Source organism: Geodermatophilus tzadiensis (assembly GCF_003002915.1).
GTDB classification, from domain to species: domain Bacteria; phylum Actinomycetota; class Actinomycetes; order Mycobacteriales; family Geodermatophilaceae; genus Geodermatophilus; species Geodermatophilus tzadiensis.
On record NZ_PVTG01000018.1, the window covers coordinates 1 to 114,667 of the forward strand.

At 75.2% G+C, this 114,667-nt stretch carries 109 protein-coding genes, 4 tRNA genes and 1 pseudogene (1 of these 114 cut by a window edge); 29 read left to right on the forward strand and 85 right to left on the reverse strand.

Translation table 11 applies throughout. The features are described from left to right. Window positions 1-456: 456 nt before the first annotated feature. Window positions 457-1,146, forward strand: coding sequence for a hypothetical protein (locus LY71_RS19395; RefSeq protein ID WP_106280796.1), 690 nt, complete (start codon window positions 457-459; stop codon window positions 1,144-1,146). A gap of 876 nt (window positions 1,147-2,022) precedes the next feature. On the opposite strand, the gene LY71_RS19400 is transcribed toward LY71_RS19395, so the two are convergent. Next, complete coding sequence (locus tag LY71_RS19400; protein WP_146146188.1) at window positions 2,023-2,331, reverse strand: hypothetical protein; 309 nt, start codon at window positions 2,329-2,331, stop codon at window positions 2,023-2,025. Window positions 2,332-2,678: 347 nt separating this feature from the next. Here LY71_RS19400 and LY71_RS19405 point away from each other — a divergent pair, with 347 nt between their 5' ends. After that, window positions 2,679-2,858: a hypothetical protein gene (locus LY71_RS19405; RefSeq protein ID WP_106280800.1), complete on the forward strand. Its 180-nt coding sequence runs from the start codon at window positions 2,679-2,681 to the stop codon at window positions 2,856-2,858. 198 nt (window positions 2,859-3,056) lie between these two features. Here LY71_RS19405 and LY71_RS19410 read toward each other — a convergent pair. Beyond that, window positions 3,057-3,129, reverse strand: a tRNA-Asn gene (locus tag LY71_RS19410). Window positions 3,130-3,268: 139 nt separating this feature from the next. Between LY71_RS19410 and LY71_RS19415 the strand changes: the two genes are divergently transcribed. Beyond that, a complete protein-coding gene (locus tag LY71_RS19415) occupies window positions 3,269-3,586 on the forward strand; it encodes a hypothetical protein (protein WP_245888113.1) in 318 nt (105 codons plus the stop codon). Window positions 3,587-3,624: 38 nt separating this feature from the next. On the opposite strand, the gene LY71_RS19420 is transcribed toward LY71_RS19415, so the two are convergent. From LY71_RS19420 to LY71_RS19480, 13 genes are all read right to left on the reverse strand, one after another. Further along, a complete protein-coding gene (locus tag LY71_RS19420) occupies window positions 3,625-4,206 on the reverse strand; it encodes a hypothetical protein (protein ID WP_106280802.1) in 582 nt (193 codons plus the stop codon). After that, on the reverse strand, window positions 4,203-6,086 hold the full coding sequence (dnaG, locus tag LY71_RS19425; protein ID WP_106280804.1) for a DNA primase: 1,884 nt from the start codon (window positions 6,084-6,086) through the stop codon (window positions 4,203-4,205). Before dnaG ends, LY71_RS19420 begins: the two co-directional genes overlap by 4 nt. Window positions 6,087-6,226: 140 nt before the next feature. Beyond that, a complete protein-coding gene (locus tag LY71_RS19430) occupies window positions 6,227-6,739 on the reverse strand; it encodes a hypothetical protein (protein WP_106280806.1) in 513 nt (170 codons plus the stop codon). Between the two features lie 10 nt (window positions 6,740-6,749). Beyond that, the gene (locus LY71_RS19435; RefSeq protein ID WP_106280808.1) at window positions 6,750-7,376 is read right to left on the reverse strand and encodes a YdcF family protein; all 627 of its coding nucleotides are present in this window, start codon (window positions 7,374-7,376) and stop codon (window positions 6,750-6,752) included. A gap of 90 nt (window positions 7,377-7,466) precedes the next feature. Further along, window positions 7,467-10,178: a pyruvate, phosphate dikinase gene (gene ppdK / locus LY71_RS19440; RefSeq protein WP_106280810.1), complete on the reverse strand. Its 2,712-nt coding sequence runs from the start codon at window positions 10,176-10,178 to the stop codon at window positions 7,467-7,469. A gap of 175 nt (window positions 10,179-10,353) precedes the next feature. Then, window positions 10,354-12,840, reverse strand: coding sequence for a phosphoenolpyruvate--protein phosphotransferase (ptsP, locus tag LY71_RS19445; protein WP_106280813.1), 2,487 nt, complete (start codon window positions 12,838-12,840; stop codon window positions 10,354-10,356). Then, window positions 12,837-13,487, reverse strand: a complete 651-nt coding sequence (dhaL, locus tag LY71_RS19450; RefSeq protein WP_106280815.1) for a dihydroxyacetone kinase subunit DhaL — start codon at window positions 13,485-13,487, stop codon at window positions 12,837-12,839. The genes ptsP and dhaL overlap by 4 nt, the downstream gene beginning before the upstream one ends. 3 nt (window positions 13,488-13,490) lie before the next feature. After that, entirely contained in the window at window positions 13,491-14,492 is a 1,002-nt protein-coding gene (gene dhaK / locus LY71_RS19455; RefSeq protein WP_106280817.1) for a dihydroxyacetone kinase subunit DhaK, read from the reverse strand. Between the two features lie 108 nt (window positions 14,493-14,600). Next, window positions 14,601-14,846 carry a hypothetical protein gene (locus LY71_RS23210; RefSeq protein WP_146146189.1) on the reverse strand — a complete coding sequence of 82 codons (246 nt, stop codon included), beginning with the start codon at window positions 14,844-14,846 and terminating at the stop codon, window positions 14,601-14,603. A gap of 263 nt (window positions 14,847-15,109) precedes the next feature. Continuing rightward, complete coding sequence (locus tag LY71_RS19465) at window positions 15,110-15,580, reverse strand: Rv0361 family membrane protein (RefSeq protein ID WP_106280821.1); 471 nt, start codon at window positions 15,578-15,580, stop codon at window positions 15,110-15,112. After that, window positions 15,577-16,740, reverse strand: coding sequence for a tRNA dihydrouridine synthase DusB (gene dusB, locus LY71_RS19470; protein ID WP_106280823.1), 1,164 nt, complete (start codon window positions 16,738-16,740; stop codon window positions 15,577-15,579). Before dusB ends, LY71_RS19465 begins: the two co-directional genes overlap by 4 nt. A gap of 37 nt (window positions 16,741-16,777) precedes the next feature. Then, window positions 16,778-17,197, reverse strand: coding sequence for a type II toxin-antitoxin system VapC family toxin (vapC, locus tag LY71_RS19475; RefSeq protein ID WP_106280825.1), 420 nt, complete (start codon window positions 17,195-17,197; stop codon window positions 16,778-16,780). Continuing rightward, on the reverse strand, window positions 17,194-17,427 hold the full coding sequence (locus LY71_RS19480; RefSeq protein WP_211297434.1) for a type II toxin-antitoxin system VapB family antitoxin: 234 nt from the start codon (window positions 17,425-17,427) through the stop codon (window positions 17,194-17,196). The genes vapC and LY71_RS19480 overlap by 4 nt, the downstream gene beginning before the upstream one ends. A 106-nt stretch (window positions 17,428-17,533) precedes the next feature. On the opposite strand from LY71_RS19480, the gene LY71_RS19485 reads away from it, so the two are divergent. Beyond that, window positions 17,534-18,706: a glycosyltransferase family 9 protein gene (locus LY71_RS19485; RefSeq protein WP_211297435.1), complete on the forward strand. Its 1,173-nt coding sequence runs from the start codon at window positions 17,534-17,536 to the stop codon at window positions 18,704-18,706. On the opposite strand, the gene LY71_RS19490 is transcribed toward LY71_RS19485, so the two are convergent. Then, window positions 18,676-20,070, reverse strand: coding sequence for a glycine--tRNA ligase (locus LY71_RS19490; protein WP_106280832.1), 1,395 nt, complete (start codon window positions 20,068-20,070; stop codon window positions 18,676-18,678). The genes LY71_RS19485 and LY71_RS19490 overlap by 31 nt on opposite strands. Window positions 20,071-20,277: 207 nt before the next feature. Between LY71_RS19490 and LY71_RS19495 the strand changes: the two genes are divergently transcribed. After that, window positions 20,278-21,735 (forward strand): Nramp family divalent metal transporter, encoded by a 1,458-nt coding sequence (locus LY71_RS19495; protein ID WP_106280834.1) that lies wholly within the window; start codon window positions 20,278-20,280, stop codon window positions 21,733-21,735. 10 nt (window positions 21,736-21,745) lie between these two features. Here the strand turns inward: LY71_RS19495 and LY71_RS19500 are convergent, their stop codons facing one another. Together LY71_RS19500 and LY71_RS19505 are read right to left on the reverse strand one after the other, a co-directional pair. Further along, window positions 21,746-22,705, reverse strand: coding sequence for a hypothetical protein (locus LY71_RS19500; RefSeq protein ID WP_106280836.1), 960 nt, complete (start codon window positions 22,703-22,705; stop codon window positions 21,746-21,748). 40 nt (window positions 22,706-22,745) lie between these two features. After that, complete coding sequence (locus LY71_RS19505; RefSeq protein ID WP_245888114.1) at window positions 22,746-23,117, reverse strand: antibiotic biosynthesis monooxygenase family protein; 372 nt, start codon at window positions 23,115-23,117, stop codon at window positions 22,746-22,748. A gap of 113 nt (window positions 23,118-23,230) precedes the next feature. On the opposite strand from LY71_RS19505, the gene LY71_RS19510 reads away from it, so the two are divergent. Beyond that, window positions 23,231-25,063 carry a serine/threonine-protein kinase gene (locus LY71_RS19510; RefSeq protein ID WP_106280838.1) on the forward strand — a complete coding sequence of 611 codons (1,833 nt, stop codon included), beginning with the start codon at window positions 23,231-23,233 and terminating at the stop codon, window positions 25,061-25,063. Window positions 25,064-25,130: 67 nt separating this feature from the next. On the opposite strand, the gene LY71_RS19515 is transcribed toward LY71_RS19510, so the two are convergent. Next, window positions 25,131-25,976, reverse strand: a complete 846-nt coding sequence (locus LY71_RS19515; RefSeq protein ID WP_106280840.1) for a protein kinase domain-containing protein — start codon at window positions 25,974-25,976, stop codon at window positions 25,131-25,133. A 268-nt stretch (window positions 25,977-26,244) separates the two neighbouring features. Between LY71_RS19515 and LY71_RS19520 the strand changes: the two genes are divergently transcribed. Then, window positions 26,245-28,371, forward strand: coding sequence for a cation:proton antiporter (locus LY71_RS19520; RefSeq protein ID WP_211297436.1), 2,127 nt, complete (start codon window positions 26,245-26,247; stop codon window positions 28,369-28,371). Window positions 28,372-28,710: 339 nt separating this feature from the next. Here LY71_RS19520 and LY71_RS19525 read toward each other — a convergent pair whose 3' ends face one another. The 12 genes from LY71_RS19525 to LY71_RS19580 form a co-directional block, all read right to left on the reverse strand. Beyond that, window positions 28,711-30,237: an FHA domain-containing protein gene (locus LY71_RS19525; protein ID WP_106280842.1), complete on the reverse strand. Its 1,527-nt coding sequence runs from the start codon at window positions 30,235-30,237 to the stop codon at window positions 28,711-28,713. After that, on the reverse strand, window positions 30,237-30,671 hold the full coding sequence (locus tag LY71_RS19530) for a hypothetical protein (protein ID WP_106280844.1): 435 nt from the start codon (window positions 30,669-30,671) through the stop codon (window positions 30,237-30,239). The genes LY71_RS19525 and LY71_RS19530 overlap by 1 nt, the downstream gene beginning before the upstream one ends. Window positions 30,672-30,711: 40 nt before the next feature. Beyond that, window positions 30,712-32,259 (reverse strand): FAD/NAD(P)-binding protein, encoded by a 1,548-nt coding sequence (locus LY71_RS19535; protein ID WP_106280847.1) that lies wholly within the window; start codon window positions 32,257-32,259, stop codon window positions 30,712-30,714. 136 nt (window positions 32,260-32,395) lie between these two features. After that, window positions 32,396-33,160, reverse strand: coding sequence for an isoprenyl transferase (locus LY71_RS19540; protein ID WP_106280849.1), 765 nt, complete (start codon window positions 33,158-33,160; stop codon window positions 32,396-32,398). Beyond that, a complete protein-coding gene (gene recO / locus LY71_RS19545; RefSeq protein WP_106280851.1) occupies window positions 33,150-33,938 on the reverse strand; it encodes a DNA repair protein RecO in 789 nt (262 codons plus the stop codon). Before recO ends, LY71_RS19540 begins: the two co-directional genes overlap by 11 nt. Next, on the reverse strand, window positions 33,939-34,853 hold the full coding sequence (era, locus tag LY71_RS19550; RefSeq protein ID WP_106280853.1) for a GTPase Era: 915 nt from the start codon (window positions 34,851-34,853) through the stop codon (window positions 33,939-33,941). Window positions 34,854-34,984: 131 nt separating this feature from the next. Then, entirely contained in the window at window positions 34,985-35,323 is a 339-nt protein-coding gene (locus LY71_RS19555; protein ID WP_106280857.1) for a cytidine deaminase, read from the reverse strand. A gap of 6 nt (window positions 35,324-35,329) precedes the next feature. Further along, window positions 35,330-36,661, reverse strand: a complete 1,332-nt coding sequence (locus LY71_RS19560; protein WP_106280860.1) for a hemolysin family protein — start codon at window positions 36,659-36,661, stop codon at window positions 35,330-35,332. A gap of 4 nt (window positions 36,662-36,665) precedes the next feature. After that, a complete protein-coding gene (ybeY, locus tag LY71_RS19565; RefSeq protein ID WP_106280862.1) occupies window positions 36,666-37,169 on the reverse strand; it encodes an rRNA maturation RNase YbeY in 504 nt (167 codons plus the stop codon). A gap of 5 nt (window positions 37,170-37,174) precedes the next feature. Beyond that, complete coding sequence (locus LY71_RS19570; RefSeq protein WP_245888118.1) at window positions 37,175-38,317, reverse strand: PhoH family protein; 1,143 nt, start codon at window positions 38,315-38,317, stop codon at window positions 37,175-37,177. 92 nt (window positions 38,318-38,409) lie between these two features. Further along, the gene (locus LY71_RS19575) at window positions 38,410-39,237 is read right to left on the reverse strand and encodes an enoyl-CoA hydratase/isomerase family protein (RefSeq protein WP_106281013.1); all 828 of its coding nucleotides are present in this window, start codon (window positions 39,235-39,237) and stop codon (window positions 38,410-38,412) included. 24 nt (window positions 39,238-39,261) lie between these two features. After that, window positions 39,262-39,621: a histidine triad nucleotide-binding protein gene (locus tag LY71_RS19580; RefSeq protein WP_211297437.1), complete on the reverse strand. Its 360-nt coding sequence runs from the start codon at window positions 39,619-39,621 to the stop codon at window positions 39,262-39,264. 107 nt (window positions 39,622-39,728) lie between these two features. On the opposite strand from LY71_RS19580, the gene LY71_RS19585 reads away from it, so the two are divergent. Genes LY71_RS19585 through LY71_RS19595 form a run of 3 tightly spaced genes read left to right on the forward strand, consistent with a single transcriptional unit; the run spans window position 39,729 to window position 43,008 of the window. Beyond that, complete coding sequence (locus LY71_RS19585) at window positions 39,729-40,655, forward strand: putative selenate ABC transporter substrate-binding protein (RefSeq protein ID WP_211297438.1); 927 nt, start codon at window positions 39,729-39,731, stop codon at window positions 40,653-40,655. 23 nt (window positions 40,656-40,678) lie between these two features. Further along, entirely contained in the window at window positions 40,679-41,395 is a 717-nt protein-coding gene (locus tag LY71_RS19590; RefSeq protein ID WP_245888119.1) for a phosphonate ABC transporter ATP-binding protein, read from the forward strand. Next, window positions 41,392-43,008: an ABC transporter permease subunit gene (locus tag LY71_RS19595; protein ID WP_106280868.1), complete on the forward strand. Its 1,617-nt coding sequence runs from the start codon at window positions 41,392-41,394 to the stop codon at window positions 43,006-43,008. Before LY71_RS19590 ends, LY71_RS19595 begins: the two co-directional genes overlap by 4 nt. 137 nt (window positions 43,009-43,145) lie before the next feature. On the opposite strand, the gene LY71_RS19600 is transcribed toward LY71_RS19595, so the two are convergent. The 3 genes from LY71_RS19600 to hrcA are packed head-to-tail and all read right to left on the reverse strand — an operon-like array spanning window position 43,146 to window position 46,098. After that, the gene (locus LY71_RS19600; protein ID WP_106280870.1) at window positions 43,146-43,913 is read right to left on the reverse strand and encodes a 16S rRNA (uracil(1498)-N(3))-methyltransferase; all 768 of its coding nucleotides are present in this window, start codon (window positions 43,911-43,913) and stop codon (window positions 43,146-43,148) included. Next, a complete protein-coding gene (gene dnaJ, locus LY71_RS19605) occupies window positions 43,910-45,061 on the reverse strand; it encodes a molecular chaperone DnaJ (protein WP_106280873.1) in 1,152 nt (383 codons plus the stop codon). The genes LY71_RS19600 and dnaJ overlap by 4 nt, the downstream gene beginning before the upstream one ends. Before the next feature lie 14 nt (window positions 45,062-45,075). Further along, complete coding sequence (gene hrcA / locus LY71_RS19610) at window positions 45,076-46,098, reverse strand: heat-inducible transcriptional repressor HrcA (RefSeq protein ID WP_106280875.1); 1,023 nt, start codon at window positions 46,096-46,098, stop codon at window positions 45,076-45,078. A gap of 267 nt (window positions 46,099-46,365) precedes the next feature. On the opposite strand from hrcA, the gene LY71_RS19615 reads away from it, so the two are divergent. Together LY71_RS19615 and LY71_RS19620 are read left to right on the forward strand one after the other, a co-directional pair. Beyond that, window positions 46,366-46,677 carry a type II toxin-antitoxin system VapB family antitoxin gene (locus tag LY71_RS19615; RefSeq protein ID WP_425433035.1) on the forward strand — a complete coding sequence of 104 codons (312 nt, stop codon included), beginning with the start codon at window positions 46,366-46,368 and terminating at the stop codon, window positions 46,675-46,677. Between the two features lie 29 nt (window positions 46,678-46,706). Further along, window positions 46,707-47,144: a GNAT family N-acetyltransferase gene (locus tag LY71_RS19620; protein ID WP_245888121.1), complete on the forward strand. Its 438-nt coding sequence runs from the start codon at window positions 46,707-46,709 to the stop codon at window positions 47,142-47,144. Between the two features lie 129 nt (window positions 47,145-47,273). Here the strand turns inward: LY71_RS19620 and LY71_RS19625 are convergent, their stop codons facing one another. The 7 genes from LY71_RS19625 to hemW all read right to left on the reverse strand — a co-directional run bounded on the left by LY71_RS19625 (window position 47,274) and on the right by hemW (window position 54,823). Further along, window positions 47,274-47,828, reverse strand: a complete 555-nt coding sequence (locus LY71_RS19625) for a hypothetical protein (RefSeq protein ID WP_146146190.1) — start codon at window positions 47,826-47,828, stop codon at window positions 47,274-47,276. A gap of 792 nt (window positions 47,829-48,620) precedes the next feature. Then, a complete protein-coding gene (locus LY71_RS23215; RefSeq protein WP_146146191.1) occupies window positions 48,621-49,517 on the reverse strand; it encodes a hypothetical protein in 897 nt (298 codons plus the stop codon). A gap of 664 nt (window positions 49,518-50,181) precedes the next feature. Then, window positions 50,182-50,787, reverse strand: a complete 606-nt coding sequence (locus LY71_RS19635) for a response regulator transcription factor (protein WP_091113924.1) — start codon at window positions 50,785-50,787, stop codon at window positions 50,182-50,184. After that, on the reverse strand, window positions 50,784-51,896 hold the full coding sequence (locus tag LY71_RS19640; RefSeq protein WP_106280886.1) for a sensor histidine kinase: 1,113 nt from the start codon (window positions 51,894-51,896) through the stop codon (window positions 50,784-50,786). The genes LY71_RS19635 and LY71_RS19640 overlap by 4 nt, the downstream gene beginning before the upstream one ends. A 20-nt stretch (window positions 51,897-51,916) precedes the next feature. Continuing rightward, window positions 51,917-52,657, reverse strand: coding sequence for an ABC transporter permease (locus tag LY71_RS19645; RefSeq protein ID WP_106280889.1), 741 nt, complete (start codon window positions 52,655-52,657; stop codon window positions 51,917-51,919). Further along, entirely contained in the window at window positions 52,654-53,532 is an 879-nt protein-coding gene (locus LY71_RS19650; RefSeq protein WP_106280891.1) for an ABC transporter ATP-binding protein, read from the reverse strand. Before LY71_RS19650 ends, LY71_RS19645 begins: the two co-directional genes overlap by 4 nt. A gap of 70 nt (window positions 53,533-53,602) precedes the next feature. Then, entirely contained in the window at window positions 53,603-54,823 is a 1,221-nt protein-coding gene (hemW, locus tag LY71_RS19655; RefSeq protein WP_106280893.1) for a radical SAM family heme chaperone HemW, read from the reverse strand. A gap of 38 nt (window positions 54,824-54,861) precedes the next feature. Between hemW and LY71_RS19660 the strand changes: the two genes are divergently transcribed. Together LY71_RS19660 and LY71_RS19665 are read left to right on the forward strand one after the other, a co-directional pair. Beyond that, a complete protein-coding gene (locus tag LY71_RS19660; RefSeq protein WP_106280895.1) occupies window positions 54,862-55,629 on the forward strand; it encodes an enoyl-CoA hydratase-related protein in 768 nt (255 codons plus the stop codon). A 32-nt stretch (window positions 55,630-55,661) separates the two neighbouring features. Then, the gene (locus tag LY71_RS19665) at window positions 55,662-55,820 is read left to right on the forward strand and encodes a heme biosynthesis protein HemY (protein WP_106280897.1); all 159 of its coding nucleotides are present in this window, start codon (window positions 55,662-55,664) and stop codon (window positions 55,818-55,820) included. Between the two features lie 40 nt (window positions 55,821-55,860). On the opposite strand, the gene LY71_RS19670 is transcribed toward LY71_RS19665, so the two are convergent. From LY71_RS19670 to LY71_RS23600, 6 genes are all read right to left on the reverse strand, one after another. Next, window positions 55,861-56,808, reverse strand: coding sequence for a polyphosphate kinase 2 family protein (locus LY71_RS19670; RefSeq protein ID WP_211297439.1), 948 nt, complete (start codon window positions 56,806-56,808; stop codon window positions 55,861-55,863). 189 nt (window positions 56,809-56,997) lie between these two features. Further along, window positions 56,998-58,743: a selenocysteine-specific translation elongation factor gene (gene selB, locus LY71_RS19675; RefSeq protein ID WP_106280899.1), complete on the reverse strand. Its 1,746-nt coding sequence runs from the start codon at window positions 58,741-58,743 to the stop codon at window positions 56,998-57,000. Further along, window positions 58,734-60,044, reverse strand: a complete 1,311-nt coding sequence (gene selA / locus LY71_RS19680) for an L-seryl-tRNA(Sec) selenium transferase (protein ID WP_106280902.1) — start codon at window positions 60,042-60,044, stop codon at window positions 58,734-58,736. Before selA ends, selB begins: the two co-directional genes overlap by 10 nt. A gap of 43 nt (window positions 60,045-60,087) precedes the next feature. After that, window positions 60,088-60,435: a carboxymuconolactone decarboxylase family protein gene (locus tag LY71_RS19685; RefSeq protein WP_106280905.1), complete on the reverse strand. Its 348-nt coding sequence runs from the start codon at window positions 60,433-60,435 to the stop codon at window positions 60,088-60,090. A 12-nt stretch (window positions 60,436-60,447) separates the two neighbouring features. Further along, complete coding sequence (locus LY71_RS19690; protein WP_106280907.1) at window positions 60,448-60,696, reverse strand: carboxymuconolactone decarboxylase family protein; 249 nt, start codon at window positions 60,694-60,696, stop codon at window positions 60,448-60,450. A gap of 73 nt (window positions 60,697-60,769) precedes the next feature. Then, window positions 60,770-60,865, reverse strand: a tRNA-OTHER gene (locus LY71_RS23600). A 23-nt stretch (window positions 60,866-60,888) separates the two neighbouring features. Between LY71_RS23600 and selD the strand changes: the two genes are divergently transcribed. Together selD and LY71_RS19700 are read left to right on the forward strand one after the other, a co-directional pair. Further along, the gene (gene selD / locus LY71_RS19695; protein ID WP_211297440.1) at window positions 60,889-61,896 is read left to right on the forward strand and encodes a selenide, water dikinase SelD; all 1,008 of its coding nucleotides are present in this window, start codon (window positions 60,889-60,891) and stop codon (window positions 61,894-61,896) included. A 49-nt stretch (window positions 61,897-61,945) separates the two neighbouring features. After that, window positions 61,946-62,911, forward strand: coding sequence for a zinc-binding dehydrogenase (locus tag LY71_RS19700; protein WP_106280910.1), 966 nt, complete (start codon window positions 61,946-61,948; stop codon window positions 62,909-62,911). On the opposite strand, the gene LY71_RS19705 is transcribed toward LY71_RS19700, so the two are convergent. From LY71_RS19705 to lepA, 4 genes are read right to left on the reverse strand one after another with little or no spacing between them, the layout of a single operon-like run. Beyond that, window positions 62,901-64,640 (reverse strand): MFS transporter, encoded by a 1,740-nt coding sequence (locus LY71_RS19705; RefSeq protein ID WP_106280911.1) that lies wholly within the window; start codon window positions 64,638-64,640, stop codon window positions 62,901-62,903. The two genes, LY71_RS19700 and LY71_RS19705, sit on opposite strands and share 11 nt — an antisense overlap. Next, window positions 64,609-65,313, reverse strand: a complete 705-nt coding sequence (locus LY71_RS19710) for an LppX_LprAFG lipoprotein (protein WP_106280913.1) — start codon at window positions 65,311-65,313, stop codon at window positions 64,609-64,611. The genes LY71_RS19705 and LY71_RS19710 overlap by 32 nt, the downstream gene beginning before the upstream one ends. A 59-nt stretch (window positions 65,314-65,372) precedes the next feature. Then, entirely contained in the window at window positions 65,373-66,026 is a 654-nt protein-coding gene (locus LY71_RS19715) for an MOSC domain-containing protein (RefSeq protein ID WP_106280916.1), read from the reverse strand. Then, on the reverse strand, window positions 66,023-67,867 hold the full coding sequence (gene lepA / locus LY71_RS19720; protein ID WP_106280919.1) for a translation elongation factor 4: 1,845 nt from the start codon (window positions 67,865-67,867) through the stop codon (window positions 66,023-66,025). The genes LY71_RS19715 and lepA overlap by 4 nt, the downstream gene beginning before the upstream one ends. A gap of 176 nt (window positions 67,868-68,043) precedes the next feature. Between lepA and rpsT the strand changes: the two genes are divergently transcribed. Continuing rightward, window positions 68,044-68,304, forward strand: coding sequence for a 30S ribosomal protein S20 (gene rpsT, locus LY71_RS19725; protein ID WP_091366828.1), 261 nt, complete (start codon window positions 68,044-68,046; stop codon window positions 68,302-68,304). A gap of 78 nt (window positions 68,305-68,382) precedes the next feature. On the opposite strand, the gene holA is transcribed toward rpsT, so the two are convergent. The 10 genes and pseudogenes from holA to LY71_RS19770 all read right to left on the reverse strand — a co-directional run bounded on the left by holA (window position 68,383) and on the right by LY71_RS19770 (window position 79,609). Beyond that, the gene (gene holA, locus LY71_RS24270) at window positions 68,383-69,387 is read right to left on the reverse strand and encodes a DNA polymerase III subunit delta (RefSeq protein WP_245888122.1); all 1,005 of its coding nucleotides are present in this window, start codon (window positions 69,385-69,387) and stop codon (window positions 68,383-68,385) included. A gap of 334 nt (window positions 69,388-69,721) precedes the next feature. Continuing rightward, window positions 69,722-71,821: pseudogene (locus tag LY71_RS24275) on the reverse strand (ComEC/Rec2 family competence protein); the annotation flags it as partial. Continuing rightward, window positions 71,818-72,762 (reverse strand): ComEA family DNA-binding protein, encoded by a 945-nt coding sequence (locus LY71_RS19735; protein ID WP_106280922.1) that lies wholly within the window; start codon window positions 72,760-72,762, stop codon window positions 71,818-71,820. The pseudogene LY71_RS24275 and the gene LY71_RS19735, both read right to left, overlap by 4 nt. A 137-nt stretch (window positions 72,763-72,899) precedes the next feature. Beyond that, window positions 72,900-73,793: a DegV family protein gene (locus LY71_RS19740; protein WP_106280924.1), complete on the reverse strand. Its 894-nt coding sequence runs from the start codon at window positions 73,791-73,793 to the stop codon at window positions 72,900-72,902. A 68-nt stretch (window positions 73,794-73,861) separates the two neighbouring features. Continuing rightward, complete coding sequence (locus LY71_RS19745) at window positions 73,862-74,611, reverse strand: histidine phosphatase family protein (protein WP_106280926.1); 750 nt, start codon at window positions 74,609-74,611, stop codon at window positions 73,862-73,864. After that, complete coding sequence (gene rsfS / locus LY71_RS24280) at window positions 74,608-75,168, reverse strand: ribosome silencing factor (RefSeq protein ID WP_170121421.1); 561 nt, start codon at window positions 75,166-75,168, stop codon at window positions 74,608-74,610. The genes LY71_RS19745 and rsfS overlap by 4 nt, the downstream gene beginning before the upstream one ends. Then, window positions 75,165-75,875, reverse strand: a complete 711-nt coding sequence (gene nadD, locus LY71_RS19755) for a nicotinate-nucleotide adenylyltransferase (protein ID WP_245888123.1) — start codon at window positions 75,873-75,875, stop codon at window positions 75,165-75,167. Before nadD ends, rsfS begins: the two co-directional genes overlap by 4 nt. Window positions 75,876-75,968: 93 nt before the next feature. After that, the gene (locus LY71_RS19760) at window positions 75,969-77,417 is read right to left on the reverse strand and encodes a vWA domain-containing protein (protein WP_106280928.1); all 1,449 of its coding nucleotides are present in this window, start codon (window positions 77,415-77,417) and stop codon (window positions 75,969-75,971) included. Continuing rightward, entirely contained in the window at window positions 77,417-78,304 is an 888-nt protein-coding gene (locus LY71_RS19765) for an AAA family ATPase (RefSeq protein WP_106280930.1), read from the reverse strand. Before LY71_RS19765 ends, LY71_RS19760 begins: the two co-directional genes overlap by 1 nt. A gap of 51 nt (window positions 78,305-78,355) precedes the next feature. After that, window positions 78,356-79,609 (reverse strand): glutamate-5-semialdehyde dehydrogenase, encoded by a 1,254-nt coding sequence (locus LY71_RS19770; RefSeq protein WP_106280933.1) that lies wholly within the window; start codon window positions 79,607-79,609, stop codon window positions 78,356-78,358. A gap of 65 nt (window positions 79,610-79,674) precedes the next feature. Between LY71_RS19770 and LY71_RS19775 the strand changes: the two genes are divergently transcribed. The 4 genes from LY71_RS19775 to LY71_RS19790 are packed head-to-tail and all read left to right on the forward strand — an operon-like array spanning window position 79,675 to window position 82,855. After that, window positions 79,675-80,625 (forward strand): metal ABC transporter substrate-binding protein, encoded by a 951-nt coding sequence (locus tag LY71_RS19775; protein WP_106280936.1) that lies wholly within the window; start codon window positions 79,675-79,677, stop codon window positions 80,623-80,625. After that, a complete protein-coding gene (locus LY71_RS19780; protein ID WP_245888124.1) occupies window positions 80,622-81,425 on the forward strand; it encodes a metal ABC transporter ATP-binding protein in 804 nt (267 codons plus the stop codon). Before LY71_RS19775 ends, LY71_RS19780 begins: the two co-directional genes overlap by 4 nt. Further along, window positions 81,426-82,448 carry a metal ABC transporter permease gene (locus LY71_RS19785; RefSeq protein ID WP_106280940.1) on the forward strand — a complete coding sequence of 341 codons (1,023 nt, stop codon included), beginning with the start codon at window positions 81,426-81,428 and terminating at the stop codon, window positions 82,446-82,448. Beyond that, entirely contained in the window at window positions 82,445-82,855 is a 411-nt protein-coding gene (locus LY71_RS19790) for a Fur family transcriptional regulator (protein WP_106280941.1), read from the forward strand. Before LY71_RS19785 ends, LY71_RS19790 begins: the two co-directional genes overlap by 4 nt. A gap of 7 nt (window positions 82,856-82,862) precedes the next feature. On the opposite strand, the gene LY71_RS19795 is transcribed toward LY71_RS19790, so the two are convergent. Then, window positions 82,863-83,309, reverse strand: coding sequence for a MarR family winged helix-turn-helix transcriptional regulator (locus tag LY71_RS19795; RefSeq protein WP_106280944.1), 447 nt, complete (start codon window positions 83,307-83,309; stop codon window positions 82,863-82,865). 73 nt (window positions 83,310-83,382) lie between these two features. Between LY71_RS19795 and LY71_RS19800 the strand changes: the two genes are divergently transcribed. The 3 genes from LY71_RS19800 to LY71_RS19810 are packed head-to-tail and all read left to right on the forward strand — an operon-like array spanning window position 83,383 to window position 84,721. Beyond that, window positions 83,383-84,039 carry a maleylpyruvate isomerase family mycothiol-dependent enzyme gene (locus LY71_RS19800; RefSeq protein ID WP_106280947.1) on the forward strand — a complete coding sequence of 219 codons (657 nt, stop codon included), beginning with the start codon at window positions 83,383-83,385 and terminating at the stop codon, window positions 84,037-84,039. Next, the gene (locus LY71_RS19805) at window positions 84,036-84,341 is read left to right on the forward strand and encodes a hypothetical protein (RefSeq protein ID WP_106280949.1); all 306 of its coding nucleotides are present in this window, start codon (window positions 84,036-84,038) and stop codon (window positions 84,339-84,341) included. The genes LY71_RS19800 and LY71_RS19805 overlap by 4 nt, the downstream gene beginning before the upstream one ends. A 5-nt stretch (window positions 84,342-84,346) precedes the next feature. Then, entirely contained in the window at window positions 84,347-84,721 is a 375-nt protein-coding gene (locus tag LY71_RS19810; RefSeq protein WP_106280952.1) for a hypothetical protein, read from the forward strand. Between the two features lie 216 nt (window positions 84,722-84,937). Here the strand turns inward: LY71_RS19810 and LY71_RS19815 are convergent, their stop codons facing one another. From LY71_RS19815 to LY71_RS19855, 9 genes are all read right to left on the reverse strand, one after another. Next, window positions 84,938-85,720, reverse strand: a complete 783-nt coding sequence (locus LY71_RS19815; protein ID WP_106280955.1) for an isocitrate lyase/PEP mutase family protein — start codon at window positions 85,718-85,720, stop codon at window positions 84,938-84,940. Window positions 85,721-85,742: 22 nt separating this feature from the next. After that, complete coding sequence (gene def, locus LY71_RS19820) at window positions 85,743-86,225, reverse strand: peptide deformylase (protein WP_106280957.1); 483 nt, start codon at window positions 86,223-86,225, stop codon at window positions 85,743-85,745. Beyond that, window positions 86,222-87,358, reverse strand: coding sequence for a glutamate 5-kinase (proB, locus tag LY71_RS19825; protein WP_106280959.1), 1,137 nt, complete (start codon window positions 87,356-87,358; stop codon window positions 86,222-86,224). Before proB ends, def begins: the two co-directional genes overlap by 4 nt. Then, window positions 87,355-88,851 (reverse strand): GTPase ObgE, encoded by a 1,497-nt coding sequence (gene obgE / locus LY71_RS19830; RefSeq protein WP_106280961.1) that lies wholly within the window; start codon window positions 88,849-88,851, stop codon window positions 87,355-87,357. The genes proB and obgE overlap by 4 nt, the downstream gene beginning before the upstream one ends. A 150-nt stretch (window positions 88,852-89,001) precedes the next feature. Continuing rightward, window positions 89,002-89,259, reverse strand: a complete 258-nt coding sequence (gene rpmA, locus LY71_RS19835; protein ID WP_106280963.1) for a 50S ribosomal protein L27 — start codon at window positions 89,257-89,259, stop codon at window positions 89,002-89,004. A 7-nt stretch (window positions 89,260-89,266) separates the two neighbouring features. After that, window positions 89,267-89,578, reverse strand: coding sequence for a 50S ribosomal protein L21 (rplU, locus tag LY71_RS19840; protein ID WP_091113808.1), 312 nt, complete (start codon window positions 89,576-89,578; stop codon window positions 89,267-89,269). 182 nt (window positions 89,579-89,760) lie between these two features. Then, window positions 89,761-93,009: a ribonuclease E/G gene (locus LY71_RS19845; protein ID WP_106280965.1), complete on the reverse strand. Its 3,249-nt coding sequence runs from the start codon at window positions 93,007-93,009 to the stop codon at window positions 89,761-89,763. Window positions 93,010-93,307: 298 nt separating this feature from the next. After that, window positions 93,308-94,075, reverse strand: coding sequence for a TIGR03936 family radical SAM-associated protein (locus LY71_RS19850; protein WP_106280966.1), 768 nt, complete (start codon window positions 94,073-94,075; stop codon window positions 93,308-93,310). Window positions 94,076-94,087: 12 nt separating this feature from the next. Next, the gene (locus LY71_RS19855; RefSeq protein ID WP_106280968.1) at window positions 94,088-96,016 is read right to left on the reverse strand and encodes a TIGR03960 family B12-binding radical SAM protein; all 1,929 of its coding nucleotides are present in this window, start codon (window positions 96,014-96,016) and stop codon (window positions 94,088-94,090) included. A gap of 83 nt (window positions 96,017-96,099) precedes the next feature. Between LY71_RS19855 and LY71_RS19860 the strand changes: the two genes are divergently transcribed. Next, window positions 96,100-98,529, forward strand: coding sequence for a putative bifunctional diguanylate cyclase/phosphodiesterase (locus LY71_RS19860; RefSeq protein ID WP_146146192.1), 2,430 nt, complete (start codon window positions 96,100-96,102; stop codon window positions 98,527-98,529). Between the two features lie 10 nt (window positions 98,530-98,539). Here LY71_RS19860 and LY71_RS19865 read toward each other — a convergent pair whose 3' ends face one another. Genes LY71_RS19865 through ndk form a run of 4 tightly spaced genes read right to left on the reverse strand, consistent with a single transcriptional unit; the run spans window position 98,540 to window position 101,555 of the window. After that, the gene (locus LY71_RS19865) at window positions 98,540-99,373 is read right to left on the reverse strand and encodes an ABC transporter permease (protein WP_211297441.1); all 834 of its coding nucleotides are present in this window, start codon (window positions 99,371-99,373) and stop codon (window positions 98,540-98,542) included. Next, on the reverse strand, window positions 99,370-100,143 hold the full coding sequence (locus tag LY71_RS19870) for an ABC transporter permease (protein WP_106280972.1): 774 nt from the start codon (window positions 100,141-100,143) through the stop codon (window positions 99,370-99,372). The genes LY71_RS19865 and LY71_RS19870 overlap by 4 nt, the downstream gene beginning before the upstream one ends. A 1-nt stretch (window position 100,144) precedes the next feature. After that, window positions 100,145-101,098 carry an ABC transporter ATP-binding protein gene (locus LY71_RS19875; RefSeq protein WP_106281033.1) on the reverse strand — a complete coding sequence of 318 codons (954 nt, stop codon included), beginning with the start codon at window positions 101,096-101,098 and terminating at the stop codon, window positions 100,145-100,147. 43 nt (window positions 101,099-101,141) lie between these two features. After that, complete coding sequence (ndk, locus tag LY71_RS19880; RefSeq protein ID WP_106280974.1) at window positions 101,142-101,555, reverse strand: nucleoside-diphosphate kinase; 414 nt, start codon at window positions 101,553-101,555, stop codon at window positions 101,142-101,144. Window positions 101,556-101,628: 73 nt separating this feature from the next. Between ndk and LY71_RS19885 the strand changes: the two genes are divergently transcribed. Continuing rightward, on the forward strand, window positions 101,629-101,850 hold the full coding sequence (locus tag LY71_RS19885; protein WP_106280976.1) for a helix-turn-helix domain-containing protein: 222 nt from the start codon (window positions 101,629-101,631) through the stop codon (window positions 101,848-101,850). Between the two features lies 1 nt (window position 101,851). Beyond that, window positions 101,852-102,391, forward strand: a complete 540-nt coding sequence (locus LY71_RS19890) for a Clp protease N-terminal domain-containing protein (protein ID WP_106280978.1) — start codon at window positions 101,852-101,854, stop codon at window positions 102,389-102,391. Between the two features lie 3 nt (window positions 102,392-102,394). Here the strand turns inward: LY71_RS19890 and LY71_RS19895 are convergent, their stop codons facing one another. Together LY71_RS19895 and LY71_RS19900 are read right to left on the reverse strand one after the other, a co-directional pair. Continuing rightward, window positions 102,395-102,766 (reverse strand): DUF4233 domain-containing protein, encoded by a 372-nt coding sequence (locus LY71_RS19895; RefSeq protein WP_106280980.1) that lies wholly within the window; start codon window positions 102,764-102,766, stop codon window positions 102,395-102,397. Next, window positions 102,763-104,103 (reverse strand): bifunctional folylpolyglutamate synthase/dihydrofolate synthase, encoded by a 1,341-nt coding sequence (locus LY71_RS19900; RefSeq protein ID WP_106280982.1) that lies wholly within the window; start codon window positions 104,101-104,103, stop codon window positions 102,763-102,765. The genes LY71_RS19895 and LY71_RS19900 overlap by 4 nt, the downstream gene beginning before the upstream one ends. Window positions 104,104-104,145: 42 nt before the next feature. On the opposite strand from LY71_RS19900, the gene valS reads away from it, so the two are divergent. Continuing rightward, entirely contained in the window at window positions 104,146-106,728 is a 2,583-nt protein-coding gene (gene valS, locus LY71_RS19905) for a valine--tRNA ligase (protein WP_106280984.1), read from the forward strand. A 15-nt stretch (window positions 106,729-106,743) separates the two neighbouring features. Here the strand turns inward: valS and LY71_RS19910 are convergent, their stop codons facing one another. The 7 genes from LY71_RS19910 to LY71_RS19940 form a co-directional block, all read right to left on the reverse strand. Continuing rightward, window positions 106,744-107,673 (reverse strand): oxygenase MpaB family protein, encoded by a 930-nt coding sequence (locus LY71_RS19910; RefSeq protein ID WP_106280986.1) that lies wholly within the window; start codon window positions 107,671-107,673, stop codon window positions 106,744-106,746. A gap of 221 nt (window positions 107,674-107,894) precedes the next feature. Continuing rightward, a complete protein-coding gene (clpX, locus tag LY71_RS19915) occupies window positions 107,895-109,169 on the reverse strand; it encodes an ATP-dependent Clp protease ATP-binding subunit ClpX (protein ID WP_106280988.1) in 1,275 nt (424 codons plus the stop codon). A 311-nt stretch (window positions 109,170-109,480) separates the two neighbouring features. After that, a complete protein-coding gene (locus tag LY71_RS19920; protein WP_106280989.1) occupies window positions 109,481-110,107 on the reverse strand; it encodes an ATP-dependent Clp protease proteolytic subunit in 627 nt (208 codons plus the stop codon). A 20-nt stretch (window positions 110,108-110,127) separates the two neighbouring features. Further along, on the reverse strand, window positions 110,128-110,763 hold the full coding sequence (locus LY71_RS19925) for an ATP-dependent Clp protease proteolytic subunit (RefSeq protein WP_425433036.1): 636 nt from the start codon (window positions 110,761-110,763) through the stop codon (window positions 110,128-110,130). 308 nt (window positions 110,764-111,071) lie between these two features. Continuing rightward, complete coding sequence (tig, locus tag LY71_RS19930; RefSeq protein WP_106280991.1) at window positions 111,072-112,535, reverse strand: trigger factor; 1,464 nt, start codon at window positions 112,533-112,535, stop codon at window positions 111,072-111,074. A gap of 93 nt (window positions 112,536-112,628) precedes the next feature. Beyond that, window positions 112,629-112,702 (reverse strand) — tRNA-Pro (locus tag LY71_RS19935). Window positions 112,703-112,715: 13 nt separating this feature from the next. Further along, the gene (locus tag LY71_RS19940) at window positions 112,716-114,167 is read right to left on the reverse strand and encodes an amidase (RefSeq protein WP_106280994.1); all 1,452 of its coding nucleotides are present in this window, start codon (window positions 114,165-114,167) and stop codon (window positions 112,716-112,718) included. A 44-nt stretch (window positions 114,168-114,211) separates the two neighbouring features. On the opposite strand from LY71_RS19940, the gene LY71_RS19945 reads away from it, so the two are divergent. Next, window positions 114,212-114,285 (forward strand) — tRNA-Gly (locus LY71_RS19945). 192 nt (window positions 114,286-114,477) lie between these two features. On the opposite strand, the gene LY71_RS19950 is transcribed toward LY71_RS19945, so the two are convergent. After that, window positions 114,478-114,667 carry the final stretch of a hypothetical protein gene (locus tag LY71_RS19950; protein ID WP_106280996.1) on the reverse strand. It continues 305 nt past the right edge of the window, so only the last 190 of its 495 coding nucleotides appear in the window; its start codon lies off the right edge, out of view — the gene reads right to left on this strand; the stop codon is at window positions 114,478-114,480.

Below are 114,667 nucleotides of genomic sequence, written 5' to 3' on the forward strand. Positions count from 1 at the left end.
CGCCGGCATTCCCGGCTCGGCAACCTCAGCCCCGCCGACTACGAGAACATGCACCTGACACAGAACGAGGTGTCCGCCTGACGGGGGTCACTTCAAACCAGGATGTCTACATGGGCCGAGGGCTGCCGAACCCGCAAGCAGCAGCCGCGCTCCAGCGGCTCCGGCAGGTCCGACCATCACTCCGACCGACTTGTAGGCGCTCGAGGCGGAATTCGAGGACGCGGGCATGCCGATGTCTTCGTCTTTGAGCAGCCGTTCGCGGCCAGCTTCGGCGTGCTGACCATCGGCTATGGCTACGCCGGGTTCACCGCCAGGCGCTACCCGACCGCGTTCGCGAAGGGTGGCGACGCCGACAGCAGCACCGGGAACAGGCTGCTGGCGCCCGCCTTCTAGCCTGCTGATCGCAGATCAGTCCCGGGTCGTTTGTCGCCCGTGAGGCTCAGGCATGCTCGTCACGTGCGAGTCGCCGAGCTGGTCCTCGACTACGTCAAAGTGCTCGTCTGGCCCGGCGTCGTGGTCCTTGCGCTTTGCCTGTTCCGCCTGCGGCTCCAAGAATTGCTGGCGCGACTCACCTCCTTTGAGGGACCAGGAGGGGTAAAGGCGGCTTTCACAGAGGGGCTCGCCCAGGTGCAGGAGCGCTTGCAACAGACGGAGACCGGGCAGACCCCGCAGGACAGGACCGGTGCAGCTCCATCGCCCGGCGCCGAGAATGAGATTTCGGAGTGGCTGGCCGAAGTTGACGACATGAGGCGATCCACGCTTGCGTACCTGGAGAAGGTCCGCACACGGTCGGTCAAAGCCGGGGCAACAGCCCCCGCATTGGCGCTTGCCTGGGACAGGCTCGAGGACTTCTTCCGTCAGCTTGCGACGGCCCTAGTGCGCCGGGGGATGCCCTTGGCGGATACGCCTATCGACACAGTGGTGCGCAGTTTTGGGGGTGACGACCTCAAGGCATCGGTGCAGGATCTACGCCGCCTCAAGGACCAGACGCTTTACCGCTTCGAGTTCATCACGGAGGTTCAAGCGGACGACTTCGTCCGAACCGTGGAGAACGTCGTCAGGCTGACGTCATCGCTGGCGACGTCCCGGATCCCAGCGCCGATCGAGACGGGCAAGACGCAAAACGACCAGGCCGCGTCCACGTAGGTCAGCGCATCCAGTTCACAGGAAAAAGGATCCGGTCCATAACAGTCCGTTGGACAACACCGTGCCGCCTGGTTCCAGTGGACGGCCACGTGTCTGCGCTGAAGATAGGTTTGTGAGCACAGAGGCCGAGCCGAAGCAAGATTGGATCTGGTGGCTCGCCGGACTGGTCGCTGTATACGGCCGCTGGTGAGCTTGGGGTGCAGCTCACCCCGCCTCGTGGAAAGCGGGCCTGTTGGACTGCCTCAAGTCTTGGCCGATCTCTTGGTGGCCGCTCTGCTCCTCGGGGCTCGGCTCAGCAAGTAGCGGGCTTGCCGGCATTGGCCTACCGCATGTGCTTCGAACGACGCCACCTGACGCAGAGCGTGCGGCGCACCAGGACTCACTTCGTCATAAGGATGTCCACACCCTGACACTTGGGGCAGGCGGCCAGGGTGTAGAGGTTGCTGAGGAAGGTGTTGGCGCGGTGTAGCTCGTTGCCGGCGGCGATCCGCCTTCCTGAGGCACCGAGGGTGAAAGCCGCTCCCGCCTGCTCCATCTTGAGACCAGTCCGCTGAAGACGGCCGCCTAAACCTTGTTCATTGGCGATCGCATTGCTGACGGCCGAGTCCAGTTGCCACTGGCTGTTGCAGCGACGACAGGAGCAGGAGACGGTGTCCTTGCGGGTTTATTCGACTCATGCCACGCCACTGCGCTAGAGGGACTGCGACGGGCGCGCTCGTTTCGTTACCCCTTGAGACCTCGACTGACCCCTTACCATCACCTGTAGGCACCGCGATTGCGATGCAGATCAGAATCGCAAAGATCACAATGCAAGTAATGACTACACTTGAGTCCATACGGACATCCTTCGGTTGAACCTTGAGGGTAGCGACGTTCTTAGCGGTCCCCGAATAGTGGGTCGTTCATCTCAGAGGCATTAGGACAGTACAGTTCAAGCGCCTCACCTAGGAGGATGCCTGCCTGGTCCCCAGTGAGACCGGCATCAGTTGCTTGGCTCAGGTATCCAAGCGCGCCGTCAGTCTTCAGGGTCTCGCAGGATGAGCGCATCAGCTCTAGCAGCGTCTCGTCGTCTGATGCGGCAAAGAGTGGCACCTCGCGCAGGGTCTCGAGAGCCGACTCCTCGGGCGATTGCTCGCAGGCGACGAGTGACATGCACGCGGCACTGATAACGATGAACTTCCTCAAGACGACCCCTTCGTCGATCAACATACCCGGTGGCGGGCCATGGGAGTGATCGGCAAAGTGCCGGTGTAGTTAACTCGTCCGTGATGGCCACTTCCGCGCCTGAAGGTGCCACCCGTCCGCAGGGGGACGTCTGTCACCAATCATGTTCAGGAACGTCGAAGCATGTTCAACGGGCATGCCAAGGTGATCACCTCCGGGTGCCCCAGCGCTGTGAGGCGGATGGTGCACGGGAACTCGACGTCGTCCCCCTCATCGGACCCGGGCGCCCGGACACGCTTCAGTCACGAGATGTCACACCAGGGGGTCGACGGGCGTGGCGCGTCCGCGCCTGCGGCTATGCCGTCCGAGTGACGATCTCCATCCGTCTGCTGGACGAGCGCCGCTTCGACCCGCCGCGGGACGTCGAGGTGGAGAACGGCGGTCCGTGGTGGTCCGGGGAGCAGACGGCGTGGCGGCTGTGCGACTACGGCTGGGGCCGTCACCTCACGAGTGTGCCGCCGGAGCGCGTCCGCCTCAGGGCACGGTGAGGCGCTCCGACCCCGACGCACAGCTCAGGGAAGGCGACCCCGCGACGCCGGCACGTCCTCGTCGCCGACCCGCGTAAGGGTCACCGCCCGCGGAAGGACGCCCTTGCCCGAGGTGGGCGGTCCGCTCGTTTGTTGGTCGTAGATTGGTCGTGGGTCCCCGAGCCCACGACCGTGTCAGGCCGCTGACCTGCGGTGTTGCTCCCCCGATTGGACTCGAACCAATAACCCTGCGATTAACAGTCGCATGCTCTGCCAATTGAGCTACGGGGGACGGGCGGCTGCGAGCCGCGCGCCCGTCGAGAATACCCCACGGCTCCTGACGACCCGCGGAGGCTCTCCCATCGCGGACGGTCCGGTGCCGCCGTAGCGTGATCACCCGGTCGTCCCCGTCTCGAACCCGGAGGTCCCCCGTGGCCAAGTTCTCCTTCCTCGTCGGCTTCGGCGCCGGCTACGTGCTCGGCGCGCGCGCCGGCCGCGAGCGCTACGAGCAGATCCGCGGACTGTGGTCCGACGCCAAGGACAACCCGCAGCTGCAGGGCCTGGCCGGCATGGCCCAGGCGCGCGCCGACGACGTCGTCAGCTCGGTCAAGGCCAAGATGGGCCGCGACGCCGAGCCCACCGGCAGCGCCGCCGGGCGCAGCACCGGCACCACGACGACGCCCCCGGCCACCGCCACCAGCTCTCCCGACGTCACCGCACTGCCGGTCGACCCGCCGCCGGTCGCCTGACCGCCCGACCGGTGCCGGACCGGGGCCAGGGGGCGGCCTCAGTCCGGCTGGTCGGTCGCGACGGCCTCGGCGAGCTTGCGGCGGGCGATCTCGCGCATCTCCGGGTCGCCGCGGTGGGCGTCGTCGTCGAAGACCACCGTCCACTCACGCGCCGCCTGGCCGGGCACCCGCCGCGCCACCAGCAGCACCCCGCCGCCGTTGGGCAGCGGCGAGCGCCGGCTGGCCACCACCGTGTCGTCGACCCGGCGGCGCACCACGGCCGGCAGGTCGCCGGCGTCGGCCAGCGCGTGCCGCTGCACGGGCTCCCGCGCCTGGACGCCCGGCTCGACCTCGGTCAGCGCGGTGACGGCGAAGCTGCCGCCGCCGTCGTTGGTGGCCGTCCAGCGCGCCGAGCCGACCTCGTGCCAGCGCAGCACGCCGACCTCGCCGGCCTCGGGCAGCGGCAGGTCGGCGGGCACCACGCGCAGCCCGCGGCTGGTGGCCACCAGCCAGCCCCGCTCCCGCACCAGCTCACCCCAGGCCAGCACCCGCTCGTCGGGGTCGGTCGAGGCGGCGACGACGGCGCGCACGAGCTCCGGCGGGCGGGTGAACCGGCGGCGCAGCGCCGCGGCGAGGCTCACTCGCCCAGCCCGCCGATCGCCCGCTTGCGCAGCGAGATGGCCCGCTGCTCCAGTTCCATCAGCCGGGAGAACTGGCGCATGTACTCGTCGCCCTGCTCGACCGGGTTCATCCGCTGCAGCTTGCCCTTGATGGCCGCCACCTGCCGGTTGGTGTGCATCTCCTCCAGCCGGGCCAGCACCGCCGTCACGTAGCCGGCTTCGGCCTCGCCCACCGAGCGCAGCGGCTCGACGGCGAGCGCGGTCAGCATCGCCCGCGCCGTCTCCCGGTCGCAGTGCTCGGCCACCTGGTCGAGCCACTCCGGCCCGGTCACGGTGGCCGCCGCCGCTCCCCCGGCGCCGGTCACGGCCGCGGCGACGGCGGCGTAGTCGGGGTCGGTGTAGGCCTCCGCCGGGACGGCGTCGAACGACGGCCCGGCGACCTCGGGCACCTGCAGCGCGGCCTTCACCGCCTCGCGCTCGACGGCCACCGCGGCGTCGTCCGGCGTCCGCTTGGGCACCCGCGGCCGGGCGCGGGACGAGGCCACCTCGCCGCCGGTGATCCGCCGGATCCGCTCGAGCACCTCGCCCTCGTCGGTGTCGCCGATCAGGCCGGCCAGCCGGCGCGCGTAGGCCGGGACCAGTGCGTGGTCCTTGACCTGCGCCAGCAGCGGCGCCGTCTTGTCGAGTGCCGCGACCCGGCCCTCGACGGTGTCCAGGTCGTAGTCGGCCAGCGTGGTGCGCAGGACGAACTCGATCAGCGGCGTCCGCCGGGCGACCAGGTCGCGGACCGCGGCGTCCCCGTGCGCCTGCCGCAGCTCGCAGGGGTCGCGGCCGTCGGGCTCCACGGCGACGAACGTCTGCGCGACGAAGCGCTGGTCCTCCTTGAACGTCTTCATCGCGGCGGCCTGGCCGGCGGCGTCGCCGTCGAAGGTGTAGACGACCTCCCCGCGGAACTCGTCCTGGTCCATGAGCAGCCGGCGCAGCACGCCGATGTGCTCGGGCCCGAACGCGGTGCCGCAGGAGGCGACCGCCGTGGTCACCCCGGCGAGGTGGCAGGCCATGACGTCGGTGTAGCCCTCGACGACGACGGCCTGGTGCCGCCGGGCGATGTCGCGCTTGGCCCGCTCGATGCCGTAGAGGACGCTGCTCTTCTTGTACAGCGGCGTCTCGGGGGTGTTCAGGTACTTCGGGCCGGGGTCGTCGTCCACGAGCTTGCGGGCGCCGAAGCCGATGACGTCGCCGGTGATGTCGCGGATCGGCCAGACCAGCCGGCGGTGGAAGCGGTCGATGAGCGTGCCGCGCGAGGACTCCTTGGCCAGCCCGGCGGTCACCAGCTCCTGCTGGCTGTAGCCCCTGCCCCGCAGGTGCCGGGTCAGCGCGTCCCAGCCGGCGGGGGCGAACCCGCAGGCGAAGTCGACGGCGACCTGCCGGTCGAAGCCGCGGTCGGCGAGGAACTGCCGCGCCGGTGCCGCCTCGGGGCTGCGCAGCTGCTCGACGTAGAACTCCGCCGCCGCCGTGTTGGCCGCCACCAGCCGGGCCCGCTGCCCGGCCTGCGCGCGGTCGGGCGCCCCGGTGGGCCGGCCGCCGTCGTCCTCGTACCTCAGGTCGACGTTCGCCCGCGCCGCCAGCCGCTCGACCGCCTCGGTGAAGCTCAGGTGGTCGATCTGCTGCACGAAGCCGATGACGTCGCCACCGGCTCCGCACCCGAAGCAGTGCCAGAGGTTCCTCGAGAGCGTGACGTGGAACGACGGCGACTTCTCGTCGTGGAACGGGCACAGGCCCTTGAGGCTGCCGCCTCCGGCGCGCTTGAGCTGCAGGTGCTCGCCGACCACCTCGTCGATCCGGCTGCGCTCGCGCACCAGCGCGATGTCCGCCGCTCGGATGCGTCCCCGGCCGGCCATGGGCCCCCTCCGTCGTGCTGCTGCGCGGAAGCCGGTGCGCTCCCCGCCCCGATCATCCCCCGTCGGTACGAAGGGTCGTCAGAGCCCCGCCACCGCCCGGGCCACGGGTACCGGGCCTGGGGTCCTGAGCTCCCGCTCGCTCAGCTGCCCCCGGCCGCCGCGGCGCCGCCTGCGATCGCCGCCGTCGCCGCGGCCTGGTCGCGGCGGCTCATCACGAGCCCGAGCCAGAGCAGGAAGACCTGGTGGTCCAGCGGCAGGGAGTCGTCAGCGGTCAGGGTCGGGCGCGGCGACCAGCCGCCCGTCGTCCCCGTCTCGGCGACCACCCGGTCGCCGGACAGGTACCGGTGTCCCCCCTTCCACCGGGACACGACCTCCGACCGGAGCGTCGTCCCCTCCAGGTCGGCCTCCCACGTGCCCTTCCAGAACGACGTCTGCCGGGCGCGCAGCCGGGCGGCGTCCTCCGGCTCGCCTGCCCGGCGACCGGTGAGCGTCCCCCTGCTCTTGGCGAGGACCCACTCGCGGTCCCCGACGACGGCCGTGGCCGCCTCCTTCCAGTTCGACGCCCGCAGCGTGGCGACGACGAGGCCGTCGCGGAGCACGGGCAGGACACCCTTCCCGGTGCCGGCCGAGCCGGCCTTGCCGAGTTCGAGCACGTCTCCTCCCTCAGCCGACGCCCGGGGCTCCCGCCACGCTCTCGCCGGTCGCCCGGTAGAGCAGGTAGGCCGCGGTCTCCCGGAGGATGTAGCGGAACTGCGTGGTGCGCGTCTGCACGGCCGGGCCCTGGCGGGTGGGCGAGCTGGTCACCTCCATGCCGGCGTCCTCGGCCATCCGCTCGGCGCGCATGGCGTGCCAGGGGTCGGTGACCAGGACGGCGGTGGACCAGCCGCGCTCGGCGTAGGCCGCGCCCACCGCCCGCATGCTCTCCAGCGTGTCCACGCCCTCCGGCACCGCCAGCAGCGAGTCGCCCGGGATGCCGGCCTCCTCGAGGTAGGCGCGGCCGGCGTCGGCCTCGGTGAACTGGTCACCGGCCGCCTTGCCGCCGACGGTCACCACCACGGGGGCCACGCCGTCCTCCCACAGCGACAGCGCGTGCTCCAGCCGCGCCGCGAAGATCGACGACGGGACGCCGTTGTACTGCGCCGACCCGAGCACCACGATCGCGTCGGACGAGGGGCGGGCGTCCTGCCGCGCGGTCCACCAGATGGCCGCGGCGGTCGAGGCCACCAGGAGCAGCACCGCGAGGACGACGGCGCCGAACACCCGGTTCACCAACGCCCCCGCCCACCTCACCGGTCGAGGATGACACGGGCCCCGTACCGGGCGTGACAGGTGTGGCGGGCGTGGCGGAGGGGGCTCCCCGGCGGGCGGGGAGCCCCCTGGTCAGGAGCCGGAGAGGTCCGTGCCGAGCGCCGCCCGGCCCGCCTCGAGACGGGCCACCGGCACGCGGAACGGCGAGCAGGACACGTAGTCCAGCCCGACCTCGTGGAAGAAGTGCACCGAGTCGGGATCGCCGCCGTGCTCTCCGCAGACGCCGAGCTTGAGGTCCGGCCGCGCCGACCGGCCCTCCTCGGTGGCGACCTCCACGAGCCGGCCGACGCCGGGACGGTCCAGCGACTCGAACGGGGAGACGCCGAAGATGCCCTTGTCCAGGTAGGCGTGGAAGAACGCGGCCTCGACGTCGTCGCGGGAGAAGCCCCAGGTCATCTGGGTGAGGTCGTTGGTGCCGAAGGAGAAGAACTCGGCCGAGTGGGCGATCTCGGCGGCGGTGAGCGCCGCGCGCGGCACCTCGATCATCGTGCCGATGAGCACGTCGAGCTCGACGCCGCACTCCGCGAACACCGCCGCGAGCACCTGCTCGGACTCCTCGCGGATGGCCTCCAGCTCCTGCACCGCCCCGACCAGCGGGATCATGATCTCCGGCCGCGGGTCACCACCGGCGCGCTTGCGCGCGCAGGCCGCCTGGGCGATCGCCCGCACCTGCATGGCGAACAGCCCCTTGACCACCAGGCCCAGGCGCACGCCGCGCAGCCCGAGCATCGGGTTCTGCTCGTGCAGCCGGCGGACGGCGGCCAGCAGCCGCAGGTTGGCCTCGTCCGGGTGTCCCTGCGCCTCGGCCACCGCCACCCGCACCGACAGGTCGGTGAGGTCGGGCAGGAACTCGTGCAGCGGCGGGTCGAGCAGCCGCACGGTCACCGGCAGCCCGTCCATCGCCTCGAAGATCTCGAGGAAGTCCTGCTCCTGCAGCGGCGCGAGCGCGTCGAGCGCGGCCTGCTTGTCCTCGTCGGTCTCGGCGAGGATCAGCTTCTCCACCAGTTGCCGCCGGTCGCCGAGGAACATGTGCTCGGTGCGGCACAGGCCGATCCCGCGGGCGCCGAAGCGCCGGGCACGGGCGGAGTCCTCGGGGGTGTCGGCGTTGGTGCGCACGTCCAGCCGTCGCGCGCCGTCGGCGTGGGTCAGCACCCGGTGCACGCTGCGCACCAGGTCGTCGGCCTCAGCGGAGTCCGGGTCGATCTCGCCCTCGAAGTAGCGGACGACGGCCGACGGCTCGACCGGCACCTCGCCCAGCCACACCCGGCCGGTGGACCCGTCGATGGAGATGACGTCGCCCTCCTCGACGGTGACGCCGCCGGGCGCGGTGAAGCGGCGGTTCTTCGTGTCGACCTGCAGCTCCTCGGCGCCGCAGACGCAGGTCTTGCCCATGCCCCGGGCGACGACGGCGGCGTGCGAGGTCTTGCCGCCGCGGCTGGTGAGCACGCCCTCGGCGGCGATCATCCCGGACAGGTCGTCGGGGTTGGTCTCCCGCCGGACCAGGACGACCTGCTCGCCCCGGTCGGCCCACTGGACGGCGGTCTCGGACGAGAACACCGCCTTGCCGACGGCGGCGCCGGGCGAGGCGTTCATGCCCTGGGTGAGCTGGGTGGCGTCCCCACCGGAGACGAAACGCGGGAACATCAGCTGGGCGAGCTGGTCGCCGCTGACCCGCCGGACCGCCTCGTCCGTGTCGATGAGGCCCTCGTCGACGAGCTGGGTGGCGATGCGGAAGGCGGCGGCCGCCGTCCGCTTGCCCACGCGGGTCTGCAGCATCCAGAGCTTGCCGCGCTCGACGGTGAACTCGATGTCGCACAGGTCGCGGTAGTGCGACTCCAGCCTGCTCATGATCTCCATGAGCTCGCGGTAGGCGCCGGCGTCGATGCGCTCGAGCTCGGTCAGCGGCACGGTGTTGCGGATGCCGGCGACGACGTCCTCGCCCTGCGCGTTCTGCAGGTAGTCGCCGTACACGCCCTGCTCGCCGCTGCCCGGGTCGCGGGTGAACGCGACGCCGGTGCCGGAGTCGGGGCCGAGGTTGCCGAAGACCATCGAGCACACGTTGACCGCGGTGCCCGCGTCGCTGGGGATGCGCTCGCGGCGGCGGTAGAGGACGGCGCGCGGGGAGTTCCACGAGTCGAAGACGGCGTTGATGGCCAGGTCCATCTGCTCGCGCGGGTCCTGCGGGAAGTCCCGGCCGGTGTGCTCGCGCACGATCGCCTTGAACCGGTCGACGACGTCGTGCAGGTGCTCGGCGTCGAGGTCGAGGTCGAGGTCGGTGCCCTGCTCGCGCTTGGCCTCGTCGAGGGCGTGCTCGAAGTGCTCGCCGTCGATGTCGAGCACCGTCTTGCCGAACATCTGGATCAGCCGGCGGTAGGAGTCCCAGGCGAAGCGGTCGCTGCCCGACTGCGCCGCCAGGCCCTGCACCGACTCGTCGTTGAGGCCGACGTTGAGGACGGTCTCCATCATCCCGGGCATCGAGGCCGCGGCCCCGGAGCGGACCGAGACCAGCAGCGGGTCCGACGGCTCGCCGAGGGTCTTGCCCATCGCCTTCTCCAGCGCGGTCAGGTGCTCCGTCACCTGGTCGGCGAGGTCGGGCGGGGTGCTGCCGTGCTCGAGGTAGAAGCGGCAGGCGTCGGTGGTGATGGTGAACCCCGGCGGCACCGGCAGCCCCAGGTTGGTCATCTCGGCGAGGTTCGCGCCCTTGCCGCCGAGCAGGTCCTTCTGTTCCTTGGAGCCCTCGCTGAAGTCGTAGACCCAGGTGGTCGTGCTCGTCCCGCTGCTCACCGCGCACCTCCGCGCTCGTCCGCCGGCTGGTCGTTCCCCACCGGGGACGGCGCCGGGGGTCGCCCGCCACGCCTCCGCTGGGGGCTCCGATCACGACGGTGTGCCCAGACGTCTCAGACGTCCGCTCGGAGCAGGACAGTGATGGTGGCCTACCGGCGAGGGACACGCCAGCCCGTCACGCGTCAGGAGCCGGGCGTGACCGGACTCCCGGTCCGTCCGCGACGGCGGCGCGGACCAGCGCCCGGACCTCCGCCGCGCCGGCCGCGGCCAGGCACCGCCGCGCCAGCTCGGCGCACGCGCCGGAGTCGAGCCGCCGGACGGCGGCCTTGACGGTGGGCACCGCCGACGGCGCGACGCTGAGCTCCCGGACGCCGAGGCCGACGAGCACGGGGACGGCGGCGGGGTCGGCGGCGGCCTCCCCGCACACCGACACCGGCACCCGGCCGGCCGCGCGGGACGCCGTCTCGCCGACCAGGCGCAGCACGGCCGGGTCGAGCGGGTCGGCGAGGGCGGCCAGCGCCGGGGAGCCGCGCTCGGCGGCCAGCGTGTACTGGGTGAGGTCGTTGGTGCCGATGCTCAGGAAGTCGACGTGGGGCAGGAACGCCTCGATGTTCAGGGCGACCGCCGGCACCTCGACCATGACGCCGACCCGCAGCCCGTCGGGCACCGGGCCGGGGGCGGCGGCCTCGGTGAGCAGCCGGCGCACCGCGAGGACCTCCTCGACGACGGTGACCATGGGGACCATCAGCCGCACGGGCCCGTGCCGGGCGGCCCGGCAGACGGCGGCGAGCTGGGTGCGCAGCAGGTCCGGCCGGGTGAGCGACAGGCGCAGGCCGCGGACGCCGAGGAACGGGTTGGCCTCCGCCGCCTGCGGCCAGTAGCGCAGGGGCTTGTCCCCGCCGACGTCGAGCGTGCGGACGGTCACCGGGCGTCCGGCGAGCGCGTCGAGCACCGCCGCGTACTCGCGCTCCTGCTCCTCGGCCGTGGGGGGCCGGTCGCGGTCGAGGAAGAGGACCTCGGTGCGGAGGAGGCCCACGCCGTCGGCGCCGGCCGCCGCGGCGGCCCGGGCGTCGGTCACCGACCCGACGTTGGCGCTCACCGCGACCCGCCGGCCGTCCCGGGTGACCGCCTCGCGGGGAGCCTCGGCGGCGTCCCGCGCGCGCCGGTCGGCGAGCTCCCGCCGGCGGGTGCGGTACTCCTCCGCGACGGCGGCCGGCGGGTCGACGAGGACGCGCCCCTCGGTGCCGTCGACCACCAGCGGCGTGCCGTCCGGGACGTCGAGCAGGCCGGGCCCGGCGGCGACGACGGCCGGGATGCCGAGGGCGCGGACCAGGATCACGGCGTGCGCCGTCGGGCTGCTCCCGGACAGCACGACACCGAGCACCCGCCCCGGGTCGAGGGCGCCGGCGAGGGCGGGCGTGAGGTCCTCGGCGACGAGCACGCCGTCGACGTCGACGTCGTGCACCGGGGCCTGCCCGGCGAGGACGCGCAGCACCTGGTCCCCCACCGCGCGCACGTCGGCGGCCCGTGCCCGCAGGTACGGGTCGGGCAGCGCCGCCCACTGCGCCTCCAGGGCGGTCACCGCCCGCGCCCACGCCCCGGCGGCCGACGTCCCCGCGTCGGTGCCCGCCCGGGCCGCGCCGGTCAGCTCGGCGTCGTCGAGCAGGAGGAGGTGCGCGTCGAAGACGCCGGCCTGCCCGGGACCGGTGCGGTCGCGGGTGCGCCGCACGTCCCGCCGCACCGCGGCGAGGGCGTCGGCCAGCCGGCGCTCCTCGTGCTCCGGCGGCCCGGCGGGGCGCTCGTCGACCGGGACGGGGACGGCGCGCAGGCGGACGGCGGGACCGATCGCGATGCCGGGCGAGGCCGGCAGCGGTCCCGCCGACGGCGCCGGGTCCGGTCGCTCCCCGTCCGGGTCGGGGGCCTCGTCGAAGGCGCGGGCCGCCAGCGCCAGCACCCGGTCCACGGCCTCGCGGGCCTCCGGGCCGGCCGCGGCGACCTCGACCTCGTGGCCGCGCAGGGCGCCCAGGGTGGCCACCCGGCTGAGGCTCCCGGCCGGGACGGGTCCGGCGCCGGTGGTCAGGTTGCGCACCGTGACGTCGGCGTCGAGCCGGCGCACCTCGCCGACCAGCCGGGCGGCGGGGCGGGCGTGCAGGCCGTGCGGGTTCGCCACCACGAAGGACCCGGTCAGCCGGCCGTCCGCGGCCGGAGCCGGCTCCCCGTCAGGGGCGGTGCCCAGGTGGGTGTCCTTCGCCAGCAGCGCGGCCCGGGCCTCCGCGGCGACCTCCGCCCGGTCGGCCCCGCCGGCCGCGACCACCGAGGCCACCAGCAGCCCCTCCACCAGCGGCGCCGGGGAGAGGACGACGCGCTCGCGCACGTCGTCGGGCAGCAGCTCCAGCGCGAGCTCGGCGCTGAGCACGGCGCTGCCCACGTCCATGAGCACCACGACACCGTCGCCGTCGTCCACCTCCTCGACCGCGGCGGCGATCCGGACGGCGTCGGTGCCGAACGTCGACTCGTCCAGCCCGGCGGCGACCGCGGTGCGCGCCGGCCGGCCGGAGACCACCTCCGCGGCCAGCCCGACCGCGGCCTCGGCGAGCGCCCGGCTGTGCGACACCACGACGATCCCGACGCGGGACCCGCCGGCGGCGCGCGGTGCGCTCACCCCCCGGCCCCGCCGCCGGCGAGGGTCTGCGCGGCCGCGGCCACGAGCAGGGCGGCGCTGGTGGCACCCGGGTCCTGGTGCCCGGCGCTGCGCTCGCCGAGGTAGCTGGCCCGGCCCTTGCGGGCGACCATCGGCGTGGTGGCGTCCCGGCCAGCCGCGGCGGCGTCGGCGGCGGCCGCGAGGGCCTCCGCCCACGGCCGGCCCGCGGCCAGCGCCTCCTCGCAGGCGGCGACCGCCGGCGCCAGGGCGTCGACCATCGTCTTGTCCCCGGCCTCGGCGCGCCCGCGGGTGACCACGCCCTCCAGGCCGGCGCGCAGGGCGGCAGCCACGTCGGCGGGGGCCACGGACGCCTCCTCCCCGAGTGCCGTGCCGACGCGGAGGAAGAAGGTGCCGTAGAGCGGTCCGCTGGCCCCGCCGACCGTGGAGACCAGGGTCATGCCGACCTTCTTGACCAGCGCGCCGGCCGAGGCCGGCGCCGCACCGTCGACGGCGGCGAGGGCCGCGGTCGTGCCGCGGTGCATGTTGGCGCCGTGGTCGGCGTCGCCGATGGCGGCGTCGAGCTCGGTGAGCGCGTCCCGGTTCTCCGCCACCAGCCGCGCGAAGAGCCGGATCCAGGCGAGGAGGTCGTCGGTCGAGACCTGCTCCACCGCTCAGACCCCCCACCGCAGGGCGGGGGTGCGCACGGGGGCGTCCCACAGCGACAGGAGCTCGTCGTCGACCCGCAGCAGCGTCACGGACGAGCCGGCCATGTCCAGCGAGGTGATGTAGGGCCCCACCAGGGACCGGGCGACGTCGAGGCCGGAGCCGGTGAGGATGCGGTGCACCTCGTTGTAGAGCACGTACAGCTCGAGGAGCGGGGTGCCGCCGAGCCCGTTGACGAAGCAGAGCACCCGGTCCCCGCGGCCGAAGGGCAGGTCGGCCAGGACCGGCTCGACGAGCATCGCGGCGATGTCGCGCGCCGGCGCCAGCGGCACCCGCTCCCGCCCGGGCTCGCCGTGGATGCCGACGCCGAGCTCCATCTCGCCCTCGCCGAGCTCGAACGTCGGGTGGCCCACGGCCGGCACGGTGCAGCTGGTCAGCGCCACGCCCATGCTCCGGCCGTTCGCGTCCACCCGGCGGGCCACCTCGGCGACCTCGTCGAGGGACCGGCCCTGCTCGGCCGCCGCGCCGGCGATCTTCTCCAGCAGCACCGTCACGCCGACGCCGCGGCGGCCGGCCGTCCAGGTGCTGTCCTGGACGGCGACGTCGTCGTCGGTCACCACCGCCACCACGCGCGAGCCGGTCTCGGACTCCGCGAGCTCCGCGGCCATCTCGAAGTTCATGACGTCGCCGGTGTAGTTCTTCACCACGTGCAGCACGCCGGCGCCGCTGTCGGCGAGCTTCGTCGCGGCCAGCACCTGGTCGGGCACGGGGGAGGTGAACACCTCGCCGGCGCACGCCGCGTCGAGCATGCCGAGCCCGACGAAGCCCCCGTGCAGCGGCTCGTGCCCGGAGCCGCCGCCCGACACCAGACCGACCTTGCCCGGCCGCGGCAGGTCCGCCCGGTGGACGACCCGGTTGGCGTGGTCCACCCGCAGGTCGGGGTGCGCGGCCTCGATGCCGGCGAGCGCCTCGGGGACGACGTCCGCGGGGTCGTTGATCAGCTTCTTCATGACCGGGGCTCCTCGTCGGGTCGCAGATGGGGACGTGCTGGTGGCAGTGGACACCCACCAGCCGTCCGCCCGCACCCGTCGCGACGCCGGCGCCCGGTCGCGGGCCCGTCAGGCGACGACGGCGAACCCGACGACGGCGAAGACGAGGGTGAGCAGGCAGACGAGGATGCCGACGTAGAGGCCGGTGCGGTTCACCGGCGAGGGGGCCGGCGAGCGGTAGTCCGGGAAGCCGCTGGCCAGCGCGCCCTGCGGCAGCCGCGGGGCCTGCTGGGGCGTCGGCGCGAACTGCGGCCGCGGCGGCAGCTGCACCTGGCCGGGGTGCACCACCTGGGTGGGCGCGGCGGGCTGTGGCACGGCGGAGCGGGGCACGGCGGAGCGGGGCACGGGCGGCTGCGGCGGGGCCGGGACGGCGGCCGGTGGGTACGGCGCCGCAGGGACCGGCGGGTAGGAGGCGTACTGCCCGGCCGGGGCGTATGGCGCCGGCTGGTGGGGCGGCTGCGACAACGTCGTTCCTCTCGAGCAGGACCCGCCGGACCTCCGGACGGGCGGCGCACATGGTGACAGCCGCCCCCCGGGGGCGCCAGGGATCCCGTCGCGCCTCGGTGTGCGCTCCCCGGTCAGCCCGCGGGCGAGCTGCCGCAGACGCGCGGGCCGTCCTCGAGGACGACGGTCAGCGTGGTCTCGGTGCTCGCGGCGCCGTCGTCCCAGCGGACGCGGACCTCCTGCGAGTCCTGCCCGTCGAGCTCGCCGGGCTGCACGCCGACCACCTCGCCGGTGCCCGACGGGACGTACTCGAGCGCCCGCTCCCCCGCCTCGAGGCCCTCCTCCTCGGCCCGGTCCCGCTCGGCCTCGCACAGCAGCTCGCCGGCGGTCTCGGTGTCCCCGGCCTCCAGGGCGGCCAGATAGACGCCGACCACCTCGCGGGCCTGGTCCTCGGCGGAGCCCTTGACCAGCGGCAGGGCCACCACCGCGGCCACCGCGACCGCGGCCGTGCCGCCCAGCATCCCGATGATGAACCTGTTGCGGGTGCGCGGTTTCCCGGTGTGCAGCGCCTCCGGGCCCTCGTCGTACAGGTAGGGGCCGCTCATCCGCCGCTCGTCTCCAGTTCGGCGCCCGCCGGCGGGCGCGGGTCGTCGCGGTCGTCGAGCCAGCCCTCGGGCAGCGCCACCGGTCGCGGGCTGCTGGTGCGCCCGCGGGGCCCGCCGAGGACCGCCGTCGGGTAGGGCTGGTCCTCGATCCGGTCGAGCAGCCCGGCCAGCTCGTCGAGCGAGCCGACCATGGCCAGCGCGCGGCGCACGTCGGAGCCGACCGAGAAGCCCTTGAGGTACCAGGCGACGTGCTTGCGGAAGTCGGTGCAGCCGTGCAGCTCGCCCTGCTCGGCCGACAGCAGCTGCGCGTGCCGGAGCATGACCGCGGCCACCTCGCGCAGCGTCGGCAGCGCCCGCCGGGTCTCCCCCGCGAAGGCGGCGGCCAGGTCGCCGAACAGCCACGGCCGGCCCAGGCAGCCGCGGCCGATGACGACGCCGGCGCACCCGGTCTCGCGGACCAGCCGCAGTGCGTCGTCGGCCTCCCAGACGTCGCCGTTGCCCAGCACCGGGATGTCGACGCTCTCCACCAGGCGGGCGATCGGCGCCCAGTCGGCGGTGCCGCTGTAGAGCTGGTCGGCGGTGCGCCCGTGCAGGGTGATCGCGGCGGCGCCCTCGTCCTGGGCGATCCGGCCGGCGTCGAGGTAGGTGACGTGGTCGGCGTCGATGCCGATGCGGGTCTTGACCGTCACCGGGACGTCGCGCGCCGCGCGGACGGCGGCGCGCACGATGTCGCGGAAGAGCACGCGTCGCCACGGCAGCGCCGAGCCGCCGCCCTTGCGGGTCACCTTGGGCACCGGGCAGCCGAAGTTGAGGTCGACGTGCGCGGGGCGGACGCCGGCGACCTGCTCGTCGACGAGCATCTCCACCGCGCGCCCGACGGTGGCCGGGTCGACGCCGTAGAGCTGCACGGAGAACCCGGCCGCCGCCTCCTCGGGCGTGGCCCGGATCATCCGCAGGGTCTTCTCGTTGCGCTCGACCAGCGCCCGCGTGGTGATCATCTCGCACACGTAGAGGCCGGCGCCGAACTCGCGGCACAGCGTCCGGAACGCGGGGTTGGTGATGCCCGCCATCGGCGCGAGCACCACCGCGGGGTCCACCGTCAGCGGCCCGAGCCGCAGCGGCGGCAGCGCCGTCGACGTCGGCTCGAGGGTGGCGGTCACGACGCCCAGGGTAGGTCGCGGCCGGCCGTGGCCGGGGTCACCCGCGGGGTCGGCCGGAGGTGTCCGGCACGGTCCGCAGCCCGGTGTGCCGCGCCAGGACGGCGAAGTCGCGGTCGCGGTGCAGCACACCGACACCGTGCCGCAGCGCCACGGCGGCCACCACGCAGTCGTTCAGCGAGCGCGGCGTGTCCCCCGCCCGCCGGCAGGCCCGGTACAGGGCGGCCGCGGTCTCCGCGTCGACCGGGGACTCCTGCCGGAGGAGCTCGGCGCCGGCGAGGAAGCGGGCGAGCTGCCCGGCGCGCTCCTCGTCGGTCGTCCCGGCGAGCACCTCGAGGAGCACGACGTCGGTCGCGGCCGCCTCCCCGTCGGCGATGAGCGCGTGGAGCAGGTCGGTCTCGATCCCCCCGTCCCCGCGCAGGTAGGCGGTCCACACCGACGAGTCGACGAGGACGGTCACCGGTCGACCGGCTCCCCGGCCTCCCCGCGGCGGAGCGCGTCGAGGTCGCCCTCCCACCCGCTGCCGCGCATGGCGTGCATCTCGCGCGGGCTCATGGGCGCCGCGCTGACCTGCCGGAGGGCGGAGTCGACGGCGTCCTTCTTGGGGCGCAGCCCGTACCGCCGCATGACCCGGTCGACCAGGTCGTCGTCGATGTCGATGTTGGTCCGGCCCGCGAGGACCCCGTACACACCGAGGTGTACGCGGGTGTGTCCTCGGCGGGACGGAGCGCCGGGCATGGGACGGGCCCGCGCTGGGCAGAGGGGGTCTCCGCCCACCCGAGACCAGGAGGACCGCGTGCCGAGGTCGTTCCCCGCACCGCCGAGGGCAGCGGGAACCCTCGTGCCCGGCGTCGAGCGGATCGCCGTCCTGCGGGCCAACTTCCTCGGCGACCTGGTGCTGACGCTCCCGGCGCTGGCCGCGCTGCGGGCCGCCTACCCCGACGCGGAGGTCACCTACCTGGGCGCGCCGTGGCACCCGGGGCTGCTGGAGGGCCGGCCCGGACCGTGGGACCGGGTGGTCGTCGTCCCGCCGTGGCCGGGCGTCCGCGACGAGCCGGGCGCCTCGCGCGACACCGCCGAGGTGCGGGACTTCCTCGCCGCCCAGCGGGCGGAGGGCTACGACCTCGCGCTGCAGCTGCACGGCGGGGGCGGCAACTCCAACCCGCTGGTGTCCGCCCTCGGCGCCCGGGTGACCGCCGGTGCCCGCGACACCGGCGCCCCGGCCCTCGACCGCGACCTGCCCTACGCGCACGACCAGCACGAGGTGCTGCGCTGCCTGGAGGTGGCCGGGCTGGTCGGCGCCGTCCCGGTGGAGCTGCAGCCGCGGCTGGCCCTCACCCCGGCCGACGTCGCGGCCGCCGACGCGGTGCTGCCCGCCGGACCCGGACCGCTGGTCGCGCTGCACCCCGGCGCCCAGGACCCGCGGCGCCGCTGGCCGGCCGGGTGCTTCGCCGCCGTCGCCGACGCGCTGGCCGCCGAGGGCGTGCAGGTGGTGCTGGTCGGCTCCGGCGCCGACGACCGGCGGGCGGCCGACGCGATCCGCGCGGCGTCGTCGGCCCCGCTCCTGGACCTGGTCGGCCGGCTGTCGCTCGGCGCGCTGGCCGGCGTCCTGGCCCGCTGCCGGCTGGTGGTGGCCAACGACTCCGGGCCGCGGCACCTCGCCGAGGCCGTGGGGACGGCGACGGTCGGCGTCTTCCTCGAGCGCAACCTGCTCAACGCCGGCCCGCTCACCCGCCGGCGGCACCGCGTGGCCGTCTCCGCCCGCACCGACTGCCCCGTCTGCGGCACCGACCAGCGCCGGTCCCGCTGCGGGCACGACCGGTCACTGGTCGCCGACGTGCCGGTCGCGGCCGTGCTGACCGCCGCCCTCGACCTGCTCGAGGGCGGCGGCCCCGCCGTCTCCCCCGCCGCCGAGGACGGCCGGGAGCGGCGGCCGGGTCAGCAGCCGGGCAGGCGCGCGGCGAGGTAGGACTCGACCCGGTCCAGGGCGACGCGCTCCTGGCTCATCGAGTCGCGCTCCCGGACGGTCACCGCCTGGTCCTGGAGGGTGTCGAAGTCGACGGTGAGGCAGAACGGCGTGCCGACCTCGTCCTGCCGGCGGTAGCGGCGGCCGATCGCGCCGGCGTCGTCGAAGTCGACGTTCCAGGTGCGGCGCAGCTGCGCGGCCAGGTCGCGCGCCTTGGGCGAGAGGTCGGCGTTGCGCGACAGCGGCAGGACGGCGGCCTTCACCGGCGCCAGCCGCGGGTCCAGCCGCAGCACCGTGCGCGTGTCGACGCCGCCCTTGGCGTTGGGCGCCTCGTCCTCGGTGTAGGCCTCGACGAGGAAGGCCATCAGCGAGCGGGTCAGGCCGGCGGCCGGCTCGATGACGTAGGGCGTCCAGCGGGTGTTGCTGCCCTGGTCGAAGTAGGACAGGTCGACGCCGGAGTGCTCGCTGTGCGTGGACAGGTCGAAGTCGGTGCGGTTGGCGATGCCCTCGAGCTCACCCCACTCCGAGCCCTGGAAGCCGAAGCGGTACTCGATGTCGACGGTGCGCTTCGAGTAGTGGCTCAGCTTCTCCTTCGGGTGCTCGAAGTGCCGCAGGTTGTCCGGCGAGATCCCGAGGTCGGTGTACCAGCGGGTGCGCTCGTCGATCCAGTACTGGTGCCACTGCTCGTCGCTGCCGGGCTCGACGAAGAACTCCATCTCCATCTGCTCGAACTCGCGGGTGCGGAAGACGAAGTTGCCCGGCGTGATCTCGTTGCGGAACGACTTGCCGATCTGGCCGATGCCGAACGGCGGCTTCTTCCGGGCGGCGCCCATGACGTTGGCGAAGTTGACGAAGATGCCCTGCGCGGTCTCCGGGCGCAGGTAGTGCAGCCCCGACTCGTCCTCGACGGGGCCGAGGTAGGTCTTGAGCATCATGTTGAAGTCGCGCGGCTCGGTCCACTGGCCGGTCACGCCGCAGTTCGGGCAGGTGACCTCGGTCAGGCCCTCGGGCAGCCGGCCCTTCTTCGCCTCGAAGGCCTCCTCGAGGTGGTCGGCCCGGAAGCGCTTGTGGCAGTTCTGGCACTCCGTCAGCGGGTCGGTGAAGACGCCGACGTGACCGGAGGCGACCCAGGTCTGGCGCGGCAGGATCACCGAGGAGTCCAGGCCCACGACGTCGTCCCGGCTCTGCACGACGGTGCGCCACCACTGCTTCTTGATGTTGTCCTTGAGCTCGACGCCGAGGGGCCCGTAGTCCCAGGCGGAGCGGGTGCCGCCGTAGATCTCACCGGAGGGGAAGACGAACCCCCGGCGCTTGCAGAGGTTGACCACCTTGTCGAGGCGGGCGGGGTCGTGCGGGGTGTTGCTCACGAGCGGGGTGCTCCATCCGGCTGGCGGTCGGCGGCTGACCGGCCCACGGTAGTCGCCCGCGGCGCCGGGACCGCCCGCGGGACGGGGGCGTCGGCGGGCGGCGTCGCCGCAGGTCGTCTGGTGTCGCCGCCCGGCCCCGGGCACAGTGACCTCCCAGGCAGCGACGAGACGGCGGGGTCGAGCAGCGGCCGCGCCGGAGGAGGTCCGATGACCAGGTCAGACCGCGCCGGCACCGTCGGGGACACGCCGGGCGGGGACGTCGCCGGCGCCTTCCCCACGCGCCACCACCCGCGCCCCGAGGTCCGGGACCTGCCCGAGGAGCCACGGCGGTACCTGCGGCTGATCGGTCCGGGCATCATCGCCGCCGGCGTCGGCCTGGCGTCCGGGGAGTTCATCCTCTACCCCTACATCGCCTCGCAGGTGGGGCTGGTCTTCGTCTGGGCGGCCCTCGTCGGGCTGCTCACCCAGTACTTCCTCAACATGGAGATCGAGCGGTACACGCTGGCCACCGGCGAGACCGCGCTCACCGGGTTCAGCCGGTTCTGGCGGCACTGGGGACTGGTCTTCGCGCTGCTCACCTACTTCGCCAACCTGTGGCCGGGGTGGTCGACGAGCTCGGCGACCCTGGTCACCTACCTGGTCGGCGGGGAGCCGCGCTGGATCGCGATCGGCATGCTGGTGGCGATCGGCCTGATCCTCACCCTGGCCCCCGTGGTGTACGTGGCGCTCGAGCGGGCGCAGATGCTCAAGGTCGCCGCGGTGCTGGTCCTCTTCGCCGTCGCCGCGGTCGTGGCGGTGGGCGCCGCGGCGTGGTCCGACGTGCCCCAGGTGGTGACCCGGCCGCGCATCCCGGTCGAGGAGCTGGGCTTCGCGCTGCTGCTGGGCGCGCTGGCCTTCGCCGGTGGGGGCGGCGGGCAGAACCTCGTGCAGTCCAACTGGATCCGCGACAAGGGCTTCGGGATGGGCGCCTACGTGCCCCGGCTGGTCAGCCCGGTGACCGGTGAGCCGGAGGCGGTGCCGAGCACCGGGTACGTGTTCGAGCCGACCCCGGACAACATGCGGCGGTGGCGCGGGTGGTGGCGCTTCGCCAACGTCGAGCAGCTGAGCACGTTCGTCCTGATCACCTTCGTCACCATCCTGTTCACCTCCCTCCTGGCGTACTCGACGGTCTTCGGCCGCGACGACGTCGCCAACGACATCGGCTTCATCGAGATCGAGGGCCAGGTGCTCGGCGAGCGGGTCGGCACCTGGTTCCAGTACTTCTTCTGGGCGGTCGGCGCGTTCGCGCTCTTCGCCGCCGCGCTCGGGATCGTCGACTACACCAGCCGGCTCGCCGCCGACGTCATCAAGACCTCGTACGCCCGGGACGCCAACGAGAGCAAGGTCTACTCGGGCCTGGTGTGGGGCCTGATCGCCATCGGCGTGGTCGTGCTGCTCGCCGGCCTCGACCAGCCCCTGGTGCTGCTGGTCATCTCCGCCGTCGTCGGCGGGTTCATGATGTTCGTCTACGCGGGCCTGCTGATCCTGGTCAACCGGAAGGTCCTGCCCGCACCGGTCCGAGTGCGCGGCGTGCGGCTGGCGGCCCTGGTCTGGGCGGTGCTGCTGTTCGGCACGCTGTCGGTGCTGACCTTCCGCGCGCAGCTGCAGACCCTCTTCGGCGGCTGACGGCGGCCGGTCAGGCCTGGGCGTACCCGCAGACGGTCGGCCGGCCCTCGTCGGCGACGGTGACCACGAACGAGACCTGCGCACCGGTGTCGAGGGTGACGTCGAAGGTGACCTCGTCGACGTCGCCCGCGGCCGCCGCGCCGGTGGCCGAGCCCTCGACGATCCGCCCGCCGAGGAAGGCGTCGAAGTCGGCCAGCAGCGCGTCGGGGTCGGCGAGCTGTGCCTGCCCGTCGGTGCACAGGTCGGCGTAGGCCGCCTCGCCGTCGCGGTCGACCACCGCCTGCACCCACGCGGCCGCGAAGTCCGGGCTCTCGGGGAGGTTCAACTCCCCCGTCCCGCCGCCACCGCCACCGCCGGTGGGCGCGCCGGCGCCGCCGCCGAACCCGCCCTCGCCCGTGGGGCCGGCCGACGTCGACGGCGCCGGGGAGGTGGAGGTGGTGGAGGTAGTCGACGGCGCGGGCGTCGACCGGCTCGTGGGTGCGGCGGCGGGTCCGTCGTCCCCGCGGGTGAGCAGCACCGCGGCCAGGACGCCGCCGGCGACGAGCAGGACGCCCAGTGCCACGAGCAGGGCGACCAGCGGGCCGCGGCTCCTCCTCGGCCGCTGCGGCGGCGGGCCGTACCCGGGGCCGCCGTAGCCGGGGGCGCCGTAGCCCGGAGCGCCCTGGCCGGGCCCGCCCGGCGGGCCGTACGGCGGCGGGCCCCAGGACGCCTGCTGGCCGTAGGGCGGCTGCTGGCCCCAGGCCGGCTGCTGGCCGTACGGGGGCTGCTGGCCCCAGGGAGCCTGCCCCGGCGCCGGTGGCTGCTGCGGTACCGGGCCGCCGAGCCGCAGGGTGGGGTCCCGCTGCTCCGGCGGACCGCCGGGCAGCCGGTCGGTGGGCTCGTCGGGCACCGCCGGACGCCCCGGGACGGGCGGGAGGCGGGCCTCGCGCGTGCGGTCGGGCGGCGTCCCGTCCTGCGGCGGCTGGGTCATCGCCTGTCCTCCCGGGCCTGCTCGTCCTGTCCGACGCAGGCTACGCACCCCCGTCGCCCGGGGAGTCCCGCAGCGGCAGGAAGGCGCCGGGCTCGTCGACGGCGTGCAGCCACACCGGCGCCCCCGCCACCTTGACCTCGGCGGCCGAGAGCGCGCGGCGGTAGGAGCCCACGCCGTCCCACCGGGTCACCAGCGCCCACAGCCCCGGGTCGTCGGCGCAGCGGCCGGACTCACCGCCGAGGAAGCCAGGCCGGGCGGCGAGGGCCGCGAGCAGCCGGTCGAGGTCGGCGGGCAGGCCGGCCGCCGACGCCTGGGACACCCGCAGCCGGGTCACCGCGAACACCGGCCCATCGTGCCGCAGCGCGCGGACGCCGACGGCTCCGACGGCGGGCGCGGTGACGGTCCGCTCCACCGCGACGACGGTGCTGGCCGGGCCCGGGTCGCCGTCCCTAGACTCCGCCGACGACCCCGCACCGGACGCCGGATCCGACGAGCACCCCGGCTGCGGCACACGGAGGACGACCGGTGGAGTTGCAACAGTTCGGCCCCTACCGCATCGAGGCGCTGCTCGGCCGCGGCGGGATGGGCGAGGTCTACCGCGCCTTCGACACCGAGCACGACCGCACGGTGGCGCTGAAGGTGCTCTCCGAGCACCTGGCGGCCGACACGGGCTACCGGGAGCGCTTCCGGCGCGAGGCGCACCTGGCCGCCCGCCTCAACGAGCCGCACATCGTGCCCATCCACCGCTACGGGGAGGTCGAGGGCCGGCTGTTCCTCGACATGCGTCTGGTGCCCGGCCGCGACGTCGCCGCGGTGCTGGCCGAGGAGGGGCCGATGAGCCCCGAGCGGGCGGTGTCGGTGGTCGGCCAGATCGCCCGGGCGCTGGACGCCGCGCACGCCGACGGCCTGGTGCACCGCGACGTCAAGCCGTCGAACGTGCTGCTCACCGGCACCGGCGACGACGAGTTCGTCTACCTCGTCGACTTCGGCATCGCCCGGTCGACGTCGGACGCGCAGGGCCCGGCGCTCACCCAGACCGGCGCGGCGCTCGGGTCGTTCGACTACATGGCGCCCGAGCGCTTCCTCGAGAGGCCGATCGACCGGCGGGTCGACGTCTACGCCCTGGCCTGCGTGCTCTTCGAGTGCCTCACCGCGCGCCGCCCGTTCACCGGCGACGGGTTGGCCACGCTGATGTACGCCCACCTCAACACCACGCCGCCGCCGCCGTCGGCTCTGCGTCCGGGCCTGCCCCGGGCGCTCGACGACGTGGTCGCCCGCGGGCTGGCCAAGGAGCCCGGCGAGCGGTACGCGAGCTGCGGCGAGCTGGCCGCGGCGGCGCGGGCGGCACTCGCCTCGGTGGGCGTGGCGGCCCGGCCCGAGGCGGCCCCGCCGACGGCGGTCACGCCGCTGCCGGTGCGGCCGCAGACCGTGGGCTTCGGGGCCACCGGCTACGGTCCGCCGTCCTCCCCCGGGGTCCCCGCGGCCGGCTACGGGCCGCCGTCGAGCCCCGGCCTGCCCACCGCGTTCGGCCCGCCGTCGAACCCGGGCCCGCCCGTGGGCTACGGCCCGCCGTCGAACCCCGGCCCGTCCGTCGGGTACGGCCCGCCGTCGAACCCGGGCCCGTCCGCCGGCTACGGCCCGCCGCCGGGTCCGGGCTTCCCGCCCGCGGGTCCGGGCTTCCCGTCGCCGGGTGGGGCGTCGCCCTCCGGACAGCGCAGGAGCACCAGGCTGCCGGTGGTCCTGGCCGGGCTCGCGGCGGTCGTCGTGCTCGCCGTCGTGGCGGTCGTCGCCCTCGCCGGCCGGTCGGGTGACACCACGACCGACACCCCCCAGGCCGGCGGCAGCAGCGGACAGGCCGGGACCTCGAGCGGCGCGGGCGCCACCACCGACCCCGAGCCCGACCCGGAGGAGCAGCTGCGCGCCGTGCTGCCGGCCGGTTTCGACGCCGCCTCCTGCACGACGCAGGGCGCCGCCGGTGACGGCGACCTCGCCGCCCTGCAGTGCGGCGCGGCGCGGCAGCAGCCCGGCCCGCAGGTCGCCTTCTTCTACCTCTACGAGGACGGCGCCGCGGTCGACGCGGTGTTCGTCTCCGACGTGACCGGCGTCGGGCTCTCCCCGCTCGGCAGCACCGACTGCCCCGACGCCCAGGGCTACCGCGGGTACGACGGCCCCGACGGGGAGCTCGCCGGTCGGGTGGCCTGCTGGGTCGACGACGAGGGCGACGCCAACCTCGCCTGGACCCAGGACGACGTCGCCGCGGAGGGGCACGTGGTGGTCGCCGGCGGCGGCGAGGCCGGGCTGGCCGACCTGTGGACCTGGTGGAACGACGCCGACCAGAGCGACTTCCGGGCCGGCTGAACAGGACCGCCACGACGAGGGCCCGTCCCCACCGGCCGGTGGGGACGGGCCCTCGTCGCGTGCGGGCTCAGGCGCGGACGCCGCCCAGCGCCGCCGCGGCCAGCCGGTCGAGCCGCAGCGCCACCTGCTCGGCGGTCGGCGGGCGCTGCCCCACCGGGGCCAGGCACTCCGACACCAGCGCGGCCTCGTCGTCGGTCAGACCCGGGCTGATCGCGGGCTCGGCGCTCATCACCCGGCGGATGGCCAGCAGCGGCTCGCCGTCGGGCAGCTCGCCGTAGAGGCCGGTGCCGGTCAGCGCCCGGTTGAGCGTGGCGCCCAGGGCGAACACCTCCGTGGCGCGCGACGGGCGGTCGCCGCGCAGCAGCGCCGGGTCCAGGTACTCCACCGAGGCGGCGCTGGCCATGCCGGTCAGGGTCACGCCCGGGGCGAGGTAGCGCGCCAGGCCCAGGTCGGAGAGCTTGCCGCCCTCGTCGGTGAGCAGGACGTTGGCCGGCTTGATGTCGCCGTGGGTGAGGCCGGCCTCGTGCAGGGCGTGCGCGGCGTGCGCGGCGTGCGCCACCGCCCGCAGCACCTCGCCGCGGCTCAGCGGCCGGGCCGGCGCGGCCAGCGAGCCGAGCGGGCAGTACTCCATCGCGTACAGGAAGCTGTCCTGCAGCACCGCGTCGTAGACCCGGACCAGGTAGGGCGAGGCCACCTGCGCGAACGCCCGCAGCTCGCGCACCCCGCGCTCGTAGGCCTGCTCGCTGTGCGTGCCGGTGAAGACCTTGACCGCGACGTACTCGTCGGGCAGCCCGAGGCGGGCCGGCGGGCGGGCGAGGTAGAAGCGGCCGTTGTTGCCCTCCCCCAGCACGCGGACCACCTGGTAGTCCGCGATGTTGGCGGGCGCCGCGCCCACCAGGCCGACGGCATCCATCCACGTCCTCCTGAACTCTGTTGCTCCCCGGCCCAGCCGGGACGCCGCTGGTGCGCGGCAGCGGGTCAGTGTGCCGCCCGCCCCGCGGTCCCGGAAGCCGTTCGCGCCCGCCGCCGTCCCGCGTCCGCGAACCCCCTACGCGGTGCCGGCCGGGGCTAGCATCCGCGCCCGCACCGCCCGGGTCCCCCGGCGGGACGGGGTCGTCGCGGCCCTGCCCGCAGGCGTCCGGGCACCGTGACCCGGACACCTCGACACCCCCGGAGCAGCCGTGGAGCCGCGCCCCGTCGCAGAGATCATCGCCTACGTCTTCATCGACCTGGCGGTGATCATGGTGATCGCCCGGCTCATGGGCCGGCTGGCGGTCAAGGTCGGCCAGCCCGCCGTCGTCGGCGAGATCGTCGCCGGCATCATGCTCGGCCCGACCCTGCTGGGCGCCCTGCCCGGCGACCTGGACACCCTGCTGTTCCCGCCCGACATCCGGCCGTTCCTCAACGTGCTGGCGCAGCTGGGCCTGGTCCTGTTCATGTTCCTCATCGGCCTCGAGGTCGACCTGTCGTTCATCCGCGGCCGGGAGAAGGTCGCCGTCTCGGTGTCGATGGCCTCAATCCTGCTGCCGTTCGCGCTCGGGGTGCTGCTGGCCACCTACCTGCACACCCACCACGACGTCTTCACCGCGGCGGACGGCGCGACGTCGGTGATCCCGTTCCTCGGGTTCGCGCTGTTCCTGGGCGTGGCCATGTCGATCACGGCGTTCCCGGTGCTGGCCCGCATCCTGGCCGAGCGGCAGATGCACCGGATCCCCACCGGGGTGCTGGCACTGGCCTGCGCCGCCGTCGACGACGTCCTGGCCTGGTGCCTGCTGGCCGTCGTCGTGGCGATCGTGGCGGCGAGCTCGTTCACCGGCGTGGTGCTGATCCTGGGCCTGTCGATCGTCTTCGCCCTGGTGATGTTCCTGGTCGTCAAGCCGCTGCTGCGGGTGCTGGTGACGACCTACGAGCGGCTGGGGCAGCTGACGCCGGAGATGCTCGCCGGCGTGCTCATCGGCATCCTCGCCAGCGCGTGGGTGGCCGAGGAGATCGGCATCCACTTCATCTTCGGGGCGTTCCTGTTCGGCGTCGTCATGCCGCGCAAGGGCGCGGCGCGGCTCAACCACGAGATCATCGACCGGCTCGAGCAGGTCAGCGTGCTGCTCCTGCTGCCGGTGTTCTTCGTGGTCACCGGCCTCAACGTCGACGTCGGCGCGATCGACCTGACCGGCGTGGGCGAGCTGGCGCTGATCCTGCTGGTCGCGATCTCCGGCAAGTTCGTCGGCGCGTTCGCCGCGGCCCGCGCGCAGCGCGTCCCGCGGCGGCAGGCCACCGCCCTGGCGACGCTGATGAACACCCGCGGGCTCACCGAACTGGTCATCCTCAACATCGGCGTGCAGCAGGGCGTCCTCGACGGCGAGATGTTCACCCTGATGGTGATCATGGCCGTGGTGACGACGGTGATGGCCTCGCCGCTGCTCAACGTCATCTACCCGAAGCGGATCCTGCAGCGCGACATCGCGGCGGCCGAGCGGGCCGAGATGGGGCTGACCGACGCCTACACCGTCGTGGTGGTCGTCGACGACCTCGACCGCGACACCGGCCTGGTCGACCTCGCCTGCGACCTCGTCGGCCGCGAGCGGCCGGCCCAGGTCGTGCTCACCCGGGTGGTGCGCCGGTCGCGGCCCAAGCCGGAGGTGTCCAGCGGCCTGGGTGCCGACCTCGAGCTCATGGCGACCGTGGCCGGCGAGCTGCGGACGCTGGCCCGCCGTGTCGAGGAGCGCGGCCTGCGGGCCTCGGTGGCCTCGCGCTTCAGCGAGGACCCGTGGGCCGAGGTCGCCGACCTGGCCGGCAGCAGTGCGGCCGACGTGGTGCTCGTGCGCAGCGGCTGGGGCATCGCCGAGGGAGCGCTCGCCGCCGGGACGGGCACCCCGTGGCCGCCGTCGCTGCACGGGTCGGTGGTCGTGGTCTCCGGTGAACTGGGCGAGGCCGGGCTGCAGCCGGGCGGGCCGGTCGCCGTGGTGCAGGACGCCGACGCCGACGGCCGCGCGGCCCTGCGGGTGGCCGCGCACGCGGCGGTCGGCAGGTCGGCGCTGCTGCAGCTGCGGTCCGGCGGCCGGCGCGGGGTCCGGCGCACCGTCGCCGACTCGCTGCGCCGGGCGGGGGTGCACGTCGCCGCCGACGCCGAGGCGCTCCCGGCGCTGCTGGTCGCCCCCGCCGGTGCGGCGCCGGTGCCGGCCGCGGACGACCTGACGCCGATCCTGCTGGTGCACGCCGGCACCGCCGACGCCGACCGCGACATGGACGAGACGCTGGCCGCCCTCGCCCCCGCCGCCCGTCCGGGGACGCCCCGCGCCGAGTCGGTCTGAACCCCGCCGTCGGAGCCCGCGTCACCCGCCGGGGGGCGCGGGCTCCGACGCGTCCGGGCGCTGCCGCGGGGGCACCTGTCCTCGCGGCGCTCGGTCGTGCTCTGCCCCGCCACCGTGGGCAGAGCACGAGGAACGGCGGCTGACCTCCGTGGTTCTCCCTCGTGCTCTGCCCCGCCACCGTGGGCAGAGCACGAGGAACGGCGGCTGACCTCCGTGGTTCTCCCTCGTGCTCTGCCCCGCCGGCGTGGGCAGAGCACGACCGGGCGCCGGAGGTGCCCAGGCCCCGGACGCAGCGGCGCCCGCCTCCCGGGTGGGAGGCGGGCGCCGGGACCGGTGCGGTCAGAAGCCGCCGTGGGGTGACTCGAAGGCGAACTGGCGGCCGCCCATGCGCACGGCCGTGCCCGGGGTCAGCCGGATCGGCTGGTCGGGCACCAGCGACGACCAGCCGGGTGCACCGCGCGGGGCGACGAGCGTGCCGTTGGCCGAGCCGGTGTCGACCAGCAGCACGTCCCAGCCCTCGAGGCGGATTTCGGCGTGGTGCCGGCTGACGCCCCCGGTCGGGTCGACCACCAGCAGCGGCCGCAGCTGGCCGGAGGCGACGCGCTCGTCGGTCTCCGGCTCCCGGCCGACCAGGTAGTCCGTGTCCAGGCTGACCGTCGCGCCGTCGTCGAAGACCAGCAGCCCCAGCGGCGGGCGCGGACCCTCGACGAGCACCGCGGTCTGCTGCGTCGTGCGGATGCCGCACAGCGCGCAGAACCCGGCGCGCGGGTCGTTGAGGTGCCCGTTCTTGCAGCGGATGCCCTTGACCTGCGGACGCTCGTCCTCGGGCTCGCCTGCCGGGGCACTCGCGGCGGGCTCGGCACCCGGCATGGGCAGCGGCTCGCGCCGTGGCTCGGGCGGAGCGGCGTCGCCGAATAGCAGCGCCGACTTCTTGGGCGCGGGCAGCTCCACCGGCGGCGGGGCGGGCTCGACCGGAGGCGGGACCGGCGCGACCGGCGGCGGGGCGGCGTGACCGTGGGCCGCGTGGTCGCCGTGGTGCGCGTGGTCGTGCGCGGCGTGGTCGTGCGGCGGCGCGGGTGGTGCCACGACCTCGGCCGGCCGCACCGGCGGGGTCGGCACCGCCGGCCGCGGGGGCGGCGGCATCGGCGGCGGCGTGACGTGCGGCGCCGGCAGCCGCAGCTGCGTCGTCCCCGTGGGGACGGGGCCCGCGGCCGCCGGTGCCGGCGCCGGGGCCAGGACCGCCGCGGCACCCGGGACGGCGCCGGCCTCGAGGTCGGCCAACGGGTGCGGCGCGGTGTCGGCCGGTGAGCCGGCCGACAGGTGCAGCGCCGCCGGCGGCCAGGTGACGAACCGGTCGAGCACCGGCGTCCCGTTGGCCAGCTCCTCGCCCTCGGCCGGGGTCAGGCGCAGGCCGAGGTCGGGCACCTCGGCGGTGCCGCCACCGACGAGCACGAGCGCCAGCCCGTCCTCGGTCGCGGCGGCCACCGCGAACGACGGCGGGTCGGTCACCGTGAGGAGCCAGCCCCGCAGCTCCTCGTGCAGCCGCCGCCCCGGGGCGCGGCTGCCGGCCGCCGAGACGCGCCGGCAGAGGGTGACCAGCTCGCCGACGTGCGCGTCGCCGGCCGGAGCGGCGACCGGTGCCGCGGGCACGGGGGCCGGTCCCCAGCCGACCAGCGCCGGCCGGACCGGCGCGGTGGCCGGGCCGGCCGGGGAGGTGGTCACCCCGGCGACCAGCAGCACCCCGGGCAGCCGCACGACGAGGTCCCGCCCCGGGGCGACCCGGACGGCGACCTGGTCGAAGGGCGGCACCGTGGCCGGCGCGCCGGACGCGCCGGCCAGCGGGACCGGCGGCGTGGGGACCGACATCAGAGGAGTCTCCCGCCGTTGATCCGCCAGTGGATGAAGGGCACGCGCATCGGGCCGTTGGCCACCAGCCACACGATCAGCCACACGCTGACGAAGTGGATGGCGAAGGCCGGGCCGGGCAACGAGCGCACCCACGGGATGGCGCCGCCGGCGAACAGGAACCACACCAGCAGACCCTCGGGGATGCCGGTGAGCAGGCCGAAGAGCGTGGGCCAGTCCTTCTCCCACCGGAACTGCTGGATGCCGTGGTAGACGAGCTCCCAGAGCACGCCCAGCACGGTCACCACCAGGAGCACGGAGAAGGTCGCCTCGTAGGACGCGCCGAGCGAGGCCCCGGTGGGCAGCACGGGCGTGATGATCAGGGTCCAGATCGATCCGACCACGGCCAGCAGGAAGATCCTGGTCTGGATGCGGCCGTTGAGGGTGGGCAGCACGGGTGTCTCTCTCGATCGTCGGGATGGGGGGCGCGGGCGGTCAGATCTGCTTGTTCCGGACCCACTTCCACCACTGGCTGGTCGACCGTCCCGGCCCCAGCCTCCTCGCGAAGCCCTGCCTGATCAGGTCGTCGGCGATCTCCTGCGCGGCGATCTGCAGCCCGAAGAAGGTGTCGACGCCGGGGAACGGACCGCCCAGGGTCGCGCTGCCGGAGGCGTAGATCTTCCCACCGTTCGCGGTGCCGGTGACCTCGAAGTTGCGCTGCACGTCGAGCCGGCCCACCGGGTTGCGCCCGGCGCCGGAGTGGTCGAGCAGGTCGGCCAGCACGCGGTGCTCGCGGATGTCCGCCTCCAGCCCGGTGCAGTCGATGACGGCGTCGAAGGTGCCCACGTGCGGACCCTGGTCCGGGGTGCCCACCCGCACCTCGACCAGGTCGCCGACCGGCCGCATGTCCTCGATCGAGCCGATCATCACGCGGTACCAGCCCTCGGCGCGGCCGCGCCTGAGCTGCTCCTGCCAGTCCCGCCGCACCGGCGTGTTGGTGCCGCCCATCTCCTCGTAGAGCCGCTTGCGCTCGGCACCCTCGCTGGTGCGCACCTGCTGCTTGAGCTGCCCGCCCCACACCGACTTCGGGTAGTTGAACCCCTGGTAGGCCCAGCCGTCGGCACCCTTGCGCCGCTTGAGGATGCCGGTGCCGTGCGGCTTGTCCACGTAGGTGCGGAACAGGTGCACGATCTGCGTCTGCAGGCCGCGCTGGTCGCGGTCGTCGATGAGCCGCTGCAGCACGCGGGAGGCGACGATGCCGCCGCCGCGGATGAGCACGGTGCCCGGGCGCTGCTGCAGCCGCTCGTAGACGTGCTCGTGCCGCTCGTAGGCGTTGACGACCCTCGAGTAGTCGTTGTGCTCGCTGCGGTAGCGCTGCAGGTCGGGCAGGAACTTCAGGCCCGGGTAGCCGACGGCGACGTGCACCCACTGGCTGCGGTAGGCGATCCGCTTGGTCGGCGTCGCCCCCTCGGGCGGGGTCAGGACGGTGAAGTACCCGCCACCCACGCGGCGCCGGACCATCCGGACCTGGCCGTGCACGACCATCTCCGGGTACCGGATCCGGTGCATCTCCTTCTCCATCGACTCGAACGCGTGCCCGGCCCTCGGCGTGTAGTAGTTCGCGAAGATCGGCTCGACCAGCACGTTCCAGGCCTGCTTGAGGTCGCCCTGCAGCGCCTCGCGGACGGCGTAGCTGGGGAAGCCCCAGATGTTGTCGGGGCAGGACGAGGAGTCCGACCGCAGCCGCTCGCCCCGGGGGATCTGGGAGACCGTCGTCAGGTACTCGTAGCTCTCCCACGGCATCTTCAGCGGGGTCAGCACCCGCATGGCGCTGGTGGGGACGCCGCAGATGCGCAGGTAGTCGACGGTCACGAAGGACCCGATGCCGCCCCCGAAGGTGACGAACGGGACGTCGATGACCGGGATGCCCGCCTCGGCCAGCATCTGGTCGGTCCAGGAGTCGGTGGCGATCAACTGGTCGGTGAGGTCACCGGGCTGCGCCGGGGTCCGGGCGTGCTGGGGCGCGATCGTGCTCTCGCTCACGGTGGGAGGTCCGTCCTCTGTCGGGGGAGGCGCCACTGTCGGTCGGCGCCGTGGACCTGTCAACGGATTCCGGCGCGGCTCCGGGGACCCGCCGGAGGGGCCCCGTCAAGAGCCGCGGCGCGGGCCGAGAGAGCCGTCAGGCGCTGCCGAAGCGGCGCTGGCGGGACGCGTACTCCTCGCACGCCGCCCACAGGTGCCGGCGGTCGAAGTCGGGCCAGAGGGTGTCGAGGAAGACGAACTCGGCGTAGGCCGACTGCCACAGCAGGAAGTTGCTCGTCCGGTTCTCCCCGGAGCTGCGCACGAACAGGTCGACGTCGGGCATGTCGGGCTCGTCGAGGAACCGCGCGACGACGTCCTCGGTGACCTTCCCCGGGTCCAGCCGTCCGGCGGCGACCTCGCGGGCGATGGCGGCGGCGGCGTCGGCGATCTCGGCCCGGCCGCCGTAGTTGACGCACATGGTCAGCGTGAGGACGTCGTTGTCCTTCGTGAGCTCCTCGGCGACCTCGAGCTCCTTGACGACGCTGCGCCACAGCCGCGGGCGCCGGCCGGCCCAGCGCACCCGGACGCCGAGTTCGTGCATCTCGTCGCGGCGGCGGCGGATGACGTCGCGGTTGAAGCCCATGAGGAAGCGGACCTCCTCGGGGCTGCGCCGCCAGTTCTCGGTGGAGAAGGCGTAGGCGCTGATCGCCCCGATGCCCAGCTCGATGGCGCCCTCGACGCAGTCGAACAGCGAGGACTCCCCCGCCTCGTGGCCCGCCGTCCGGGGCAGGCCCCGCTGCTTGGCCCAGCGGCCGTTGCCGTCCATGACGATCGCGACGTGCCGGGGCACCCTGTCCGCGGGGATCGACGGCGGCCGCGCGCCCGAGGGGTGCGGGTTCGGCGCCTTCACCTCACGCCTCACTCAGCAGGCCCGCTTCCCGCCGGGGGGCGACGTCGGAGCGGTCGACCAGCGGCAGCGACCGCAGCCCGCGCTCGAGGTGCCACTGCAGCAGCGCGGCCACCAGCCCGCTGCCCTCGCGCCGCTGGCCGCTCTCGCTGGCCTCGGCGGTGTCCCAGTCGCCGGACAGCAGCGCCTCCAGGTGACCGATGGTGACCGGGTTGGGCATCGCCGAGCCGGTGGGCCGGCACTCGCGGCAGACGGTGCCGCCGGCCGGGACGGAGAAGTGCCGGTGCGGGCCCTCGGTGCCGCAGCGGGCGCAGTCGCCGAGCGCCGGCTCCCAGCCGGCCACCGACATGGCGCGCAGCAGGAAGGCGTCGAGGACCAGCCCCGCCGGGTGGGTGCGGTCGGACAGTGCCCGCAGCGCGCCGATGACGAGGAGGAACAGTCGCAGCGAGGGCTCCTTCTCCTCCGCCGTCAGCCGGTCGGCGGTCTCCAGCACCGCGGTGCCGGCGGTGTAGGCCGGGTAGTCCCCGGCGATCACCGAGCCGTAGGAGCGGATGGACTCCGCCTGGCTGACGATGTCGAGGCTGCGGCCGGTGTAGAGCTGCAGGTCGACGTGGCTGAAGGGCTCGAGCCGGGCGCCGAACTTGCTCTTGGTGCGGCGCACGCCCTTGGCCACCGCCCGCACCTTGCCGTGCCGGCGGGTGAGGACCGTGACGATCCGGTCGGCCTCCCCCAGCTTCTGGGTGCGCAGGACGACGCCCTCGTCGCGGTACAGCGCCTTCGGTGTGGTGCTCACTCAGTACCCGAGCCTGTTCAGCTTCTTGGGGTCGTCCTGCCACTCGCCGAGGACGGTGACGTGCAGGTCGAGGTGGACGCGGGCGCCGAGCAGCTGCTCCAGGCCGGCGCGCGCCTCGGTGCCGATGGCCTTGATGACCGACCCGCCCTTGCCGAGCAGCATCGGCTTCTGGCTGGGGCGCTCGCAGTGCAGCAGCGCGTGCACCTCCACCAGCTCCGCTCCCTCCCGCTTGGGGTCGGGCCGGCGGTTGAGCTCCTCGACGGTGACGGCGAGGGAGTGCGGCACCTCCTGGAACACCTTCTCCAGCGCCGCCTCGCGGATGAGCTCGGCGATCTGGCGGTCGGTGTCCTCGTCGGTGGTCTGCTCGTCGGGGTAGAGCGGCGGGCCCTCGGGCAGCAGGCCGACCAGCAGGTCCTCGAGCAGCTCGACCTGGTCGCCCGCGACCGCGCTCACCGGCACGACCTCCGCGGCCTCGACCAGCTGGCTGGCGGCCACCAGCTGCTCGGCGACCTGCTTCCTGCTCGCGGCGTCGGTCTTGGTCACGACGACGACCACCGGCGCCGTGACCTCGCGCAGCTGGCGGGCGATGAACCGGTCGCCGGTGCCGACGGGCTGGTCGGCGGGGATGCAGAACACCACGACGTCGACCTCGGAGAGGGTGTCGCGGACGACGTCGTTGAGCCGGCGGCCGAGCAGGCTCTTGGGCTTGTGCAGGCCGGGGGTGTCGACGAGCACCAGCTGGCCGCCGGGCCGGTGCACCACCCCGCGGATGGCGTGCCGGGTGGTCTGCGGGCGGTTGCTGACGATGCCGACCTTCTCGCCGACGATCGCGTTGGTCAGCGTGGTCTTGCCGGCGTTGGGGCGGCCCACCAGGCAGGCGAAGCCGCTGCGGTACGGCTGCTCCGGCGTGCTCACCGGCCCAGTCTCCCACCCCGCTGTGACATCGTCGGCCTACCGGCCGACACCGCGGCCACGTGCCGTCCCCTCCACGCGTGGAGCCCCCACGACCGCTCCTCGCGGAGGCCTCCGGCCCCCACTCGTCGCGGTCAGGAGGTCGAGCGCAGCACCCCGTCGGGGCCGGCGAGGTGCACCGGCGCGGACGGCGTCAGGTCGTGGACCGCGGCCAGCCCGGCCGCCTCCACGGCGTCGGCACCGGAGACGACCGCCGCCGCCTCCAGGCCCTCCACCCCGCTGGACACCGCCGCCGCGACCGCGGCCTGCAGGGCGGACAGCTGCAGCGAGGGCAGCGCCACGCTCGCGGCCACGTAGGTGCGCCCGTCGGTGTCGCGCACCGCGGCGCCCTCGGGTGCGCCGGTGCGGCCGCGGGCGGAGCGGGCCAGGGTGACGAGCTTGGCGTCCTCGGGCTGCAGGTCAGGTGCCGACACGGGGCGTCAGCCTTCCACGCCCGCCGAGACGTCGGCCCGGGTGGCCCCGGACTGGTGCTCGGGGTCGGCGTCGGGCAGCCGCGTGACGAGCAGGGTGTCGATCCGGTTGCGCCGGCCGCCGGTGCTCTCGGCCACCAGCAGCAGCCCGGCGACCTCCGCCTGCGAGCCCTCGATCGGCACCAGGCCCAGCTCCCGGGCGAGCAGCCCGCCGACGGTCTCGACGTCGTCGTCGCGGGGCAGCTCGACGTCGAAGAGCTCGGCGAGGTCCTCCACCGGCAGCCGGGCGGTGATCCGCACCGACCCGTCGTCGAGGTGCTCGACCGGCGGGCGCTGCACGGCGTCGTGCTCGTCGGCGATCTCACCGACGATCTCCTCGAGGATGTCCTCGATGGTGACCAGCCCGGCGAAGCCGCCGTACTCGTCGACCACGATCGCGATGTGCGTGCGGCGGGCCTGCATGTCGCGCAGCAGCTCGTCGACCGGCTTGGACTCCGGCACGAACGCCGCCGGCCGCATGAGCTCCTCGACCCGGGGCCCGCGCGAGTCGCCGAGGTTCTGCGACCGGCGCACCAGGTCCTTGAGGTAGACGACGCCGACGACGTCGTCGACGTTCTCCCCGATCACCGGGATGCGGCTGAACCCGCTGCGCAGCGCCAGGGCCAGCGCCTGCCGGACGGTCTTCGTGCGCTCGATCCAGACGACGTCGGTGCGCGGCACCATGACCTCGCGGGCGATGGTGTCGCCCAGCTCGAACACCGAGTGGATCATGTTGCGCTTGCCGGACTCGACGACGCCGCGCTCCTCGGCCATGTCGACCAGCTCGCGCAGCTCCACCTCGGTGGCGAACGGCCCGTCGCGGTAGCCGCGGCCCGGGGTGATCGCGTTGCCGACCAGGATGAGCAGCGTGGCCACCGGGCCCAGGACGCGGCCGAGCAGCCGCACCAGCCCGGCGGTGGCCAGCGCGGTCGGGTAGGCGTGCTGGCGGCCCAGGGTGCGCGGGCCGACGCCGACGAGCACGTAGCTGACGACGGTCATCACCGCGGCGGCGACCAGGACCGCCCGGCCGGTGCCCTCGACCAGCTCGAGCACGACCACGGTGACCAGGACCGCGGCGACCATCTCGCAGACGATCCGCAGCAGCAGGAGCAGCGACACGTGCCGCGCCCGCTCGGAGAGGACGTCCTCCAGGGTGGCCGCCCGGCGCACGCCGTCGCGCCGCAGCTCCTCGACGCGCGCCTTGGACACCCGCTGCAGGGCGGCGTCCAGCGCGCCGAAGAGCCCGGCGAGGGGCACCAGGCAGACGGCGACGACCAGCAGGGCGATCGCGCCGGCGCTCATCGCGTCACCGCGACCCGGGCCCCCGTTCGGCCGGCTCGCCGGTCACCGGCTGCCGCGGCGCGGACCGCCAGCCCTCGAGCAGGCGGTTCTGCAGGCCGAACATCTCCCGCTCCTCCTCCGGCTCCATGTGGTCGTAGCCGAGCAGGTGCAGCACGCCGTGGGTGGCCAGCAGCAGCAGCTCGTCGTCCATGGAGTGGCCGGCGGCGCGGGCCTGCCGGACGGCGACCGACGGGCACAGCACCACGTCGCCGAGCAGGGCCGGGCCCGGCTCGGGGTCGTCGGGCCGGGCGGTGTCGAGCTCGTCCATGGGGAAGGCCAGGACGTCGGTCGGCCCCTTCTCCCCCATCCAGCGCTCGTGCAGCGTGGACATGTGGTCGGGGTCGACGCACAGCACCGACAGCTCGGCCATCGGGTTGACGCCCATCTCGGCGAGCACGTACCGGCAGATGCCGGTCAGCTCCGCCTCGTCGACGGCGATCTCGGACTCGTTGGCGACCTCGACGGGCACCGCGCTCAGCTCCCCTGCTGCCGGCGTGGCCGCGCCGGCCGGCCGCCCTGCGGTCCCGCGGCGGCCGGGCGGTCCTCGCGCTGCCGGCTGGCGTCCCACCGCTCGTAGGCGTCGACGATGTCGCCCACCAGCCGGTGGCGGACGACGTCGGAGCTGGTGAGGTTGGCGAAGTGCACGTCCTCGATGCCGTCGAGGATCTCCCGCACGATCCGCAACCCGCTCTGCGCGCCGCCGGGCAGGTCGACCTGGGTGATGTCACCGGTGACGACGATCTTGGAGCCGAAGCCGAGCCGGGTGAGGAACATCTTCATCTGCTCGGCGGTGGTGTTCTGCGCCTCGTCGAGGATGACGAACGCGTCGTTGAGCGTGCGCCCGCGCATGTAGGCCAGCGGGGCGACCTCGATGGTGCCCGACTGCATCAGCCGCGGGATCGACTCGGGGTCGACCATGTCGTGCAGCGCGTCGTAGAGCGGCCGCAGGTAGGGGTCGATCTTCTCGCTGAGCGTGCCGGGCAGGTAGCCCAGGCGCTCGCCGGCCTCGACCGCGGGCCGGGTGAGGATGATCCGGTTGACCTGCTTGGTCTGCAGCGCCTGCACGGCCTTGGCCATCGCCAGGTAGGTCTTGCCGGTGCCGGCCGGGCCGATGCCGAAGACGACGGTGTGCGCGTCGATCGCGTCGACGTAGCGCTTCTGGTTCAGCGTCTTGGGCCGGATGGTGCGGCCCCGGCGGCTGATGATGTCGAGGCTGAGGACGTCGGCCGGCCGCTCGGACCCGCCGCTGCGCAGCATGCCGATGACCCGGCGCACCGAGTCGGGCCGCAGCGCCTGGCCGGTGCCGAGCAGCGCGATGAGCTCGTCGAAGACGCGGACGGCGAAGGCGTTGTCGGCCGGCTGCCCGGTCACGGCGATCTCGTTGCCGCGGACGTGCACGTCGGCGGCGAGCTCGCCCTCGACCAGCCGCAGCAGCTCGTCACCGGAGCCGAGCAGGGCGACCATCGAGACGGACTCGGGGACGGTGATGGTGGTGCGCACCGCGGCGGGGGTGGGACCGGCGAGGCTGCTGGCGCCGTCCGCGGCCGCGGCCTGCGCGGAGGCCTCGCGCGCGGTGGGCGCGCCGGGCACGGGGACGTTCGGGGATGGATCGGGCAAGTGCCCTCGACCCTGCCTTCCTGGCACTGAGGCTGCTGACCGGTCGAGTCTACCCGCGCGCGGGGGCCCGGAACCGCCCTCGCGGGCGGCCCTCACCGCCCGGTGTAGCTCGCCCTGCCCGGTCCCTCCTCGAGGAAGGAGGCCACCGCGCCGCGCAGGTCGGCGGTGGCGAACAGCGGCCCGGACACCTGCGCGGTGATCTCGTCGGCGGCCCGCACGCCGTGCCGGACGGCGGTGGTGACCAGCCGCTTGGTGGCCGCGTGCGCCAGCGTCGGCCCGGCCGCCAGCCGGCGGGCGAGGTCGCGGGCGGCCTCGGCGAAGCCGTCGTCGGGCAGCACGCGGTTGACCACGTCCCACCGCTCCAGGACGGCGGCCGGGTAGTGCTCGCCGGTGAGGATGAGCTCCTTGGCCCGCGCCGGGCCGGCGCGCTCGGCCAGCCGCTGCGGCCCGCCCATGGACGGGGTGAGCCCGACGACCACCTCGACCAGCCCGAAGGAGGCGCGCTCGGCGGCGACCAGCAGGTCGCAGGCGAGCGCGATCTCGAAGGCCGCGGTGAGGGTGAGCCCGTGCGCGGCGAAGACCGTGGGCACCGGGAGCTCCTCGATCGTCTGCGCGATGCGCAGGAGCCGGGCCCACAGCGCGGTGCCGCGCTGCGCGGGCTCGGGGCCCTCGGCGATCTCCCGGAAGCCGTGCACGTCGACCCCGCCGGAGACGACCTTCCCCCGGGCCTCGAGGAGCACCGCGCGGGCGCGGTCGGGGCGGCCGGGCTCGGTGAGGGCCACCAGCTCGGCCAGGACCTGCTCGAAGCCGGCGTACACCGGCTCGTCGAACAGGTTCAGCGGCGGCTTGTCCAGCACGACCACGGCGACGTCGCCGTCGCGCTCGAGCCGGACGGGGGCGGCGCCGGGTGCCTGGGTCATGCCGGTCACCCTGCCACGGACGGCTCAGCCGGGCGGCCACCCCAGGTCGCGGCCGCCCAGGACGTGCAGGTGCAGGTGGTGCACGGTCTGGCCGGCCTGCGGGCCGGTGTTGGCCACCAGCCGGTAGCCCGGCTCGGGGCCGTCGTCGGTGGCCAGCCCCTCCTGGACGGCGACCGCGTGCGCGGCGGCCACGACGTCGGCCAGCAGCTGCGGGTCGGCGCCCACGAGCAGGCCGGCCGTCGCGTGGTGGTCCTTGGGGATGACCAGCACGTGGGTCGGGGCCTGCGGGTTGATGTCGCGGAAGGCCAGCGTCCGATCGGTCTCGTGCACGACGTCGGCCGGGATCTCCCCGGCGACCATGCGGCAGAACAGGCAGTCGCTCACGCGCGCACCCTAGGGGGCGCCGGGGACGGCCGGAGGTCAGGATGGGTCGCCCACCACCGATCCCCTGGAGGTCCCGTGCCCCTCCCCCACCGACCCGGCCGGACGTAGTGGCCGCCCGTCGCGCTCTCCGGTCGGGGAGCCCCGTCGTCCCGTCCCTCTCGCGCCGCGCGTTCCTCGCCGGCCTGACCCTCGCCGCCGCTACCGCCTGCGGCCGCTCCTCCCCCGTCGGCCGTGGGACGGCCGCACCCGGCTCGCTCTCCATCGGCGCCATCCCCGACCAGGACCCCGAGGTCCTGCAGCGGCTCCACGGCACCGTGGCCGACTCGCTGTCGGCAGCGCTCGACCTCGACGTCACGTACACGCCGGTCACCGACTACGGCGCGGCGGTCTCCCTGTTCCGCACCGGCGACCTCGACCTCGTCTGGTTCGGCGGGCTGACCGGCGTCCAGGCCCGGTTGCAGACCCCGGGCGCCACGACGATCGCCCAGCGTGACGTCGACACGGACTTCCACTCGGTGTTCGTCGTGCAGTCCGCCACCGGGCTCGCGCCGTCGGACGACCTGCGCCCGCTGGCCGGCCTGCGGTTCACCTACGGCGCGGAGACCTCGACGTCGGGCCGGCTGATGCCCGCGTGGTTCCTGCAGCAGGCCGGCGTCGACCCGCAGGGCTTCCCCGGCGGCCCCGGCTTCTCCGGCTCGCACGACGCCACGTTGCAGCTCGTCGCCTCGGGCAGCTACCAGGCCGGTGTGCTCAACGAGCAGGTGTGGGCCGCGCGCACCGCGGAGGGCGCGGTCGACCCGTCGGTGGTCGCCTACGCCCGGACGCCGGGCTACCACGACTACCACTGGCTGCTCGGCCCGCGCGCCGCCGACCTCGCCGGCCCGCTGCGCGACTACTTCACCGGCCTGCGCGCCGACGACCCGGACGACGCCGCCGTCCTCGACCTGTTCGGCGCCGGGTCGTTCGTGCCGGCGCGCGCCTCGGACCACGACCGGATCGAGCAGATCGGCCGCGAGCTGGGGCTGGTCACCTGAGCGCCGTCCTGCGGCTGACCGGCGTGACCGTCCGCCTCGGGACGGCGACCGTGCTCGACGGCGTCGACCTCACCGTCGGCGCCGGCGAGCGGGTGGCCCTGGCCGGGGCGTCGGGTGCCGGGAAGTCGACGCTGCTGGGCGTGGTCAACGGCACCGTGCCGCCGTCGGCCGGGTCGGTGCGGGTGCTCGGGGCGGACCCGGCGGCGCTGCGCGGGGCGGCGCTGCGCCGGCTGCGCGCCCGGGTGGGCACGGTGCACCAGCACCTGGAGCTGGCCGGCGCGCTGCGGGTGGTGCACGAGGTCAACGCCGGGCGGCTGGGGTCGTGGCCGGCGCTGCGGGCGGCGTGGTCGCTGGTGCGGCCGCAGGGCGTGGCCGACGTCGTCGCCGCGCTGGCGCAGGTGGGCCTGGCCGACCGGGTGTTCGACCGCACCGACGCGCTCTCGGGTGGGCAGCGGCAGCGCGTGGCCGTCGCGCGGGTGCTCGTGCAGCAGCCCGACCTGGTGCTGGCCGACGAGCCGGCGTCCGCGCTGGACCCGGTGCTCACCGAGCGGGTGCTCGGCCTGCTCGCCGGGCCGGCGGGCCGCGGCGGCGCGCTGCTGGCCGCGCTGCACGACCCCGCGCTGGCGCTGCGGCACTGCGACCGGGTGGTGGGCCTGGCCGCCGGCCGGGTGGTCCTCGACGCCCCGGCGGCCGCGCTGACCGTCGCCGACCTCGCCGGGCTCTACGGGACGCCGGCGTGACCGCGCTGCTCGAGCGGCCGGCCGCCGTCGCCCCCCGCCTGCGGCGCGACCGGCGGCGCTGGGCGTGGGGGCTGGCCGCGCTGGCCGCCGTCGGCTGGTCGGTGGCCGGGGCGCTCGACGGGGTCAACCCGGCCGGGGCGGCCCAGGTCGGCGCCTTCGCCGCGGCCGCCCTCTCCCCCGCCGTCGACGGCGCGTTCCTCGGCGTGCTGGCGACGGCGGCGCTGGTGACGGTCGCCTACGCCGTCCTCGGCACCGCGCTGGCCGTGCTGCTCGGGGCGCTGGGCGCCGGAGCCGCCGCGCGCACCACCTGGGGACGGCGCCGGCTGGGCCGGCTGGGCCGGCTGGCCACCCGCGGGGTGCTCGCCGTCCCCCGCGGGCTGCACGAGGCGGTGTGGGGGCTGCTGCTGGTCACCGTGCTGGGCCTGGACCCGTGGGTCGGCGTCCTGGCGATCGGCCTGCCCTACGGCGCGGTGACCGCCACGGTGTTCGGCGCGCTGCTCGACGAGGTGCCCCGCGGGCCGTACGAGGCGCTGCGGGCGGCGGGGGCGGGGCGGGTCGCCGCGGCGCTGTACGGGCTGCTGCCCCGGGCGGCCGGCGGGCTGCTGTCCTACGCCTGCTACCGGCTGGAGTGCGCGGTGCGCTCGGCCGTGGTGCTCGGCCTGGTCGGCGCCGGCGGGCTGGGCTACCAGCTGTCGCTGTCGTTCTCCTCGCTGCGCTGGCCGCAGGTGTGGAGCGCGGTCTACGCGCTGGCGCTGCTGTGCCTGGCCGCCGACGTCGCCGGTCGCGCGGTGCGCCGCCGGCTGGCCGCCCCGCGGCGGCGGGCCGGCGTGCTCTCCCGCGACCGGGTGCTCACGGCCGCGGTGCTCGGCACGCTCGCCGCGGGAGCGTGGTCGTGGTGGTTCCTGGCGCTGTCGCCGGCGTCGCTGGTGTCGGCGCGGGCCCGCGAGCAGGTCGGTGTCGTGCTGCGCGCCGCGTGGCCGCCGTCGGCCGACGCCGACCTGCTGCGGTCGGTGGCGTCGGCGGCGGTGGGAACCGTGCAGACGTCGGTGCTCGCGATCGCGCTCGCGTCCGTGGGGGCGGTGGTCGTGATGGGGGTCGCGGCGCGGCCGGCCGGGCGCTGCCCGCCGGGCCGGCGCCTGGCCGGCGTGCTGGTGCGGCTGGCGCTGCTCCTGCTGCGCGCGGTGCCGGCGCCGGTGTGGGCGCTGGTCCTGCTGTTCGTGCTGCTGCCCGGGGTGCTGCCGGGCGCGGTCGCGCTGGGCGTCTACACGCTGGGGGTGCTCGGCCGGCTGGCCGGTGAGGCGGTCGAGGAGGCCGACGCCGGTCCGCGGGCGGCGCTCGGCGCGCTGGGGGCGCACCCGGTGGCCGGGTGGCTGTACGGGGTGGCGCCGGTGGTGGCCGGGCCGGTGCTGGCGTACGCGCTCCACCGGTGGGAGGTGACCGTGCGGGACACGCTGCTGGTCGGGCTGCTCGGCGCCGGCGGGCTCGGGGCGCTGCTGGCCTCGGAGCTCGCCACGTTCGACTGGCCCGCGGTCGCCACGGTGCTCGCCGCGACCGTCGTCCTCACCCTCGCCGTCGACCTGGTCGGTGACCGCGCCCGCCGCGCGCTGCGCTGAGCCGGGACCGCCGTCCTCCCGCACGTGCCATCGCGCGGGAGGACGCCCCACGACGGCCTTCCTGCAGGGGCGCGCCGCGAGCGTGCGAGCGGCGGGGGGCAGGGAGGTCCTTCATCTGATCGTCGCCGGGCACCCGCCTACCGCCAGCGGGTGGTCACCGACAGGGCGGCCAGGGCGGCGGCGCCGGCGGTCGAGGTCCGCAGCACCTCCGGGCCGAGCCGCACCACCTGCGCGCCGGCCGCCCGCAGCGCCACCACCTCGCCGTCGGTGAGCCCGCCCTCGGGCCCCACGACGACGGCGACCGTGCCGCTCGCGGGCACCTCGACGCCCGACAGCGGACGGCGGCCCTGCTCGTGCAGCACCAGCGCGAGGTCGACGTCCTCGAGCTCGCCGCACACCTGCCGGGTGGTCATCGGCTCCGAGACCTCGGGCACCCGCGGCCGCCGCGACTGCTTGCTCGCCGCCCGCGCCGCGGCCCGCCACCGGGCCAGGCCCTTCTCGACGCGGTCCTCGCGCCAGCGGGTGACGCAGCGCGCGGCCGCCCACGGCACGATCCGGTCCACGCCGAGCTCGGTGGCCAGCTCCACGGCCAGCGGTCCGCGGTCGCCCTTGGGCAGCGCCTGTACCAGCCACAGCTCCGGCTCGGCCTGCGGCACCTCCAGCCGGGCGGTCACCTGCACCCGCAGGCCGGCCGCGCCGGCGTCGAGCACCGTGCCCTCGGCGACCGTGCCGCGGCCGTCGCCGATCCGCACCGGCTCGCCGGTGGTCAGCCGCAGCACGTCGACGGCGTGCCGGCCCTCGGCCCCGCCGACGAGCAGCTCGGGTGCGTCGGGCAGCTCGTCGAGCAGGAACAGCGGGGCGCCGTCGAGGACGGGCCGCTGCTGGCCGGGGGCCGGCCCGCTCACTTGAAGGGGTTCCGCACCCGCGAGAACAGCCCGCCGTGTCCGTCGCCGGACCCCGACGCGGACGCCGGACGGTCCTCGCTGCGGAGCACCGCGAGCTCGCGCAGCAGCTTCTCCTGCTCGGCGTCGAGGCGGGTCGGCGTCTGGACGTCGACGTGCACCAGCAGGTTCCCGCGGCCGGTGGCCCGCAGCCGCGGCGCGCCCTGCCCACGCAGGGTGAGCACGGTGCCCGGCTGGGTGCCGGGGCGGACGTCGACGTCGGTCTCCCCGCCGTCGAGCAGGGTCAGCGGCAGCGTGGTGCCCAGCGCCGCGGCGGTCATCGGCAGCGTGACGTGGCAGTGCAGGTCCTCGCCGTCGCGGCGGAACACCTCGTGCGGGCGCTCGCGGATCTCCACGTACAGGTCGCCGGCCGGCCCGCCGCCGGGGCCGACCTCGCCGCGGCCGGTGAGCCGGATCCGCATGCCGTCCTCGACGCCGGCGGGCACCTTGACCGGGATGGTCCGGCGGGCGCGCACCCGGCCCTCGCTGCCGCACTCGGGGCACGGCTCGGGGATGACCTGGCCGGTGCCGGCGCAGGTCGGGCAGGGCCGGGTGGACACGACCTGGCCGAGGAACGAGCGCTGCACGCTCTGCACCTCGCCGCGGCCGGAGCAGGTGGCGCAGGTGACCGGGTGGGTGCCCGGTGCGGTGCCCGCGCCGCTGCAGGTGCCGCACAGGACCGCGGTGTCGACGGTGATCTCCTCGGTGGTGCCGAAGACCGTCTGCTCCAGGTCGAGCTCGATGCGGATCAGCGCGTCGTCGCCCTCGCGCACGCGGCTGCGGGGGCCGCGGGCGCCCATCCCGCCGGCGCCGCCGAAGAAGGCGTCCATGATGTCGCCGAGGCCGCCGAAGCCGGCCTGCCCGAACGGCGAGCCGCCGCCGGCACCGGGGCCGGTCTCGAACGGGTCGCCGCCGAGGTCGACGATGCGGCGCTTGTCGGGGTCGGTCAGCGCCTGGTAGGCGCGGCTGACCTCCTGGAAGCGCTCCTTGGCCTCGGGGTCGGGGTTGACGTCGGGGTGCAGGTCGCGCGCCAGCCGCCGGTAGGCCTTCTTGATGTCGGCGTCGGACGCGCCCCGGGACAGCCCGAGGACGCCGTAGTAGTCGGTTGCCATCTGTCTTCGAGACCTCAGCTCTCGGCCAGCAGCTGGCCGACGTAACGGGCCACGGCGCGGACCGCGGCCATGTTGCCCGGGTAGTCCATGCGGGTGGGGCCGACGATGCCCAGGCCCCCGAGGGCCCGGTCCCCGGTGCCGTACCCCACGGAGACGACCGATGCACCGGTCAGTGCCTCGTGCGCGTTCTCCTCGCCGATGCGCACCAGCACCGCGCCGCCGGTGTCGACCTCGCTGATCAGCTTGAGGACGACGACCTGCTCCTCCAGCGCCTCCAGCAGCGGGCGCAGGCTGCCCGGGAAGTCCAGGGCGGTGCGGGCGAGGTTCGCCGTCCCGCCGATGACCAGCCGGTCCTCCCCCGGCTCGACCAGCGTCTCCACCAGCGTGGCGCTCACCGCGGCCACCAGCGCCCGCAGGTGCGGCGGCGCGGTGTCGACCAGGTCGGGCACCCGGCTGCCGGCGTCGGCCAGGCGGGCGCCGGCGAAGGCGGAGTTGAGCAGCGCGCGGAGGTCGGCGACGTCGTCCTGGGCCATGTCGACCGGGCACTCCACGACCCGCTGCTCGACCCGGCCGGTGTCGGTGATGAGCACCAGCAGCAGCCGGGAGGCGGTCAGCTGCACCACCTCGAGGTGGCGGACGGCGCTGCGCGAGAGCGTCGGGTACTGCACGACGGCGACCTGGTGGGTCAGCTGCGCCAGCAGCCGCACCGTGCGGCCCAGGACGTCGTGCAGGTCGACGGCGCCGTCGAGGAAGCGCTCGATCGCCTTGCGCTCGGCGGCCGACAGCGGCTTGACCGCCGAGAGCCGGTCGACGAACAGGCGGTAGCCCTTGTCGGTGGGCACGCGGCCGGCGCTGGTGTGCGGCTGGGTGATGTAGCCCTGCTCCTCGAGGACGGCCATGTCGTTGCGGATGGTGGCCGGCGAGACGCCGAGGTCGTGCCGCTCGGCGAGGGCCTTGCTGCCCACCGGGTCGTTGGTGGAGACGTAGTCCTGGACGATGGCCCGCAGGACCTGCAGGCGGCGTTCGTCGTGCGCCACGGTGACACCTCCCCGTACCGGTCGACGTGCCCGTGCGGGCTCCGGGAGACGCGGCCTGCTCCCACCGGGCGCCCCGGTGGGCTGGCACTCGCACGGACCGAGTGCCAGCCCAGCATACGACCGGGCGGCTGGTTCGTCGCGGACTCGGACGCACGCCACACCCGCAGGGGGCGGGCGGGCCCCCCGAGCCGGTGGATAGGCTGACGGACCGACGGTGCCGGAACGGGGTGGGTCAGGACGGAGGTCGGGTCCCTGGTCTTCAAAGCGGTGCGCGACGGTCGTCCCTATCCCGAGCACGGCCTGGCCACGAAGGACTGGGCGATGATCCCGCCCCGGCAGATCCGGCTCGACACGCTGGTCACCACCAAGCGCGAGCTGGCCCTGGACACCCTCCTGGCCGACGACTCCACCTTCTACGGCGACCTCTTCCCGCACGCCGTCCAGTGGCACGGCGAGCTCTACCTCGAGGACGGCCTGCACCGGGCGCTGCGGGCGGCACTGCAGCAGCGCACCGTCATCCACGTCCGCGTGCTCGACCTCGACGCGCTCATGCCCGCCGACCCCGGACGCCCGCACTGACCACGCCGCTCGCCGAGCTGGACGGGGTCGTGCTGCGCCGGGCGCACGCGGACGACGTCCCGGCCATCGTGACGCTCCTGACCGACGACGTCCTCGGCGCCGGCCGCGAGGTCGCCGACCTCGCCCCCTACGAGGCGGCCTTCGCCGCGGTGGACGCCGACCCCGCGCACCTGCTGGTGGTCGCCGACGACGGGGGCGCCGTCGTCGGCACGCTGCAGCTGACGTTCCTCCCCGGGCTGTCCCGCGGCGGCACGCTGCGGGCCCAGGTGGAGGGCGTGCGGGTGGCCGCGGCGGTCCGCGGGCGCGGGCTGGGCGAGGCGATGCTGCGGTGGTGCGCCGACGAGGCCCGCCGCCGTGGCGCGAGCCTGGTGCAGTTGACGACCGACAAGCGCCGCACCGACGCCCACCGCTTCTACGCGCGCCTCGGCTACGTCGCCTCCCACGAGGGCTTCAAGCTGGAGCTGTAGGGCCCGCCGTGCGGCTCGCGTGCCCTGCGGCGCTGCTCGGTCCGCAGCGGCCGACGGTGCAGCCTCGCGCCGCGTCGTCCTCCCGGCATGCTCCGGCCTCCGTGCACCTCCCTGTCCCTACGCAGCCCGTTACGGGAGGGTCCGCGGTCCGCTCACGACTGTCGGCTCGACTTGGGCGTCTCGACGTCGGGCCGGTCGCCGTATCGCCTCCGCGAGCACGAACGCCCCGGCTGCGCCCGTCAGCAGGCCCGAGATCGCCTCCCACCACGGCTGGGCGTCCCAGGGACCGATCGCGTAGGAGAAGAAGGCGACGAGCGGTGATGCCAGGATCAGCAGCACCGCCGCCGCACCGCTCGCCCAGCCGCGGGCGAACACCGCAACGCCCGCGAACAGCAACGGCGGTAGCAGGAGCCAGCACCAGATGGTGACGTTCGAGCCCACGGGGCTGACCACGGTGCCCTCGAGACCCGAGCGCAGGGCCGCCAGTCCGACGTCCGTCACGCTCAGCACGGTCGCCAGGAGGGCCGCGACGGAGGGAAGCCCTGGCCTTCGTCCGGTCAGAGCCCAGGGCAGGGGCAGGAGAGCGATGGCGAGGACGAGCAGCGACGCACCGGCCAGCTGTGCAGCCGCCCCCGCGGGCAGCCACGGCTCCTGGGGTGGGAGGAAGTCGTAGAGGTGGTCCATCCGTGTCTCACACGACCGGGTCTCCTGGTTCCCGCGCCACGGGCATGCACCGGCCCAGCGCTGCCAGGACGCGGCGTGCACGAGGCCTCCGGACGCCATCAGCGTCGTCGCCACCCACACCTTCACGACCCTCGACACCAGGGCTCCCCTCCCCCGCAGAGCGTGCGGCGCCTCGGCAGGCGTGTCCGTTCTGAGGATCCGTCGGCCCGTCGAGTGTCCTGGAGCGGCCCACTACGGGGGAGCCGAGCCAGGTCCAGCGGTCACATCGGGCAGGCGCTTGCTCGGTGCACGGCGGCCCCGCGAGCGGCGTTCGTTTCGCCGTGCTCCAGTTCGTACGTGCACTCGCTGCACGGTTGCCCCTCGGGGACCCGGAGACTCCCGGGATGCTCGCGCCAGTCGTGCCTACAGGCCGGACAGGTCCCGTGGGACCGCACGTGACGGCGTCGTACTGGATTAGCGAGAACGCAGGCGAAGCCGTTGGCAGTGCCTTTGACCATGTCGCTGTGGCCACAGGCAGGCACCCCCTCGTCCGCAGCACAAGGTTTGAGGAGATTACGGTCTTCGCCGGCAGCGCAGCATACGACCCGTCCAAGCAACGGCCCAACAGCTACACGGTGCTCGGGCGCCGCTGATCCGGGACTGGCGGTGGCGACTTGCGTCGCCGTAAGCCCGCCTTTACGGCGAGCCCCGCAGGTGTCTCTGAGCGGCCCACTTAGGAACATCCATGCGTGGGGCCGGGCCGTGCTGGACCGCGCAGGACAGGAACCGCTGGCAGACGGTGCATCGCGATCGTCAGATCTGGAGATCCTTAAGTGTCTCCACTCCCAACCAGAAGGCCGCAGCGCCGGAGGGCACGACGCAGTGTGGTTGTAGCGCCTCGCGGTAGTACCGATCATCGGTTCCGACGTAGCGGATTCGCCGCAGCCAGGTAGGCTCGGCTTCGGCGGAGTCGCGAGCGAACTCGTCATTCAGCTCGAAGCGGTGCTTCTCCTTCAGTCTGCCGCTATGGCGATTCCACCACTCCTCCGAGTCAATCAGCAACAGCGTGCAGATTTCTGGCCGCAGATTTAGGAGATTGACCGCCACCCCAGTAAGACAGAATCGCGCTTGGCCCTCGTCAAGCAACTGGCGTAGGTACCTAAGATGTGCATGGCCGTAGAACGACCTCGGGTCCATCTGAGGTCGCTCGTCCCCAACGTTGAACAGCTCCTCCAGGTACTCGCGATACATGCCATGCGTGACGGAGAATTCAACTTCGTCATCGTCCGCCTCGGCCTGAAGCATGAAGGAGGGAATCACGTGAGCCATGCTACCGTGGAGGGGTGCCTTATTCTTCTCAGATCGCCTCTTAAGCAGTAAGTAGGTGTCAGGTCCGTCCCTATAAGCTATGAGCACCGAAACGGCTAGGCCAGCCGCACGCAGGGACCCATCGACTACGGGATCGCTCACCTGACTATGCAGGTTGCCCCTAAGAATCAACTTTTTCTGCATCCTTGAGAACCGGCGCTTCTCCTCCCGTGAGGAAGCGGCAGTCAGGAACTCGTAGGATAATGCGTCGCAGGTATCAAAAACTTGGAGATAGCGGTCGACGCGGCAGTCGATCGTGAGGCTTTCACCCACGTTCAGGTGAACCATAGAGAATGTTGCCTTGTTGATCTTCGGGTCTACCGTTCCTCGCTTCTCTAGCATCTTCCGATACCGCGACGAACTCGCGCTCAGGTTTGTCTGCTTCGCAGGCGGACTTCGGTCGAGTTGGCCAAGTACCGATTCCGGTCGATCACGCTGCTCCTCGGGTGCTGGGAAAATGGCGACCGGATATCGATGATCGCCTCGGACCAGCAATGGCTGCTCCTGATATTGGTCGCATAAGTAGTCAAGGACCGCTGGACGTAAAGCTTCGCGCGCCCGAGTGAGTTGCTTCTCTATGGCCCACCGAGCAAGGCGACTTCGACCGTGCCAGAGGTCGGTCAGCGCCGCCTTCGCTGACGTGTAGACCGAAGGGGGGAGAGTCTCCACGTGGGCTACCGTCCCACGACATCGGCGAAGTGGGCAGGCAGCACAACGCGATCCCCAACTGAGGAGTCGACTTCGGGGCCCGCTTCGGGCCGCGGGCGGGTCGAGGATGAAACTCTGCCCGCCCGCCGCAGTTGCGGGGAGGGTGACTTGCGGGTGGTGAATTAAGGGTCGAGCCAACTGCAGAGGGCGCGCCGGTTCGCCCAGCAGGCTCCGGCCGGTGTCCCTGAAGCCGCCTTCAAGGACGCGCGAGGGGCGTACGGGATTCGCAGGACAGCGCCTCGTCCGGGAGGGCGGTCTACTGGCGAGGCCCGTCCGGAGCGCGCGAGGCGTCCCGCGGCTACAGCCAGCCCTTGTCGGCGGCGACGCGGGCGGCCTCCACCCGCGTGCGGGCCCCGGTCTTGCCGATCGCCGAGGACAGGTAGTTGCGCACCGTCCCCTCCGACAGGAAGAGCCGGCGGGCGATGTCGGCGACGGTGGCGCCGTCGGCGGCCTCGCGCAGCACGTCGGCCTCGCGCGCCGACAGCGGGGTGGCCCCGAGGGCCAGCGCCGCGGCCGCGAGCTCCCGGTCGATCACCCGCTCCCCGGCGACGACGGCCCGGATGGCCCTCGCCAGCTCGGCGACCGGCGCGTCCTTGACCAGGAACCCGGCGGCGCCGACCTCCATCGCCCGCCGCAGGAAGCCGGGCCGCCCGAAGGTGGTGAGCACGACGGCACGCACCGCGGGCAGCTCCGCGGCCAGCTCGCGGGCGGCCTCGATGCCGTCCTGCCCGGGCATCTCGATGTCGAGCAGCGCGACGTCGGGCGCGTGCTCGCGCGCGGCGGCCAGCACCTGGTCGCCGCGGCCGACCTCGGCGACGACGGTGATGTCCTCCTCGAGGTCGAGCAGCGCCCGCAGCGCGCCGCGGACCATCGACTGGTCCTCGGCCACCAGCACCCGGATCACCGGGTCCCCGCCTCCGCCGGGACCGCGACCAGCGGCAGGACGGCCCGCAGCTCGTACCCGCCGTTGCGTCCCGCGCCGCCGGTCAGCGCCCCGCCGAGCGCGCCCACCCGCTCGGCCAGCCCGGCCAGCCCGGACCCGGGCTCGGTGTCGTCGGCGGGCCCGCGACCGTCGTCGGTCACGGTGAGCACCGCCGCCGCGCCGTCGTCGGTGAGGGTGACGGTCACCGCGCGGGCGCCGCTGTGCCGCAGCACGTTCGTCGTCGCCTCGCGGACCACCCAGCCGAGCGCGGCGTCGACCGGCCCGGGCAGCGGCGGCACCCGGGCCGGCAGCCGCGCGGCGATGCCCGCGCCCGACAGCGCCGAGCGGGCCTCGGCCAGCGCCTGGGCGCAGCTGACCTGCCGGTAGCCGCTGACCGCGTCGCGGACCTCGGCCAGCGCGCGGCGGGCGGCGGCCTCGACGTCGGCCATCTCGGCGCGCGCCCGGGCGGGGTCGACCTCGGCCAGCCGCCCGGCCAGCTCGCTCTTGAGCGCGATGAGCGACAGGCTGTGGCCGAGCAGGTCGTGCAGGTCGCGGGCGAAGCGCAGCCGCTCCTCGGCGACGGCGTTGCGGGCCAGCTCCTCGCGGGCCTCGGCCAGCTCGGCGTTCACCGACACCAGGTGCCGGGTGCCGCGCAGCGCGAACGCGGTCAGCAGGCACAGCACCGGCAGGACGAGCAGCCCGGTCTCGCCGTGCAGGGTGACCACCGCGGCGCACACCAGCGCGGCCGCGAGGACCGCCGGCCACGTCCAGCGGGTGGGCAGCGCCACGGTCGACGCCGCCGAGACGTAGATCAGCAGCCCGGCCCAGGACGGCCCCAGCCACACCGCCAGCCCGGTGCCGAGGACGGCGACCACGGCCAGCCGCCCGAGCAGCGACCCGCTCCAGCAGCCGCCGAACGCCCGCCGGAAGACGTCGAGGTAGACGCCGGTGAACACCAGCAGCGCGGCACCGGCGACCACGCGGACGCCGAGCGGGCGGTCGGTGGTGACCAGGTCGGCGGCCGGGAAGAACTGGAACAGCAGCCAGGGCAGCGCCCAGCCGACGCGGTACCAGCGGGGACGGGGGTCCACGGCGCCCGACCGTAGCCCGCTCAGCCCGCGACCGCGGGCAGCGACCGCCGCCGGGCGGCGACCACGGCCAGGACCGCGAAGGCGAGCGCGAACGCGGTGAGGGCCGCGGCCGCGGCGGGGGACGGCGGCCGGCCCTCAGCGGCGGCGCGGCCGGCCTCGGCGTACCAGTAGGACGGCAGCCCGTGCGCCACCGCGCGCAGGCCCGAGGGGAACAGCTCGACCGGCACCCACAGGCCGCCGAGCGCGGCCAGCACGGTGCCGACGATCCCGACCGCGCCGCCGGCGGCCCGCTCCTCCAGCGCCCAGCCGAGCAGCAGCCCCAGCGCCACGAACGCCGCCGACCCGAGCCACAGCACGCCGACCAGCCCGGCCCACTCCCCCGGCGCGAGCCGCACGCCGTTGACGAACCGGCCGGTGAGGGCGACCACGACCAGCGGCGGCAGGGTCAGCAGCATCCCGACGGCGACGTCGACGGCGACCACCGACGTCTGCGGCACCGGGGTGACCCGCAGCTGCCGCAGCCACCCCGACGCGCGGTCGAAGGAGAGCCGGACGGTCGCGCCGAGGGCGGCCCCGATGGCGCCGTAGGCCATCATCGCGACCATCGTGGCCGCCGCCTGCTCGGGGCTGACCCCGCCCGGCGTGCCGGCGAAGACCTGGGTGAAGAAGACGGTGAAGGCGGCCGGCAGCAGCACGGTGAAGAACAGGAACTGCCGGTTGCGGGCCACCCGGCGCAGCTGGAAGGCGAGCAGCGGGCTCATCGGGTTCCCCCGGTCAGGGTCAGGACGGCGTCCTCGAGGCTGGCGCCGCGGACCTCGAGGTCGGCCAGCGGGACGCCGGCGGCGAGCAGCGCGCGCAGCGTAACGTCGACGTCGGTGGTGGTGAGCGCGACGGTGCCGCCCTGCCGGTCGACGGCGGTGACGCCGGGCAGCGGGTCGGGCAGCCGGCCCGCGGTGAGGCGGACGGTGCGCCCACCGACCGCCGAGCGCACCTGCGCGGAGGCCCCGTCGGCGACCACCCGCCCACCGGCCAGCACCACCACCCGGTCGGCGACGGCGTCGGCCTCCTCGAGGTGGTGGGTGGCGAACACGACGGTGGTGCCGCGGGCGGCCAGGTCGCGCATCGTCGTCCAGAAGGCCCGGCGGCCCTCGGCGTCCATCGCCGACGTGGGCTCGTCGAGCAGCAGCAGCGGCGGCTGACCGGCCAGGGCGAGGGCGAGCAGCACGCGCTGGCGCTGGCCGCCCGACAGCGCGCCGACGTCGCGGCCGAGCAGCCCGCCGGTGCCGGTGGTGGCGGTCAGGTCCTCGAGCGGCCAGGGGTCGGGGTAGCTGCTGCGGACCAGGTGCACCACCTCGCCGACGCGCGCGTCCCCCGGCAGGCCGCCGTGCTGCAGCATCGCGCCGACGCACCCGGCGCGGACGGCGTCGGCCGGGCGGCGACCCAGCACGCGCACGCTGCCGACCGCGGGGCGCAGCAGCCCGAGGACGGCGCCGACGGTGCTGGACTTGCCCGCGCCGTTGGGACCGAGCAGCGCGACGGTCTCGCCGCGGCCGATGCGCAGGTCGAGGCCGTCGACGGCGAGGACGTCGCCGTGGCGGACGGTGAGGCCGGAGACCTCGAGAGCGGTGGTGGACACGGCGTCGAGCCTGTCCGCGCACCCGGTGCCGGCAGTAGTGCGGGACGTCGCCGTCCCGCCGTGACACCTGTCAGTCCGTGAGGTCCCGCACGACGGCGTCGGCGAGCAGGCGGCCGCGGTCGGTGAGCACCGCCCGGCCGGCCGCGTGGGCGGCCGGGTCGAGCAGGCCGCGGGCGACGGCGTCGGCGGCGCGCAGCCGGCCGGCGTCCGACAGCGCGGGAAGCGGCAGCCCGTCGCGCAGCCGCAGGCCGAGCATCACCGTCTCCAGCGCGCGGTCGGCGGGCTCGAGGACCTCGCTGTCGGCCACCGGGTCCTCCCCCGCAGCCAGCCGCTGCGCGTAGGCGGCCGGGTGCTTGACGTTCCACCACCGCACCCCGCCGACGTGGCTGTGTGCACCCGGCCCGACGCCCCACCAGTTCGCGTTGGCCCAGTACAGCTCGTTGTGCCGGCAGCGGGCGGCGTCCCCGCGCGACCAGTTGCTCACCTCGTACCAGTCGAACCCGGCGCCGCGCAGCACGGTGTCGGCCTGCACGTAGCGGTCGGCGAGCACGTCGTCGTCAGGCAGCGGCAGCTCGCCGCGGGCGATGCGGCGGGCCAGCCGGGTGCCCTCCTCGACGATGAGCGCGTAGGCGCTGACGTGGTCGACCGGCGCGGCCAGGACGGCGTCGAGGGAGGCGGACCAGTCGGCGTCGGTCTCGCCCGGCGTGCCGTAGATGAGGTCGAGGTTGACGTGCGCGAAGCCGGCGGCGCGGGCCTCGCGTGCGGCCTGGACGGCGCGGCCGGGGGTGTGCCGGCGGTCGAGGACGGCCAGCACGTGCTCGGCGGCCGACTGCATGCCCAGGCTCAGCCGGGTGAAGCCGGCCGCGCGCAGGGTGCCCAGGCTCGCCGGCGTCACGGACTCGGGGTTGGCCTCGGTGGTCACCTCGACGTCGTCGGCGACGGGGAACAGCTCCCGGACGGCGGCCAGCACGGCGGCCAGGTCCTCGGCGGGCAGCAGCGTCGGGGTGCCGCCGCCGACGAAGACGGTGGAGACCGTCGGCAGGTCGGGGCCGAGGACGTCGGCCGCGCGGCGCAGCTCGGTGATCGCCGTCCCGGCGTACTCGGCGCGGTTCGCGCCGGGGCCGAGCTCGTCGGAGGTGTAGGTGTTGAAGTCGCAGTAGCCGCAGCGGGTGGCGCAGAACGGCACGTGCACGTAGAGCCCGAAGGGCGTGCGGGCCAGTCCCTCGCGGGCGCTGTCGGGGAGCTGCAGGGTCCGCGGCGGGGCCTCCAGCAGCGGCAGGACGGTGTTCATCTGACCCCAGTGTGCCGCGCCGGGCAGGATGTCCGGTCGTGGCTGACGACGACGTGCTGCAGGTCTCGGTCGAGCGCGGGGTGGCGACCCTCACGCTCGACTCCCCCGCCAACCGCAACGCCCTCTCCCGCGCGGTGCGGGCCCGGCTGCGCGAGGCGCTCGACGCCGCGCTGACCGACGATGCGGTGCGGGTCGTCGCGCTCGACCACACCGGCCGGGTGTTCTGCTCGGGCATGGACCTCACCGAGGCGGCCGGGGCGGGCGCCGGCGACCAGGGCGTGCGCGAGCTGCCCGAGCTGCTCGAGCGGATCTGGACCGCCCCCAAGCCCGTGGTGGCCACCGTGCGGGGTCCCGCGCGGGCCGGCGGGGTCGGGCTGCTGGCCGCCTGCGACGTCGTCGTGGCCGGCGCCTCGGCGACCTTCGCCTTCTCGGAGGTGCGGCTGGGCATCGTGCCCGCGGTGATCTCGGCAGTGGTGCTGCCACGGGTGCTGCCGCACGTGGCGCACCGGCTGATGCTGACCGGTGAGGTCTTCGACGCCGCCGCCGCGGCCGCCGGCGGGCTGGTCGACCTCGCCGTGCCCGACGACGAGGTGGACGCCGCCGTCGAGGCGCAGGTGCGGGCGCTGGCCGCGGGCTCGCCGTGGGCGCTGGCCGAGACCAAGCGGCTGCTGCGGGCGGGCGGGCTGCGCGGCTCCTTCGACGACCTGCTCGACCTCTCCGCGCGGGCGTTCGCCGGCGAGGAGGGGCAGGAGGGGATCGCGGCCTTCCGGGAGAAGCGGCCGGCGCGCTGGGTGCCGGCCTCCTAGCGCCGGCCGCGGGTGCGCGGGACCCTGCGGGCGTGACCGCACCGGAGGACCCCCGCGCCCGCTTCCGCTCCCTGCCGCAGCCCGTCGACCCCGAGGACACCGTGGAGACGGTGGACACCTCCGCGACGCGCCCGGCCGCCACCGAGAGCGACGAGCGGGACCGGCTGCTGCGCGACGCCGGCGGCGCCTGACCGCCCGCAGCGGTCCGTGTGGCCCCTGCGGGGTCCCGGCTCAGTCGTCGACCGTCACCGCGTCGAGGCCCTCCTCGGGCGCCGGGTACCGCGGGTCCATCGCCTCGAGGGTGTCGGCGATGGTCCGGGCGATCACCAGGTTGCGGTACCACTTGTTGTTGGCCGGCACGACGTACCAGGGGGCGACGTCGGTCGACGTGTTGCCGAGGGCCTCCTCGAAGGCGGCCATGTAGTCGTCCCAGTAGCGGCGCTCGCGCAGGTCGTTGGCGGAGAACTTCCACCGCTTGTCGGGGTCGGCGAGCCGGCTCTCCAGGCGGCGCTTCTGCTCGTCCCGGGAGATGTGCAGGTAGAACTTGAGCACCGTGACGCCGCTGAGCGAGAGCGCCTGCTCGAACTGGTTGATGACGTCGTAGCGGGGCCGCCAGACCTCCTCCGGCACCAGCCCCTTCACCCGCACCACCAGCACGTCCTCGTAGTGCGAGCGGTTGAAGATGCCGATCATCCCGCGCGAGGGCACCCGCTGGTGGTAGCGCCAGAGGAAGTCGTGGGCCGACTCCTCCGCGCTCGGCGCCTTGAACGACGAGACCTGGCAGCCCTGCGGGTTCACGCCGCGGAAGACGTGCTTGATGGTGCCGTCCTTGCCGCCGGTGTCCATGGCCTGCAGCACCAGGAGCAGGCTGCGCCGGTTCTCCGCGTAGAGCCGGGCCTGCAGGTCGGCGATCCGGTCGCGGTGGTGGGCGAGCTCGTCGGCGGCGTCCTTCTTGCGCCCGAAGTGCTCGGACTCGTCGGGGTCGACGTCGGCCAGCCGGACACCGGCACCCGGCTCGACGCGGTAGCGGGGGTAGTCCGGCTCCGGCGGTGGGTCGGCCACCACGACCTGCTCCGGCCGCGCGGCCCGCGACTGCCGGCCGGCGGCCGACCGTGCGGCGGTGCGGGTCTCGCGCGACTCGGCCGCGGTCCCGCCCGCGGCGCTCGTCCTGCCGGCCATGCCGACCTCCCGGGTGACGGTCCTCCCCGGCACACCGCGCCGAGCGGGTGCGGGCAGTACCCCGGGCGCCGCCGTCCCTACCGCCCGCGCGGAACCGTCGGTCCTCGGGTCGGTCGTGCTCTGCCCCGCCGGTGTGGGCAGAGCACGACCGACCGCACCGGGACAGTCCCCCCATCCGCGCCGTGGGGGTCAGCGCAGCCGGCGGGTGGCGTCCGGCAGCTTCTCGGTCACCCCGCGCGCGTCCAGCCACTCCATCAGCGGCACGGCCACGCGCCGAGACGTCCCCCAGGCCGAGCGGGCCTGGCTGAGGGTGAACGGCTGCGGCACCGCGAGCAGGCGCGCCCGCGCCTGCTCCTCGACCCCCGGCGCCAGGTAGACCCCCTCCGCGACGCGCACGAGCTGCCCGTCGCGCACCGCCGCGGCCAGCTCGCGCGGACCGAGCCGCGCGGCGCGCAGCTCCTCGGCGTCGGGCGCGGCGAACGGGTTCCCCGCCAGCCGGGCGCGGACGGCGTCGACCGCGCGCTGCACCGCCGGCGGGAGGCCGGCGGCGGCCACCACCACGCGTCCCCCGCGCAGCGCCAGGGGCGTGCGGACGACGAGCCCGACCAGGTCGTCCGCGGGCAGGTCCAGCTCGCGCCGGACGAGCGCCACCGGCGGCCCCGGCTCCAGCGGGTGCGCCTGCCGGTGGGCGGCGACCAGCCCGGGCACCCGCCGCGCGAGCTCGTCGACCAGCCCGGGCGCGAGCAGCCACGGCCCGGCGCGGACGGCGTCGTCGGGCACCGGCCAGCCCATCGCGGTGAAGTCGTCGGCGCGCACCACCCGGCGCCGTGCCAGGTCGGCGGCCGCACCGGCGGGCCCGGTGTCCTGCCCGTCCAGTTCGGCGGCGCGCTGCCGGGCCGCGCCGCGGCGGCGCAGCTCGGGCGGGGCGACGTCGCGGACGTCGGCGCCGAGCACCCGGCGGGCGCCCGGGTCGCGCAGCAGCACCCGGTCGCCCACCCGCAGCGGCAGCGGGCCGGCCAGCCGCAGCCGCACCGCCGCCCCCTCCAGCGGGCGCACCCGCACCGGCACCGCCGCCGAGCCGACGTGCAGCACCGCCTCGGCCGGCAGCTGGTCCTCCGGCTCGCGCGCCAGCACGACGTCGACCTCGGCGGTGGACCGGAACGCGCCCGGGGTGAGCAGCGCGTCGCCGCGGGAGAGGTCCTCGACCGCGACGCCCCGCAGGTTGAGCGCCACCCGGGCGGTGGCGGACGCCCGGTCCACCGGCCGCCCCAGCGACTGCACGCCGCGCACGCCCACCTCGCGCCCGCCGAGCAGCAGCCGGTCGCCGGCGGCCACGGTCCCCGCGGCGAGCGTCCCGGTGACCACCGTGCCGGCCCCGCGGATGGGGAACGCCCGGTCGATCCACAGCCGCACGGGCGCGGCGGGGTCGGGCGCGGGCAGCCCGGCCAGCAGCGTCTCCAGGGCGGCGGCCAGCTCGGGCACACCCCGCCCGGTCGGCGCGCTGACGGCCACGCCCGGCACCGCGCCCATCGACGTCGCGGCCAGCCGCTCGGTGGCGTCGGCGAGCACCGGCGCGGGGTCGGCGAGGTCGGCCTTGGTGACGGCGAGCAGCGCGTGCCGCACGCCGAGCGCGTCGAGGACGGCGACGTGCTCGGCGGTCTGCGCCGACCAGCCGTCGTCGGCCGCCACCACGACCAGCGCGGCCGGCACCGGGCCGACGCCGGCCAGCATGTTGCCGACGAACCGCTCGTGCCCGGGGACGTCGACGACGGCGACCACCCGGCCCGAGGGCAGCGTCGTCCAGGCGAAGCCGAGGTCGATGGTCAGCCCGCGGCGGCGCTCCTCCTCCCACCGGTCGGGCTCCATGCCGGTGAGCGCGCGGACCAGCGTCGACTTGCCGTGGTCGACGTGACCGGCGGTGGCGATCACCTCCACCGGCCGGCCACCTCCAGCACCGCGGCGGCCAGGTCGCCGTCGCACGCCGGCGGCACGCTGCGCAGGTCCAGCAGCGTGCGCCCGTCGGCCACGTACCCCACGACCGGCGAGGCGCCGAGCCGCAGCGGCCCGGCGAACGGCTCGGGCAGCGAGACCGCGGCGCTGGGCAGCGGGTGCTCCGGCGCCCCACCGCCCCCGACGCGGGCCGCCGAGTCCACCGCGCGGGCGTCGACGCCGGCGGCGACCAGCCGGGCGACCAGCGCGGCCGCCCGCGCGCGCAACCCCTCGACGTCGGCGGCGAGCATCTCCTGCACCGGCGGCAGCGGGCCGCGCAGCGTGGCCTCCAGCGCCGCGAGCGTCGTCTTGTCCACCCGCAGCGCCCGGTACAGCGGGTGCCGGCGCAGCCGCTGCACCAGCTCGGCGCGGCCCAGCACCAGCCCCGCCTGCGGGCCGCCGAGCAACTTGTCGCCGCTGGCGAGCACCAGGTCGGCGCCGTCGGCGAGCGTCGTCTGCAGGTCCGGCTCCTCGGGCAGCGCCGGGTGCGGCCGCAGCAGCCCCGAACCGACGTCGGCCACCAGCGGCACCCCGGTCCCGGCGAGCGCTCCCGCGAGCGACGCCACCGGCACCGCCCGGGTGAACCCGCGGACGACGAAGTTCGACGGGTGCACCTTGAGCACCGCGCCGGTGTCCGGGCCCAGCGCCCCCGCGTAGTCCTCGAGCGCCACCCGGTTGGTCGTCCCCACCTCGCGCAGCCGGGCACCGGTGGCCTCCAGCAGCTCGGGGATGCGGAAGCCGTCGCCGATCTCCACCAGCTCGCCGCGGGCGATGACCAGCTCGCCGCCGAGCGCGGTGGCCACCAGCGCGAGGGCGGCCGCGCAGTTGTTCACCACGATCGCCGCCTCGGCCGCCGGCACGGCCGCCAGCAGCGCGGCCAGCGCCGCCTCCCCGCGCGGGCCGCGGCGGCCGGTGCCCAGGTCGAGCTCGACGTCGGTGGTGCCGCTGGCCGCGACGACGGCCTCGACCGCGGCCGGCGACAGCGGTGCCCGCCCGAGGTTGGTGTGCACCACGACGCCGGTGGCGTTGAGCACCGGCCGCAGGCTGCCCGCCGTCCGGGGCAGCGCGGCCAGGACGGCGGCGACGGCGTCCCCGGCGTCGAGTCGCCCGTCGCGGACCTGCTGCTGGACGGCGCGGACGGCGTCCTTGACCAGCTCGCGGCCCAGCCGGGCGCACGCGGCGGCCACCGCGGGGTCGGCGAGCAGCGTGTCGGTGCGGGGCACGGCCCGCCGCGGGTCGGCGCTCATCGCCGCCGAGCGTAGGTCGCGCGCGACCGTCCGGGCCGGGAGGTCAGCCCCCGTCCGCGCCGTCGGCGGGGAGCTGCGGGAGCCGGACCGGGCAGGAGGTGCCCAGCTGGTCCATCGTCTCGGCGTCGACGTCGGTGCGGACGGCGGCGTGGAACCGGCTGATCATCTGGTTGAGGCCGCAGGTGAAGGTGATCTCCAGGACCTGCTGCACGGTGAAGTGCTCGCGCAGCGCCGCCCACGTCGCGTCGTCGATGGGTTGCATGAGCGTGGACTTCCGGCAGAACACCACGATCGCCGCCTGGTCCGGGGTGAACAGCCCCTCGGGCAGCGGGTCGTCGAGGACGTGGGCCATCTGCTCGTCGCTGATACCGGCGCTCCGACCGAGCACCACGTGGGTGGGCGTCTAGTAGAAGCACTCGTTGGTGACGGCGGAGGTGTAGTACGCCAGCTCCCGCTGCACCGGGTCGAGGCTGTTGCGGAAGTAGGCGACCTGCCCGAGCTGGAGCACCGCCTCGAGGATGTCCGGGTGGTTGGCGATGCCGCGGTAGACGTTCACCTCGCGCCCACGGCTCTCCCGGACCACCCCCAGCAGGGCGCGGGCCTTGGGGTCGGCGTCGGGGTCGTTCCCCGAGACCAGGGGGATGCGTGCCACCGTCGGGCCTCCTCGGACGTCGCTGTCCCGGGTGTCCGGCCGGGGACGGCACGTCCCCGACCGGACGACGAGCTGGCGGAGGCGGACGGGAATCGAACCCGCCTGACCGAGCTGCTCGGCCACGTCGGCTTTAGAGGCCGCGGGGGCCACCAGGCGCCCTGACGCCTCCACCGGGGAGCCTACGGTGAGGCGGTGACCACCGCCCCCGCACGGATCCGGCTCACCCAGTACGCGCACGGCGGCGGCTGCGCCTGCAAGATCCCGCCCGGTGAGCTGGAGGCCGTCGTCGCCGGACTCACCGCCACCGGCCCCCGCGACCCGGCCGCCGAGCTCGTCGTCGGCCTGGACGACGGCGACGACGCCGCCGTGGTCCGGATCGCCGGGGGGCAGGGGCTGGTGCTCACCACCGACTTCTTCACCCCGGTGGTCGACGACGCGCACACGTTCGGCCGCATCGCCGCCGCCAACGCGCTCTCCGACGTCTACGCCATGGGCGGCACCCCGGTCGTGGCCGTCAACCTGCTCGGCTGGCCGCGCGACGCGCTGCCGGCCGAGCTCGCCGCCGAGGTGCTGCGCGGCGGGCTCGAGGTGGCCCAGGAGGCCGGCTGCCACGTCGGCGGCGGCCACTCGATCGACGACCCCGAGCCCAAGTACGGCATGGCGGTCACCGGCGTGGTCGACGTCGACCGGGTGATCACCAACGCCGCCGCCGTGGCCGGGACGCCGCTGTCGCTGACCAAGCCGCTGGGCGTCGGGGTGCTCAACAGCCGGATGAAGGCCACCGGCGAGGTGAGCGAGGAGGCGGTGGCCTCGATGACGGCGCTCAACCGCGACGCCGGGCGGGCCGCGGTGGCGGCGGGGATCCGCGCCGGCACCGACGTCACCGGCTTCGGCCTGCTCGGCCACCTGTACAAGATGGCGCGGGCCAGCGGGGTGACCGCCGTGGTCGACGCCGCCGCCGTTCCCTACCTGGCCGGGGCCCGCGAGGCGCTGGCCGCCGGCTTCGTCTCCGGCGGGACGCGGCGCAACCTCGACTGGGTGCGGCCGCACGTCGACCTCTCCGCCGTCCCCGCGGACGAGGCGCTGCTGCTGGCCGACGCGCAGACCTCCGGCGGGCTGCTGCTCGGCGGCGAGGTGCCCGGCGCCCCGGTCATCGGCGAGTTCGTCCCGCGGCAGGAACACGTCGTCGTCGTCCGCTGACGGCGGCGCGCTGTCGCCCGCCGGGCGGCGGTGTCCTAACGTCCGGCGCATGCGCGCCGTCTTCGTCTCCACGCCCTCGCCCGACGACCCGCTCTCCGTCCTGGAGGTCGGTGACCGCCCCGACCCCGAGGTGCCCGACGGCTGGACGACGGTGCAGGTGAAGGCCGTCTCGCTCAACCACCACGACCTGTTCAGCCTCCGCGGCGTCGGGCTGCCGCAGGAGCGGATGCCGATGATCCTGGGCACCGACGCGGCCGGCCTGGACGAGGACGGCAACGAGGTCGTCGTCCACGGCGTCGTCTCCACCCCCGGCTGGACCGGCGACGAGACCCTCGACCCGAAGCGCACGCTGTTCTCCGAGCTCTACCAGGGCACGATGGCCGAGCGGGTCGCCGTCCCCCGGCGCAACGTGCTGCCCAAGCCGGCCGAGCTGTCCTTCGCCCAGGCCGCCTGCCTGCCCACCGCCTGGCTGACCGCCTACCGCATGCTCTTCGTCAAGTCCGGGCTGCGCCCCGGGCACACCGTGCTCGTGCAAGGCGCCAGCGGCGGCGTCGCGACCGCGCTGGTGGTGCTCGGCAAGGCCGCCGGCTTCCGCGTGTGGGTCACCGGCCGCAGCGAGGAGAAGCGGCAGGCGGCGCTGGACCTGGGCGCCGAGCAGGCGTTCGAGACCGGCGCGCGGCTGCCCGAGCGGGTCGACGGGGTGATGGAGACCGTCGGCAAGGCGACCTGGAGCCACAGCGTCAAGTCGCTCAAGCCCGGCGGCGTCATCGTCACCTCGGGGGCCACCACCGGCCACGACCCCAGCGCCGAGCTCAACCGGGTCTTCTTCACCCAGCTGTCGGTCATCGGCTCCACGATGGGCACCCGCGACGAGCTCGAGGCGCTGGTGCGGATGTGCGTGGCCACCGGCGCCCGCCCGATCATCGACGTCGAGCTGCCGCTGGAGCAGGCCCGCGACGGCTTCGCCCGCATGCTCGAGGGCCGCACCGCCGGCAAGATCGTCTTCACCGTCTGAGCGGGCGCTCCCGCAGCAGGAGCAGCGCCGCGGCCGCCGCCAGCCCGGCGGCGACCGCGGCCCCGGCGAACACCGTGTGCAGCTGGGTGAGGACGGCGGCGTCGGTGGCCGCCTCGTAGGCGGGGCAGTCGGCCGGCGACGTGGGGCAGATCGTCAGCGGCGAGCCGATCGCCGCCACCTCGGCGGTGAACCGGCGCAGCGCGACGGCGGTGAGCAGCGAGAGCCCCACCAGCATCCCGACGGTCCGGGCGACGACGGCCAGCGCGCCGGCGCTGCCGTGCACCGCGGGGCTGGTGACCGCCAGGAGCACCGCGTTGACCGGCGCGATCGCCAGGCCGAAGCCCAGGCCCGCGGCCAGCAGCACGACCGTGGACCACCGGCCGTCCAGCGAGGTCTCGTCCCAGCCGGTCATCGCCCACAGCGCCGGCGCGGCCAGCGCCATCCCGCCGGCGGCCACGACCCGCGGCGCGACCACCCGGCACAGCCACCCGCCGGCCACCGCGCCCACCGGCACCCCGACGAGCAGCCGCAGCAGCACCAGCGCGGCGCCGAGCTGGTCGCCGGGCGTCGTCGTCGCCCGGGCGAACAGCGGGACGTCGACCAGCGCGGCCACCAGCGCCACGCCCACCAGCAGGTTCACCAGCAGCGCGCCCCACGCCCCCACCGGTCGCAGCTCGCGCAGCGGCAGCACCGGGTCGGGCGTGCGCCGCTCGTGCAGCCAGAACCCCGCGCCGGCTGCCGCGGCGACCGGCAGCAGCACCGGGCCGTGGGCGACCACCTCGGTGGCCGGGTCGGCGGCGGCGAACGCCCACACCAGCGACCCGAGCGCGACGACGGCGAGCAGCGAGCCCACGACGTCGACCTCGCGCACCAGCCGCGGCAGCCCCCGCAGCGGCAGCACCGCACCGTCCGGGGTGGCGAGGGCGCGGGCCACCAGCGCGGCACCGGCGACCACGGCCGTCAGCAGCAGCGGCGTGGAGGCGGCCACGCCGTCGAGCAGCGGCACCCAGGCCAGGCCGAGGGTGACGTCCTCGGCGAGCACCGCGGGCTCGGCCAGCAGCAGGCCGAGGGCGGCACCGGCGACCAGCAGCAGCACCAGTCCGGCGGGGTCGGGCCGGCGTCCCCGCCCGGTGAGGACGACCCCGCCGGCCAGGCCCAGCCCGAGCAGCAGGTTGAGCCAGAACACCGCCCGCCAGTCGGCCACCGCGAGCACCGCGGCGCCGGCCAGCGGGCCGATGACCGCGCCGGCCTCCTGCACCGCGCCGACCACGCCCAGCGGCACCGCGCGCCGCTCGGGCGGCCAGCGGTCGGCGACCAGCGCGAGCGTCGCCGGCACCAGCCCGCCGGCACCGACGCCCTGCAGTCCGCGGCCGGCCACGGCGGGGCCCAGGCCGGTCGCCGTCGCGGTCAGCAGCGAGCCGAGGGCGAACAGCAGCAGGCAGCCGGCCAGCACCGGCACCCGGCCGCGCAGGTCGGCGAGGCGCCCGAGCAGCGGCAGCGTGGCGGTGTAGCCGAGCAGGAAGCCACCGATGATCGGCGTCGCCCGCTGCAGCTCGTCGATGGCGACGCCGACCCCGGCGAGGACGTCCGGCAGGGCGAGGACGACGACGTAGGTGTCGGCCGCGGTGACCAGCACCGCCAGCGTCGCCAGGACGACCAGCGGCAGCCCCGGGACCGGGCGGCGGGCCTCCTCCGGGTCAGCTGGCAGGCGGTGCGGTGATCTCGACATCGGCGCCGAAGTCGCTGAGCTCGAGGGTGAACGTGGCGTCCTGGCCGGCGGTGTAGAAGGGACCGGTCAGCTCGGCGCGGCGCAGCTCGCCACTCCGGGTGGCCACGGAGAAGCGCGCGTCCACCGGCCGACTGGGGTCCTCGCTGGTGAGCACTCGCTCGACCAGGTCGCCGGGCAGCTCGGCGGTCACCTCGCGCACCACCTCGCCGTCCACCCGGCGCTCCTCCCCCAGCTCGGCGGAGTCCGCCTGCTCGAGCAGCTGCGAGATGCCGGTGTCGGGGTCGAGCAGGGCGCCGGGGTCGCCGAAGCCGAACTGGGCGGGGTCGACGACGCTGTAGCCGGTGGTGAAGGGCAGCTGCGCGTACACGGTGCCGTCGACCGAGACGACGGCGAGATCGAGCGGCGCGCCCGCGGACAGCACCTGCAGCGTCCCCTGGAACGACGCGGGACGGGCGACGTCGCCCTCGCCACCGACCAGCTCGGTGCCCGTGGTCGGCGCGCCCTCGCTGGTGAGCACGAAGTGCAGGCTGCGGGCCTCGTCGAGGGTGGTCGTGGCGCGGGCGAGCAGCTGGTCGGCGGTCTCCTCGGGCTCCCCGCCGCCGCAGCCGGTGAGCGCGACCACCAGCCCGGCCGCCAGCGCGGCAGCCGGTCCCGCAGCGCGGCGCAGCACCATCCCGACCTCCCCGTCGACGCCGGTGGGCCCGGCGCGGGCACGGTAGCGCGCCCGGTGGCTCAGGTCCGGGCGGTGGCGCGGGCGATCCGCCCGGCGAGCCGGGCCTGCGCCCTGACCGGGAACGACGCGAGTGCCGGCTCGAGCTGCGGGATCCGGTAGGGCTGGGTGGTGAGGGCCCGGAAGGCCAGGCCGGTGGTGACGCCGTGGCCCGGCCGGTGCACGACGGTCACCTCGTCGCCCGCCCCGACGTCGCCGGTCTCGAGCACCCGCAGGTAGGCGCCGGTGGCACCGCGCGCGGCGAACCGCTTCACCAGGTCGGGGACCCCCCAGAACCGGGCGAAGTTGGCGCACGGCGTGCGCGGCGCCGTCACCTCGAGCAGCGTCGTCCCCACCCGCCAGTGCTCGCCGATCTCGGCGCCGGTGAGGTCGAGTCCCGCCGTCCGCAGGTTCTCGCCGAACCGGCCCGCCGGCAGGTCGCGGTCGAGCTCGGCGGCCCACACGTCGGCGTCCTCCTGGGCGAAGGCGTACACCGCCTGCCCCTCGCCGCCGTGGTGCTTCCGGTTGACCTGGACGTCGCCGTCGAGCCCCAGCTCCCGGACGGCGACCCGGCCGGTCACCGGGCGCTTGTCGATGCCGCTGCGGTCCGGCCGGCGGCCGGGCACCGGGAGGAGGTCGCCGACGACGCAGACGGCCTCGATGCGGCCGGCGGTCACTTCTTGGCGGAGGAGGGCTCGCTGGTGGACAGCGCGGCGACGAAGGCCTCCTGCGGGACCTCGACCCGGCCGACCATCTTCATCCGCTTCTTGCCCTCCTTCTGCTTCTCCAGCAGCTTCCGCTTGCGGGTGATGTCACCGCCGTAGCACTTGGCGAGGACGTCCTTGCGGATGGCGCGCACCGTCTCGCGGGCGATGACCCGCGAGCCGACGGCGGCCTGGATGGGCACCTCGAACTGCTGGCGCGGGATGAGCTCGCGCAGCTTGCCGGCCATCATCACGCCGTAGCCGTAGGCCTTGTCCTTGTGCACGATCGCGCTGAACGCGTCGACCGGCTCGCCCTGCAGCAGGATGTCGACCTTGACCAGCTTCGACTCCTGCTCGCCGGCCTCGGCGTAGTCGAGGCTGGCGTAGCCGCGGGTGCGCGACTTCAGCGCGTCGAAGAAGTCGAAGATGATCTCGCCGAGCGGCAGCGTGTAGCGCAGCTCGACGCGGGACTCGCTGAGGTAGTCCATGCCGCCGAGCTGGCCGCGCCGGCTCTGGCACAGCTCCATGATCGCGCCGGTGTAGTCGCTGGGCGCGATGATCGTGGCGTTGACGACCGGCTCGTAGACCGTGTCGATCTTGCCCTCGGGCCAGTCGCTGGGGTTGGTGACGGTGTGCTCGGTGCCGTCCTCCATGACCACCCGGTAGACGACGTTGGGCGCGGTGGAGATGAGGCTGATGCCGGCCTCGCGCTCGAGGCGCTCGCGGACGATCTCCAGGTGCAGCAGGCCGAGGAAGCCGACGCGGAACCCGAACCCGAGCGCCGCGGAGGTCTCCGGCTCGTAGGTGAGCGCGGCGTCGTTGAGCAGCAGCTTGTCCAGCGCCTCGCGCAGCAGCGGGTACTCGCTGCCGTCGATCGGGTACAGGCCGGAGTAGACCATCGGCTTGGGGTCGCTGTAGCCGCCGATCGCCTCGGCGGCCGGCTTGTGCTGCAGCGTGACGGTGTCACCGACGCGGGACTGGCGGACGTCCTTCACGCCGGTGATGAAGTAGCCGACCTCGCCGACGCCGAGGCCGTCGACCGGCTTGGGCTCGGGCGAGATGACGCCGATCTCGAGCAGCTCGTGGGTGGCGCCGGTGGACATCATCTTGATCCGCTCGCGGCTGGCGATCCGGCCGTCGACGACGCGCACGTAGGTGATGACGCCGCGGTAGATGTCGTAGACGCTGTCGAAGATCATCGCGCGGGCCGGGGCGTCGGCGTCCCCGACCGGGGCCGGGATCTGCGCGACGATCTGGTCGAGCAGCTCGGGCACGCCCTCGCCGGTCTTGCCGCTGACCCGCAGCACGTCCCCGGGGTCGCAGCCGATGATGTGCGCGATCTCCGCGGCGTACTTCTCCGGCTGGGCGGCCGGCAGGTCGATCTTGTTGAGCACCGGGATGATCGTGAGGTCGTTCTCCAGGGCCAGGTAGAGGTTGGCCAGGGTCTGCGCCTCGATGCCCTGGGCGGCGTCGACGAGCAGGACGGCGCCCTCGCAGGCGGCCAGCGAGCGGGACACCTCGTAGGTGAAGTCGACGTGGCCCGGGGTGTCGATCATGTCGAGCACGTACTCGTCGCCGGCTGCGTCACCCGTCCGCGGAGTCCAGGGCAGGCGGACGTTCTGCGCCTTGATGGTGATGCCGCGCTCGCGTTCGATGTCCATCCGGTCGAGGTACTGCGCGCGCATCTGCCGCGCCTCGATGATCCCGGTCACCTCGAGCATCCGGTCGGCCAGCGTCGACTTGCCGTGGTCGATGTGGGCGATGATGCAGAAGTTCCGGATCCGGGTGGGATCGGTGGCAGCGGGAGTCGTCACAGTGCCGCCATCGTCCCACGGCGGGCGGCTGCTGCGGAGCACCGTGCCGGGAGGGCCTGCGCGACCGGGGTGGGACGCCGCCGCGCGCGCTGGTAACCTGGCAGGCCGGTCCGCTGACGCACGCCGTCCGGACGCACTGTCAGACTCCCATCTCTGCGAGACACCGAGGCTCACGCGTGGCGAACATCAAGTCCCAGATCAAGCGGAACAAGACGAACGAGAAGGCGCGCCAGCGCAACGTCGCCGTCAAGTCCGCCCTGAAGACGGCCGTCCGCCGCTTCCGCACGGCCGCCGCGTCCGGGGACACCGCGGCTGCCGGCACCGCCCTGGCCCACGCCAGCAAGGCGCTCGACAAGGCCGCCAGCAAGGGCATCATCCACAAGAACCAGGCGGCGAACCGCAAGTCGGGCATGGCCAAGCACTTCGCCAGCCTCTGACCTGCGCTCCAGCGCTCCCGGCGAGCCCCGTCCCCGCGAGGGACGGGGCTCGCCGCGTCTCGGGGCCGGTCGCCCGGATCAGGAGCCGGCGCGGCTTCGGGCGGCGCGGCCGGTGACCGCCCGGATGGCGACGATGCGGCGGACGGCCCGCTCCAGCGCGTAGTCGGCGCTGGCCGCCACGCCCTTGACGTCGGCGTTGAGCTCGGCGGCGACGCCGATCGCCTGCTGCAGCCCGTCGATGGTCCACCCGCGGGCCTGGGTCTGGGCCTTCTTCACCTTCCACGGCGGCAGCTTCAGCGCCCGCGCGAGCTCGCCGGTGTTGGTGGTGTTCAGCGAGGTGACCCGCGCGGCGGTGCGGACGCCGTCGGCGATGGCGTCGGCGATGAGCACGTGGGCCACCCCGCGGTCGAGCGCCCAGCGCAACATCTCCAGCGAGCCCTGCCGGTCGCCGACGAGCACCCGCTCGGCGACGGTGAAGCCGGTGACCTCGGCCTGCCCGCGGTGGAAGCGCGCGACCGCGTCGGCGTCGATCGTGCCGCCGAAGTCGGCGACCAGCTGGGTGGCCGCCGAGGACAGCGCCCGCAGGTCGGCCCCCACGGCGTCGACGAGGGCGGTGACCGCGTCGGCCGTGATCCGGCCGCCGGCCCCGCGCACCTCGTTGCGGACGAACGCCGCCCGGTCGCCCCCGGAGGAGATCTTCGGGCAGTCGTCGACGGCGGCGCCGGCGGCGGTGAGGGTCTTGAGCAGGGCCTCGTTGCGCTTGCCGCCGTGGTGCACGACGACCAGCGTCAGGTCCGGGTCGGGGTCGGCGCAGTAGCTCCTCAGCGCGTCGACCAGGGCCGCGGCGGCCTCGTGCACCCCGCCGACGACGACGAGCCGGTGCCCGCCGAACAGCGAGGGCGCCAGGACGTCGGCCAGCTGCCCCACCGGCAGGCCGAGCGCGGCCAGCTCGTGCACCTCCGCGTCGGGGTGGCGCTCGAGGACGGCGGCCCGCACGGCGGCGACCGCGCGGGAGCGCAGCAGCTCCTCCTCGCCGACGACGGCCCGCAGCCGGGAGGTCGGTGCCGGGGGTGCTGCTGCCACGGCGCGATGGTGTCACGCCGGGGTGACGGGACGGCCGGCGTACGTCGAGGTGGCGCGGCGGGGTCGCCGGGACGCCGTCGGCGGGCTTCCCTCCTGCAGTCGCCGCGGCGGTCCTCCCGGACCTGCCGCGCGCGGTGACGCCCCAGTCGTCGGCCGACCCGACGACGGCGAGGTCGCCCTCCCGGTCGGTGCGGTGCACCCGCATCCCGGCCTGCTGCAGCCAGGACAGCAGCCTCGGCGCGGGGTGGCCGTAGGTGTTGTCGGCCCCGACCGAGACCAGCGCGACGCGCGCCCCGGAGGCGGCGAGAAACGCCGGGTCGGCGTCGGCGCTGCCGTGGTGCGGGACCTTCAGGACGTCGGCGCCCAGGTCGACGCCCCGGTCGAGGATGCGGGACTCCGCCGCCGCGCTCAGGTCGCCGGTGAGCAGCACGCGGACCCCCCGCTGGGTGACCCGCACGACCGTCGACAGGTCGTTGGCCTCGGCGGCCGCCGAGGCGATCTCCGGCGGCGGGGCGAGCACCTCCAGCACCGCCGTGCCGACCACCCGCCGGTCCCCCGGCCGCAGCACCTCCCGCCGCGCACCGGCCCGGTCGGCGGCCCCGTCGAGCGCGGGTGCCCGCTTCTCGGCCGGCGAGAGCGTGCCGGTGGCGACCACGCCGACGTCCCGCCCGCCGAGCGCGCCGGCCAGCCCGCCGACGTGGTCGGCGTCGAGGTGCGAGAGCAGCACCAGCGGCAGCCGGTCGACGCCCAGCCGGTCCAGGCAGCGGTCCACCGGGCCGACGTCGGGGCCCGCGTCGACGAGGACGGCCTCCCCCGGTCCCGTCGGCACGACCAGCGCGTCGCCCTGCCCGACGTCGCAGGCGACCAGGACCGCCTCCGCCGGCGGCCACCCGTCGGCCACCTGGCGCAGCGGCCAGCCCAGGAGCAGCAGACCCAGCAGGACGGCGAGCGCGAGCGGGCGCAGCCGCGGGTGGCGCCACAGGAGCAGGCCGGCGCCGAGGAGCACGACGGTGAGCAGGACGGCGCCGCCGGTGCCCGCCGGCCACCCGGTCGCGCCGTCGGGCAGGCCCGACGCGGTCCGGGCCACCAGCACCAGCCACCGCACCGGCCACCCGGCGAGCCAGACCAGCGCGTCGCCCACCGGGGGCACCAGCGGTCCGGCCAGGAGCCCCAGCAGGCCGAGCACCGTCGCCGGTGCCACCGCGGGCGCGGCGAGCAGGTTGGCCGGCAACGACACCGGGCTGACCAGGCCGGACAGCCCGGCCACCAGCGGGGCGGTCGCCAGCCCGGCGGCCGTGGCGACGGCGACCGCGTCGGCCACGGCTCGCGGCCAGCCGCGCTCCCGCAGGTGCGCCGACCAGCCGGGGGCCAGCAGCACGATGGCCGCCGTCGCGGCCACCGACAGGGCGAAGCCCGCGTCGCGGGCCAGTCCGGGGTCGAGCCACAGCAGGACCGTGGCCGACGCGCACAGCGCCGGCACGGCAGCCCGGGCACGGCCGGTGGCCAGGGCCAGCAGGGTGACCGCGCCCATCGCGGCGGCCCGGACGACGCTGGGCTCGGGCCGGGCGAGCACCACGAAGCCGGCCAGCGCGAGCGCCGCGACGACCGCCTGCGCGCGGCGGTCGACCGCCCGGCGCCGCAGCGGTGCGAGGACCCCGGTGACGACGATCGCGACGTTGGCACCCGAGACGGCCGTCAGGTGGGACAGGCCGGCCCGGCGGAAGTCCTCCTCGAGGACGGCGTCCATCCCGGTCGTGTCGCCGACGACCAGCCCGGGCAGCAGCCCGCCGGCCGGACCGCCGACGACCCGTCCGGACGTCCCGGCCAGCCCGGCGCGCAGGTCGCCCGCGGCGCGCTGCACCCACGGCGGCCGGCCGAGCACCTCCGGCGGACCCCGGGCGGAGAGCCGGGCGACCACGCCCTCGGACGCGGCGGCGGACGTGACCGCGACCCGCGTGCGGACCGCCTGCCCGGGCAGCACCCCGGCCCACTCCTCCGCCGGGGCGAACAGCACGACCCCGGCGGTCAGCTCTCCCCGGCGGCTGCCGTCGTCGACCTCCAGGACGGTCGCGTCGACGACCGTGCGGGGCGCTCCGGCGCCCCGCACGCGCCGCGGGTCACCGTCGACCTCCAGCACCACCTCCACGGTGCGACCCGCGACCGCGGCCAGCGGCGAGGCGGCCCGGTCGGCGCCGCGCACGGCCGCGGAGGTCGCCGTCGCCGCCACCGCGGCGAGCACCGCGAGCAGCACCCGGGCACCGGCCCGGCGGCGTCGCAGGACGAGCCCGGCGAGGAGGACGGCCGCGACCGCCGACGCGGCGACGACCGCGGGCGGCAGCACCGCTGCCAGGAGGGTGACGCCCCAGACGGCGGCCGCGACGGGGACGAGCCGCAGGTCCAGCCAGGTCCAGCGGCCCTCGGGGAGGCGGCTCACACGCGCACCAGGTCGGCCAGCTCGGCGTAGATGGCCGGTCCGATGCCGGGGACGTCGTCGAGCTGCTCGACGCTGGTGAACCGGCCGTGCTCGCCGCGGTGGTCGACGATGCGCTGGGCCAGCACCGGCCCGATGCCCGGCAGTGCGTCGAGGTCGGTGGCCGTCGCGGCGTTGAGGTCCAGCGGCCCGGCCGACGTCCCTCCCCCGCCGGCGCTGTCCGGCGCGGCCCCGGCGGCTGCTCCGGGGACCCCGACGGCGATCTGCTGCCCGTCGGTGACGACCGCGGCGAGGTTGACCGACGTCGCGTCGGCCCCGGGCAGCAGTCCGCCGGCCGCAGCCACGGCGTCGGCCACCCGCGCGCCCTCGGGCAGGGTGACCAGCCCGGGGGCGACCACCAGCCCGACCACCGAGACGACGACGGTGGCCTGCGCGTCAGCGGCCTCGCCGACCGGCGGGGACGCGGGCGCACTGCCGGTCACCGCCGCGGGAGGACCGGCGTCCGGGGCCGGCTGCACGCTCGGCCGGTCCAGCCAGGTCCAGCCGGCGACGGCCAGCGCAGCAGCCAGGCCGCACACCCACAGCGCCCAGGTGCCCCGACGGCCGGGGTCCACGCGCACCGTCCGCGCGGGGGCGCGGTGGCGCCCGAGGCCGGACGGCAGCCCGTCGCGCGGATCGCCGTCGTCCAGCTCCTCCGGGTCGTCGTCGTCCGCGAGGTCGTCGTCCGCGAGGTCGTCGTCCGCGAGGTCGTCGTCCGCGTCGAGGGGCAGCCCAGGGGCACCCGTACCCGACCGCCGGAGCAGGGCCACGCCGGTGACCGGGGCGTCCCGGACGGGGTCGTCGTCGGGCAGCCAGCCGGAGGACCGCCGGCCCTCGTCGAGCAGCGCCCGCAAGCGGGCACGGATGACGTCGGCGTCGTCGGGGCGGCGGGAGGTCAGGCGCACCCGGCGGACGCTAGGCGGGCCGTTCCCGTCCCGGTCCGCCCCTCGGGCGGCTGTGGACGGCGCGGTCCCCTGTGGACGACCGGCGCGGGGTGGTGCCCGGCCGGGTGCAGGCTGCGCCCGTGCACCTCGTCCTCTGCTCAGGCCTCCGGCGTCTCGGGGTCCTCGTCGTCGCCGGGCGGCGGCTCGTCGGCCGGCGCGACGACCACGCCCACCGCCCCCGGGCCCACGTGCGCGCCGACCACCGCGCCGAGCTCGCTGACGTGGAACTCGCGGATGCCGGGGATGGCCTGCCGCAGCTCCGTGGCGAGGCGCTCGGCGCGCTGCGGCGCGGCCAGGTGGTGGACGGCGATGGCCGCGCCGGGCCCGCCGGCGGCCTCGGTCGCCCGCTGCACCAGGCGGGACAGGGCGCGGGCGGACGTCCGGACGCGTTCGAGCGGGACCACGCGGCCGTCGACGACGTGCAGGACCGGCTTGACCGCGAGCGCGGTGCCCAGCAGGGAGGCAGCCGCGCCGATCCGGCCGCCGCGGCGCAGGTGCTCGAGGGTGTCGACGACGAACAGCGTGCGGGTGCGCGCGGCCGTGCCGTTGGCGTCCGCGGCCACCTCCGCGGCAGTGGCGCCGCCGGCGGCGGCGCGGGCCGCGGCGAGGACGGCGAAGCCGGTGCCCATGGCCGTCGACCGGGAGTCGACGACGGTGACCAGGTGCTCGCCCACCTGCGCGGCGGCCAGGCGGGCGGCGTCCCAGGTGCCGGAGAGGTCGGCGGACAGGTGGATCGACACGACCCGGTCGGCGCCCCCGGCGAGGAGCCGGCGGTACGCGGCGACGAAGTCACCGGGGGTCGGGCGCGACGTGGAGACCTTCTGACCTCGGCTGCTCAGTGCCCGGGCGACGTCCTCGGGGGTGACGTCCTCGCCCTCGCGGCCCGACCGCCCGGCGAGGACGACGTAGCAGGGCACGACCTCGATGCCGTAGCGGGCGACGACGTCGGTCGGGAGGTAGGCCGTGGAGTCGGTGACCACGGCGACGACCACCAGGGGAGGCTAGCCCGGACCCTCCGGCGCGCCCGGAGCAGGCGACGGACGGGACCGCGGGAGGGGGCTCAGAGCACCGCGTCGGCGTCCTGCGCCGTCGTCGGTGCCCCCTCCTCCGGGGTGGCCCCGGCCTCGACCGGAGCCGCGTCCGCTCCTGGTGCCGCCGCCTCGGGAGCCGGGGCGGGCACGTCGGCCACGGTGCAGTTGTGGCGCATCAGCCGCCACCGGGTGCCCTGTCGGGCGAGCTCGCTCCACCCGCAGTTGGCCAGCGGGCCGAAGACCCGGCGGTGCTCGGGGCCCAGCTCGAGCAGCGCCTCCATCAGCCGCCCCGCGGTGCCGCCGTGGGTCACCACGACGGCCACCTCGGCCTCGGGCAGGTCGGCGAGCGCGGCCAGCGCCCGGGCGGCGACGGCCGGCGCGTCCTCCCCACCGCGGCCCTGCACGGGGCGGCCGGCCAGCCAGTCGGCGTACTGCTCGGGGTACCGGGCGGCGACGTCCTCGCGGGTCAGGCCCTCCCAGCAGCCCAGACCGTGCTCGCGCAGCCGCTCGTCGAGGCGCAGCGGCGTGTCGAGCAGACCGGTGAGCGCGGTGGCGGTCTCGGCGGCCCGGACGAGGTCGCTGGAGACCACGACGGTGCGCTCGGGTGCCAGACCGCCGGCCACCAGGTGCGGCGCGGTGCGCGCCGCCTGCCCGCGGCCCTCGGCGTTCAGCGGCGGGTCGAGCTGTCCCTGGAAGCGGCCGGTGGCGTTCCACTCGGTCCGGCCGTGGCGCCAGACGACGAGGCGGGGCACCGGCAGGTCGGGGACAGCGGCCGTCACCGGCCGGTCGCCTCCGGGCCGCCGGCCGGGTCCTGCAGCGGGTCGCTCTCCACGAGGTCGTCCTCCACGAGTTCCTCGTCGGGAACGTCCGCGGTGGGGTCGGGGGTCAGCGGCACCGGGTCGGAGCTGCCGGGGTCGACGTCGTCGGCCGAGAGCGTGCCGGAGGGGGCACCGGCGCCGTCGGCGGCCGGCGGGGCGGCGCGGTCGACGAAGGGGATGGTCGGGCAGTCCTTCCAGAGCCGCTCGAGCGCGTAGTAGGCCCGCTCCTCGGTGTGCTGCACGTGCACGACGACGTCCACGAAGTCCAGCAGCACCCAGCGGGCCTCGGCCACGCCCTCGCGGCGCACCGGCTTGACCCCGTGCCGGCGCAGCCGCTCCTCGACCTCGTCGACGATCGCCTGGACCTGCCGCTCGTTGGGCGCGGCGGCCAGCACGAACGCGTCGGTGATCGCCAGCCGGTCACTGACGTCGACGATCGAGACGTCGGTCGCGAGCTTGTCGGCGGCGGCCTGGGCCGCGAGCAGCGCGGTCTCCCGCGCCTCGGCCGAGGCGGTCATCGCGGCACCTCCTGGAGGTGGGGAGCTGGTGGGTCGGTCGGGTCGGAGGGGGACGGTCCGGGTGGGCGGTCGTGGGCCGGCCGGTCCCCGCGGGGTCCGCCGGTGCGGCGAGCCCCGGGCGCGGAGCGGTAGAGCCCGCGCTTCTCGATGTACTGCACGACGCCGTCGGGCACGAGGTACCAGACGGGCATCCCCCGGGCGACGCGGTCGCGGCAGTCGCTCGAGCTGATCGCCAGCGCCGGGATCTCGACCAGGCTGACCGAGCCCTCCGGCAGGTGCCCGTCGGCGAGCGTGTACCCGGGCCGGGTGACGCCGACGAAGTGCGCCAGCCGCAGGAAGCGCTCGCTGTCGCGCCAGCTGAGGATCTGGGCCAGCGCGTCGGCGCCGGTGATGAAGAACAGCTCGGCGTCGGGGTGCTGCTCGTGCAGGTCGGTGAGGGTGTCGATGGTGTAGGTCGGGCCCTCGCGGTCGACGTCGACCCGGCTGACGGAGAACCGCGGGTTGGACGCGGTGGCGATGACCGTCATGAGGTACCGGTCCTCGGCGGCGCTGACCACGCGCTCGCTCTTCTGCCAGGGCTGGCCGGTGGGGACGAACACCACCTCGTCGAGGCCGAAGAGGCCGGCGACCTCGCTGGCGGCCACCAGGTGCCCGTGGTGGACGGGGTCGAACGTCCCACCCATCACCCCGATCCGGCTGCCGCCCACCGATCGAGCCTAGCCGGGCGGCGCGGAGGCGGCCCGCGAGGACCCGGGGCGGGGGCTCAGGGCCGCCGGGTCCCCGCGGACCCGGCGGGCGGGTCAGAGGGTGGTGACGAAGTCCGCCAGTTGGGTGGCGTTGCGGCACTCGACCATGTCGATGACCTCGCCGTAGCGGTCGGCCGCCGAGTCCCCGCTCCCCCACAGCCGCCGCGGCTCGGGGTTGAGCCAGTGGGCCGAGCGGGCCCGCTTCACCAGGTCGGCGAGCACCGGCAGGCCGGGCTGCCGGTAGTTGGTCCGTCCGTCGCCGAGCACCAGCAGCGACGTCTTGGGCCCGACCGCCGACGGCCAGCGGTCGGCGAACACCTCCAGGGCGTTGCCGTAGTCGCTGTGCCCGTCGAAGGCCACGACGTCGGCCTCGCGCCCGATCCGGCCGATGGCGTCGGAGACGTCGGCGCCGGGCCGGAAGAAGCGGGTGACCTCGTCGGTCGCGTCGACGAAGGCGAACGCCCGCACGCCGGAGAAGTGCTCGCGCAGCGCCTGGGTGAGCATCAGCGTGAAGTGGCTGAAGCCGGCCACCGAGCCGCTGACGTCGCAGAGCACCACCAGCTCGGGCTTGTGCACCTTCCGCGGCCGGTGGTGGGTCACCACCGGCACCCCGCCGGTGCCCAGCGACGCCCGCACCGTCCGCCGGAAGTCCAGCCGCCCGACGCGGCCCATCCGCCGCCGCGCCGACAACCGCACCGCCAGCCGGCGGGCCAGCGGCGCCACGGTCCGCCGCAGCTCGGCGAGGTCGGCCTGCTGCGCGCGCAGGAAGTCGACCTGGTCGGCCAGCGGGCGCACCGCGCTCCTGGCCACCCGCTCGCGGCCGCGCTCGGCCGCCGCCCGCCGGCGCACCTCGGCGTCCACCGCGGCGCGGAAGGCGGCCAGCCGCTCGCGCACCGTCTGCCGGGCCACCTGCTCGGCCAGCCCGCCGCGGCCGCCGTCGCCCAGCAGGCCGGCGAGCAGCTGGGCGACCAGCGTGTCCGGCGACAACGCCCGCATGACCCGGTAGCCGAAGTAGGACTGCCCCGACGGCGAGGTCGGCGCCCGCCCCAGCTGGTCGACCGCCTGGCGGGCGAAGCGGCGCAGCGCCTCGTCGTCGCCGTCCACGAGCAGCCGGGCGAGCTCCTCGCGCATCCGCTGGGCGAGGTCGCGCTCGTCACCGTGCCCGTCGGGGAGGTCCAGCGTCGAGCCGGCGTCGTCGTCCCCGGGTCCGGCGTCCCCGGGTTCGGCGTCCCCGTCGGACGGGTCGCCCGCGGGCCGGTCGGCCAGCGGCCACCACAGGTCGAACAGCACGTCGTAGGCCGGCCGCTGGGCGGCCCGCTGCAGGAGCACCGCCGCCAGTCCGTGCCGCAGCTGCTCGCGCTCGAGCAGGTCGACGACGGTGAGGATCTCCGCGGCGTCGACGGCCTGGCTGATGCCCACCGGGATGCCGGCCTCGCGCACCGCCCGCACGAAGCCGTCGAGGTGCCCGGCGAGACCCCCGGTGGCGGACGACGGCGCGGTCATCAGTTGAGCCGCAGCTCGGCGGCGGCCCGGTCCTGGTCGCTGGCGTGCTTGAGCACCACGCCCAGCGTCGAGCGCACCGCCGTCTCGTCGAGGGTGTCCAGGCCCAGCTCGAGCAGCGTCTGCGCCCAGTCGAGGGTCTCCGAGATCGACGGCGACTTCTTCAGCTCCAGCGCCCGCAGCGCGCGGATGGTGCGCACCAGCTGTTCGGCGAGCCCAGGGGCGAGGTCGGGCACCCGGGACAGCACGATCTCCCGCTCCCGCTCGGCCGACGGGTAGTCCAGCGACAGGTACAGGCAGCGCCGCTTGAGCGCCTCGGACAGCTCCCGGGTGGCGTTGGAGGTCAGCACCACGGTCGGCCGCCGGGTGGCGGTGACGGTGCCGAGCTCGGGGATGGTCACCTGGAAGTCGCTGAGCACCTCCAGCAGGAGGCCCTCCACCTCGACGTCGGCCTTGTCGGTCTCGTCGATGAGCAGCACCGTGGGCTCGGTGCGCCGGATCGCCGTCAGCAGCGGCCGGGAGAGCAGGAACTCCTCACCGAAGACGTCGTCGTGCACGGCGTGCCAGTCGGCGCCGTCGCTCCCCTGCGCGGCCTGGATGCGCAGCAGCTGCTTCTTGTAGTTCCACTCGTAGAGCGCCCGCGCCTCGTCGAGGCCCTCGTAGCACTGCAGCCGGATGAGCTCCGAGCCGGTCGCCGTCGCCAGCGCCTTGGCCAGCTCCGTCTTCCCGGTGCCGGCCGGGCCCTCGACCAGCAGCGGCTTGCCCAGCCGGTCGGCGAGGAAGACCGTCGTGGCGATCTGCGCGTCGGGCAGGTACCCGGCGGTCGCCAGCCGCTTGCTCACGTCGGCGACCGAGGAGAACTGCGGCGTCTGCGTCGGCGGGCGGGGCATGCGCGCTCCTCGGGTGGGGCGGTGGGGCGGGTGGCGGCTCGGTGGCCGGGTTCAGCGCGTGTGGCCGTTCCCGGTGACGACGTAGGTGGTGCTGGTCAGCTCCGGCAGGCCCAACGGCCCGCGGGCGTGCAGCTTCTGGGTGGAGATGCCGATCTCGGCGCCGAAGCCGAACTCCCCGCCGTCGGTGAACCGGGTGGAGGCGTTGACCATCACCGCGGCGGAGTCGACCCCGGCGGTGAACGCGGCGATCGCGGCCGCGGAGTCGGCGACGATCGCCTCGGTGTGCCCGCTGCTCCACCGGGCGACGTGGTCGAGGGCGGCGGGCAGGTCGTCGACCACCCGCACGGCCATGTCCATCGACAGGTACTCGGTGGCCCAGTCCTCGTCGGTGGCCGGGACGACGGCGTCGTGGGCGGCCCGGGCGGCGTCGTCGCCGTGCAGGGTGACCCCGGCGTCGACCAGCGCCGACAGCAGCCGCGGCAGGAACGGCACGTCGCGGTGCACCAGCAGCGTCTCGGCGGAGTTGCAGACGCTCACGCGGTGCGTCTTGGAGTTGAGCACGACCGCCTCGGCCATCGCCGCGTCGGCGGAGGCGTCGACGTAGACGTGGCAGTTGCCCACGCCGGTCTCGATGACCGGCACCTGCGCCTCGCGGACGACGCGCTGGATGAGCGAGGCGCCGCCGCGCGGGATGACCAGGTCGACGTGGCCGCGCGCGGACAGCAGCTCCCCGACCGAGGCGCGGTCGGCGGGCAGCAGCTCGACCGAGCCGGCCGGCAGCCCGGCCTTCTCCCCCGCCTCGGTGAGGACGGCGACCAGCGCGGCGTTGGTGCGGTAGGCCGAGGCCGAGCCGCGCAGCAGCGCCGCGTTGCCGCTCTTGAGGCACAGGCCCGCGGCGTCGACGGTCACGTTCGGGCGGGCCTCGTAGACGATCCCGACCACGCCGAAGGGCACCCGCACCTGCCGCAGCTGCAGCCCGTTGGGCAGCCGCGAGCCGCGGACGACGTCGCCGACGGGGTCGGGCAGGGCCACCAGCTCGCGCAGCGCGGCGGCCACGCCGGCCACCCGGGCGGGGTCGAGGCGCAGCCGGTCGACCGTCGAGGCCGGGGTCCCGTCGGCCGCCGCGGCCTCGACGTCGAGCGCGTTGGCGGCCAGCACCTCGTCGGTGCGCTCGACCAGCGCGTCGGCCATCGCGGACAGCGCGGCGTCCTTGACGTCGGTCGGCAGGGTGCGCAGCACGCGGGCGGCGGCGCGGGCACGCAGGGCGGCGGCCCCGATCAGCGGGAGCTCGGCGACGTCGGGCACGTCCCGGAGGGTACGCGCCGGACCGGTCGCCCGGACCGTCCGGCAACCGTGTGAGAATGGTTCTCATGCCCAGGACCTCGACGCGCGCCGTCGCCTCCGCCGCCGCTGCCGCCACCGCCCTGCTGCTCACCGGCTGCGGCTCCGACGACGCGCAGGCCGGCGCCGCCGACGGCGTGGCCGTGGTCGCCGCCTTCTACCCCCTGCAGTGGGCCGCCGAGCGGGTCGGCGGGGACCGGGTGGACGTCACCTCGCTCACCCCGCCGGGCGCCGAGCCGCACGACCTGGAGCTCACCCCGCAGGACGTCGCCACGCTCACCGAGACCGACCTGCTCGTCTACCTCGAGGGCTTCCAGCCCGCGCTCGACGACGCCGCCGCCGAGGCCGGGGACGCCGCCTGGGACGCCGGGCAGGCCGCCGACCTCTCGCTGACCACCGAGGCGCACGAGCACGAGGGCGAGACCGAGGAGGAGCACGCCGAGCACGGCGGTGAGGAGACTCCCGACCCGCACTTCTGGCTCGACCCCACCCGCCTCGCCGACGTCGGCGACGCGCTGGCCGACCGCCTCGCCGAGGTCGACCCCGACGGCGCGGCCACGTTCCGCGACAACGCCGCGGCGCTGCGCGGCGACCTCGAGGCCCTCGACGCCGAGATGGAGCAGGGCCTGGCCGACTGCGCGGTGACCACGATGGTCACCAGCCACGACGCCTTCGGCTACCTCGCCGACCGCTACGGCCTGGAGGTCGTCGGCATCAACGGCCTGAGCCCCTCGGCCGAGCCGGACCCGGCGCAGCTCGCCGAGATCTCTACGCTGGTCCGCGAGCGCGGCGTGACGACGGTCTACACCGAGACCCTCGTCGACCCCGCCGTCGCCGAGACCGTCGCCGAGGAGGCCGGGGTGCAGACCGCCGTCCTCGACCCGCTGGAGGGGCTGACCGACGAGTCGGCCGGCTCGGACTACCTCGAGGTCATGCGGGCCGACCTGGCCACGCTGCAGGAGGGGCAGGGCTGCGCGTGACCGATCCCGCGATCCGGCTCTCCGGCGCCACCATCGGCTACGGCGACGTGGCCATCGTCCGCGACGCCGACCTGACCGTGCGGCGCGGCGAGGCGGTCGCGGTCCTCGGCTCCAACGGCTCGGGCAAGACGACCCTGTCCCGGGGCCTGCTCGGCCTGGCCACCGTCCTCGGCGGCACCGTCGAGGTGCTCGGCGCGCCCGTCGGCCGGCTGCGCGAGCGGGGCCGCGTGGGCTACGTGCCGCAGCGGCACACCGTCAGCGGGGCGATGCCGGCCACGGTGCGCGAGGTGGTCGGCGTCGGCCGGCTGCCGCGGCTGGGCCTGTTCGGCCGGCCCGGCGCGCGGGACCGGGCCGCCGTGGCCGAGGCCGTCGACGCCGTCGGCCTGGCCGACCGGCTGGCGGACCCGGTGGCCGCGCTGTCGGGCGGCCAGCAGCGGCGGGTGCTCGTGGCGCGCGCGCTGGCCGCCGAGCCCGAGCTGCTGGTCATGGACGAGCCGACCGCGGGGGTGGACGCGGCGAGCCAGGCGGCGCTGGCCACCGTGCTGGCGCGGGTGGCGGCGGCCGGGACGACACTGCTCGTCGTGACCCACGAGACCGGCCCGCTGGCCGGCGTGCTCACCCGCGCGGTCGTCGTCGACTCCGGACGGCTCACCTACGACGGGCCGCTGGCCGGGGCCGGAGCCGCCGGCCCGGACTGCCACCACCCGGACGAGGCCGCGCAGCCGCCGGTCCGCGGCTACCGCCTCGACCAGCCGCGGCCGGCGCCCGACGCCGTGCGCCTGCGCGACGGGAGCCGCTAGGTGGAACTGCTCGAGTACGGGTTCATGCAGCGGGCACTGGTGGCCAGCCTCATGGTCGGCCTGGTCGCGCCCGCCGTCGGCGTCTTCCTGGTCCAGCGGCGGCTGTCACTGCTCGGCGACGGCCTGGGGCACGTCGCGCTGACCGGCGTCGGCGTCGGCGTGCTCACCTCCAGCGCACCGGTCGGGACGGCGCTGGTCGCCGCCGTGCTCGGTGCGGTGCTCATCGAGCTGGTCCGCGCCCGCGGGCGCACCAGCGGCGACGTCGCCCTCGCCGTCCTCTTCTACGGCGGCATCGCCGGCGGCGTCGTGCTGCTGTCGCTGGCCCCGCGCGGGCAGGCCACCAACCTCGACGCCTACCTCTTCGGCGCCATCACGACGACGACGGCCGCCGACGTCGCCGTCTTCGCGGTCATCTCCGTGGTGGTGCTGGCCGTGGTGGGGCTGCTCGGCCGGCGGTTGTACGCGGTGAGCGACGACGAGGAGTACGCCCGGGCCGTCGGCCTGCCGGTGCTGCCGCTCAACGTCGTACTGGCCGCACTGGTCGCCTCGACGGTCGTGCTGTCGATGCGGGTGGTCGGGCTGCTGCTGATCAGCGCGCTGATGATCCTGCCCAGCGCCGTCGCCCAGCTGGTGGGCCGCAGCTTCCGCAGCACGCTGTACCTGGCCTGCGGCGTCGGCGTGGTGGTCAGCGTCGCCGGGACCGCCGGCTCGTACTACACCGGCACCCCGTCGGGCGGCACGATCGTGCTGCTGGCCATCGCGCTGTTCCTCGTCGTCACCGCCGGGGTCGCGCTGCGCGACGCGACGGCGCGGCGGCGGCACGGCCGCCAGGTCGAGGTGCACGCCGCCCACCCGCACGAGCACGGCGAGGGCTGCGGCCACCGGCCGGTGCCGCACGGCGACCACGTCGACTACGACCACGACGGGCACCTGCACGCGCCGCACCGGACCGGCACCGGCACCCACTACGACGAGCACAGCGAGCACGCCGTCGTCCCCCCGGTGGGGAGGGATCGGCCGTGAGCGCGGCCGAGGTCCCCGCCCGCCGGCAGACGCGGCAGCGGACGGCGGTGCTGGCGCTGCTCGACGAGCTCGACGGCTTCCGCACCGCCCAGGAGCTGCACGCCCTGCTGCGCGAGCGCGGCGACGGCGTGGGTCTGGCCACCGTCTACCGGGCGCTGCAGGCCCTGGTCGACGACGGCCTGGTCGACGTGCTGCGCAGCGAGGTCGGCGAGGCCGCCTACCGGCGCTGCTCGCCGGTGCACCACCACCACCTGGTCTGCCGGTCGTGCGGGCGCACCGTCGAGGTGGCCGACCCGCCGGTCGAGCGCTGGGCCGCCCGGGTGGCCGCCGAGCACGGCTTCGCCGACGTCCAGCACCAGCTCGAGGTGTTCGGCACCTGCGCGGCCTGCGCCGCCGCCCGGCGCTGAGGCCCGCTCAGCGGTAGGGGTCGGTCAGCTCGCGCAGCCGGGTGAGCGCCGCGCGCAGCTGGGCCGTGGCCTCCTCGCCCAGGTGCGCCGTCCACTCCGCCTCGACCTCGGCCTCCACCCGGCGGGCGACCGCCACCAACTGCTCGCCGCGCTCGGCGATCTGCACGAGCCGCGCGCGGGCGTCGGTCGGGTCGGGCACGCGGCGCACGTAGCCGGCGCGCTGGAGCTGGTCGACGAGGTGGCCGGCCGTCTGCTTGGTGACCAGCGCCTGCTCGGCCAGGTCGGTCAGCCGGGTGCCGGAGGGACCGATGCGGGCGGCCAGGCGCGCCTGGGCGAGGGTCAGGTCGTCGAAGCCCGCGGCCGCCACCGTGGCGAGCAGCCGGGCCTCCATCGCCCGGTGCGGGTAGAAGCAGAGCAGGGCCAGGTTCTGGTGGTCCCCGTCCGGCTCGCTCACGCGCCCCCCTTGACGATGGTCAGACCTTCTGACTAAATGGTCAGATCATCGTACCAACTCCGAGGAGGTCGTCGTGGACCTCGACGACGTCTGGCGCAGCATCGACGCGGAGCGGGCGAGCCTGGCCGACCTGCTCGACGACCTCACGTCGGCGGAGTGGGAGACGCCGTCCCTCTGCGCGGGCTGGCGGGTGCGGGACGTCGCGGCGCACCTGACCCAGGCGCACATGACACTCCGCGAGGCGATCGTCCCGGCGATCCGGGCCCGCGGCAGCTTCGACCGGATTATCCGCGACTCCGCGCTGCGCGTCGGCCCGCTGCCCGACGCCGAGTACGGCCGGCGGATCCGGGCGATGGTCGGCTCCCGGCGGCGGGCGCCCTTCGTCAGCCCGGTCGAGCCGCTCACCGACGTCCTCGTGCACGGCCAGGACATCGCCATCCCGCTGGGCCGGCCGCGCCCGGTCCCGGCCGCGGCTGCGGCCGTGGCGGCCCGGCGGGCCTGGGACATGAGCTTCCCGTTCCGGGCACGGAAGCGCCTGGCCGGCCTGCGGCTGCAGGCCACGGACGGCGACCTCGTGCTGGGCGAGGGCGCACCGGTCGAGGGCACGACCGGCGACCTGCTGCTGCTGGTCACCGGCCGCACCGCCACGGTGCACCGGCTCTCCGGCGCGGGGGTGCAACGGCTGCCGACGGCGACGGGCCGCCGGGAGGAGTCGAGGAGGACGACATGACCCTGGGTGTGATCACCGACGTGTCCGCACCGGTGGAGACCTACGACGTGTTGCACGCGGCGATGCTCGGGCGGATGGACCCGGCCGTCGACGGCCTGCTGCTGCACCTGGCCCGGGCGACCGCGGACGGCTTCCAGGTGATCGACGTGTGGGAGTCGCGCGAGGCCTACGAGCGCGGGATCCGCGAGGTGGTCGGGCCGGTGTCCGCGGAGGTGCTGGGCGGACGGGAACGGCCGCCCTCGGTGGTCACCGAGTTCGAGGTCCGCGGCCTGGTGCTGCCGCGGGCCGGCGTCGTCGTCTGACGCCCGTGTCCCGGCTGGCCGAGGAGGAGGACGTGGTGATCTGGGCGGTGACCGAGGACGTGTCCGCACCGGAGGTGCGGTACGACCTGGTGGAGCTGTACGACACGGTGCACCGGCTGCTGCTGGAGCGCACCGGCGGGGCCTTCGAGGGCCGGCTGGTCCACCTGGCCTGGCCGACCGCCGACGGGTTGCGGGTGGTCGAGGTGTGGGACTCCCGCGAGCAGTACGACCGCTACGGCCGCGAGGTCATCGCACCGCTGGTCGACGAGGTCCTGGCCGGGCGGCCGCACCCGCCCGAGGTGGTGACCCGCTTCGACGTCCGCGGCCTGGTGGTCCCGACCGGAGGGGTGGTGGTCCCTGCCGACGCGGCGACCCGGTGACCCGCCGGTCGCCGTGAACGGCCTCCGACTGCGCGGCGTCCAGCACGACCGGCTGGTTGCCGCCGACGATGACGACCTCCTCGCCGCGCTCGGCGGCGGCGAGCAGCTGGGGCAGCCTGGTCGTCGCGTCCTGCCCGTCCACGTGGGTCACCCGCCGAGGACGGCGCCCTCGTACCGGGTCGGCCAGGACGGCCCTTGGCCGACCCGGTCGTCGCGTCAGTTGAGCGCCCGGGTCCCCGGCGGGAGGACGCCGCCGGCGACCATCTCGGCCGCGGCGTCCTGCAGCGCGGTGAGCGCGACCCGCTGGGTGAACGGGCCGGTGGAGACCCGGGCGACGCCGAGCTCCTGCATCTCGCGGGCCGGCAGCGAGGCCCCGGGGACGCTGATCAGCGTCAGCTTCCCGGGGCCGAGGCCCTCGACGACCGCGGCGATCTCCTCGCGGTCGACCAGCCGCGGCACGAACACCACCGGGGCGCCGGCCTCGAGGAAGGCCCGGCCGCGCCGGATCGCCTCGGCGACGAGCTCCCCGCGGTCGGCGCCCTCGGCGGCGCGCACGAAGGCGTCGGTGCGGGCGTTGAGCACGAAGTCGATCCCGGCGTCGCGACCGGCCCGCACGACCGCCTCGACGGCGGCCACGGCCTCGTCGAGCGGCTTCATCTGGTCCTCGAGGTTGCCGCCGACGACCCCCTTCTCGATCGCGCGGCGGGCGGTCTCGCCGGCGTCGCCGTAGCCGGCCTCTATGTCCATGCTCACCGGCAGGTCCACCGCGGCGGCGATCCGGCCGACCATGTCCAGGTGCAGGTCGAGCGGGATGTTCTCGCCGTCCTGGTAGCCGAACGTCGCGGCGATGCCGTGGCTGGCGGTGGCCAGCGCGCGGACGCCGTCGGTGGCGGCCACCACCTGCGCGGAGACGACGTCCCACACGTTGGCGAGGACGAGGATCTCCGGAGCGGTGTGCAGGTCGAGGAGGGTGCGGGCGTGGCTGGCGAGGTCGGTCACGGCACCCGACCGTAGGGCCCGGCTACCGGTCGCGCAGCGCGCGCAGGGCGGTCTTGCGGGCCTCGCCGGTCAGCCGGTCGAGGAACACCTTGCCGTCGAGGTGGTCGACCTCGTGCTGCAGGCAGCGCGCCATCAACCCGCTGCCCTCGACCCGGACCGGTTCCCCGTGGACGTCGAAGCCCTCGACGACGGCGTGCATCGCCCGCACCGTGGGCGCCCACAGGCCCGGCACCGACAGGCAGCCCTCGTCGCCGTCCTGGGTCTCCTCCGACACCTCGGTGAGCGTCGGGTTGACCACGTGCCCGATGACGCCGTCGATGTTCCAGGAGAACACCCGCGCGCCGACGCCGATCTGCGGCGCGGCCAGCCCCGCGCGGCCCGGGTGGTCGACGGTCTCCACCAGGTCGCGCACCAGGGTGGCCAGCTCCCTGTCGAAGGCGCGCACCGGGTCGGCCGGGGTGCGCAGGACCGGGTCACCGAGCTCGCGGATGGGACGGATCGTCACCGGGGCAGTCTCGCAGCCCCCCGCGGCGCCCCGACCAGCACCATCTCGTCGCGGTGCACGACCTCGCGCCGGTACTCCGGGTCGAGGTCGGGGGTGCGCCGGCCCAGCAGCGCGGGCAGCTCGCGGGCGTCGTAGGCGACCAGCCCGCGGGCGACCACGCCGCCGTCCGGGCCCACCAGCTCGACCGGGTCGTCGGCGAGGAAGTCGCCGTCGACGCCGGTGATGCCGGCGGCCAGGAGCGAGGCCGACCGCTCGCGGACGGCGCGCACGGCGCCGTCGTCGAGCAGCAGCCGGCCGCGCGGCCGGCTGGCGTAGCGCAGCCAGAACTGCCGGCCGGTGGGACGGCGGCCGTGCGGCTCGAACAGGGTGCCCACCCGCTCCCCCGCCAGCGCCGCGGCGGCCTGCGGGGTGGAGGTGACGACGACCGGCACGCCCGCGCCCGAGGCGATCAGCGCCGCCTCGACCTTGGTGGCCATGCCGCCGGTACCCACGCCGTTGCGGCGGGCGGTGCCGAGGGTGACCGCGGCGAGGTCGCCCGCGCCGCGCACCCGGTCGAGCAGCCGCGCCGGGCCGGTGCGCGGGTCGCCGTCGTAGACGCCGTCGACGTCGGACAGCAGCACCAGGGCGTCGGCGGTGGCCACGTGCGCGACCAGCGCGGCGAGCCGGTCGTTGTCGCCGAAGCGGATCTCCTCGGTGGCCACCGTGTCGTTCTCGTTGACGATCGGCAGCGCGCCCAGGGTGAGCAGCCGCTCCAGCGTCTGGCGGGCGTTGCGGTAGTGGCTGCGCCGGGTGAGGTCGTCGGCGGTGAGCAGCACCTGGCCGATGGTGACCCCGTGCCGGTCGAAGGCGTCGGCGTAGGTCTGCACCAGCCGCAGCTGCCCGACGCTGGCCGCCGCCTGGGCGGTGGCCAGGTCGCGCGGGCGGCCCTCGACGCCGAGCGGGGCCAGGCCGGCGGCGATCGCGCCGGAGGACACCAGCACCACCTCGCGGCCCTGCGCGCGCACGGCGGCCAGCACGTCGACCAGGGCGGTCAGCCGCGCCGGGTCGAGCCCGCCGGGCAGCGTGGTCAGCGACGAGGAGCCGACCTTGACCACCACGCGGCCGGCACCGGCGATCTCCGGGCGGGCGCTCACGCGTCGTCCCCGGGCGGCTCGTCGTCGGGCAGCTCGTCGTCGGTCCAGGTCTCGGTGAGCTCGTAGGGCACCCGGCGGGCCTTCTTCGCCGCCAGCCGCTCGGCGGCGCGCACCCGGTGCGGGGCGTCGATGCGGCTGTCGGTGCCGCGGCCGCCCAGGCCCGCGGTCTCCTCGGCCAGCGGGGTGCCGGCGGGCAGGGTGGGCTGGAAGTCGAAGGCGACGTCGCCGATGACGACGGTGTCGCCCTCCTGCGCGCCGAGGCGGGTGAGCTCCTCCTCCACGCCGAGCCGGTTGAGCCGGTCGGCGAGGAAGCCGACCGCCTCGTCGTTGGTGAAGTCGGTCTGCCGCACCCAGCGCTCGGGCTTGACGCCGCGGACGACGAAGGTGCCCTCGTCGTCCGGGTCGGGGGTGACGGTGAAGCCCGAGTCGTCGACGGCCCGCGGGGTGAGCGTGACGCGGGCCGGCTCGGGCGCGGGCAGCGCGGCGCGGTGCTCCTCGACGGCGGCGGCCAGCGCGTAGCCCAGCTCGGCCAGCCCCTCCCCCGTCGCGGCGCTGACCGAGAACACCCGCAGCCCGCGGTCCTCGAGGGAGGACCGGACGAGGTCGACCAGGTCGCGCCCGTCGGGGACGTCGACCTTGTTGAGGACGGCGAACCGCAGCCGGCCCACCAGGTCGAGCTCCTCGCCGCCGTACTCGCGCAGCTCGTGCTCCAGCGCCTCGATGTCGGTCTCCGGGTCCCGCCCGGGCTCGAGGGTCGCGGTGTCGACGACGTGCACCAGCACCGCGCAGCGCTCGACGTGCCGGAGGAACTGCAGGCCCAGCCCCTTGCCGGTGGCCGCGCCGGGGATGAGCCCGGGGACGTCGGCCATCGTGAACACCGTGTCGCCGGCCCGGACCACGCCGAGGTTGGGCACCAGCGTGGTGAACGGGTAGTCGGCGATCTTGGGCCGGGCGGCGGACATCGCCGCGATCAGCGAGGACTTGCCCGCCGACGGGAAGCCCACCAGGCCGACGTCGGCGACGCTCTTGAGCTCCAGGACCGCGTCGAAGGCCTCACCGGGCTCGCCGAGCAGCGCGAAGCCGGGCGCCTTGCGGCGCGGGTTGGCCAGCGCGGCGTTGCCGAGACCGCCCCGGCCGCCCTGGGCGAGGACGACGCGGGTGCCGGCGCCGACGAGGTCGGCGACCACCTCGCCGCCGACGCTGACGACGGTGCCCTCGGGCACCCGCAGCACCCGCTCCTCGCCGTTGGCGCCGTTGCGGTGGCTGCCGGCGCCGGGGCGGCCGTTGCCGGCGCGCTGGTGCGGCCGGTGGTGGAAGTCCAGGAGGGTGTGGACGTTGGGGTCCACCTCGAGGACGACGTCACCGCCGTTGCCCCCGTTGCCGCCGTCGGGGCCACCGAGGGGCTTGTACTTCTCGCGGTGCACGGATGCGACGCCGTGACCGCCGTTGCCTGCGGCGACGTGCACGACGACGCGGTCGACGAACGCGGCCATGTCTGCTCTACCTGCTCACTGCCTGCTCAACGCCGACGAGCGCACGGGCCGGCCGGCCCGTGCGCTCGTGACGTGGTGACCTGCTGGAACGGCCCCCTCGCAGGGGGCCCGCGCCGAGCTCGCGAGGCGCGGGGGCGAGGAGGTCCTTCGTCAGGCCTCGACCGTGGTGATCGAGACGGTCTTGCGGCCGCGGCGGGTGCCGAAGGTGACCGCACCGGCCTCGAGGGCGAACAGCGTGTCGTCACCGCCACGGCCGACGCCCAGCCCCGGGTGGAAGTGGGTGCCGCGCTGGCGCACGATGATCTCGCCGGCCTTGACGACCTGGCCGCCGAAGCGCTTCACGCCCAGGCGCTGGGCGTTGGAGTCGCGGCCGTTGCGGGAGGACGAGGCGCCCTTCTTGTGTGCCATGTCGTCGTCAGCCCTTCGTGATGTCGCGGACGACCACGTCGGTCAGCGGCTGACGGTGGCCCTGACGCTTGTGGTAGCCGGTCTTGTTCTTGAACTTGTGGATGCGGATCTTCGGGCCCTTGCCGTGGCCGACGATCTCGCCGGTGACGGTGACGCCGGCCAGGGCCTGCGCGTCACTGGTCACGGTCTCGCCGTCGACCAGGAGCAGGGCCGGCAGGGTGACGGTGTCGCCCGCCTCGCCCACGAGACGGTTGACCGTGAACCGGTCGCCCACGGCGACCTTGTGCTGCCGGCCACCGGCCTTCACGACTGCGTACACCACTGACTCCTCGATCGCTGCTGTCTGTCCCGCGATGCGCCCTGCACGCACCCCGGCGCGGGCGCCGGGTGCTGGACGGGCCGCACCGCCTCATCGGCCCCGGGCAGGACCCGGTCCGGGGCGGTGCAACCCGACCAGCGTACCCGAGCGGCCGGGACGGGGTCGAACGCGCCCCCGCAGCCTCAGGAGGCCGGCGGGCCGGCCGGGCGGCTGGCCGCGCGGCGGCGGCGCGGACGTCCACCGGCCGGCTCCGCGCCGCCGTTCGACGCGGCGGCGGGGTCGCTGCCGGGTGCCTGCGGGTCGCGGGAGGGGGCTGGGTCGTCGGGGCCGGCCGACGCGGGCACGTCCTCGTCCTCGTCGTCCTCGTCGGCCACCGGCTGCACCGGCGCCGCGTCGCTCGCCGCGGCGGGCTCCGGCACGGCCGGGGCGGCCGCGAGCTCGGCCCCGGTGGGCCCCTCGATGACCGGCTCCGGCCCGCTGGTCACGGGCACGCCGCTGTCCGCCCCGGCGTCCACCGGCTCGGTCACCTCCGTGGCCGACGCCTCGGCGACCTCGACGCCGTCGGCCTCGACCGCGTCGTCGACGTCACCGGAGGCCGCCGCGAGCACCGCGGCGTCCTCGGCGGCGCGCTCCTCGCCGGCCTGGCCGCGGTTGCGGCGCCCGCGGCGGCGGCCGCCGGACCGCTGGCCGTCCCCGCTCTCCGGACCGCTGCCCTCGGCCGCCTCGGCGCCGGCCGGCACGGGGACCGGCTCGGCCTCCGCGCGCTCGGCGTCCCTGCGCTCGGCGTCCCTGCGCTCGGTCTCCTTGCGCTCGGTCTCCTTGCGCTCGGTCTCCTTGCGCTCGGCGTCCCGGCGGGACTGGTCGCGCCGGCCGTTGCCCCCACCGGAGCTGCCGGGGCTCCCCGAGCCCCCCGAGCCGCCCGACCCGTTGCCCCCGCCGCCGCGCCGCTTGTCGTCGACCGGGTCGGTGTGCACCAGCACCCCCCGGCCGCGGCAGTGCTCGCACGGCTCGGAGAACACCTCGAGCAGGCCCTGGCCGACCCGCTTGCGGGTCATCTGCACCAGGCCCAGCGAGGTGACCTCGGCGACCTGGTGCTTGGTGCGGTCGCGGCCCAGGCACTCGGTGAGCCGCCGCAGCACCAGGTCGCGGTTGCTCTCCAGCACCATGTCGATGAAGTCGATGACGATGATGCCGCCGATGTCGCGCAGCCGGAGCTGGCGGACGATCTCCTCGGCCGCCTCCATGTTGTTGCGCGTGACGGTCTGCTCCAGGTTGCCGCCCGAGCCGGTGAACTTCCCGGTGTTGACGTCGACGACGGTCATCGCCTCGGTGCGGTCGATGACCAGCGAGCCGCCCGAGGGCAGCCACACCTTCCGGTCGAGCGCCTTGGCCAGCTGCTCGTCGACCCGCAGGTCGCGGAACACGTCGCCCTCGCCGGTGTGCCGGGTCAGCCGCCCGGTCAGCTCCGGGGAGACGTGCGCGACGTAGGCCTCGACGGTGTCCCACGCGTCGTCGCCCTGGACGACGAGCTCGCTGAAGTCCTCGTTGAACACGTCGCGGATGACCCGGATGGCGAGGTCGGGCTCGCCGTAGAGCAGCGTCGGCGCGTTGTTGCTGGACGACGCCTTGGTCTGGATGACCTCCCACTGCGCCTGCAGCCGGGCGACGTCGCGGGTGAGCTCCTCCTCCGAGGCGCCCTCCGCGGCCGTCCGGATGATCACGCCGGCGTCCTCGGGGACGATCTTCTTGAGGACGTCCTTGAGCCGCTGCCGCTCGGTGTCGGGCAGCTTGCGGCTGATGCCGGTCATCGAGCCGCCGGGCACGTAGACCAGGAACCGGCCGGGCAGGTTCACCTGCTGGGTCAGCCGGGCGCCCTTGTGGCCGATCGGGTCCTTGGTGACCTGCACCAGCACCTTGTCGCCGGACTTCAGCGCCTGCTCGATCGAGCGCTGCTTGCCGCTCAGGCCGGCGGCGTCCCAGTTGACCTCGCCGGCGTAGAGGACGGCGTTGCGGCCCTTGCCGATGTCGACGAAGGCCGCCTCCATGCTGGGCAGCACGTTCTGCACGCGGCCGAGGTAGACGTTGCCGGCGAACGAGGTCGCCTGCGCCTGGGTCACGTAGTGCTCGACGAGCACCCCGTCCTCGAGGACGGCGATCTGCGTGCGCTCGCCGCGCTGGCGGATGACCATCCGGCGCTCGACCGACTCGCGGCGGGCGAGGAACTCCGCCTCGCTGAGGATCGGTGCGCGGCGGCGGCCGGTGTCGCGGCCCTCGCGGCGGCGCTGGCGCTTGGCCTCCAGCCGGGTGGAGCCGGCGACCCCGCGGACGTCGTCGTCGCTGGTGGTGCGGCCGGTGCGACCGGCGCGCTCGGGGCGGTCGTCGTCGTCGGTCGCGGCCTCGGCGGCGGAGTCCCCGCCGCGGCGACGGCGGCGACGGCGACGGCGGGTGCTCGACCCGCCCTCGGCCTCGTCGCCCTCGCCGGCCTCGTCGTCGGTCTCGGTGTCGGTGTCCTCGTCGTCGGACTCGTCGTCGTCGGTGTCCTCGCCGGTCCGCTCGGCGGCGTCCTCGGCGGCGTCCTCGCCGTCACCCTCGGCGTCGTCGCCGGTGCGCCCCCGGCCGCGGCCGCGACGGCCCCGACGGCGGCGCCGGCTGCCGCCGCCGTCCTCGCGGTCGGCGTCGGTGTCGGCGTCGGTCTCGCCCTCGACGTCCGTGTCGACGTCCTCGGCCTCGTCCGCGGCGTCCTCGTCGGGACGCGGCTCCTCGACCGCGGGGGTCTCGCCGCCGCGGCGCCGGGAGCGGCCGCGGCGCGAGCGCGGCGCCGGGGTCTCCTCGGTCTCCTCGTCCGGCGCGGCGGCGTCCTCGACCTCCGGGGACTCCGGCAGCGGCCGGCGGCTGCGCCGGCGCGGCGCGGGGGCCACCTCGGCCTCGGGCGCGACGAAGCTGACGAAGGCCGGGATGGCGGGGGCCACCGGCGGCGGGGGCGGGGTGACGGTGCCGGGGTCGGCCGCACCGGCCGGGCGGGTGGCCCGGCGGCGGGGGCGGGCGATGACGGCGGTGGGCTCCGGGGAGCTGAACTGGGCGCCGAAGGGGGACGGCGCCGGGTCGTCCTCGGGCTCCTCCTCGGCGGGGGCCTCGGCCACGGGGAGCTCGGCCACCGGGAGCTCGGCCACCGGGAGCTCGGCCGCCGGAGGCTCGACCGGCGGGAGCTCGGCGAGGGAGGCCGCCGGGGGCTCGGCCACGGCGGTCTCGGCGGGCGGCTCGTCGGGGGTCTCCCCGGTCGCCGCCTCCCCGCTCAGCACCTCGGCGACCGCGGCGGCGTCGCCGGGCGCGAGGTCGGGGGTGTCCGGGTCCTGGGTGCCGGGGGCGGGGGTCCCGCCGGTGTCCCCGGTGGTGCTGTCGCCGGTGGTGGTGTCGTCGTCCTGGTCGGCCACGAGGGCTCGCCTCCTGTGTGGTGCTCCCGGGCGCCGATCGGAGGACAGGCGGCCGCGCAGGAGCACGGGTTGGGCGGGCCGGGCGGCCGCGAGGGGTGCGGCGGCCGCCCGGCCTGCGAAGTCTGTGGTCGGTCCCGCGCGGCGGTCGCCGCGGCCGGGGCCGGACTGCAGGTGGTGCGGACTGCAGGTGGTGCGGACTGCAGGTGGTGCGGTGGTGCGGTGGTCTCGGGTGGTGCCGGGCGGCGGCACGTCTGGCAGCCGTGTCGCTCGACGGCGCAGGGGCGTCCGGGCTGCCCGGTCAGACCGCGGCGTGCTCCCCCTGGCAGCGGGCGCGCGCCTCTCGGTCGGGACCGAGCGGGTCGGCCACGGTCCCGCTGCCGTCGAGCCGGCCCTGCGCCTCACGCACGGCCCGTGGGGGCGACGGCGGGCGCAGGTCGGCGACGGCAGCCAGAGCGGCCACCACGTCGTCGGGTCGAACGGCGGGCGTCACCTGCCGGACGACCACGTGCAGTATGGCACAACCTGCCTCCCCGCCCGTGGACGCCGAGGCCACCGGGCCGCGCGCATCGACGTCGCGCACGCCGTTCTTGGTGCGCTTGGCGACGAGCACCGCGTCGCGGGCCAGCAGCTCCTCGACCGCGGCGGCGAGCTCGGCCGGCTCCACGCCGGGCAGCTCGACCCGCCACCGGGCGGCGTCGATCCGGTCGGCCAGCGACCCGCCGCCCTCGGCCGCCTCCACGCACTCCAGGACGTCGACGCCGGCCGGCAGCGACGCGTCCAGCGCGGCGCGCACCTGTTCGGGGTCACACCGCCGGGCCAGGCCGATCTCCAGGTACTCGGCCTCGCTGGCCGCCCCGGTCGGCGCCGCGCCCACGTAGGAGATCTTCGGGTGCGGGGAGAAGCCGGCCGAGAAGGCCATCGGCACCTGAGCGCGGCGCAGCGCCCGCTCCAGCGCCCGGGCGAGGTCGCGGTGCGAGGCGAAGCGCAGCGGGCCGCGCTTGGCGTAGCGCAGCCGCAGCTTCTGCACGGTGGGCGGCGGGGGCGGCCCGTCGGGCTGGCGGGCCACTACCGGGCCACCTCAGCGACCCACGACGGTCAGCGGGAGCAGGCTGCGCCCGGTGGGACCGATCTGGATCTCGGTGCCGTTGGTCGGGCAGACCCCGCAGTCGTAGCAGGGGGTCCACCGGCAGTCGGCGACCTCCTCCTCCGACAGGGCGTCCTGCCAGTCGTCCCAGAGCCACTCCTTGTCCAGCCCGGAGTCCAGGTGGTCCCAGGGCAGCACCTCGTCCTGGGTGCGCTCGCGGGTGGTGAACCAGTCGAGGTCCACGCCCAGCGGCGCGAGCTCGGCGGCCGCGGCCGCGGTCCAGCGCTCGTAGGAGAAGTGCTCGCTCCAGCCGTCGAAGCGGCCACCCTCGCGCCACACCCGCTCGATCACCCGGCCCACCCGGCGGTCACCGCGGGAGAGCAGTCCCTCGACCACGCCGGGCTGGCCGTCGTGGTAGCGCAGGCCGATGGAGCGGCCGGTGCGGCGGTCGGCGTTGATCGCCTGGCGCAGCACCCTCAGCCGGTGGTCGATCGTCTCGGCGCTGGCCTGCCCGGCCCACTGGAAGGGGGTGTGCGGCTTGGGCACGAAACCGCCGATGGAGACCGTGCAGCGGATGTCCTTGCGCCCGCTGGCCTCGCGGCCGGCGCGGATGACCTCGACGGCGAGCTCGGCGATCTCCAGCACGTCCTCGTCGGTCTCCGTCGGGAGGCCGCACATGAAGTACAGCTTCACCTGCGTCCAGCCGTTGGCGTACGCCGTGGTGACCGTGCGGACCAGGTCCTCCTTGGACACGGTCTTGTTGATCACGCGGCGGATCCGCTCGCTGCCGCCCTCCGGGGCGAAGGTCAGCCCGGAGCGCCGGCCGTTGCGGGACAGCTCGTTGGCCAGCGTGACGTTGAAGGCGTCCACCCGGGTGCTCGGCAGCGACAGGCCGGTGTTGGTGCCCTCGTAGCGGTCGGCCAGCTCCTTGGCCACCTGGCCGATCTCGGAGTGGTCGGCGCTCGACAGCGAGAGCAGCCCGACCTCCTCGTAGCCGGTGGCGCGCAGGCCCTGGTCGACCATCGAGCCGATGCCGGTGATCGTCCGCTCCCGCACCGGGCGGGTGATCATCCCGGCCTGGCAGAACCGGCAGCCGCGGGTGCAGCCGCGGAAGATCTCCACGCTCATCCGCTCGTGCACGCTCTCCGCGAGCGGCACCAGCGGCGTCTTCGGGTAGGGCCACTCGTCGAGGTCCATGACCGTGCGCTTGCCGACCCGCGCCGGGACGTCGTCCCGGGTGCGGGTGACCGCGGCGATCGCACCGCCGGGCCCGTAGGAGACGGCGTAGAAGCGGGGCACGTAGACGCCGTCGACGCGCGCCAGGCGGGCCAGCAGCTCGACCCGCCCGCCGGGGCGGCCCTGCTCCTTCCACGCCGCGACGACGTCGGTGACGTCCCCCACGACCTGCTCGCCGTCACCGAGGACGGCGCAGTCGACGAAGTCGGCGATCGGCTCGGGGTTGAACGCCGCGTGCCCGCCGGCGACGACGACCGGGTGGGTCTCGTCGCGGTCGGCCGCGTGCAGCGGGACGCCGGCGAGGTCGAGCGCCTCGAGCAGGTTGGTGTAGCCGAGCTCGGTGGCGAAGCTGACGCCGAGGACGTCGAAGTCGCGGACGGCGCGGTGGGCGTCGACGGTGAACTGGCCGACACCGTGCTCGCGCATCAGCGCGGCCAGGTCGGGCCAGACGGCGTAGGTGCGCTCGGCCAGGGCGTCGGGACGCTCGTTGAGCACCTCGTACAGGATCATGAGGCCCTGGTTGGGCAGCCCCACCTCGTAGGCGTCGGGGTACATCAGCGCCCAGTGGACGGCGACGTCGTCCCACGCCTTGACCTGCGCGTTCAGCTCCCCGCCGACGTACTGGATCGGCTTCTGCACCTGGGCCAGCAGCGGTTCGAGACGGGGGTAGAGACTCTGTCCAGACATGACCGGTCCAGGGTAGACGCCGCACCCCCCGCTCCGGCCCTCGCGCCGAGAGGCGCCGCAGTGTGCACGCTCCTACACTCAGGGTGACCAGCACGACGGCCCCAGGGAGGAACGTGCCCGAGCAGGCCGGGACCACCACCGCGCCCAGGAGCGCCGACGGCGTCACCCGTACGCGGTCCCCGCAGACCCTCTCCCGGGGCCGGGCGGTGTTCACGCTGCCCCGGGGCCGGGCGGTGCTCACCCTGCCCCGGGGCCGGGCGATGCCCCCGGAGCAGTGGGCGACCCACCACGCCTTCGTCCTCCGCACCCTCGCCGTCCTCGTCGCGGCGGTGCCGGTCTACGCCCTGCTGCGCGGCCACGGGCCCGGAGCGGCCGCGCTGGCCACCGCTCCCCTGCTGGCGCTGACCCTCCTCGCGCGGTCGACGCTGCTGCGGCGCAGCACCCGTGCCGCGGCGGCGGCGCTCGCCCTCATGGCGGTCGCGGCGGTGGGCGTGCAGTTGTCGGGTGGGCGGACCGAGGCGCACTTCCTGTTCTTCGCACTGCTCCCGCTGGCCGCGCTCTACGCCGCCCGGGCGCCGTTCCTGGTCGCCGTCGGCTTCGTCGCGGTGCACCACTTCGTGCTGGGCAGCCTGCTGCCGCACGCGGTGTACGAGCACCACGTCGCGCCCCTGCCGATGGCCACGCTGCACGCGGCGTTCGTGCTGCTGGAGAGCTGGGCCTGCCTGGTCGCCTGGCACCGCTTCGACGACCGGCGGGAGCGGGTCGAACAGCTGGTGGCCGAGCGCACCGCCGAGCTCTGTGCCCAGCGCGACGAGCTGGCCCGGCTGGCCGCCGTCGTCCAGTGCACCGACGACGCCGTCGCCACGCTCAGCCCCGACGGGCTGATCACCAGCTGGAACCCCGGCGCCGAGCGGCTCTACGGGTGGTCGGCCGGCGAGGTCGTGGGCCGGCACATGTCGGTGCTGACCGCCGAGGAGGAGTCCCCCGCCGACCTCGGCGCGCTGTCGGACAGCACCGCACCGGTGGAACGCCGGCACCGCCGGCGCGACGGCTCGGAGTTCGACGCGCTGGTCACCTTCTCGACCATCCACGACGAGGACGGCGCCCTCACCGGCGTCGCCGGGATCGCCCGCGACATCACCGGGCGCAAGCGGGCCGAGGCCGAGGCCCGCGCGGCCGCCCGGCAGCTGGAGGAGCAGGCCGGCGAGCTGGCCCGCCTCGCCCTGCACGACCCGCTCACCGGCCTGGCCAACCGGACGCTCCTGGCCGACCGGCTCGAGCACGCCCTCGCCGACCGCCGCGCCCGCCGGCACGCCGTCCTGCTGGTCGACCTCGACGACTTCAAGGCGGTCAACGACGAGTGCGGGCACGAGGCCGGCGACGCCGTGCTCACCGCGGTCGCCCGGCGGCTGGAGTCGGTGGTGCGCCCGGCCGACACCGTGGCCCGGCTCGGCGGCGACGAGTTCGTCGTCCTCATGGAGGACGTCGAGGGCCGGCGCGACGTCGTCGCCGTCGCCGAGCGGCTGCTCGGCGCGCTGCGCGAGCCGGTGGCCTTCGGCGACGAGCGGTTCACCGTGGGCGGCAGCGTCGGCGTCGCGCTCACCGGCGCCGGTGACCGCCGCGGCATGGACGACCTGCTGCGCGACGCCGACCTGGCGATGTACGTGGCCAAGTCCGGCGGCAAGAACCGCGTCCGGGTCTTCGAGCGCGGCATGCGCGAGGAGGTCACCGCCCAGGACGAGCTGGTGCGCGACCTGCGCGCCGCCGTTCCCAACGGCGAGCTGCGCCTCCTCTACCAGCCCCAGGTGGACCTGCGGACCGGCGCGGTGACCGGCGTCGAGGCCCTGGCGCGGTGGCAGTCGCCCAGCCGCGGGCTGGTCGAGCCGGCCGGCTTCATCCCGGTCGCGGAGACCTCCGGTGTCGTCGACGCCATCGACGACTGGGTGATCGGCGAGGCCTGCCGGCAGCTGCGCGCCTGGGACGACGCCGGCCTGCCCGCACTGGGCGTGGCGGTCAACGTCTCCGCGCGGCGGCTGGGCACCGGCGACCTCGCGGTCACCCTCGCCGCGGCCGCCCGGGACGCCGGCGTCGCCCCCGCCCGGCTGGAGATCGAGGTGCCCGAGGCGGTGGCCGCCGGACCCGACGCCGCGGCCGGCATCCGCGAGGTGCGGGCGCTGGGCGTGCGGGTGGCCATCGACGACTTCGGCACCGGGTCCTCCTCGCTGTCCCGGCTGCAGGACCTGCCGCTGGACCGGCTGAAGATCGACACCACGTCGGTGGCGCTGCTGGCCGCCGACGCCGCCGCCGGGTCGCTCGCCGACGCGGTCATCGCGCTGGGCAACAGCCTGGGCCTGCAGGTGGTCGCCGAGGGCGTCGAGCAGCCCGGCCAGCTCGCCGCGCTCCGGGCGCTGGGCTGCGACACCGCGCAGGGCCACCTGTTCGGCTCCCCGGTGCCGGCCGACGCCGTCGAGACGCTGCTGCGCGACGGCCGCGTGCTCCCCGCCGTGGCGTGAGCCGACCACCTCAGCGCAGCAGCAGTCGCTCCAGGCGCCGGGCGCCGAGCGCCAGCCCGGCGACCCCCATGACCAGCAGGTAGGCGGCCGAGCCCAGCAGCGCCCAGCGGACGTCGCCGGTGACGACGCCGCGCACGAGCTCGATGCCGTGGTAGAGCGGCGTGCACTCGACGAGGAGCTGCAGCGGCCGCGGGTAGGCCGACAGCGGGTAGAAGGTCGTGGAGAACAGGAACAGCGGCAGGACGGCGACCTGCACGAACTCGAAGTCCTGCCAGCCGCGCAGGAAGGTGCTCGCCGCCAGGCCCACCGCGGCGAAGGCGAACCCGATGAGCACGGCGGCCGGCAGCGCCAGCACCGCCCACCAGGAGCCGACCAGGCCGAGCACCAGCATGACCAGCAGGAAGGCCGCGGAGTACACCGCGCCCCGCAGCAGCGCCCACACCGTCTCCCCGACCGCGGCGTCGGCGGCCGACACCGGGGTGGCCAGCACCGCGTCGTAGAGCTTGGCGTACCTCAGCTTGAAGTAGAGGTTGAAGACGGCGTCGTAGACCGCACCGTTCATGGCGGCCGAGGCCAGCAGGGCCGGGGCCACGAACTCCTGGTAGCTCAGCGCCGTGCCGCCGTCGGTGACCACCTCGCCCACCAGCCCGCCGATGCCCACGCCGATCGACAGCAGGTAGAAGAACGGCTCGGAGAAGCCCGAGACGTAGACCACCCAGTTGCGGCGGGCCACCAGCAGGTTGCGGTGCACCAGGGAGCCCGCGCGCCGGGGCGAGAGCGGGAACAGCGGCACGACCCGCAGCACCAGCGACACCGACGGGCCGGCCGGCCGGGGGACGCTCACCGCACCAGCCGCCGGGTCAGCGCGCGGGCGGCCAGGACGGCGCCGGCCGCGGTCCACAGCAGCAGGTAGCCGACGTGCAGCAGCGCCGGCCCGGCCGAGACGGTGCCCAGGGCCAGGTCGCGGGCGAGGGTGACGCCGTGCCACAGCGGGGTGGCGCGGGCGATCCCCTGCAGCACGGCGGGCAGCTGCTCGACCGGGAAGAAGGTGCCGCTGAACAGGAACATGGGCACCAGCAGGAACCGCTGCAGCGCGGCGAAGGCGGCGTCCTCCTCCAGCCGGGCGGCCAGCGCGGTGACCGGCGCCGCGAAGGCCAGCCCCGTGAGCAGCGCGACCGGCACGGTGAGCACCACGAGCGGACTGCGCGCGGCGCCGAAGGCCAGCAGCACCAGCAGGAAGGCCGCCGCGGAGCTGGTCACCCGGAAGGCGACGTAGAGCAGGTGCCCGGCCACCAGGTCGACCGGGCGCGCCGGGGTGGCCAGCAGCGCCTCGTAGGTGCGGTCCCACTTGATCGCCCCGAGCACCGGGTAGCTCGACTCCCCGGTGGCGGTCTGCATGGCCGCGGCCACCAGCAGGCCGGGCGCGAGGAAGGCCAGGTACCCCACCCCGCCGGGCACCCCGGGGCCGCGGTCGACCAGCGAGCCGAGGACCAGGCCCATCGCGGCGAGGAAGAGCACCGGCTCCAGCACGCTGCCGATCGCGCTGCTGCGCCAGTAGTGGCGGTGCGCGGTCAGCCGCTGCAGGAACAGCGACCAGGCGGCCGGACCGGGCACGTCAGTCGACCAGCGTGCGGCCGGTGAGCCGGAGGAAGACGTCCTCCAGCGAGCTGCGCCGCACCAGCGACGACACCGGCTGCAGACCCTGGGCGAGGACGGCGGACAGCGCCGCGTCGCCGTCGCCGGTGTAGAGCAGCAGCCGGTCGGGCAGCACCTCGACCCGCTCGGCGAGGCCGCGGGCGGCCAGCGGGGCGAGCGCGTCGGCGTGCGCGGCCGGCCCGGGTCCGCCCTCGGTGAGCGGGAAGCGCAGCTCGCACACCTCGCGGGTGGACCAGGCGGCGATCAGCTCGGCCGGCGACCCCTGCGCGGCGATCCGCCCCTTGTCCATGACGACGAGCCGGTCGCACAGCTGCTCGGCCTCGTCCATGTAGTGGGTGGTGAGCACCAGGGTCACGCCGCGCTGCTTGAGCCGGTAGAGCCGCTCCCAGAGCACGTGCCGGGCCTGCGGGTCCAGGCCGGTGGTGGGCTCGTCGAGCAGGACGACGTCGGGGTCGTTGACCAGCGCCCGGGCGATGGTGACCCGCCGCTTCATCCCGCCCGACAGCGGCTCGACCCGGTCACCGGCCCGGTCGGTGAGCTGGACGAAGTCGAGCAGCTCGGCGGCCCGCGCCCGCACGGTCGCCCGGGGCAGGCCGAAGTAGCGGCCGTAGACCAGCAGGTTCTCCGCGACGGTGAGCTCGAGGTCGAGGTTGTCGGTCTGCGGGACGACCCCGAGCCGCGTGCGGATGGCCGGGCCGTCGACGGCGGGGTCCATGCCGAGGACCCGCAGCTCCCCCGCGGTCGGCGGTGAGACGGCGCCGATCATCCGCATCGTCGTGCTCTTGCCGGCCCCGTTGGGCCCGAGGAAGCCGAAGGCCTCCCCGGGCGCGATGTCGACGTCGATGCCGTCGACGGCGGTGTACCCGCCGAAGCGCTTCACCAGGCCCCGGGCCCGGACCAGCGACTCCACCATGTCCCCCATGCTGTCCCCGGCCCCGGGGGCCGGGTCGAGCGGATTACGCCGCGAGGTCCGGGAAGAACAGCCCGATCTCGCGCGCGGCCGACTCGGCCGAGTCCGAGCCGTGCACGATGTTCGACTGCACCTCCAGGGCGAAGTCACCGCGGATGGTGCCGGGGGCGGCCTTCACCGGGTCGGTGGCACCGGCGAGCGCGCGGAACGCCTCCACCGCGCGGGGCCCCTCCACCACGAGGGCGAGCAGCGGGCCGCCGGTGATGAACTCGACCAGCGAGCCGAAGAAGGGCTTCTCGCGGTGCTCGCCGTAGTGCTCCTCGGCGACCTCGCGGGTCAGGGTGCGCAGCTCGGCGGCGACCAGGCGCAGGCCCTTGGCCTCCAGCCGCGAGACGACCTCGCCGACGAGGCCGCGGGCGACGCCGTCGGGCTTGACGAGGACCAGGGTGCGATCAGTCACGGGGCGGCAGCCTACGGGACGGCGCGCGTCAACCTGGGTTGACACACGAGTGGGCGTCAACCACAGTTGACGCATGGCCTCTCCCACCGACGTCACCACCGCCGCCGCGGCCGACGACCCGGACACCGGCCTGCGGGCCGTCCGGGCGCTGCGCGAGCTGGCCGAGCGCCTGGAGGTGCTGCAGGTCGGCAACGCGCGGGCGCGGGGCTGGTCGTGGCAGCAGATCGCCGAGGCGCTCGGGGTGTCCCGGCAGGCCGTCCACAAGAAGCACGCCCGGAGCAGGAAGGACGTCTGAGGTGTTCGAACGCTTCACCCGGGAGGCCCGCCAGGCGGTGGTCGCGGCACAGGAGGAGGCCCGCGACCTGCGCGCCGCGCGGATCGAGCCGGTACACCTGCTGCTCGCCCTCACCCGCGACCCCGGGCGCGGGGGCGCGGCGCTGCGGGCCGTCGGCGTCGACCACGCCGGTGCCCGCGAGGCGCTGACCCGCTCGGGCGGCCCGCTGGACGCCGACGCCCTCGCCGCCGTCGGCATCGACCTGGACCGGGTGCGCGCGGCCGCGGAGTCCGCGTTCGGGCCCGGCGCGCTCGACCGGGGACCCGGCACGGGCGGGAGGCACCTCCCCCTCACCGACGGCGCGAGACAGGTGCTCGAGTCCACGCTGCGGCACGTCCTGGCCCTGCCGCGCCGGCACCGCGGCCGCCGGACCATCGACACCGGGCACCTGGTCGTCGGCGTCCTCGCCGTGGCCGACCCGGTCGTCGGGCGGGTGCTGCGCCAGCTGGGCGCCGACGTCGCCCGGCTGCGGCAGGAGCTCGCCGCCCGCTCCGCCGCCTGAGCGTCAGTCGCCGGCGGCGGGCTCCCGGAACGGCGAGCCGAGCAGGTCCTTGCGGATCTGCAGCAGGTACAGCCAGATGAGCACGAAGACCCCGCCGACGAACCACATCGCCGCGTCGATGAGCCCGGTGAGCAGCAGCGGCACCTGCAGCGCGGTCGCGATCTCCAGCCCGCGCGGCCGCCGCTGGACGCCGCTGGCCAGCACGAGCACGAGGGCGAGCACCAGCAGGATCGTCAGCCGGACGCCGCCGAGGCCCGCCGGGGTCTGGGCGATGGCGCGCGGGACGAACAGCACCGCGATGCCCTCGAGCAGCAGCACGGCCGCGGCGGCTCCCCGCAGCGCCCGCGCGGCGCGGACCGGGTCGGGCGCGGTCACGGCCGACCGCCCAGCACGGTGCGGGCCTCGCCGGCGGTGACCACGCTGCCGGTGACCAGCACGCCCGAGCCGCCCAGGGCGTCGTCCGGCCCGGCCTCGGCCAGCTCGATCGCCTCGGTGAGTGCCTCGGGCAGCCGCGGCGAGACGCTGACCCGGTCGGCCCCGAACACGTCGACGGCGAGCGCGCCGAGCTCGTCGGCCGGCACCGCCCGCGGCGAGCCGTTCTGGGTGACCACCAGCTCGGCGCAGACGGTCTCCAGCTCGCGCAGCATCCCCTCGACGTCCTTGCCGTGCACCACGCCGACGACGCCGACCAGCCGGGTGAAGTCGAAGGACTCCCGGATCGCCGCCACGGTGGCCGCCATCCCGGCGGGGTTGTGCGCGGCGTCGACCAGCACCGTCGGGCTGGTGCGCACCCGCTCCAGCCGGCCCGGGGAGCGCACGGCGGCGAAGGCGGACCGCACGGTCTCGACGTCGACCGGTCCGGTGGCCGCGCCGGCGCCGAGGAACGCCTCGACGGCGGCCAGCGCGGTGGCCGCGTTCTGCGCCTGGTGCGCGCCGAACAGCGGCAGGTAGACGTCGGCGTACTCCCCGCCGAGGCCCTGCAGCCGCAGCTGCTGCCCGCCGACGGCGACCTTCCGGTCGAGCACGCCGAACTCGGTGCCCTCGCGGGCGACCACGGCCTCCACCTCGACCGCGCGGCGCACCAGCGCGTCGAGCGCCCCGGGCTGCTGGTGGGCGAGGACGGCGATCGCGTCGCGCTTGATGATCCCGGCCTTCTCCCCCGCGATCGTCGGGACGTCGGGGCCGAGGTACTCCGAGTGGTCCATGGCCACCGGCGTGACGACGGCGACCCGGGCGTCGACGACGTTGGTGGCGTCCCACGTGCCGCCCATGCCGACCTCGATGACGGCGACGTCGACCGGCGCCTCGGCGAACAGCGCGTAGGCCAGGCCCACCGTGACCTCGAAGAAGCTCATCGGGTGCTCGCCGGCGGCGTCGACCATCCGCACGTAGGGCGCGATGTCGTCGTACGTCTCGACGAAGCGCTCGGCGCTGACCGGCTCGCCGTCGAGCACGATCCGCTCGCGCACCGACTGCAGGTGCGGGCTGGTGAAGCGGCCCACCCGCAGGCCGAAGCCGCGCAGCAGCTCGTCGACCATCCGCGCCGTCGTCGTCTTGCCGTTGGTGCCGGCGACCTGGACGACCGGGTAGGCGCGGTGCGGGTTGCCCAGCAGGTCGACCAGGGCGGCGATGCGCCCCAGCGAGGGCTCCAGCCGGGTCTCCGGCCAGCGGGCCAGCAGCTCCTGCTCGACGCGGGTCAGGTCGCTGCTCATCCTCCCCAGGATGCCAGCCGCCGCCTTCCTAGACTGGAGAGCATGGTCACCGACACCCGCACCCCGGACACGCCTGGCCCGGGAGCCTCCGTCGGCGTACCCGAGAAGCCCACGCTCGACGGTCTGGAGGCCACCTGGGTCGCCCGCTGGGCCGAGCAGGACACCTACGCCTTCGACCGCGCGGCGGCCCTGGCCGCGCCGCGGGAGCAGACGTACTCCATCGACACCCCGCCGCCGACGGCCAGCGGGTCGCTGCACGTGGGGCACGTGTTCAGCTACACCCACACCGACATCGTCGCCCGCTACCAGCGGATGCGGGGCAAGCACGTCTACTACCCGATGGGCTGGGACGACAACGGACTGCCCACCGAGCGGCGGGTGCAGAACTACTACGGCGTGCGCTGCGACCCGGCGCTGCCCTACGACCCCTCCTTCGAGCCGCCGGCCAAGCCGGGCAAGGAGCAGCTGCCGGTCTCGCGGCGGAACTTCGTCGAGCTCTGCATGCAGCTGACGGAGGAGGACGAGCGCGCCTACGAGCAGCTGTGGCGCCAGGTCGGCCTGTCGGTGGACTGGTCGAACGTCTACCGGACGATCTCCGAGACCTCCCGGGCCACCGCGCAGCGGATGTTCCTGCACAACCTGGCGCGCGGGGAGGCCTACGCCCAGGAGGCGCCGACCCTCTGGGACGTCACGTTCCGCACCGCCGTCGCGCAGGCCGAGCTCGAGGACCGGGAGCGTCCGGGCGCCTACCACCGGATCTCCTTCTCCGGCCCGGCCGGCCCGGTGTTCATCGAGACCACCCGGCCGGAGCTGCTCCCCGCCTGCGTCGCGCTGGTCGCCCACCCCGACGACGAGCGGTACCGGCCGCTGTTCGGGCAGACGGTGCGCACGCCGCTGTTCGACGTCGAGGTGCCGGTGGTCGCCCACCGGCTGGCCGAGCCGGACAAGGGCTCGGGCATCGCGATGATCTGCACCTTCGGCGACCTCAACGACGTCACCTGGTGGCGGGAGCTGCAGCTGCCCACCCGCGCGGTGATCGGCTGGGACGGCCGCTTCGTCCCCGACGCCCCCGACGGTGTGCCCGCCACCGTGTACGGCGAGCTGGCCGGGAAGACGGCGTTCAGCGCTCAGCAGCGCATCGTGGAGCTGCTGCGGGAGTCCGGCGACCTGCACGGCGAGCCGACGGCGATCACCCACCCGGTCAAGTTCTACGAGAAGGGCGAGCGGCCGCTGGAGATCGTCACCACGCGGCAGTGGTACATCCGCAACGGCGGGCGCTCCCCCGAGCTGCGCGACGCGCTGATCGCCCGCGGCCGGGAGATCCAGTGGGTGCCCGAGCACATGCGGTACCGCTACGAGAACTGGGTCGAGGGCCTCAACGGCGACTGGCTGATCAGCCGGCAGCGGTTCTTCGGCGTCCCGTTCCCGGTCTGGTACCGGCTCGACGCCACCGGTGAGCCCGTGTACGACGAGCCGATCCTGGCCCCGGAGGAGTCGCTGCCGGTGGACCCGGCCTCCGACGTGCCCCCGGGGTTCGAGGAGTCGCAGCGCGGCGTCCCCGGCGGCTTCGTGGCCGACCCCGACATCATGGACACCTGGGCGACGTCGTCACTGTCGCCGCAGGTGGCCTCGGGCTGGGACACCGACCCGGAGCTGTTCGCGCACGTCTTCCCGATGGACCAGCGGCCGCAGGCGCACGACATCATCCGCACCTGGCTGTTCTCCACCGTCGTCCGCTCGCACTTCGAGCACGGCGCGGCGCCGTGGACGCACGCGACGATCTCCGGCTTCGTCGTCGACCCCGACCGCAAGAAGATGTCGAAGTCGAAGGGCAACGTCGTCACGCCGATCGACGTGCTCGAGCGCTACGGCACCGACGCCGTCCGGTGGCGCGCCGCCGGGGCCCGGCCGGGGGCGGACTCGCCGTTCGACGAGGCCCAGATGAAGGTCGGCCGGCGGCTGGCGATGAAGATCCTCAACGTCGGCAAGTTCGTGCTGGGCCTCGGGGTGACCGCGGGGCTGACCGGCGAGCAGGTGACCGAGCCCCTGGACCTGGGGGTGCTCGCGGCGCTGCGGTCGGTGGTCGAGGAGGCCACCGCCGCGATGGAGGCCTACAACTACACCCGCGCGCTCGAGGTGACCGAGGCGTTCTTCTGGTCGTTCTGCGACGACCACGTGGAGCTGGTGAAGTCGCGCGCCTACGGCACCGGCCCGGCGGCGGAGTCCGCCCAGGCCGCCCTCGCGTTGGCGCTGTCGGTGCAGCTGCGGCTGTTCGCCCCGGTGCTGCCCTTCGTCACCGAGGAGGTCTGGTCCTGGTGGCAGGGCGGCTCGGTGCACCGCGCGCCGTGGCCCGCGGCCGCCGAGCTGCCGGGCGGCGGGGACGCGGGGGTGCTGCCGGTGGTCGCGGCCGCGCTGGCCGGCGTCCGCAAGGCCAAGTCCGACGCGAAGGTGTCCATGCGGGCCGACGTCGAGTCGGCGACGGTGACCGTGCCGGAGGCGCAGGTGCCGCTGGTGGAGGCCGCCCGGGGTGACCTGACCGACGCCGGGCGGATCGCCTCCCTGTCGGTGGTCGCCGGTGACGGCCCGCTCTCGGTGGACGTCGTCCTGGCCCCACCCGCCGACTGACCGCCGCGCGATGGGTCAGGCGGCCTCGTCGGCGGCCCAGGCGGGTGCCGGACCCAGGCCGAGGCGCCAGCGGGCCGCCTGCTCCGACGGACTGTAGGAGCCCAGGGCCAGGCGGAGCCCGCGCAGCTGCAGCCGGGTGGCCGTGACCTGCCCGGTGCCGCCGCGGCCGCGGCCGGGGACCCCCGCGCAGCCGGCGAGCGTGGGCGACACCAGGTGGGCCGCCGCCCCGGACAGCCCGCGGTAGAACACCCGCTCGGGCGGGCTGAGCCCCGGCGGGGCGGCGAGGAACGCGCGCAGGTCGTCGGGGACCGGCGCCAGCTCACCGCGGTGGGCCGCGAGCGCCTCGGCCAGCTCGGCGGTGGTGCCCGGCAGGTCGGTGGCGCCCAGCTCCCGCGCGGTGCGGGCCCACTCGCCGACGTAGACGTCGGGCCAGCCGCGACCGAAGTGCCCGGTGAGATCCTGGCCGACGGCTTGCTGGGCGGCCAGGAACGCGTCGGTGAAGGCCAGGTGCACCCACCGCAGGAGCGCCGGGTCGGACGCCGAGTAGGCACGTCCCCGCGCTCGGCCGCGCACCCGCTCGTGCATCCCGCGGACGCGGGCCGCCTCCCGCTCGGCCAGCTCGGCCGAGCCGAAGGTGCTCACCACCAGCCAACGGGCGGTGCCGGCCAGCCGCTTCCAGGGGTCCTCGCGGTAGGCCGAGTGCCGCTGGACGCCGGCCAGGGCGAGCGGGTGCGCCGCCTGGCCCAGCAGCGCGGCGACCCCGCCGACGAGGGTGGACAGGTCGCCGTGCACCCGCCAGACCACGCCGTCGGGCTCGAACCAGCCCGGGCCGGTGCCGACCCGGGCGATGTCGCGGACCCAGTCGGGTGCGCCGGTCGGGTCGCCGGAGACGCGGGCACGGAAGGCGCGCCGGGCCGCCTCGGGCAGGGCGGTCAGGACACGCACCCCGCCGAGCCTGCCAGCCCGGACCCCTCCCGGCCCGTCGGAGCCGTGAGTCGACCGTGTGCGCTCGTCCTGCGTCGCCGGGATCGGTGGACGGCGAGCGGGTGCGCCCAGGCCCCGGTCGCCGCACCGGAACAGGGCACCGGCGCACACGCCTGGGCCCGGGACGCGAACGAGCCCGCCCCCGGGGTCGGGGACGGGCTCGCTGCGACGGCGTCAGTGCGTCAGGCGGACTTCTCGCGGCGCTCGCGGCTGGGCTTGCGCGGCACGATGGTGGGGTTGACGTGCTCCAGCACGACCTCCTTGGTGATCACCACGGAGGCGACGTCCTCGCGGCTGGGCACCTCGTACATCACCGACTGCAGCACCTCCTCCATGATCGCCCGGAGCCCGCGGGCGCCGGTGCCGCGGAGGATGGCCTGGTCGGCGATCGCCTCGAGGGCGTCGTCGGTGAACTCCAGCTCCACCCCGTCGAGCTCGAACAGCCGCCGGTACTGGCGCACCAGGGCGTTCTTCGGCTCGGTGAGGATGCTGATCAGCGCCTCGCGGTCGAGGGCCTGCACGCTGGTGATCACCGGCAGGCGGCCGATGAACTCGGGGATCATCCCGAACTTCAGCAGGTCCTCGGGCATGACCTCGGCGAACGCGCTGGAGGCCTCGATCTCCTTCTTGCCGCGGATCTCCGCGCCGAAGCCGATCCCCTGCTTGCCGACCCGCTGCTCGATGACCTTCTCCAGGCCCGCGAAGGCACCGCCCACGATGAACAGCACGTTCGTCGTGTCGATCTGGATGAACTCCTGGTGCGGGTGCTTGCGGCCACCCTGCGGCGGCACCGACGCCGTCGTCCCCTCGAGGATCTTCAGCAGCGCCTGCTGCACGCCCTCGCCGGAGACGTCCCGGGTGATCGACGGGTTCTCGCTCTTGCGGGCGATCTTGTCGACCTCGTCGATGTAGATGATCCCGGTCTCGGCGCGCTTGACGTCGTAGTCGGCGGCCTGGATCAGCTTGAGCAGGATGTTCTCGACGTCCTCGCCGACGTAGCCGGCCTCGGTCAGCGCCGTGGCGTCGGCGATGGCGAACGGGACGTTGAGCATCCGGGCCAGGGTCTGCGCCAGGTGGGTCTTGCCGCACCCGGTCGGGCCCATCAGCAGGATGTTGGACTTCGCCAGCTCCACCGACTCGTCGCGGCTGCCGCGCTCACCGCCGGCCTGCACCCGCTTGTAGTGGTTGTAGACGGCGACGGCGAGGGTCCGCTTGGCCTTCTCCTGGCCGATGACGTACTGCTCGAGGAAGTCGTGGATCTCCTTGGGCTTCGGCAGCTCGTCGAACTTGAGGTCCGACGACTCCGAGAGCTCCTCCTCGATGATCTCGTTGCAGAGGTCGATGCACTCGTCGCAGATGTAGACCCCGGGGCCAGCGATGAGCTTCTTGACCTGCTTCTGGCTCTTGCCGCAGAACGAGCACTTGAGCAGGTCACCGCTCTCACCGATTCGTGCCACCTGCTGACCTCCACCTCGGGGGAACCAGGTCCTGCCTGGAACGGACCTGCGGATGATGTGTCGCTGACGTTGCCCGTGCTCGGCCCCGCTGGAGGCGGGTGCCGCGAGGGGTGACCTCCCGGCGCTGCCAACCGGGGATCGGGCGCTCGCCGACGGTACCTGCCGCCACCGGCGCCGCGGGACTGCGACGCCCCGGTGCGCCGGGGTGGGTCGACTCGCTCGTCACTCCCGGCACTGCACCCCGAACGGTACGGGTCAGAGGCGCGACACGCGCGACTCTCGGCCGTACCGTTCGGGGATCCTGCGGTCGGTCAGACCGGGAGCGCGTTGAGCTTCCGGCTCTGGATCACCTGGTCGACGATGCCGTACTCCTTGGCCTCGTTCGCGGTGAGGATCTTGTCGCGGTCGATGTCGGTGCGGACCTGGTCCACCGACCGGCCGGTGTGCCGCGCGAGGATCTCCTCCATCTGCGCCCGCACCCGCTGGATCTCCGCGGCGTGGATCTCCAGGTCGGAGACCTGGCCGCCGGCCTCGCCGGAAGGCTGGTGGATGAGCACCCGCGAGTACGGCAGCGCCAGGCGCTTGCCCGGGGTCCCGGCCGCGAGCAGGACGGCCGCGGCGGAGGCCGCCTGGCCCATGCAGACGGTCTGGATGTCGGGCCGGACGAACATCATCGTGTCGTAGATGGCCATCAGCGACGTGAACGAGCCACCGGGCGAGTTGATGTAGATGGTGATGTCGCGGTCGGGGTCGGCCGACTCCAGCGTGATGAGCTGGGCCATCACGTCGTTGGCCGACGCGTCGTCGATCTGCACCCCGAGGAAGATGATGCGCTCCTCGAAGAGCTTGTTGTACGGGTTGGACTCCTTCATGCCGTAGCTGGTCCGCTCCACGAAGGAGGGCAGCACGTAACGGCTGGAGGGCATCTGGGAGCTCATGGCGGTTCTCCTCGCGGCCGTCAGTTGTCGGTGACCGGGTTGGTGCTGTCGGTCATGGCGGCACGGCTGACGACGTGGTCGACGAAGCCGTACTCGAGGGCCTCCTGCGCGGTGAACCACCGGTCGCGGTCGGAGTCCCGCTCGATCTGCTCGATCGGCTGCCCGGTGTGGAACGACTGCAGCTCGTTGAGCTCCCGCTTGGTGCGGCGGAACAGGTCGGCCTGGATGGCGATGTCCGCGGCGGTGCCGCCGACGCCGGCCGAGGGCTGGTGCATCATGATCCGCGCGTGCGGCAGGGCGTAGCGCTTGCCCTTGGTGCCGGCGGTGAGCAGGAACTGGCCCATGGAGGCGGCCAGGCCCATGCCGTAGGTGGCGACGTCGCAGTCGATGAACTGCATCGTGTCGTAGATGGCCATGCCGGCGCTGACCGAGCCGCCGGGCGAGTTGATGTACAGGTGGATGTCCTGCTTGGGGTCCTCGGCGGAAAGCAGGAGCATCTGGGCGGCGAGCTGGTTGGCGATGACGTCGTCGACCTGGGTGCCCAGGAAGATGATCCGCTCGCGCAGCAGGCGCTCGTAGACCGAGTCGTTGAGGTTCATCCCCCCGCCGCCGCCCCGCATGAGCGGGGAGATCGACGGGTTCGGGTCGGTGCTCACGGGTGTGGTGACCTCCGTTGGACGGGGAAGCAGTCGGTCTCGTTGGGCGGGCTCGTGGGAGCGGGACCGGGGAGCCCGGACGGGCCCTACCCCCGGCGTCCACCCCGAGTCACGTCGACCCTAACGCGCACCCCCGGGCCCGGAGTCCCGGCGCGGGGCCTGTTCGCCGACGGCGCAGCGCGGCGCCCGCAGGACGACGGACGCCGCCCTCCCCCGCTGCTGCGGGCGAGGACGGCGTCCAGTCGTGGGTGGCCCCGTCCCGAGGCTCACCCCGAGCGTGCTCGGGCTGAGGAGGACGGGGTCCTTCGTCAGCCCTTGGCGACGTCCCCGCTGTCCTCGGTGGCACCCTCCGCGGCCTCGACGGCGACGGCGGTCTCCACCTCGGCGTCAGGTGCCTCGTCCTCGGCAGCGGCGTCGTCCCCCTCGGCGGCGGCGTCCTCGGCCGGGACGGTGCGCGGGCGCAGCGCCTCCAGGTCGACGACGTTGCCGGAGGCGTCGGTGATCGTCGTCTGCTCGAGCAGCTGGGCCAGGGCCTTGGTACGGCGGACGTCGGCGACGAACTCGGCGATGTTGCCGCCCTGCTGCAGCTGCTGGGCGTACTGCTCCGGGCTCATCCGGTTGCGCGAGGCCTGGGCCATGATCTGCGCGGAGAGGTCGTCGTTGTCGACGGTGATCTCCCGGGCGTCGGCGACGGCGTCGAGCACGAACTGGGTGCGCACCGCCTCCTCGATCTGGGTGCGCTGCTCGGCCTCGTAGGCCTCGCGGCTCTCCGAGCCGGTCATCAACACGAACGCGTCCCAGTCCATGCCGGCCTGCTGCAGCTCGTTCTGCAGCGCCTGGTTGCGGTACTCGATCTCGCGGTCGACGAGGCCGTCGGGGATCGGCACCTCGGTGGCGGCCAGCAGGTGCTCGACCAGCTTGTCGCGCGCCTGGGCGCCCTGCTGCATGACCTTCACGCGCGAGAGCCGGGTGCGGACGTCGTCGCGGAGCTCCGCCAGGGTGTCGAACTCGCTGGCGGTGGAGGCGAACTCGTCGTCCAGCTCCGGCAGCTCCTTGGCCTTGACCGAGCGGACGGTCACGGTGACCTGCGCCTGCTCGCCGGCGTGCGGGCCCTGCTGCAGCGCGGTCTCGAAGGTCGCCGACTCGTCGGCCGACAGCCCGCGGACGGCGTCGTCGAGGCCCTCCATGAGCGAGCCGGAGCCGACCTCGTAGGACATGCCGCTGGTGCTGCCGTCCTCGAGCACCTCGTCGCCGACGCGGGCCTCGAGGTCGATGGAGACGAAGTCGCCGTCCTCGGCGGCGCGGTCGACGCCGGTCAGCATCGAGAACCGCTCGCGCATGACCGAGACCTGCTGGTCGATCTCCTCGTCGGTGACCTCGACGTCGTCGACGGTCACGGCGAGGTCGTCGAGGGAGGGCAGCTCGACCTTGGGGACGACGTCGACCTCGGCGGTGAAGGCGAGGGTGTCGTTGTCGTCGAGGCGGGTGACCTCGATGTCGGGCTGGCCGAGCACGCGGACGGAGTTCTCGCGGACGACCTCGGAGTAGACCTCGGGGATCGCGTGCTGCACGACCTGCTCGAGGACGACGGGGCGGCCGATGCGCTGGTCGAGGACGCGGTTGGGCACCTTGCCGGGGCGGAACCCGGGGACGCGGACCTGGCGGCCGAGCTCCTTGTAGACCTCACCGAAGGCGTGGTCCAGGTCCCCCCACGGCACCTCGATCGCCATCCGGACCCGCGTGGGGCCCAGTTCCTCGATGGTGCTCTTCACAGCGGCAGTGCTCCTCGGTAGACAGACGGGGACGGGCGCCGGGCAGGGACGACGCCGGGTCGGCCCCCGAGTCTAGAGACGCCGCGCGCGGGGTCGGGGTGGCGGGATTCGAACCCACGGCCCCCCGCTCCCAAAGCGGGTGCGCTACCAAGCTGCGCCACACCCCGTGGCGGTCCGAGTCTAGGCGTGCACCGCCGGACGGCGTCCGGCCCACGGGGCTGCCGCCTCCAGGGCGGCGGCCACCCGGACCAGCAGGTCCTCCCGGCCGACGGCGGCGGCGAGCTGCACGCCGACGGGCAGGCCGGCGTCGGTGGTGTGCAGGGGCAGGCTGACGGCGGGCTGGCCGGTGACGTTGAACTGCGCGGTCCAGGGGATGAAGGAGCCGATGCGGCGCCCCTCCTCGCGCGGGCCGGCGGCGGTGAACCAGCCGAGCTCCGGCGGCGGGGCGGCGACGGTCGGGGTGACCAGCAGGTCGAAGCCCTCGCCGCCGTCGTCGGCGGGTGTCCAGAAGGCGGCCATCCGGCGCGACCAGGAGCCCAGCCGCGCGCGGGCGAGGAGGTACTCGGGGGCGGTCATCCGGTTGCCGAGGGCGCGGTAGTGGACGTTGCGCGGCTCGAGCTCGTCGTCGGTGATGTCGCGGCCGAGCACGCGCTCGTGGTCGGCGAGGGTGCGGGCGACGTCGGCGGCGATGGTGGCGTTGAAGTCGCGCTGGAACTGCTCGTCGAAGAAGACGGCGGGGGCGGCCTCCGCCACGACGCAGCCGAGGTCCTCGAGCAGCCGGCCGGCCGCGGCGACGGCGGCGCGGCACGCGGGGTCGTCGAGCCCGCGCCCCTCGGGCAGGGAGGCGAGCAGGCCCACGCGCAGCCGGCCGACGGGTGCGCCGACCTCCTCGCGCAGGGGGCGCGGCAGCGGCGGGGCACTGTAGGGGTCGCCGGGCATCGGCCAGCTGATGACGTCGAGGACGGCGGCGGCGTCGCGGACGGTGCGGGTGACGACACCGTCGATGGTGGCGCCGGCCCAGCCCTCCGCGACACTGGGCCCCTGACTGACGCGGGCGCGGGTGGGCTTGAGGCCGACCAGGCCGCACTCGCCGGCGGGGATGCGGATGGAGCCGCCGCCGTCGCTGGCGTGCGCGACCGGCACCATGCCGGCCGCCACGGCGGCGGCCGACCCGCCGCTGGAGCCGCCGGTGGAGCGGGTGGGGTCCCAGGGGTTGCGGGCGGGGGCGTTGGCGGCGGGCTCGGTGGTGACCGTGGTGCCGAGCTCGGGGACGTTGGTGCGGCCGAGGACGACGAAGCCGGCCCTGCGGAAGGCGTTGGCGAGGTGGCTGTCGCGGCGCCAGCGGATGCGCGCCGCCTGGAGCGGGGCCAGCCCGTAGGCGGTCTCCTCCCCCGCCATGTGCGCGCCCATGTCCTTGAGCAGCAGCGGCACGCCGCGGAACGGGCCGTCGGGCAGGTCGCTCTTGGCCTCTTCCCTCGCTGCGTCGAACCGGTCGCGGATGACCGCGTCGAGCTGCGGGTTCGTCTGCTCGATGCGGGCGATCGCGGCGTCGACGAGCTCGGCCGGGCTGGCCTCCCCGCGGCGGACGAGGTCGGCGGAGGCGGTGGCGTCCAGCCACGTGGCGTCGGTCACGCGCGGACGCTATCGACCGGGCCGCTACGCTGGGCGGGTACCTCGCGGGTGTAGCTCAATGGCAGAGCCCCAGCCTTCCAAGCTGGCCATGCCGGTTCGATCCCGGTCACCCGCTCCATGTAAAACCGCAGGTCAAACTGCCTGCTAGGGCAACTGGAGAAGGTCCGGAGGACCCTTCGGAAGGCCCGATATGACCCCTGTTGACCCCTGTTTTCCGCCTCATTGGTCATGTTGTGGTCACGCCAGGCGGCTCATACGGCGAGGTTGCAGCCTTGTGTCAGTCCCCTGGGGCCGCGTGACCGCACTGTGGTCACGCGGTGAGCTCGAGTCCGTGCCGAGCGGCGATCCGTCGTGCAATGTCCTCCACTGGCACTGCCAGCCGCTCGGCCGCTGCCCGGCTGTAGATGACGAGGGCGAGGACGGCGTACTGCCACAGCGGGGTCTGCCACCAGCCGGCGTTGTTCAGGAGATCGGGCTGCAGGCCGCCGCGGACGCAGGCG

Bases quoted from the DNA above. Each gene is read 5' to 3' on its own strand.
- dnaG (WP_106280804.1), bottom strand. From the start codon at position 6,086: ATGGCCGGCCGGGGACGCATCCGAGCGGCGGACATCGCGCTGGTGCGC.
- dhaK (WP_106280817.1), bottom strand. From the start codon at position 14,492: ATGAAGAAGCTGATCAACGACCCCGCGGACGTCGTCCCCGAGGCGCTC.
- LY71_RS19465 (WP_106280821.1), bottom strand. From the start codon at position 15,580: ATGAGCGGCCCCTACCTGTACGACGAGGGCCCGGAGGCGCTGCACACC.
- LY71_RS19495 (WP_106280834.1), top strand. From the start codon at position 20,278: ATGACCAGGTCAGACCGCGCCGGCACCGTCGGGGACACGCCGGGCGGG.
- LY71_RS19500 (WP_106280836.1), bottom strand. From the start codon at position 22,705: ATGACCCAGCCGCCGCAGGACGGGACGCCGCCCGACCGCACGCGCGAG.
- LY71_RS19515 (WP_106280840.1), bottom strand. From the start codon at position 25,976: ATGGATGCCGTCGGCCTGGTGGGCGCGGCGCCCGCCAACATCGCGGAC.
- LY71_RS19525 (WP_106280842.1), bottom strand. From the start codon at position 30,237: ATGTCGGTCCCCACGCCGCCGGTCCCGCTGGCCGGCGCGTCCGGCGCG.
- LY71_RS19560 (WP_106280860.1), bottom strand. From the start codon at position 36,661: ATGAGCGCCGGCGCGATCGCCCTGCTGGTCGTCGCCGTCTGCCTGGTG.
- LY71_RS19575 (WP_106281013.1), bottom strand. From the start codon at position 39,237: ATGACCCAGGCACCCGGCGCCGCCCCCGTCCGGCTCGAGCGCGACGGC.
- dnaJ (WP_106280873.1), bottom strand. From the start codon at position 45,061: ATGGCAACCGACTACTACGGCGTCCTCGGGCTGTCCCGGGGCGCGTCC.
- LY71_RS19625 (WP_146146190.1), bottom strand. From the start codon at position 47,828: ATGGACCACCTCTACGACTTCCTCCCACCCCAGGAGCCGTGGCTGCCC.
- LY71_RS23215 (WP_146146191.1), bottom strand. From the start codon at position 49,517: ATGCTAGAGAAGCGAGGAACGGTAGACCCGAAGATCAACAAGGCAACA.
- LY71_RS19645 (WP_106280889.1), bottom strand. From the start codon at position 52,657: ATGAGCCCGCTGCTCGCCTTCCAGCTGCGCCGGGTGGCCCGCAACCGG.
- hemW (WP_106280893.1), bottom strand. From the start codon at position 54,823: ATGAACACCGTCCTGCCGCTGCTGGAGGCCCCGCCGCGGACCCTGCAG.
- LY71_RS19670 (WP_211297439.1), bottom strand. From the start codon at position 56,808: ATGGCCGGCAGGACGAGCGCCGCGGGCGGGACCGCGGCCGAGTCGCGC.
- selA (WP_106280902.1), bottom strand. From the start codon at position 60,044: ATGAGCGCCGACCCGCGGCGGGCCGTGCCCCGCACCGACACGCTGCTC.
- LY71_RS19700 (WP_106280910.1), top strand. From the start codon at position 61,946: ATGCGCGCCGTCTTCGTCTCCACGCCCTCGCCCGACGACCCGCTCTCC.
- LY71_RS19705 (WP_106280911.1), bottom strand. From the start codon at position 64,640: ATGTCGAGATCACCGCACCGCCTGCCAGCTGACCCGGAGGAGGCCCGC.
- LY71_RS19710 (WP_106280913.1), bottom strand. From the start codon at position 65,313: ATGGTGCTGCGCCGCGCTGCGGGACCGGCTGCCGCGCTGGCGGCCGGG.
- rsfS (WP_170121421.1), bottom strand. From the start codon at position 75,168: ATGACCGCCTCGGCCGAGGCGCGGGAGACCGCGCTGCTCGCGGCCCAG.
- LY71_RS19760 (WP_106280928.1), bottom strand. From the start codon at position 77,417: ATGACCGCGCCGTCGTCCGCCACCGGGGGTCTCGCCGGGCACCTCGAC.
- LY71_RS19765 (WP_106280930.1), bottom strand. From the start codon at position 78,304: ATGCCCCGCCCGCCGACGCAGACGCCGCAGTTCTCCTCGGTCGCCGAC.
- LY71_RS19775 (WP_106280936.1), top strand. From the start codon at position 79,675: ATGCCCAGGACCTCGACGCGCGCCGTCGCCTCCGCCGCCGCTGCCGCC.
- LY71_RS19805 (WP_106280949.1), top strand. From the start codon at position 84,036: ATGACCCTGGGTGTGATCACCGACGTGTCCGCACCGGTGGAGACCTAC.
- obgE (WP_106280961.1), bottom strand. From the start codon at position 88,851: ATGGCCGCGTTCGTCGACCGCGTCGTCGTGCACGTCGCCGCAGGCAAC.
- rpmA (WP_106280963.1), bottom strand. From the start codon at position 89,259: ATGGCACACAAGAAGGGCGCCTCGTCCTCCCGCAACGGCCGCGACTCC.
- LY71_RS19855 (WP_106280968.1), bottom strand. From the start codon at position 96,016: ATGTCTGGACAGAGTCTCTACCCCCGTCTCGAACCGCTGCTGGCCCAG.
- LY71_RS19875 (WP_106281033.1), bottom strand. From the start codon at position 101,098: ATGGTGGAGTCGCTGGTCCGGGCCCGGGGCCTGGTGAAGCGCTTCGGC.
- LY71_RS19885 (WP_106280976.1), top strand. From the start codon at position 101,629: ATGGCCTCTCCCACCGACGTCACCACCGCCGCCGCGGCCGACGACCCG.
- LY71_RS19900 (WP_106280982.1), bottom strand. From the start codon at position 104,103: ATGAGCAGCGACCTGACCCGCGTCGAGCAGGAGCTGCTGGCCCGCTGG.
- valS (WP_106280984.1), top strand. From the start codon at position 104,146: ATGGTCACCGACACCCGCACCCCGGACACGCCTGGCCCGGGAGCCTCC.
- LY71_RS19920 (WP_106280989.1), bottom strand. From the start codon at position 110,107: ATGAGCTCCCAGATGCCCTCCAGCCGTTACGTGCTGCCCTCCTTCGTG.